The sequence below is a fragment of the Treponema peruense genome (assembly GCF_016117655.1).
Classification (GTDB): domain Bacteria; phylum Spirochaetota; class Spirochaetia; order Treponematales; family Treponemataceae; genus Treponema_D; species Treponema_D peruense.
In genome coordinates, this window is the sequence record NZ_CP064936.1 from 1,840,698 (window position 1) to 1,956,040 (window position 115,343).

Consider the following 115,343-nt stretch of genomic DNA (forward strand, 5'->3'; position numbering starts at 1 on the left):
AGAAAATTGATCCAAACGGAATTGAAAATTTTTTATTGTATTCAAGATTATATGAGTTAAGCTGTTTCTTTGTTGAATTGTTGAGCTTCTTCATATTTTTAATTTTTTTGTAAAGGTCCCATGATGTCATCTCGCGCGGGGAAGTTCCACCACTGGAAGAAATAATTGAATCTTCAAAAACATTCAGTGTCATTCCGTCAGAAGTAAGAATGTCAAAATTTTTTCTGTTTTTTTTGTCCAGCATAAGAACAAAAGCATCGTCCATATTCAACTGCATAAGGACACCTGGACTAACTGCTTTTTTTACATCAGTGTTTTTAGAAACAATTAATCTCTGTTTACCTCCGTCAGCCGCATCAAACAAAACAAGATCACTCACATTGTATTTGGAAACATCACCAATAACCAGAGTAGCATCATTCATGCGCTTAACAGACTGCGACTCAAGTTCCACGGCAGGATTGGAAACAATAATCTGCTTGAACATACGGTTGTAGTTAAGCGTTCCCAGCGGAAGAAAATAGTCATTCATTACAAAGCTGAAAACAGAAATAAGCATTCCCATTATTATTACAGGCTTTAGGATAACAGAATATCTCTGCCCGCTTGCCCTAAGGATAATAACTTCATTGTCAGAAACAAGCCGTCCAAGACACATAAGAAATCCCACAAGCGTTGCAAAAGGAGCAGACTGAGCAATTATAGCCGGAAGACAATATCCTATCAGTTTGATTACAGAAAGAACAGGAACCCTTTTTTTAAGAATTGTTTCTGCCAGCAAAAGAATCTGGTTGACAAAAAACACAACAAAGAAAAAAGCAAAGCATACAAGAAAATACAAAAACAATTCTTTTGCAATATATTTTACAAGAACATTGCTTTTGATATCCTTAAGTCGTGCCAGCCTCAATCCGAAAAATTTTCTGAGTTTAAGATTATGAAAACGTCCCGAAAGAACAAATCCCAAAAGATAAAATACCCTTACCGGACCGAATTTTTTCAGAACAGAAAAAATCTTTGAGAAATAAAATGAAATCTTTTTGTGCGAATCAAAAAAAACCAATCAAAAACCCCGCACTTTAGGACTCTGCAACACCCGTGCTTCCGAAGCCGCCTGCTCCCCGCTCTGTTTCAGAAAGTTCAGATGCTTCAGTAAAAATTCCGAGTGTAACGGGAGCCACAACAATCTGTGCAATTCTGTCACCGCTATTTATTACAAAATCAGCATCGCCGTGATTCACCAGAAGAATTTTAAGTTCACCGCGGTAGTCACTGTCAATTGTTCCGGGTGTATTCAAAACCGTAACCCCGTTTTTAAACGCAAGCCCGCTCCTTGGCCTTACCTGAATTTCATAACCTTCAGGAATTTCAAAACTGAGTCCTGTAGGAACAAGAACTCTTTTTCCGGCCGCAAGTGTAACTGATTCTTCCAGAAAAGCACACACATCGGCACCGGCCGCACCGGCAGTCTTATACTCCGGAACAATTGCACCTTTTCTTACAGTGCATGAAATATTTATTTTTTCCTGCATAGAATATTCCTCTTTGATTTCATAGATAAACTTTTTCCGTAAACAACAAAAGCCATTTTATTAAAATCAAACAGCTTTTCTATAAATTCAATTATATCATTCTTTGTAACAGAACGTATACACTCTAGAATCCGAGACGTGTCATTAAGATTAAATCCCATGGAATAATTGCGCTGCATACGCTTCATCCTGAATTCCATATCCTCTGAACCCAGTATCTCTTCCCCGCACAAATGCATTTTTGCAGCCTCAAGTTCTGCGTCCGAAACACCGGAGCGGGAAATCTTTTCTATCTCATCAATAAAAAGTGAAGCAACAGAAACTGCCTTGTCATTATCGCAGCTTGCATAAGCACACCAGGCAGCAACATCTGCATAAAATGTAAAAAAACTGTACACCGTGTAACACAGCCCGCTCCTCTCGCGCATTGAATCAAACAGCCGGCTGCTCATACTGTCACCGGCAATCGCATTAAAAACAGCGGCCGTATAATAGTCTTTTTCGCTGACAGGCATCGCAAGCGGGAAAAGTTCAAACACCTGTGTCTGGTTAAAACCGGCCTTTATAAAATTAAAACCGTTTTTCCAGACAGGAAGTTTTCCAAAGCCTTGTTCAGTAAACTCAATGGGCACGTCACTTTTTAAAGAAAGGGTTTCCAATTTTTCTGCAATAAAATCTGAATCAACCATTCCGGCGGCAAAAACACAAAGATTACCGTTAACAAAATATTTGTCATACCAGTCCAATAGCTGTTCACGTGTAATTGAATCCACATCTTCACTGCTTCCCGTAATACTGGTACTCAAAGACTGACCGGGCCAAACACATTCAGAAACCCTGTCCATTGCCGACTCTTCGGGATCATCTTCAACAGAAGCAATTTCACTTTTGACAACCGCGCGTTCCCGTTCTATCTCATCTTCAGGAAAAACTGAATTATTGCACATATCGCACAGAACATTCAGGGCTGTTCCGACAGATTCTGTTCCTCCGGGAATTGTACAGTAAACGCAGACATTCTCGCGCTCCGTAAAGGCATTTACGTAACCGCCAATTCTGTCAAAAGCACAAGCTATGTCCCTGGCAGACCTTGTTCGCGTTCCTTTGAATAAAAGATGTTCGGTAAAATGAGTTATGCCGTGTTCACCATCGCGTTCAAGACGGCTTCCTACAGAAAACCAAAAACCGATTGCAACTGTTTTAGAAGTCACAACCGGTTCCGTAAAGAGCATAACCCTGTTCCGCAGTTTTATTGCGTTGACAGGCATTTATTGTCCTTAAAATCAGCCGTTTTTCCTGGCCTGATCTTCAATGGCATCAATATAAGAAAGATTAAGTCTTCCCATCTTGTCTACTTCAAGAAGTTTTACAGGAATTACCTGTCCTTCCTTAAGAACATCGGTAACCTTTTCTACGCGGCTTCTTGAAAGCTTTGAAATATGGCAAAGACCTTCTTTTCCAGGAAGAATTTCAACGAAAGCACCAAAGTCCATAATGCGCTTTACTGTTCCGTTGTAAATTGTACCCGGCTCCGGATCTTCGCAGATTCCCTTAACGGCTGCCTTTGCTGCATCCGTAGAAATAGCTGTCTTTCCGTAGATTGTAACTGTTCCGTCATCGTCAGTGTTGATTGTAACACCATACTGCTGGCACAAAGACTTTACGTTCTTTCCGCCCGGTCCGATAAGGGCACCAATCTTGTCTACAGGGATCTTAAGACTGTCAATTTTCGGGGCATACTGGCTTATTGGCTGCGGTTTGTTAATGCACTTTTCCATTATGTCAAGAATATGATTGCGTCCGCGTTTGGCCTGATCAAGAGCCTTGCGCATAATGTCCATAGAAACACCGGCAATCTTGATATCCATCTGGAAGCCTGTAATACCGTCTCTTGTACCGGCTACCTTAAAGTCCATGTCTCCAAGATGATCTTCTTCACCAAGAATATCAGAAAGAATTGCATACTTTTTGTACTGCGGTCCGTCTGTAATAAGACCCATAGCAATACCTGCAACCATCTTTTTCATAGGAACACCGGCAGCAAGAAGTGAAAGACATCCGCCACAGGTAGAAGCCTGTGATGAAGAACCGTTTGATTCCATAATTTCAGAAACAACACGGATTGTATACGGGAATTCGTCCCTTGAAGGAATCATCGGTGCAAGTGAACGGCGTGCAAGGTTTCCGTGTCCAATTTCGCGGCGTCCTGTAGAAAGTTTACCTACTTCACCTACAGAATACGGCGGGAAGTTATAGTGAAGAATAAAATTCTCGCTGCGATCACCTTCAATATCGTCATAAACCTGCTCGTCCATTGCAGTTCCAAGAGTAGTAACAGCAAGAGACTGTGTTTCGCCGCGTGTAAAGAGTGCACTTCCGTGTGGACGTGGAAGAACATTTACTTCGCATGTAATCGGGCGGATATCTTCTGTTCCGCGACCGTCAATTCTGAGTCCCTTGTCAAGAATGCTTGAACGCAGAATTTTGTACTGGATGTCATCAAAAAGAGCATCATAAAGGCGTGCCTGAACATCATCTTCAAGCTGCTCCTTATAGTGCTCGGCAACCTGCTTCTTTACAGCCTTGACTGCATTTCCGCGGGCCATTTTTCCCTTCTGGAAGCAGGCTTCCTTCATAAGAGGAACAGCTTCTGCTTCAATAGCTTCTGCATTTTCAAGTTTAACATCAAGAGGAGCAAGAGGAAGCTTGTCTTTTCCTGCAAGCTTCTGGAGTTCTTCCTGAAGAATACACATCTCCCTGATAAAGTCCTGTGCTTTTTCAAGAGCGCCAAGCATAACATCTTCACCGGCTTCATTTGCACCGCCTTCAACCATTGTAAATCCGTCTTTTGTTCCGGCAACAACAATTTCGAGCTGGGACTTTTCAATCTGCTCATATGTAGGGTTAAGAACATATTCACCGTTAAGGTAGCAGACGCGAACACCTGCAACAGGACCATGGAACGGAATATCACTGATTGTAACAGCAGCAGAAGCAGCAATTACTGCAAGAATATCAGGAGGGTTTTTTCCGTCAACAGAAACACATGTCGGAACAATCTGAATTTCGCGTCCGAATGTAGGTTCAAAAAGAGGTCTCATAGGTCTGTCAATAAGGCGGCTTACAAGAATTTCCTTATCCTTTGGACGACCTTCACGCTTTACAAATCCGCCGGGAATTTTTCCTGCGGCATAAAATTTCTCATTATAATCGACAGTAACGGGAACAAAATCCATACCTTCCGTTACGTTGCTTGAAGCGCAAACCGTAGCTATGACGGCAGTGCCTCCGAACTGTGCATAAACGCAGCCGTTAGCCTGCTTTCCAATTTTACCTGTCTCAAGGATCAGGTCTGTGTCACCGATTTTTTTCGTTACTCTTTGAATCATCTTTTCCTTCTATAATATATAAATTCTTTTACTTCCAACGGGAAAAAAGTATCCCTGGGCGAACCGTTTGAACAGCCGGAACACCTCATACAACACAAACGGCAGTCTGACTCAAAAAATATGACCCAGGCTGCCGTCTGACACAACTCTTACTTGCGAATACCAAGTTCCTTAATAAGAGAGCGGTATGTCTCAAGATCCTTGCGCTGAAGATACTTAAGCATCTTGCGGCGTGATCCTACTACCTTAAGAAGACCGCGTGAAGCACAAGCGTCCTTGGGAAACTGCTTGCAGTGTGCGGTAAGTTCCTTAATGCGCTCTGTAAGAAGTGCAATCTGAACTTTTGCATTGCCGGTGTCTGTTGCTCCGGCTCCAAACTTCGTTACGATAGATGAAGTTGTTTCTTTTGTAAGTGCCATTACTTACTCCTTGTGTTTTCCAGCCTTCAATATTTACCTGGGACCAACTGACATTTTAGATTCCAAGCAAAATTAATTATACGGCGGGAATAAAATTTACAGTCCGTACACGCTCCGATGTACCAGCCGCAGGAAGAAGCAAAGAAATGCGTCCCCCGCTTACTGAACAAACGGTATGCAGTGTATTCAGCCCGGAAGGATCTTTTTCAGAACTTCCGTCGGACAAAACTGCAACAACATTATAGTCTCCGTCAGAAGGCAGAACCTGTTCCGAAGAAGACTCCGTTTCAAACCACGAAAAATCACTCGAAGACTTTTTTTTGGAAATCTTCCAGTCAAATCCCGAACAATCGTATGAAAACGGTCTTAAAAGCATTTTCTGAACATCTGCAAAACAGGCCTTTTTAACAGAATCACGTATTCTTGAAGAACTTACACGTTCACCGTTAAAATCCACATTGTCAACACAAACCAGCTCAAAACCTGACTCAACAGACATTTTGCGAAGGCTTTCCATATCAAGTGAACCTTTGTAACCGCACCTGAAGTCCTTTCCTTCTACCAGTCTTTTCATGTTAAGCAACGACAGAAGTTTTCTGACAAAAACGCTCCCTTCCATTCTACTGAATTCATCAGAAAAGTCAATTACCACAACAAAGTCAACGCCTTTCTGAGCGCAGTAATCTATTCTCTGCCTTAAAGTAGAAACATCACCCTGGTAGTCTGAATCAAAACTACGGAATGACTTTCTGAACATCAGAATACCCGAAACAAGACCGCTGCCTGCCAGTACACCGTCTACAAGTTTTGCATGACCGCTGTGAAAACCGTCAAAACTTCCTACAGAAACAGAAGTTCCCTTTGCAAGCCATTCAACAGGAAAAGCCCTGCCTGAAACTTCGTCCCATGAAAAAACAGAAATTTTCTTTTCTTTTTCAGGCGGAACAACGAATCCGTACGAAAGTCTGTAATCTTCATTTATTTTTATAATTCCTGCAAAAGAACGGTCAGGATAAAATACAGAAATCTCGTCGGGATTATAGAAGATATAGTCTTTTTCGGGTCCCTGGTCTTTTGTAAACATGCGTGACGAAAGAGGACGCCCGTTAAGATAGGAACGCAAAAATTCTTCTTTAAGCGTATCGCATCTGAATCCGCAGAGAGAAGCAAGTTCCGGGGTAAACATTCTAAAATGACTGCGTATGTCGTCTACAACTTCCTGCGGATCGGTAACACGGTTCTTTTTTTTGTCTGCCGCAATTTTTTCCGAAAGCCTGTCACGCTCTTTTTGAAAGCGCATATCGTTTTTTATTCCAGAGTCTATTGTAAATTCCCCGAGCATAGAAACACATGCAGCATCTTCAAGTTTGAACGGACCAACAGAAGTTCTTCTTAAAGCACTCAAATGCGCGCAGGTTCCGCACGCCTGTGCAATATCCCTTGCCAAAGCCCTGATATACGTTCCCTTTGAACAGACAATTTCAAGAAGAGCATAGGAACACGGGTCACTGTCACTTGCAGCACGGTAATCGAGCATTGTGTTTGAATAGACAAAAACCTGACGGCTTTCCATAGTGACGGCTTTTCCGGTTCTGGCCATATCGCTGGCACGTTTTCCGCCAACATGAACTGCAGAATAAACAGGCGGTGTCTGAAGAAGGGCTCCTGTAAACGACGGAAGCACAGTCTCAATTTCTTCTTTTGAAGGAGCACGGCCTGTTGCAGTAACAGCTCCGCCCGGGTCAAGTGTATCGGTACCGCGTCCAAAACAGACAACAGCCCTGTAAGTTTTAGTAAACCCGGTTATATGCGGAACAAGATGCGTAAGACTTCCACTCAGTACAACCAGAAGACCTTCGGCAAACGAATCGAGTGTACCTGTATGCCCTACCTTATCTGTACCGAGTGCATGTTTGATACTCCAGAGAGAAGAAAAACTTGTAATTCCCGGAGTCTTTGCATAAAGCATAACCCCGGAAGGAGAATATTTTTTATTCATCAGATTTTCTTTCTGACTCAAGCGCATTCAGTTTCTGTACCATCTTATAACCTTCCTTCATACTGAAGTCGGCAATAAACGTAAACTTCGGAAACTTATATATAGAAAGTTTTTTTGCAATGCAAGACTGAATAAAACCAGCCGCACTCTGAAGACCTTCTACACCGCGCTCTACGGCTTTGTCATCCATAAATGATGAAACATAAACTTTTGCATAGGCAAGATCGCCTGCTACTTCAACACGGTTGATTGTAAGAAACTCGTTTACACGCGGATCTTTAACTTCGTGCCGCAAAAGCATTGTGGCAATTTCCTGCTTTATCTGTTCACCAAGGCGTATAAGCCTGTATTGTCCCATAAACTATTGTTTTCCTTTAAAATGGCTGCGGTGCCGCCTGTCTTTACAAACAGCACCGTAACCTGTAATTAAAAACCAGTTGCGCGGAATGAACAACCGCTATTCTGCGTCGGTCGAAACAGCTTCTTCGGAACCAGAAGCACGAAGGGCCTCTTTTCTTTCCATTTCGGCTTTTTCGTCAACAAGCGTCTGTCCAAGTTTTCTGGCAACCTCAACAAATTCGAATGCTTCAATCTGGTCTCCAACCTGGATATCCTGCCAGTTTTCAATTCCAAGACCACATTCAAATCCTTCACGAACTTCTTTTGCGTCTTCCTTGAACCTCTTGAGAGAAGCAACCTTTCCAGTATATTTAACAACACCGTCGCGAATGATATTGACATTGCTTGAGCGCTTGATAATACCATCGGTAACATAACATCCGGCAATTGTTCCGACTTTAGGAACCTTGAATGTATTGCGGACTTCGGCTGTACCGGTAACTTCTTCCTTTGTATCGGGCTTAAGCATACCTTCCATAGCCTGGGTAATTTCTTCAACACACTTGTAGATAATATTGTACTTGCGTATCTCGATTTTTTCCTGGTCTGCAAGAAGCTTTGCCTTCGGAGTCGGGCGTACGTTGAATCCGATAATAATTGCATTGTCATCAGCAGCAGCAAGCATAACGTCGCTTTCGTTGATTGCACCTGCACTTGAATGAATTACAACAAGTCTTATATCGCGGGTAGAAAGCTTTTCAAGTGAAGTCTTGAGAGCTTCGGCACTACCCTGAAGATCGGCCTTGATAACAACCTTGAATTCCTTGATTTCTTTCTGTTCAATTGTGGAATAAAGATTGTCGAGAGTAACCTTCTTGACGGCTTTTGCTTCTTCAAGTCTTCTGAGTTCTTGTCTTTTTGCAGCAAATGCGCGGGCATTCTTTTCTGTTTCAGTAACCTGGAACGGATCACCGGCATTCGGCATGCTTTCAATACCAAGAATTTCAACAGGCATTGAAGGAGTTGCTTCATGGATTTTCTGACCGCGATCGTTGAAAATAGCCCTTACGCGGCCTGAATAAATTCCTGCAACAAAAGGATCACCGGTATGGAGAGTTCCCCTCTGAATAATAACAGAAGTAACAACACCGCGTCCCTGATCTATGCGGCTTTCAATAACCTTACCTTCTGCACGGCAGTCATACTGTGCCTTGAGTTCCAGCATTTCTGCCTGAACAAGAATTGCATCAAGAAGATCATCAATTCCTTCTCTCTTGAGGGCCGAAATATTTACGTACTGTGTATCGCCGCCCCATGCTTCTGGAGTAAGTCCACGCTCAGAAAGCTGTGTCATAACGCGGTCAGGATTTGCTTCAGGCTTGTCGATTTTGTTTACTGCAACAATGATCGGAACTTTTGCGTCCTTTGCGTGGTTTATGGCTTCGAGAGTCTGGGGCATAACACCGTCATCTGCAGCAACAACAAGAACTACAATATCAGTAATCTGTGCACCGCGGGCGCGCATCATTGTAAACGCTTCGTGACCCGGTGTATCAAGGAATGTAATGACACCCTTTGGTGTTGCAACCTGATAAGCACCGATTTTCTGTGTAATACCTCCAGCCTCACCGTCAACGACATTTGTATTGCGTATGGCATCAAGTGTCTTTGTCTTACCGTGGTCTACATGACCCATTACAGTAACAATCGGAGGACGAAGGCGGATGCTTTCTTCACTGCCCTGATCGCTTTCAATAACCGTTTCGTCATAAAGGCTTACAAGATGAACCTGACAGTTATATTCAGAAGCAAGAATTGTCGCAGTATCGCTGTCAATATACTGGTTAATTGTAACCATCATTCCCATTGACATAAGTTTTGCGATAATTTCACTTGCCTTGAGATTCATCTTCTTTGCAAGATCAGAAACAGAAATTGTTTCCATTATATCTATCTTTGAAGGAACTACGCTGGCAGGAGTTGCCTCACGCTTTTTGTTCTGGTAAAGCTCATTCTCATCAAAGACATCTTCTTTGTTCTTTCTGTTATAAACCTGCTTTTTGCCCTTGAACTGCTTCTTTGCAGGAACCTTGTTTCCGGCAATTGCAGAAGGGTCGCTGAACGGTCTTCCGGCACCGCCACCAAAACCCGGTCTGGGAGCGCCCTGTCCCGGTCTTCCAGCACCACCGCCGAAACCAGGCCTTCCGCCGCCAAAACCACCCTGGCGCGGTCCGTTATTAAAGCCACCTGTTCTCTGGCCGCCGTTATTGTAGCCGCCCTGGCGCGATCCGTTATTAAAGCCGCCTGTTCTCTGGCCGCCGTTATTGTAGCCGCCCTGGCGCGATCCGTTATTAAAGCCGCCTGTTCTCTGGCCGCCGTTATTGTAACCGCCGGTACGCTCACGGCTCTGGTATCCTTCACGGGCCTGTGTGCCTGTAAATCCACCACCATCGCGACGGTTGTAGCCGCCGTTGCCGTAACGTCCCCTTGGTCCGCCACTGAGGTTTCCTGCCTTGACATTAGGTCTGGCACTGTGAAGCTCAAACGTCTGTACCTGGGACTTCTGTGCAGGCTTTGATTCTGCAGAAGTGGTCTGGGGCTGTGCGGGTTTTTCACTTTCTGCACTTGCAGGACGTGAAGCAGGCTTTGATTCCGGAACTACAGCACTCTTAGTATCTTCCGGTTTAGCGGATGATTCAGGAGCCTTCTTTGCTACTACAACCCTGTGAGGTTCCTTTTTAGGTTCCTTGGGTGAAGTTGAAGCTGTGCCGGCAGCACCTGTGGTTTTGCGCTTGATGACAACCACTTTCTTTTTTGGCTGAGACTCTGTTGTCTTCTCTTTTTTGTTCAAAACAAATTCGGGCTTTTTTTCTGATTCATCCGCCATATATTCTATTTCCTTACTCCTCTTCAAATACTAACTCAACACCGCATTTTGGACAATGAGACATATCAAGAGATATTTTTGCACCGCATTCAGGGCAGAAGTACTCTTCTTCTTCGTCATCAGAAACTTCCTGCGGCTGTGCATCTTCAGCGGCAGCATCTGCGGCATCTTCTTCCTCAAATTCTACAGTATCGTTTATAACCTTACTTACAGCATCAATATCTTCCTGTGTAAGTCCTTCTACCTTAAGTGCACTTCCGTCCTTTGCTGCAGCAACAAAACGCTCAATGTCATCAAGTTCTGCATTCTTGAGAAGTTCAACAACTCTCGGTTCAATGCCAGAAAGCTGTGCGACAGAAGTTATTTCTTCGTAATTTTCAGAATCCCCGTTGAACAGATTTTCTGCGGCCTTGCGTGCATCTGTTTCGGAAACATCCATTTCGGCAGCCTGTTCTTCTGTCTTGACATCAATATTCCAGTCGCAGAGTCTGTTTGCAAGACGAACGTTCTGTCCCTGCTTACCGATTGCAATTGAAAATTCAGATTCAGAAACAACGGCAAGAGCAAGCTTTTTGTCTTCATCAAGAACAATAACTTTCTTGACTTCGGCAGGTGAAAGTGCATTTTTGATGAACACATGCGGATCTTCGTCATATCTGAGAACATCAATTTTTTCACCTGAAAGTTCACGAATAACATTCTGTATACGTGTTCCCTTAAGACCAACACATGCGCCAACCGGATCAACATCACTCTTGTCACTTACAACAGCAATCTTTGTTCTGTAACCGGCTTCGCGTACAACTTTCTTTATGGTAACAATCTTATCTGCAATTTCTGGAACATCAACGGAAAGAATGTTTTCTACAAGTTTAGGATCGCTGCGACTCAAAACAAGCTGAATACCAGAAGAAGTTTTCTTTATATCTACAATAAGTGCCTTTATTCTGTCATTCTTTTCGTAAGTTTCGCGCGGACTCTGGTATTTTACAGGAAGCACGCCTTCGACCTTTCCGAGATCTACATAAATGCTTCCCTTATGCTCACGCTGGTAGTATCCAATTATAACCTCACCGATCTTTGACTTGTATTCGTTGTAAAGATTATCCTTGAAACTTTCGCCCAGAGCCTGGTGTGCAGCCTGTTTTCCTGTAGTAACTGCAGAACGCTCAAAGTCATGCGGATCAATGCGGATGTCTATTTCGTCACCGAGTTCGCTGTCAGAAGAAAGTTTAAGCGCATCCTCAAGTTCTATTTCCATAACAGGATCATAAACTCCGTCAACAATAGTCTTACGGGAATAAACGTCAACATCAGAATTGTCATCGGCAAATTTAACTATACAGTTGTCCGATGTTCCGAAAGTTCTCTTGTAAGCCGCCTTAATTGTGTTTTCAATTGTCTGCCTGATTGAATCCTCGCTGATACCCTTTTCTGCGGAAAGCGCACGGATTGCATCTGCCATTTCTGACATATCAAGCCCCCTTATAAATGTATAAATTTTGCCTTGGCAATATCATTATAGGCTACGGATTTTTCACCGCCAGCCTCTAGTTCCAGTGTAACCTGTTCTGTATCAGAAGATTTTATTATGCCGCGAACCCAGTCACCGACAGTTTTGTCCCATACACGTACTTCACGGCCGGTAAAGACAGAAAATTCTGCGGCATTTTTGAAATTGCGTTCCATTCCGGGAGAACACACTTCCATGGAAACATCGTCCTCGGACTTGTGAAGCAATGCAATTAACTTTGGCTGAAGAGCGCGGTGTGCCTTTGCACAGTCAGAAACACCAATGTCCTTTGAGGGATCCTTTGACGCGATAACTGCAGATACACGAACAGCTCCGTGCTGTGGAACAACCTGCAGTTCCACAAGTTTAAAACCCTCCGCCTCTACTACAGCGGAACAGTCCTTGAAATAGGGATTTTTTTCCGGAGAAATATATTCCAAATCAAACCTCTTAAAAAGACTAAAAAAAAGGAGCCCTTTTTTCGGCTCCATCTTAAAGAATATTAAAATGTACAATTACATTACCATATAAGAAAAAATATGTCAATAACCAAAGTACTTTTCCAGAGTTTCCTGCATATGGAAAGGAAGCGGAATTTCTATTTTTTCAGGAACTCCCGGTACTTTTAGATTAAGGCAGACAGCCGCAAGCTGAAGTTTTTTTATTCCGGCTTTGCGAAGAAGTTTGTTTGTTTTAAAGTCACCGTGCTGGTCATCTGCCGCAATGGGGGAACGGGCTCCCGCAAGTTGTATTCTGAGCTGGTGCATACGGCCTGTCCCAAGTTCAAGTTTCAAAAGAAAAAGCGGAATCTCCTTAAGGCCGCCTTCTGTTTCTACGGCAACAGATGTGCGCTTTTCTACGGTAAAATATGTCAGGGCAGACTGAACTTTTCCGTGTGCGGTAACTGAAGTTTCTATTTTGCCCTTCCCTGTTCCTCCGGAATCAGGTTCTCCTGTGCAAACGGCCATGTACTGTTTTTTTACAAGGCCGCCGCCGATAAGAGACGTCCATTTTGCGGCTGACTGCGTGTTTTTTGCAACTACAAGAATCCCCGACGTATCTTTGTCCAGCCTGTGAACAAGATGAACTCTGTAACCTACCTGTGCCGACAGTTCATCATCAAGGGAGCGGCCCACGCCCTTACCGCCCTGGACAGCAAGTCCGAACGGCTTGTTTACGACAAGAATCTCTTCGTTTTCAAATAATACTGAAATGCGTTCCATCTGCCGAATATATTAAATGAGGTTCAATAAAATGACAATACAAACGGGCAAACTTTACAGATTTATTCTCTGTGCATTATGCGCATTTTTTGCTATAGCACATTCATCCTTTGCAGAACGAACCGGATTCAGCATTTACGGCGATGAAGTTACAATGGATCTTCCAGAAGGAACAAATGTTACCGAAAGCAACGCAGAAGGCACATACTTTTTGCTTGCATCGGATGCCGCCCCTGTTAAAGCCCTTGTCCGCATTTACGGTGCAAAAAGATATGACAGTGCCCTTGAAGCCCTGAACGGTTCGCTCGAAAAAATAGCAGAAGGCTTTTCATGCGGTGCAATTCCGTGGAACAAAAGAGACAGAGCCTGCGGTATAATAGAAGAAAAAGTACTTGGAACACCGGCTGCAGGTTATGCCGTATGTGTGCGCATTCCAAAAGATGACACTCTTTTTTTGTGCGCGGCGTGGACTACTCAAAAAGACAACGTTCAGGCACTGAGCCTTGCCGCAAGCATCGCAGATTCCCTTTACCCCGACAGAAGCAGTTTCTTTGAATGTGGCCCGCTTACTTCATTTATTTTCCCGGGAGAAGAAAAACTTCCTGTAGAACTTCAGATTGACGGCAAAACAATAAAAACTTCACTGGACAAATCGGACGAAGAAGCAGCGCAGTATCTTGTTGACAGGGAATATTCCGTGTCGCTCCTGTACCAGAAAAGCCCTCTCTGGAAAGAAGTATGGCAGCGCTATTACAGAATGATTTTCCGCGACTCTGCAGGAAGACTTTCGCAAACAGCCGAAAATGTTTATGAAAAAATTGCCCCGGAATGCAGCGACATGACTTCTTATGCACAAAAACTTCTGTTCTGGACACAAAACCTGGACTACGGCAGAAACTTAAAATCCAGTGACTTTACACCACTGCCGTCTGTTCTTTTGGGAAGGGGAAGTGACTGCGACAGCCGTTCTATGCTTATTGATGTAATGCTCCAGTGCGCGGGGGAAGATGCCGTAATGTTTGTAAGTGCAGAATATGCCCACGCCGTTGCAGGTTTTGTCTCTAACCATCCGGGATTTTCGTTTGAAGCCGGCGGAAAAGCTTATCTTACCGGTGAAACTACTAAAAAAGGTGCCACCTGGGGTACAATAGCAAAGGAGCAGGCGGACTCATCCAAATGGATTCCGGTTCTGCTCCCTTAAGAATTGCTTTGTTTATATGAATTTTTATTTTATAAGAAGATTGTACGCGTCCATGGAATTTTCTGCATTCAGAAGGGAATTTCTTAAGTCAGCATCCTTAAGCTTTGAGCTGAAAAACGAAAGCGTCTGAAGATAATAGCTGTGCTGGTTGTATGCAGCGGCAATCATAAACAGAAGCCTTACCGGAATATCGTCAATCGGCTGGAAATCAATTATATCGCATTTTGAGATTCCCACAGAAACAACAAGGTCAGTAACACTCGAAAGTCTTACATGAGGAATTGCAAGTCCCCTTCCTATAGAAGTAGACATAAGTTCTTCGCGCTTTATAATCTCTGTTTCAAGCTCGCGTGCATCTTTAATCTGCGGAGCTGTAGCCAGATTTGCGGCAAGTCTTACAAGTGCATCTCTTTTTGTCTGGTGATTCATAAAAACAATACGCTCGGGAGACAGAATGCTTTTTACCTGCACCGAAATATCGGTTGCAGCAGGGCGCGAAGATGAAGAAAGACGCTCGTTCACCCATTTTTCTATTTCTGCTTTTTTGAAACGCCATACAGTTCCGATTTTTCCGCTTGGAATTTCACCTTTCTGTGCCCAGTCATAAACAGTGCGTTCACTGACGCGAAGATATTTTGCAACTTCCTCTATAGTAAGAATATCGTCTTCCACAATAACCCCTTATTTCTTTGCAGTATTTTGCATTCTTTACGGTTTTTTGTCAAGTCTTGCATCAGGGCTTACATCAGGTCTGCCGCTAAAACCACTATTGTCTTCCTATATCTTGCCTATTTTATTGCGTTTATATAAGATAGAAACATGAAAATCAATGAGAAAAAAAGTTCACCGGTTCCATTCATAGCGGCATTCTGCTTTATTTATATAATTTTATCTGCACGCCCTTTAAGCACGGAACTTCACTTAAAGCCGGAATGGACAGAATCCATCCAGAACGTAAAGCCTGTAATTGCAAAAGAAGAGCTTATTCCGTTCAGGCTTTCACAGAATATAGGCTATTTTACAAAAGATGGCCGCATTGTTTCATGCATTTCTTTTCCGTTCAAGGCAACCATTTCTGACTCAAGGTTTGCATATTACGGCGCAGACAGCCAGTATACTGAATTCCGCACTCCCGACGCAAAAATTGCAGGACGCATGGACACTCCGGGGTTTCCGTTTTTTGAAGAAGATAGAATGTATATGTTTTTCCCTGGCGGAACATCATTCGGCATGTACGCAGAAGACGGTTCACAGCTTTGGAAATATGAAAGCTATGCCCCGGTAACCGCATTTTCTTCAAGCACAGGCGGAACAGTAGCCGGTTTTGCAGATGGAACGCTTGTTTCTTTTGACAACAGTGGCAACCAGACCCAACGCTTTTCTCCCGGCGGAAGCACTTACGAAGTCATTCTGGGAGCAGGTATCTCGCAGGACGGTAGCAGAATTGCATGTGTGAGCGGTCAGGACAAACAGAGATTCGTTGTTGCCGAAAAAAACAGCGGGCACTCAAGGGTTATATTCCACGAATATATTGAAAATTCACAGAATTTCCAGGTTCTTGTAAAATTCAGTTCGGACTCGAAGACTGTCTGGTACGACGCAAAAGGTTTTCTTGGTATAGCAAATCTCGACACACTCAAAAGTTCCAGAATTCCCATTGACGGAAGAATTATCCAGATAGAAGAATCTGCGGTAGAAAACATTGTTTTTGTTCTGAGCAGAAACGCAGATACCTACACCGTTACAGCCATAGAGCCTTCTGACCACAAACTTTCATCCTTTTCGTTCACAGGTTCAAGCGCCTTTATACAGGTCCGCGGCAACATGCTTTTTGTAGGACGCGATGACAGAATTTCAAAAATTTCAGTTTCGAGGGAATAGTTTATGAAAACAAGGAATTCATTTTTTGTTGCAGTCGCTTTATGCGCACTTTCTTCTTCTGCAGCTTTTGCATTCGACTGGCCGCAGGAACAGACAGCCTCAGATTCATTTTTTTCTTACTTCGGGCAGCTCAGGGGCGGAACAATAAGTTCATCTCTTATATTCAAGGACAATTCAGAAATAAAGGCAGCATATGAAGGACGCGTTACAGCCGTTATTACAGACCACGGTGATGACTTCGGCTGGTTTGAGTCCACGCTCGGCAACGCAGTTACTGTAGCACACAAAGACAATCTTGTTACGGTCTATGCAAATCTTGACGACGAATCAATTCCAGAAAAACTCTATGAAACAAAAAATGTTGAATCGGGCGAAAAACTCGGTGTAAGCGGAAACTCGGGCTGGCAGGAAGGACAGAGCTGTCTTGAATTCAAAGTAATTGACACAAAAAACGCCACGGTAATAAACCCAAGAATTCTTATGCCGCGCGTAGGAAAAGAACTGCCACTTGCCGTCGGTACACTTACAATGGACGGCAAGGACGGAAAATCACACAATCTTACATGGGAAAGATACATTCCGGCAGGAGTCTATTCACTTTACAGAAAAAGACAGAGTGTTGCGGTTCCTTACAGAACAAGTGTTGCAATAAACGGTGCTACAGTAGAGTCCATATCATACGACACTCTCAAAGAAAGTGCAGGTCTTCTTTGTGCAACAGGAAACTCAAATTATTCCGCGCAGGAACTGTACCCCGACGCAGAAAGACAACTTCTGGCCATAATACAGCTTACCCACGGTCGGAATACAGTTTCTGTTACCGTCACCAATATTCTTGGAGCGGCAACTTCAGTAACATATGCCCTGGACGTTTACTGATTCTGCGTGGCAACCGCGGAACCTTTCTTAATTGATTCCGAGATTATTCCGCCGCCGCAGATAACGCCGTCCCTGTAGAATACGACAGACTGTCCCGGGGCAACTGCACGCTGCGGTTCGCTGAACGTAATCTTTACGGCATCTCCCCCTGTTTCTGTACTGCCGCATGGTTCAATTCTTGCAGGAACAGGACGCGAGGCAAGCCTTATCTTTACAAGCGCATCAAATTCTTTTAAAGGATTAAAATCTGCAGGCCAGACAAGATCGTCTGCAATAAGCCCTTCGCAGAAAAGATCAGAATCTTTACCAAGAACAATGAGATTTTTTTCTTTGTCTATTGCTGCAACATAAAGCGGCTCTTTTGCACTTACGCCAAGTCCCCTTCTCTGCCCCACAGTGTAATGTTCTATTCCGCGGTGGTGTCCAAGAACGTGGCCGTCCATATCAATAAAATCCCCGGGAACAGAAGGCTTATCGCTGAACAGATAGTCAAACAGCTGTTCAGGAACAAAATCCTGGCTTTCTTCGCGGCCGGCAGCAACAAGTCCTTTCTGAACAGCCATTGCAATGACATCGCGCTTTTTGTATTCCCCAAGCGGAAACCTTACTTTTTCCAGAACTTCAGACGGAATTCTGTAAAGAAAATATGCCTGGTCTTTTGTTGCATCCATCGCGCATGCTATCTGAACAGGATATTTGTCTTTGCCTTCAGAGTCTCCCGTTATTCCGTAAGATTCTGAGAGTGAAACATCTGAACGCACAGCCGACGCATAGTGTCCTGTACAAAAATAATCGTAGTCTATGCCCAGTTTTTTGATTCCGGCCAGAAGAGCACCGAATTTTATAAACCGATTGCATCTTATACACGGATTGGGCGTGCGGCCGGCGCGGTATTCGGCAGTAAAATAGTCAAGAACCTGTTTTTTGTATTCTTCAGCAACATCTATCACATAATAGGGAATGTCATTTGCCTCACAAAAGGTTTTGCATTCTTCGATATTTTTTTCTTCTCCGGGACCATAGCAGCTTTCTCTCATATTCGGATCTTCGGGGAATCCTGGAATATCGTTTTTCCAGAGAGACATTGTAACTCCTACAACACGGCATCCGGCTTCCTTAAGAAGAAGTGCGGTCATAGTCGAATCGACTCCGCCTGAAAGTCCCACTACAACGAGATCGCCTTTTTTTGGCATCTCAAGCTTATTATAACTCATTCCTAAATCATACTATAAAACTAGGATTTAGACAACGGTCTGTAAAGTTGCTAATCAAAATAAATATTGTTATAATAGAAGATATGGAACACAATATGATTTTGTCGGCGTCGGGATGGCGCAAAATTTTTACTGAAAACAATGACGAAGAAAGCAAATCTAAACACATAGGGCTTGCAAACAGAAGACTCTGTGCCCTTATAGGAGAAACTTTTGCACAATATACAATTGCCGCAACCCAGAAAAAATCGCCTGTAATCGCGGTTGCAACAGACACAAGGCCTACAGGAAGCGAAATTGCAGATGCAGTTTTAAGGGCACTTTTATGCAGGGGAATAAAGGTTCATTTTCTTTCGGTTTCAGCCGCTCCGGAAATCATGGCCTATGCAAGAACACTCGACGGTTTTCTTTACATTTCTGCCAGCCACAATCCGGTCGGCCACAACGGAATAAAATTCGGTCTTAATGACGGCGGTGTTGTTCCGGGAAGCGAAGCAAAAAAACTTGCAGACAGTTTCAGGGCAAAATGCGGCGCCGTAAATGCAGAAGAACACGCAGACCGTCTTCTTGCGGAATGCAGCGAAAGTTCACTCAAAAAAGTGCTGGAGAGCAGTGCAAAATACAAAAAGCAGGCCCTTGCCGAATATGAAAACTTTTTGGGAAAAGTTATAACCGGCTTTGATCAGAAAAAAAAGCAGGACAAAATCTTTTCAGAAATAAAAAATGCACTTTCAAAATCGCCGGTTTCTGTTCTGTGTGACATGAACGGTTCGGCAAGAACGCTTTCTGTAGACAGAAAATACATGGAAGAGCGCGGAATCAAATTTCTGTCCTTCAATGACAATCCGGGGCAGATAGTCCACGCAATTATACCTGAACCCGAAAACCTTGTTCACTGCGCAAAGGCTATGACAGAACTTCAGAAATCAGGAAAAACAGATATAAAACTGGGCTACATGCCGGACTGCGACGGGGACAGGGGAAACATAGTCTACTGGGATGACAGTTCAAAAACCGCAAAACCAATTCCGGCGCAGGAAGTATTTGCGCTTTGTGTTGCAGCAGAAATCTCATGTTCAATCTGGAGCGGAACAGAATCAAAAATTGCAGTTGCTGTAAACGGACCTACTTCAATGAGAACAGACGAAATCTGCGCGGCATTCGGAGCTTGTGTATTCAGAGCCGAAGTAGGAGAAGCAAATGTCGTAAACCTTGCCAGAGAAAAGCGTGAAGAAGGTTACAGCGTAAGGATTCTTGGCGAAGGAAGCAACGGCGGCAACATAACATACCCTTCAAGCGTAAGGGATCCTCTTGCAACAATTTTTGCCATAATCAAACTTCTTGCAATAAGGGACAGCCTTGAACACGACGGAACAATAAGACCAGGTCTCTTCCATCTGTGGTGCATAAAGTCAGGTCAGGAAAACAAATACAAACCCGACTTTACACTTTCTGACATACTTGCTTCCCTTCCGGCATACACAACAACAGGAGTCAGCGAAAGCCGTGCAGTTCTTCACGTAAAGACCGAAGACAAGGGAAAGCTCAAGCTTAGGTTCCAAAAACTTTTTGAACAGGAATGGAAGGAACGTCGTGATGAACTTAAGGAAAAATACGGAATTGAATCATACGCCGCAGATACGACAAACGGTACAAAAGAAATCAAAAACGCAACCGACTGGAACAACGGCAACGGCGGCCTTAAAATAAGATTCATGGACTCTTCGGGAACAAACAAAGCCTTTATATGGATGAGACCAAGCGGAACAGAAAGCGTGTTCAGAGTAATGTGCGACACAAAGGGAATAAAACCGCAGGAAGAACATTCGCTTCTGGAATGGGAAACATCAATTCTTATGCGGGCAGATGCAATAGGAAAACAGTAGAAAAGAACTTAAAAAACTGATACACTTATAAAGCAGTATTCAAAAAAAAGTATTTTCAGACAGGAGATATTCATGAACGAACAGGAAATTCTTGACCGCGCAAAACAGTATATCGCGGAAGAAAAAGATGCATCATTCCGCAAGGAAGTCGAAGATCTCGTAGCCGCAAAGGATATGAAAGAACTCGAAGACAGATTCTACCAGAGCCTCGAGTTCGGAACAGGCGGACTCAGGGGAGTCATGGGCGGCGGAACAAACCGCATGAACACGCTCAATATAAGCAAAGCTACACAGGGGCTTGCAAACTACATTATAAAGGCTTTCCCGAAAGAAGCAGCAGCCGGAACTTTGAGCGCATGTATTGCTTATGACAGCCGCAACAACCACGACAAGTTCGCAGACATTACAGCAAGAGTTTTTGCCGCAAACGGAATCAAAGCCTATGCATTTACAGGAATGCGCCCTACCCCGGAACTGAGTTTTGCAATCAGGGTTCTCGGATGCAAAACCGGTGTTGTAGTTACAGCCAGCCACAATCCGCCGCAGTACAACGGATACAAGGCTTACTGGGACGACGGTGCACAGGTTGTTGAACCGCACGACAAGGGAATTATTGACGAAGTAAACGCCGTAAAGGAAGTAAAGCTCATCGACAAGGAACAGGCAATCAAAGAAGGTTCTATTGTTCTTATTGACAAAGAAATCGATGACAAGTTCCAGGCAATGATCAAGGCAAACCTTTACCGCCCTGAACTCATCAAGGAAAAGGCCGGCAGCGTAAAAGTAGTCTACACACCGCTTCACGGAACAGGTGCAATGCATGTAGAAAAAGTTCTTGGGGATCTTGGACTGAATGTAATAACCGTTCCTGAACAGCGCGAAGGTGACGGAAACTTCCCGACAGTAGAAAAGCCGAATCCTGAAGAAGCACCGGCACTCAAAATGGCTGTAGAGCTTGCAAAGAAGGAAAAGGCAGATGTTGTAATGGCAACTGATCCCGATGCAGACCGTTTCGGAACAGCATTCCCAGACAAAGACGGAAACTACGTTCTCGTTACAGGAAACCAGATGGGTACACTTCTTGCAGACTATGTTCTTCTCTCAAAGAAGGAATTCAACAAGATGCCTTCAAACCCGGTACTTATCCGCTCTATTGTAACAAGCCCGTTTGTAGACAAAATCGCTGCATCTTATGGTGTCAAAGTAAAGGAATGTCTTACAGGCTTCAAGTGGATTGCATACGATGAAGGCCAGATGGAAAAGACAGGAAACGAACACTACGCTTTTGGTCTTGAAGAAAGCTACGGTTACCTTGTAGAAACAGAAACAAGGGACAAAGACGGAATCTCGGCAGCTGCAATGTGTGCAGAAATGACACTTTACTGGGCAAGCAAGGGAAAGAGCCTTCTCGAACGCCTTAACGAACTCTACATGGAATACGGTCTTTTTGAAGACAGGGCAATCAGCAAGAACTTCCCGGGGGTTTCAGGCCCAGGAATAATGAAGGGAATTATGACAAAGCTCCGTGAAGACGGACTCAAGTCTCTTGCAGGAAAGCGTGTTGTAAAAATCCGCGACATCCAGCAGCAGATTGAATTTGACCCTGCAGAACCTTTAAAGAAAGCTTCACTTCCATGGCCAAAGAGCAACGTTCTTCAGTTTATTCTTGAAGGCGGAACAATCGTAAGCGCACGCCCGAGCGGAACAGAACCAAAGATTAAGTTCTATATAAACAGCACAGTTCCTGTTTCTGCAAAAACAGAAGCAGCACTCAGCGCAGCAAAGAAAGATGCCGACGACCTCTGCAATAAAATAACAGCAGAGATACAGGCTGTTCTTGATGCAGCAAACTAAGGGGCAGTTTCGTATTATCAGGGACTACAAACATCTTGCACGCGAATTCTACAGCGGAACAGTGTTTGTAGCCTTTGATACAGAAACCACGGGGCTTCATGCCGAATCTGACTTTATGCTTGAAATAGGAGCCGTAAAGTTTTCGAAAGACGGCATTATAGGAGCCCCGTTCGACAAGATAATAAAACCGCCGGTCCCGGTTCCGCAGTTTATTGAACAGCTGACAGGAATTACAGACGGCATGGCACAGGACGGTGTTTCTGAAAGTTCTGCGCTTCTTTCTTTTCTTTCATATCTGGATACACAAAACACAGTTCTTATTGCCCACAACGCCCCTTTTGATCTGGGATTTATGCACGCGGGTCTTGAAAGATGTGCGCTCGGCCCGCTCAAAAATAAATGTATAGATACACTGCCTTTGGCAAGATGGGCTTACCCCAAACTGGTACTTGAACCGCAGAAAGGACAGTATAAACTGCAGTCCCTTGCTTCAAGATTCTGTATAAATGTTATGGCAGCACACAGGGCAAGTGACGACGCCAGAGTCTGCATGGAAGTATTCAAAAGAATTTTAAGTGACACAATGAGTGTTCAGAAAGACGTTCAGTGCGAAACCGTACGCGAAGGGGAATTGTTTTAAAAAAAATCAAGGCTGCCTTATACAAAAGACAGCCCTGAAGACATTCTACAAAAACTGATTAAAGATTGTCAAAAAAGCCTTTGGCCTTAAGAAGTTCTGCATTGAGAATTCCGCCGAGGGCAGCACCTCTTTTTGTATTGTGGCTTAGTGCTACAAATTTTACGTCAAAGACATTGCACTTTCTGAGTCTTCCTATTACACAGGCCATTCCCTTTTCTGTCTCGCGGTCACGTCTTGGCTGCGGACGGTTTTCTTCGTGGCGTACAACAATGGCATGGTCCGGAGCTGACGGCAACTTTAATTCCTGCGGAACAGACGAAAATTCAGTCCAGACGCGCTCAATTTCTTCAAGGGACGGCTTTTTGTCTTCGGGAAGATCAAATTCAAGGCTTACTGTTGCAGTGTGTCCGTCAATTACCGGAACCCTAGTACATGTAGAACTTACTACAGGTGCAGTTGCATTCTGTATTTTTTCGCCGCTGACAGTTCCAAGAATCTTAAGACATTCGCGTTCGGTCTTTTCTTCTTCACCACCAATATAGGGAACAATGTTGTCAATCATGTCAAAGCTGGAAACTCCGGGATAACCGGCGCCGCTTACTGCCTGAAGTGTCGTAACAATCATTCTTTTTACAGGATAGCCGGCGCGTATAAGTGCATAAAGCGGCATCATATAAGTCTGGAGAGAACAGTTGGGCTTAACTGCAATGAAGCCTTTGTCCCAGCCGTGGTGTGCCTGCTGCTTTTTGATTATATCAAGATGGGCGCTGTTTATCTCGGGAATAAGCATAGGAACGTCATCTGTCCAGCGGTTTGCACTGGCATTTGAAACAACAGGAATTCCTTCTGCAGCATAAGCTTCTTCAAGAGCCTTTATTTCTTCTTTTCCCATCTCAAGTGCGCTGAATACAAACTTGCACTTTCCCAAAGCCAGCGAAGCATCATTTGCATCCTGTACTGTAAGATTTGCAACACCTTGCGGAATGTCAGAACCGATAAGCCACCTGCTTGCAACGGCATCCTTATAGAGTTTGCCTGCACTGCGGGGAGATGCAGCAACATAAGTTACTTCAAACCACGGATGATTATCCAGCAGCTTTATATAACGCTGGCCAACCATTCCGGTTGCACCCAAAATACCAACAGAAATCTTTTCCATAATATTCTCCCATAAAATACCGGCGGCAACTGCAACCGGCGTTTTTATATGACTAAAGATTGCATTCCTTTATTGCAGCCTTTATTGTTTCCTGTGCGGCAGGATTCGCTTCTACGAGAGGAAGTCTAAGAGCACCTGCAGCCATTCCCTTTACATTCATTGCATACTTTATGCTTATGGGGTTTCCGTCACAGAAAGCTGCCCTAAAGAAAGGCTGGAGTCTGTAATGAATCTTTTTTGCAGACTCAAAGTCACCCTTCATGCAGTCATGAACCATCTGTGTCATAAGTCCCGGAATCATGTTCGTAACTACAGAAATGACCCCGTCACCGCCGGCAGCCATAAGAGGAAGTGTAAGCCCGTCATCGCCACTCATTACAGAGAAGTCGGGGTTTGCAAGCTTTATTTTTTCTATGACTTCCATCATCTGTGAAATATTTCCGCTTGCTTCTTTGACGCCAATAATATTGGGAAGTGAAGCAATTCTCTTGAGGAGGGAAACAGAAATATTTTTTCCTGTACGACCCTGAATGTTGTATACAACAATGGGAACACCAACTTTTGAAACAGCTTCAAAATGGCGGTAAATACCTTCATCACTCGGCTTATTGTAATAGGGAGTAACAACAAGCGCAAAATCCGCTCCGTGACGTTTTGCACGTTCAACATAACGTACTGCGTCCCTTGTGTTATTGCTTCCGGCACCGACAAGAACTTTTACATCTTTACCGTTTTTGCTGTTAAACTCACGAACCAGCGGAATACAGACATCAAGAAGTTTTTCTTCTTCATCTTCATCAAGTGTCGGAGTTTCACCGCTTGTTCCGAGGGGAAGAAGTCCATCTATTCCCTGCTCCAGCTGAAAAACAATGTTTTTTCTAAACCCTTCATAATCTACGCTCCCGTCCTGAAGCATGGGTGTTATCAAAGCTGTGTAAGATCCCTGAAGTTTTGCCATAATTAGCCCCTACAATAAGTATAGAAAATCAGCAAAAAGCCTGCGTTATATAACCGTTCGGCTTACAAAAGGCCTTCTGACTGACTGCATATTATTACATTTTATGGTAAATTAATCAATATTCAGCATATTTAAGCAGAAAGGCATAAAAAAGGGCCGTCCGTATCAGAAGGACAGCCCAGTTTCTTTCATTTTTAAATATAAGTTTAGTAATATATATGTTAATCTCATCCCGCCATTGTTATCTTTGTAACACCTGACGCTGTGAATAATACCCCTGTAAATGGGTACACTCAATAATCAAAAATACCCTAAACATAGTATTTTTATACCCTAAATATGGTATAAAAACCTTTATTTTTGAAATAACTTGAGTTATACTGTTTATATGTTCCATTTTAGCAAAAAATCAATAAAGTTTTTCATATATACAGCACTTTTTCTGTTTGCAGCTCGGGCCCACGCATCTTCCCCTCACAACGAAAAAATAATCCCAGACCTTACAGAACAGTCCGTTCTTGTCCCAAAAAGCAAGTCAATTCCATACAAAGCAAAAAAATACCTGGACAAAGAAAACAAATACAAATGCTCTAATCTGCCCGTTCAGGAACTGAAAAAAGTAAAAATTCCGTTCAACCCGGGATTTTATACAGGAACACTGTGGCTGGACTTGACATTTTCCGACACAAAACAGACAGAAGGAAGCGATTACTATCTCTATTTTGGCCATGAACACATAGATTTTGCCGAAGTATTCCTTGATACAGGCGATGAATGGAAGTTTCTGGGACGCACCGGAAGAAGCATTTCGACAGATGAAATTACATATCCCAACTGGAGACTCTGCATTCCGTTCAGCGAAGTTACTTTTCCAGAAGAAAAAGAACACCATATCCGCATAAGGCTTGTTTCTTACATCGGTTCGCCGGTGATTGTATCTATTGTTCCCAAGCGCGTTTTTGACAGCAGCCAGAGTTTTCTGGAATTCTACACTTACTGCATTTTTGGAATTTTTATTCTTATTTCATTAATGCTTCTTGCAATAGGTATCGGACTGAAAGAAAAGCCATATCTGGCTCTTGCTGGGGCGGCCTTTACATTTACGATTCTTCAGATGCAGATGCGAGGCATAGGACCGGTTTATCTTTGGAACGGGCTTATGACAAAAATTCCGCACAGCGTAAGAATTATGTACATTCTTACCGTTCTGTATGTTATTTTCTTAATCACATTCTTTACAGTTCATTTAAAAAGAAAAAAACAGGATGGGACTGCATTCATAATTCTGCCGTTTCTTCTTACAATTTCAACCGGAATTCTCATTCTCTGTTTTATTGTACATTCACCTGCAATAATGTTCTGCATTTTTGTAATAGGCATGATTACCGTAAAGACAATTTTCTGCGCCTGCATTTTTTCGGATCTGAAATATTTTGACAAAAACACAAAACTTATTCTTACACTCTGGACTCCGGGACTTATCATTTCTGTAATTATGCAAAGTGCATCTATTCTAAGAACCATGCCGGAATTTTCATTCCTTACATTTTTCAGCAAAACAGAAGACAATCTTGTTTTCACAACCGACTTTCTTTTGCTTACACTTCCAGCAATATACACTGTCGGAATAACGTTCAGGCAAAAATATTCTTCGGTACGCACGATGCTTCAATATACAAAAGAAAACTACTCTGAACTCAGAAAAAAAACTTCACTCACCTTTATGGTAATAAAAACACTTGCAGAATCATCGTTTGTAATGAAAAATGCAGCCGCCCTTCTGGCAGGACGAATTTCAGAAAAAAACGAACAGGAATATGCTGATATAATAAAATATAATTCTGCAAGAATAAATGATTATCTTAAAGCAGTTTGTGTTTTTGAAAATAAAAATGAACTCAAGAATGTTCCCATACAGATTCTTCCGTTTTTTAACAGCTGCATAAAAGCTTCAGAAAAAACAGCCGCAGTAAAAGAAAACAAAATTACAGTAACAACAGAAGTTTCAGCTGACTGCGTAGTCTATGCGGACTGCAATATAATGGAAATAATTATGGTCAGTTTTATAGCATCGGTTTTGAAAATTTCCCCACGCGGAACAACAATTCCCGTTAACTTCAGAAACTCAGGAAAAAGTTTTATGCTCAGCGCAACAAGCAGAATAACTGTTTCCAATTTAAAGTCTGCACTCCCCAGTCTTTATCCGGTTCTTGTCAAAGGAAAAAAAGCAGATTTCAATACCTTCGAAAAAAGTGATGGTATAGAATTCAACCTTGTTTTGAGCACGATAGAAATCTACAACGGAAAGATGACCGCACTGGAAGTTGCAGGTGGCTGCCGTTTTGAAATTGAGTTTTCCCCAGAAATTATTGCAGACAAAGACAAGCCGTCTGTTATGGTCAGAGACTCAATGATTATGCAGGAATCAAAAAAAACAATCTCTGTGCAGGAAAATGATTCATTCGATTTTGGTCTTCTTCCGGAATACAAAACACCGCCGAATATTCTTTTTGTTGCAGGACACACCGGGGAACGCAATTTTATAAAAAATATTCTGTCCCATAGCTGCAGCGTAACAATTGCATCTAACGGAGCAGAAGCGCTTGAAATATTGAACTCACCTGACTATAAACGCATGGATTTGATAATCAGCGATTACAATCTTGCAATCATAGACGGAGCTGAACTTTTTGAAAAATGCAGTTATGACTCCCTTACGCAGGACATTCCTTTTATTATGATGACTCCGGTAAATGAAAAAGAAAACATGTCTCGGCTGTTTAAAAAAGGACTTGCAGACTGTCTTGTTACACCTTTTTCTATTGAAGATTTGACACAGAAAATTCAGGCAGTAATTTCGGTATCGCAAAAAATAAGACATTCAACAATGAGCAGAATAGGTGAAACTTCATTTATTGAAGAGCCGCAGAAAAAAACAGAAAAGCAGCATGCAGTTCAGGATAATCCCAAAGACAGCACCGGCAATCTTGACAGTTTTGATCTTTCGGCAAGAGAAAAACAGATTGCACTTCTTATAGCAGAAGGAAAAACAGACAAAGAGATTTCTGCGGAACTCAAAATTTCTCCGCTTACAGTTGCTACACACAACAAGAAAATCTTCAAAAAAATAAATGTACACAGCCGTGTTGAGTTAATGCAAAAACTTCGGTAAAATGCAGAATGCGAGGTAAACGTATATATGTCAGGAAATACATTTGGTGAAATATTCAGAGTAACAACTTTTGGTGAAAGCCATGGAGCCGCGCTTGGATGCATAATTGACGGCTGCCCTGCAGGAATTAAAGCAGATGAAGAATTTCTTCAGCACGAAATGGACAGAAGAAAACCAGGTACAAAGGGAGCCGCAGTTACAGCAAGAAACGAAAGCGACAAGGCAGAAATTCTTAGCGGCGTGTTCGAAGGAAAAACTACAGGAACACCGATTGCAGTTCTCATAAGAAATTCAAACCAGCATTCATCTGACTACAACAATATCTGCGACAAATTCAGGCCGGGTCATGCAGACTACACATACTTTATGAAATACGGCATACGCGATTACAGAGGCGGCGGACGTTCGAGCGGGAGAGAAACCTGTGCCAGGGTTGCTGCAGGTGCATTTGCAAAAATGCTGCTTAAAGAACAAGGCATTTCAATTTGTGCCTACACAAAAGAAGCAGCCGGAATAAAATGCAGTAAAACAGATGAATCCCAGATAGAAAAAAATTTGATGCGTGCTCCAGATTCAGACGCTGCAGCCATTATGCAAAAAAGAATCGAAGAATTAAAAAAAGAAGGAGATTCCGCCGGCGGAATAATTGAATGTGTAATCAGAGGAGTTCCGGCAGGACTTGGAGAACCTGTATTTGACAAAATAGATGCTGTTCTTGCACACGCAATGCTTTCTATAGGAGCTGTCAAAGGAATTGAATTCGGTGCTGGGTTCGATGCAGCGGAACTTACAGGAAGCGAAAACAATGATTCCATGAAAAAAGATGCAGTCTTTGCTTCAAACAACGCCGGCGGAATTCTAGGTGGAATTTCACGCGGTGACGAAATAATTTTCAGGGTAGCAGTAAAACCCGTTCCCAGCATTTACAGGGAACAAAAAACAGTCGATACTTCAATGTCTGAATGCAGCATAAAAATCGAAGGTCGCCACGATGTATGCCTTTGCCCAAGAATTATTCCCGTAGTAGAAGCAATGGCAGCAATTGCAGTTGCAGATTTAAGTCTCAGAAACAGAAGTTCAAAATCGGAGTAACCGGCAATGCACATTAAATCAAAAGAAACATTTGCTTCTTTTCTTGCGGGTTTGGCAATCTCTATTTTTATTGTCACACCCGTAATTTTGAATTTATTCAATATACTTTACCCAAAAGAATGTGAATCCCTTGCAGGACAAAGTCAGAATGAATTCCAGAAAAAACTCGACACACTTTTTCCCGAAAGACTGCAGATTGTAAAAGAACTTCCGTACAAAACTGTTCCGGCAGAAATTCCCGTACATGCACAGAGCGCAATTCTTATTGATGCACAGACAGGAAATATTCTCTATAAAAAAAATGCAGACGAACTTATTCCCCCGGCTTCAATGACAAAACTTGTAGAAATGTATGTTGTTCTTGATGCTACAGAAAAAGGTAAAATATCGCTCGACGATAAGGTTCCCCTTCCGCCTCAAAGCTGGGCAATCAATCTTCCGCGTGACGCTTCAATAATGTTTCTGGCACAGGGACAGCAGGTTACTCTCAGAGAACTTCTTCTTGGTCTTTCCATTGCAAGCGGAAACGATGCGTCAATAGCAGTTGCAAATTATGTTGCCGGCAATATGGAAGATTTTGTCATGCAGATGAACAGCACCGTAAATGAACTTGGTCTTAAAAACACAAAATTTGTAGAATCAAGCGGTTACAGTGAAAAGAACATTACTACAGCAAAAGAATTTGCTGCTTTCTGCAAAGTTTATATAGAAAGATTTCCGTTTGCAATAAATGACTTTCACTCACAAAAAGTGTTGCGCTATCCTCTGGAACACAATCTGCCTCAAAGCCAGCGCGCGCAGGGTGACGGTCAGGCTGTAGTCCAATACAACACAAACAAACTTCTTGGAAAACTGGAAGGCTGCGACGGGCTCAAGACAGGCTTTATCTACGAAAGCGGTTACAATATTGCGCTTACTGCAAAAAGAGGAAACCGCCGCTTTATTTCAGTAACAATGCGCGGTCCCGGAACAGGTTCTGCAGAAGGAAACAAATACAGAAACGAAGATGGAACAGCCCTCATGGAATTTGCATTCAGAAAATTTGCGCCGTACACAGACAGTGAAGAAAGAAAATATTCTGTTCCTGTTCTTGGCTCAAAGGTGAACTCTGTAAATCTTGTTCCGGCAGAAGATGCATCTTTTTCAGTTCCTTTCATAACAGGAACAGACGCAGAAGACTGTGCAAAAAAAGTTCGTACAGAAATAAATATTCCTTCATACATATACGGCCAGGTTCAGCAGGGAGCGCCTTACGGACAGATTGTTTACAAAATAGACGACACGCTTCTTAAATCAGTTCCGCTGGTTGCAGACCGGGACAGCAGCAGACGCTTTTCACTTTGGTCAGTTGCAGCAAAAATAATTGCGGAATTTATTTTATAATTTCGCGCACGTCAACTATCTCATAGCCGCTGTCAAGAATTGAGGCTATAAGATAATTGATTTTTTCAAATACATATTCACTTCTGGCTTTTCCGCTTTTTCCTACGTTAACAGAAAGAACTGTTCCGTCAGAAAGTGAACTGAGTATTTTTTCTATGGAACTTTCGCAGTCATTTTCTGCAGAAAGGGCATTCACGTATCTGTAGCCTGCATCACTTCCGGCTTTGCGCATAAGTTCACTTGAACGGTATTCAGGAGCGTGCCACAAAAGTGCAAGTTCTTTTCCTGTAGCAGAAAAAAATTCATCTTCGTTCCTGACAAGACCGCGCCTTATAAAATCTGCATCAATTGCAAAATCATCCGATACAAGATTTGCATTTGAATAAAATCCGGATGCACAGTCTGCACCATAAGCAAGCTGGACTGTTTCCAAAGGATAGCGCCGTATAAATTCACCGTTAATAAAAAATGTAGTTTTTATTCCGTAAAAATTTACAGAGTTCAGCACAAAGGCAACTCCGTCTGCGCTGTCAGTTGCATCAAAAACAAGGGCTATTTTTTTTGCATCAGGTTTTTCTTCATCTGTTTCAGGAAAAACAGAATATGTTGTAGTTCCTCCAGAAAGTGAACGTACATAAATTGCATTGTCAAAAAGTTTATTCAAAGAAGTTCCCGTAAACACTCTGAACTTTCCATTTTTTTCTGAAAAAATTTCTGTACCAGAATTCAGTTTTGCTTCTGACCAGACAGAAGATGCTTCTTTATAAAAATATTTTTTTCCGGAAGAGACAGCGTAAACAGAATCTCTTTCCCAACCGCAGTTTTGTGCCGAAGAAAGGAACAGAAAAGAAGATTCAGTCTTTGCAGACTCAGAAGACGGGACTCTAAAAACTCTTACAGAATTTTCACCGCCTGCAATAAGATTTCTTGAGTCGCGCCATGCAAGTGAATGTATTTCTTCACCTGCAACTTCTGTTCTGGGTTTCTGGCTGAGTGCATCAAAGATACACAGTTTTTTGGGGCCGGAATATGCAACAAATCTTCTGTCCGGAGACAAAACCGGCGCGACAGAATTTTCTGTTTCAAAAAGTCTTGCCATCCTGTCGAAAAGAGTAAAAAGTGAACTCACCTTTTTTCCGGAAGAATAACTTATCATGTCAATCCAAAGCAGAGGTTTTCTTTCTGAAGTCCAGAATACATCGTAAGAAAACGGATTTCCGCCAAGTGCAGACAAAGGATAAATTGCATTTATTTTTGCGTAATCGTATCCAACCGACCCGAGCGTACAATATGTTATGAGATTGTTTCCGGTTATTGTAATAATCTGAGTGCCGTTCGGGTCACAAAAGAATTTGTCATGCATGGAATCAAATGCAGAAGAAAGCCTTCCTACAATTGTTCCGTTTCCTACAAGCGATGCATAAAGTCCGCGCGTATAAAGTTCGTTGCCGTATATTCTGTAAATTATGTCGCCGTTGATATAAAGAATATCACCTTCTTCGGTCCATCTTACGCAGTCAATGTAACCCTGCCCGATTCTGCGGTAACTTTCAGAAAGACGCACATTTTTAAACAACGATTCAGGCGTTTCAAAATAAATGCTTCCGTTGTTTTCGTAAAGAAGAAAGCGACTGTCAGGTGACCAGCGTATATTGACATCACTTCCGCCAAGAGTCTGAGAGTCAACAAGAATTCTTTCTTCCATAGCAACGGCATTCATTATCACAAGACTTCCGCGGCAGATTCCGTCTGCCCTTACAAAACAAATCCACCTGCCGTCAGGACTTACGCTCTGTGAATTTACGGCAGAATATCCAACAGGAAGTTTTTCTGCACGGGAAATCCATGTTAACTTATCTTCACTAAACGAATACCATGCTGTTCCGTAACGGTTTCTTACCTGAAGATTTTTTCCTTCATCAAGAACTTCCATTTTTTCGGGAAAACATGTTAAAATTTTTGGTGAATCAAGAGTAGAGTTTTTTCCAAGTTTTGTAAGGAATACACTCTCATATTTTTTTGTTCCCGGAATATCATTTTTGACGGTAAACAAAAGTGCGTCTTTACTTCCAAGACTCAAATCAGAAAACAATACACCGGCATGAGCCTTAAAGCCCACCCCGGTACAGAGAACTACAGAAAGAAAAGCGCTGATTATTTTTATTCTTGCATTCATTGTTTTACCATCACTTGAGCACTGTCGCTGGATCCACCAGTCTTCCGTTTTTGTAAACAGAAAAATGCAGATGCGGTCCGGTAGAATATCCTGTACTTCCTACAAGACCGATTTTTGTTCCAACAGAAACTTCGTCGCCCTTTGAAACAAGAATTTTGCTCATATGCGCGTACAAAGTCTGATATCCGTCAAAGTGTCTTATTATAACATAATTTCCGTAAATTTTATGGAAGCCGGCAGCAGCAACTGTTCCGTTCATTGCAGGGCGGATTGAAGTTCCCGTAGGACAGGCCATATCAATTCCGGTATGATGCGAATCAACTCCGGAAAAAGGATCTTTTCTGTAACCGAACTTTGATGTAAGACGCCACCGTACAGTAAGAGGACAGATAAATGTTTCACCCATAGCGCGGCGCAGAGTATTTTTGTCAAGACGTGCACCGGGAATGTAAAGCTGTGAGCCGGTTTTAAGAACATCAGAAGCCATATCGTTAACATCAAGAATGTCTTCTATGCTTACACCGTATCTTGAGGAAATCGACCCCAGACTTTCTCCTGATGAAACTGTATGAACAAGACCGTCCACCGAAGGAATACGTATTTTTGTTCCAGATCGTACAGATCTTACATTGTCAATTTTATTTACAGCAATAAGGGTAGAAATATTTGAAAGACCAAACTTAAGGCTGATTCCACTGATTGTATCTCCGGGTCTTACAGTATATTCAGAAAAAACAACGGGTTCCTTAAACGAAGCTTTTGCAGAAACAGGAAGCCCGTTTTCTGAAAAAACATTTCCGTCTGTGTCAAAATAGCCGATTCTTTCAAATGCAAAATCGGTCATTGCAGAGTCAAGAAAGACATAATTGTCTGCGGCAGAAATCCCCAGATCTACGCGGCGTGCAAATCCTTCAGAAAAAGAAAGAAGTACAGAAACAATAAACGGAACAAAAGCCGCAAGCGCAATAAACGGAATTACAGAAGCGTGGCTTTTTATAAAAGAACGCAATTTTCTTGCGGCAAGAACACAGCGTCCTTCTGCTTCACTCAGAAAAGAATGAAAATTAAAATAACGCAGACTTCGGTTCAATGAAACAGAATGTGCAGCAACAGAACGTGAAGTGTGTCTTGCTCCTGAAGCCTTTCCAAAAGAAAAATTCAGAAAAGAACGGTTTTCAAATCTTTTTCCATAGCCCGAAAAATCAGAACAGTTTATTATTTCCATGCTTAGTGTATCGACATAAAACATTTTCCATATTAGAATAAATTCAAATTGATGGGAGAAGAATGTCAAAACTACTTAAAACCGCCGTAAAATGCGCATTTCTAGGATTTGCCGCGGGTCTTTTTCTAAAACTGTTTGCAGTTGATATTCTGACTGTCAGCGGAAAGTCCATGCTTCCGACTTTAAGGGACGGACAGACAATCGCAGTAAGCAAACTTGCCTACGGTCCTGTAAAACCGTTCGGTGACAGCGTTTTTTTTAACTGGAACAAACCAAAGGTCAATGACATAATAACTTACCTGCACGACGGAAATCTTGTTGTAAAACGGTGCGCTGCTGTTTCGGGCAATACACTGGAATTTTCATTGAATTCGGGCTATAATCTCATTGTGGGAAGTAAAAAATATCCTCTTTCTGAAAACCAGTACCATCTTCTCTGCCGCACGGATCGTGTTCCCGAAGGAACTGTTCTGGCTTTGGGCGACAATCCCGCACAGTCCGTAGACTCAAGGGCATACGGTTTTGTTCCTGAAAAAAATGTAATAGGCAGGGTTATCATAAAATGACAGGATTCTTCAGGAAAGGCAGGGTTATTTTCTGTCTTGTATTCTGCGCCGCCATAATGATTGTTGTTTATGCAAAATTTTTCTCACTTGCTCTCGGCAAGCAGCCGGCTCCCAGGGTCAGAGTTCCTGTTGTAGAAAGGGGTGCAATTGTTGACAGAAACGGCAAGCAGCTCGCTGTCCAGACAGACTTTTTCCACATTGGCGTTACACCAAGCAAAATACGCTCCCCGGAAACATTTTCCCTTCTTGTTGCAGGAACACTCGAAATGGATCCTGCAGAAATAGAATCAAAAATCAGAACAGCCACAAACCCGAATTTTACCTACATCAAAAAAAAGATTTCAAGAGCACAGCGTGATGAACTGCAGAAAATTCTGTCTGAATCAGAATTTGCCGATTTTGTTAAATTCGACAAAATTCCAGGTCGCATTTATCCCGAAAACAGTCTTGCCAGCCAGCTTATAGGATACATGGGAGATGCAGGACGGGGCTTAAGCGGAATAGAATACTCGCAGCAGTCGGTTCTTCAGCCTGAACCAAAACCCGGGGAAACAGGAACAATCCACGGTGACAACATTTATCTTACCATAGACGCAGATCTTCAGTACAAGCTCGAAAAAATTGCAAAAAACGCGATGGAAACAACAATGGCAGAAAACATAATGCTTATTGCCGCCAATGCCGTAAACGGTGAAATTCTTTCGTACGTGAGCCTGCCTTCTGCAAACCTTAATGCCTACTCTTTTGCAGACAAAGAAGAAACAATAGACAGACCTGCAGTTGCGGCCTATGAACCGGGAAGTGTATTCAAGATATTTTCAGTGGCGTCTTTTCTGGATGCAGGTTCAATTACACCTGACGACAGTTTTCTCTGCGATGGAATCTACCAGAGAAAGACAAACCTTGGCGAAACAATTACGATAAAATGTCTTGACCACCACGGCTGGATCAATGCAAGAACCGCGCTCAAATATTCCTGCAACGACGCACTTGCACAGATGAGTGAAAGAATGGAAACAAACACTTTTCTTTCGTATATAAGAAAATTCGGGTTCGGTGAACGTACAGGTGTAGAACTTCCTGCAGAAACACGCGGTTCTGTAAAAAATGTGAATGACCGGTACTGGTCTGCACGAAGCAAACCCACGATGTCTATAGGACAGGAAATAAGCGTAAGTGCACTGCAAATGGTTCAGGCTGCTACAGCTTTGGCAAATGGCGGTGTTCCGATTCAGCTGACTGTAATACAGAGAATAACCGATGTAGACGGCAACATAAAATACATTCACAAACCGCAGACAAAAGAACGTGTTCTGAACGCTGCATCTGCACAATATCTTTTAAGCTGCATGGAAACAACTGCAAAAAGCGGTACAGGAACACGGGCAGCACTCGGTGATATTTCAATAGGCGTAAAAACCGGAACAGCTCAGATGGCAGACACAGTACACGGTGGTTACAGCGACACGGACTTTCTTTCAAACTGTATGGCCATTTTTCCTATAGAAAAGCCCGAGATAATTCTTTATATAGTAATAGAAAAGGCAAAAGGAGAAACCTACGCCGGAAGAATTGTAGCCCCTGTAATTGCAGAGGCCGCCGACGAAATAATTGACCATCTTGGAATGACAAGAAACGGTGCGGCAAGCCTTGAACATTCAGGAAAAATCACAATAAAAGACAATGCTCCACTCGCCCTTGTTCCAGGAAGACCCATGCCAAACTTTCTGGGGCGGCCAAAATGCGACATAATTCCCCTTCTTGAAACAGCCAATATAAAAATTACCGGTGAAGGATGGGTCGTGGCACAAAACCCGCAGCCGGGAATGCCATACACGGAGAATACAGAGATTGAGCTCACTTTTGAATAAAAACCTCAAGCTTCTCAAAGAAAGATTCCCCGGTCTTTCAGAATTATGGCAGGACTGTACACCGGCACCGTTACAGATTGTAAGTGCAAAAAACGGTCAGCCGACGGTTATAGAAAACAATATTCCCCTTCACTCAAAATACAATCCGCAAAAAGAAGCCGAAGAGGCAGTAAAAGCCTTTGACGAAAACAAATATTCTGCTGCCGTATTTCTGGGATTCGGGCTGGGTTATGCACCGGTGGCCTTTGCAAAACGTTTTCCTCAAGCCGCAATCATTCTTGTAGAAAGCAATCCTTCAAGACTTTTGGCGGCCCTTAATGAAACTGACTGGGAAAACATATTCAGCCACAAAAACCTTATTCTTGCCGTTGGCGCTTCAAAGGAACAGACGCAATCTCTTTTGGATCGGTACAATGCCAAAGAAATTTTTGTATTCAAAAACAATGCGCAGATTCAGCATGACCGTGATTTTTTTTCTGCAGTAGAAGAAACTCTTGCTGAAGGAAAACAAAGAGACAGTGTAAACGAAAAAACGCTCGAGAAATTCAGCAGGCTTTGGCTCAAAAACAGCTGCATCAATGCAAAACAGATTATTCTCTGCGACACAATACAGAAATTCCGCAATAAATTCAGCGGCCTTCCATTTTTGATTCTTGCGGCAGGCCCTACACTTTCTGACACATTGCTTCTTTTAAGACAGATTTCACAAAAAACGGTAACTGTCTGTGTAGATACAGCCCTTCATTCATGCCTTCAGTACGGAATTGAACCAGACTTTATCCTGCTGTCTGACCCGCAGTATTACTGTTCGCTTCACCTTGAATTCTTGAAGTCTCCATCTTCTGTTCTTGTTACAGAAATTGCCGCCTGGCCTTCTGTGTTCAGATTCAATTGCCGCGAAAAAGTACTTTACGCCTCGCAGTTCCCGATCGGGCAATACTTTGAGTCACGGATGAGCAAAAGCGGGTCGCGGGGCTGGGGACTTGGAGCCGGGGGAAGTGTTTCTACAACTGCATGGGATTTTGCACGTTACTGCGGAGCAAATGTTATTTTTATGGCCGGCTTGGATCTGGGTTTTCCAAAGGGACAGACGCATATAAGAGGATCCCAGTTTGAACAGAAAGCCCATGAAGTTTCGTCAAGATTAAATACGGCAGAAACTGAAGGAACAGTGGCCTTGATAAACGGTGCGCTCATCAAAAAACAGGACTATTGCGGAAACGGAATATTTACCGACAAAAAAATGCTGCTTTTTGCACAATGGTTCAAAAAAAACTGTACAGAAGCGGCTCTAGGTGGGCTTGATACATATTCTCTTTCAGACAAAAGCCTCTTTATCGAAGGAATAAAAACAGAACTTCCAAAAGCCCTGCTGGATCTTCCCGACATCAGGCAAAAAAAGAATTCAATACTGTGCGAAAATTCACAGACGATCAATGCAGACAAAAGTGAATTCATGCATATTCTAAATGAATTTCTTTACGAATTAAACGAACTGTCAGATATTGCCCGCGAAGGAATAAATTTCTGCAACAGGGCACTGGCAGCACCTGAAAAAACAGACAGAATTCTCTACACTCTTTCAGATTTGGACAAAAAAATTCTGGCTTCCGGCGCAAAACAGGCTGCAGAACTCGTTTTTCCGACAAAGAGCCGGCTGGAATTTCTTACAAAAGATATAAATACCGGCGAAACATCCGGCCAGATTCAGTTTTCGAGAATACTCTATGAACAACTTTATACATCTGCAGAAGAATGCAAAAAGTTTTTAAATAAAAGCATCTTACTATAAAGTTTTTCTGGCGCTCACCGATAATATTATCGTGTTGTGATTTCCTTTACACAGGCGGTTCTTTTTAGACATCCAGACGCCTGTGTAAAGTACAACTCCAGAACCACATCCAGGTTCAGGAGAAATAAGATCTCCGTTGGAAAGGCCAAAGATTCTTAGCTTTGGTCTTTTCGTTTTTTAAATGGGCATTTGCATTTACAGGTTCAGTTTTGCATATAACATGCCGATATTATATAGAAGACACATGAGAACTTCGGGAGACGAAAATGAATACCTATGAAATTTCAGAATTAAAGCCGAACACTTATTTTAACAAACCTCTCATGCTGGACAAGTCTTTTTTACTCGTAATGCCGCCCAGTCCCCTTACGGGCGAACAGATTAGGGCTCTAAAAGAATGGAATTTCACACAGGTCTATACAGAAGGAAAAATCAGTATAGCCCAAACTGCAGAAGCAGAAGCCTTTCAAAATAAAAAGAGCGCAGTTTCAGATCCCGCAAAAAAAGCAGTTCTTGGAAAAACAGAATCAGTAGACCTTTCGGAATATCTTGACGAATCTGATGACAGACTCACTGTTCCGCCTCCTCAAAAACCTGAACCAAAACCAACTGTTACTGAAGAACCCGAAATTCCGGTAAAAAAAGAAAACGCATTTGCCCTTGCCCAGGAAAACATTAACCATAAAATTATGGCAGAAGCAGATGACAAAAAAAAGTTCGAAATTGTCCAGGCTGTCTACAAAGAATATATGGCTTATATAAATGCAATGTTTACCCGCTACGCAACACATAAAGAGCTTAACATAAAGGAAATAAGTGAAACCGTAGGCGAACTCTGCACTTTTGTACGTGAAAACACACGCTATATTCTGCGTATTTCTCCCAGTTACGAAGCGCGCAACAAAAACTTTCTGGTAACACACAGCATGCGTTCCACAGTTCTTGCAATTACAATCGGACTCCAGCTGAATATGAATGCAGACAAGCTTATTGAACTGGGTGTTGCCGGCATACTGCATGAACTCGGTCAGATAAGACTTCCACCGCAACTTTACATGAACGACAAGCCGCTTACTCCCATGGAAAAGTCACAGATGATGACCCACACAATTCTTGGATTCAACATTCTTAAAGAAGCAAATTTCCCGCTGAGCATTCAGCTTGGTGTACTTGACCACCACGAGCGTGAAACAGGAACAGGTTACCCGCGGCATCTTACAGGCGAAAATATATCCCTCTACGGAAAAATAATTGCAGTTGCCTGTTCATTCGAAGCAATAACGACGCCAAGACACTACAAGGAAGCAAAAACCACTTACGAAGCCATGATTGAACTTTTGCGCAACGAAAACCATCAATATGACGACACGGTTGTAAAAGCGCTTCTGTACAGCATGTCACTCTACCCCATCGGAGCCTATGTCTATCTTGCAAACGGAAAAGCCGCACAGGTAACAGATGTAACTCCAGGAAACCCGCGCAATCCGGTTGTTCAGATTATGGGTGAAGAAGACGCAGACGGAAACCCAATTACCGTACAGACAAATGAAACCAATCTGAAAATACTGCGTCAGATGAACGAAAAGGAATCTGCAGATTTGATTGCCGCACTGAAGACCATAAAAAAATAAAATACAGGGTGTAATTTCAGCAGGCTGTCATTTTTATCCGCTATGTTAATTAAAGAAGCAGCGTATTTTTTCGACTTCGGACTTGAATTCTTCGTCAATTACAGGGGGATGGTCGTTGAAATACAGAATCTGGTGAAGTTCTTCCTGCGTATGTACTCCCCAGACAGGAACAACGTTTTCATACTGGTGCAAAAACCCCAGAGCAAGAGGAACATTGCTTACAATACCGCCGTTAAGAGGTTGCATGGCAATACACCCTATATCATTTTCATCGCACATTTTTACAAGTGAAAGAGTATTCTCAGAAGAAATCATATTAAAAGGAAACTGAACGGTTTCATAAAGACCGCTTTTTATGGCTTCTTCGGCAAGATCAAGGTTTTCTGAAGCAATTCCAAAATGCCTTATAACTCCCCTGTCTCGCAGAGAACATAGTTCGTTGTAAATACCGTCGCGGCCGTCTTTTTGAGCAAGAACAGAAGGATTTTCAAGCTGGTAAAGGTCAATAAAATCTGTATTAAGTGCCTGCAGGCTTTCCTGAAGATCAGAGCGCAGTTCCTGTACACTCTGAGCGGCAGTTTTTGTAGCAAGGATTACATTATGCCTTATACCGTGAAGGGCCGCTCCAAGTCTCTGTTCACATTCCGGTTTGGAACGGGAAGTGTCAAAAAAATTCATTCCGCCGGAATAAGCCTGATGAACAATAGCACAGGCCTTTTCTTCTGCTTCGGCACCGCAGGAGTTTATTTCAGGACAGTCAAGGCTCATGGCACCGAATGCTGTTCTGCTTACAAGAAGATTTGATTTTCCAAGCGCAACGTATTCCATTTTTCCACCAGAAAGAGCGGGCTGTCCAAAAGAAACAAAGTGTTTCAAAACTTTTGGACAGCCGCAAGTGTTATTTTTCTTTAGCCTTTTTAGTCGCGAACCACACTCTTGTAGTTACGGATTGCATTATGAATAAAGCCTGTAAGTTCTGAAAGCTTTACACGTTCCTGCTTCATGCTGTCACGGAAACGTACGGTAACTGTTTCGTAATTGGGACTTGCTGAATCAAGTGTATCATAGTCAACAGTAACGCAGTAAGGTGTTCCGATTTCGTCCTGGCGGCGGTATCTCTTTCCTACAGTTCCGCTCTGGTCGTAGTCGGTCATGAAATCTTCTTTAAGCATATTGCGGATTTCCTGTGCCTTTTCTGCAAGTCCGTCCTTTTTCATAAGAGGAAGAACTGCTACAGTTACAGGAGCAAGACGCGGGTCAAAGTGAAGAACTGTTCTGTAGTCGTCCTTACCGTCTGTTCCAACATTTTCTTCTTCGTAAGCTTCACAGAGGAACATAAGAAGGTTGCGGTTAAGACCGGCAGAAGTCTCTATTACATAAGGAATAAAGCTCTTGTTTCCGTCTTCCTGGTCAATATAGGACATATCCTTTCCGCTGAATTTTGAATGCTGTGTAAGGTCAAAGTCAGTTCTATTGTGGATTCCTTCAATTTCTTCAAAACCAATCGGGAACTTGTACTGAACATCGTATGCGTCCTTTGCATAGTGGGCAAGCTTGTCATGGTGGTGCCACTGAAGGTGACTTTCGGCAATACCATACTTGAGGTAGAATGCCCAGCGCTCTTTTCTCCAGCGTTCGAATGTTTCTACATCAGTTCCTTCCTTGCAGAAATATTCCATTTCCATCTGCTCGAATTCGCAGGTACGGAAAATAAAGTTCTTGAAGATAATTTCGTTACGGAATGACTTACCGACCTGTGCTACACCAAACGGAATCTTCATGCGGTTTGACTGAACAATATTCTTGAAGTCAACAAAAATTCCCTGACAGGTTTCAGGACGCAGGTAAATAAGGGATGCATCGGTTGCAACAGGTCCAAGATGTGTCTTGAACATAAGGTTGAATTCACGTACATCAGTGTAATTGTGTTTTCCGCAGGTAGGACAGTGGATGCCTTTTTCGTCAATAAAAGCCTTCATTTCTTCGTGGCTCATTGTATCAACAGGCTTTGGCGGAACAATTGAATGTGCAGAACAGAAATCTTCAATAAGCTGGTCTGCGCGGAAACGAGCCTTGCATTCTGTACAGTCAATCATAGGGTCGGAAAAGTGGCCTACGTGTCCTGAAGCTTCCCATGTTTTGTGGTGCATAAAAATGGAAGCATCAAGACCAACTACATCATCATGAAGCTGTGTCATTTCCTTCCACCAGGCAGCCTGAATGTTCTTCTTTAAATTTACACCAAGCGGACCGTAATCCCATGCACCGGCCTGACCGCCGTAAATTTCACTGGACTGGTAAACAAATCCGCGGCGCTTGCAAAGGCTTATAATCTTATCAAGCGTGCATGAATGATCGACTTTCTTTTCCATAACTTTTAAACTCCTATAGGCCGGCACCGGATTGCACTGGCCAAAGCCACTTCTGGCAAGATATTTTGGAAAGTCTATCACAAAGCAGGGTTCTTGACTACTGTTTGCAGCTTACTGTTTCCACGGCATGAAAAGGGAACGCAACTTTCTGTCGCCTACAATGCGCCTGTCTTTGGCAAGAAGGTCTCCCCACGGAACATTCTTTCTTTCCTGAGGCGTAAGGTCCGGGTTAACTTCAAGCCAGTCATACTTGTAAAGGCGCAGCCTGAGTGCATTCGTATTTGTAATGATTATTCCGCTCATTCCGGGAACAAGTCCAAGTGTAACTACAGAAAGCACAATGTTAAGCACGTTTACCAGGGCTACACCAAGCGTAAAGGCGGGATTGTCAAAGAAAATTATATACGACTTTTTAAGGCGTTTTACAAAACTGTTTCCCATAAGCGATCTGACTGGAAGAAACCACTGCAGGGCAAGTATTGTAATTACAATAAACCAGAAAATAAGTGCCGCAAGCAGAAGGTAGACAAAACCCGCTGTTCCACCGGCCCTGTACATGTTAAAATAGTACGGAATGCTTACAAATGCGATTCCCGCAAGAAGAGCCGACAACAGTCCAAAAAGTACACCGTCTTTAATAGAAGGAACTACAGACTTAAAATAGTCCAAAAAGCGCGGTGTATCAAAAGACGCAACATCGGCCGCATTGCTTCCTTCTGCAAATGAAAAAATGCTTATAAGAATGCACGAAACCGCAACGGCTGCAAATGTACACACATTTCTTGCAAGTTCCCCTTCCGGAACAGAAACCGCAGCAAAGCACAAAAATGCAGAAAGTGCAAGTACAACCAGTGAAATAAGATTGCAGGCAATAACATGAAAGAGATTGTCCCAGACATCAAAAAAGTTCTTTTTAAAGAAGAATTTAAACATGTTAAAATACTAATATAATCACAGTTTACAGTCAACAAAAAAATATGCTAGACTTTACGAATGGAATATTCAGTTTCGTCAGTTTTATCGCTTATTTCCCACATACACGCGGCCAGTGCCGATTTTACCAACAAAATGCTTTCAGAAAAAGCACCTTTTGTTTCATCACACGGCTTTATACTCTTTCAGCTTGCAAACAGCGGCTCTCTCTCTATGGGAGAAATTGCCCGCCGCATAAACAGGGACAAGTCGACCACAACTGTTTTAATAAGAAAACTGTGCGACGAAGGGCTCGTAACTTCAGAATCAGGTACAAAAGACAGCCGTACAAAATACATTTCACTGACAGAAAAAGGCCGCGAATACAATTCATTTACTTCATCAATCTCCAGGGAACTGCTGTCTGTCTGCTACAAAAATTTTTCTGAAGAAGAAAAGCAGACTCTTCTTTCACTGCTGCTCAAAATGTCAGAAAACGTAGATTCAGCAAAGAAAGAACGGTTGACATTAGTTTGAGATAAAACTATATTTTTCTCTGGGGGAAATATGAAATTCGCAGTTCTTAAATACATTTTTTCAAAAAAAATTCCGGCAATACTGGTTTCTCTTGCAGTAATAAACCTTTTCGTACTGTCATCGTGTTCAGCAAAAAAAGACAAATCTGAATATTCAATTGCAGTATACATTCCCGGAATAATGGCCGACTCTGCAATCTACGCAAATCTTGCAGAAGGAGTAAAGGAAGCTGTTCAGGAATACAATGCAGTTTCAGAAAAAAAAGCTTCGGTTACCGTTTCAGAAGCTGGAACAAACCAGGCAGAATGGGGAACAAAACTTACAGCCCTTGCCGCAACAAAAAAAATTCGATGTAATAATTTCGTCAAACCCTTCCCTTCCCGAAATTGCAGAGCCGGTAAGCAGAATGTTCCCGGAACAGAAGTTCATCTTTCTGGATGCGGCTGTTTCAGGCAACAAAAATATGGCGGCAGTAAGCTACAACCAAAAGGAACAGGCATATCTTTCGGGGTACATTGCAGGCCTTTTTTCAAAGACAAAACGCGTAGGTCTCATTGCAGCCCAGGAATATCCTGTAATGAATGAAGTACTCATGCCTTGCTTTGCAAAGGGTGCTTCTGACGCCGTTCCTGAAACCGTCTGTGACTTCAGAATTGTAGGAAACTGGTACGATGCTTCAAAAGGTGCCGAAATTACAAAAGCCATGGCTTTTTCGGGAACAGACGTAATTCTTCCAATCTGCGGCGGTGCTTCAAGAGGGGTTATTTCTGCTGCAAAGGAACTGGGCATTCACCTTGTATGGTTTGACGAAAATGCATTTTCAAAAGCACCGGGAACAATCATTTCTTCATGCCTGGTTCTTCAGAAAAAAGCCGCAAAAGAAACTGCACTTGACTACCTTAACGGAAAGATTTTATGGGGACAGACGCGCACAGTAGGTTTTTCAGACGGATACATTGAATTTGTAAGGGATGACCCGCTTTATGAAAGTTCTGTAAGCCCCTCGATAAGGGAAAAAATGGACGTTCTCATAGAGTCACTTTCAGAAAGCAACTGATGGAACTTTGCATTCAGGATTTATCAAAAAAATACACGCTTAAAACTGCCCTCGACGGAATAACTATTACGTTCGGAGGGTCAAAAATCCATGCGATTCTTGGAGAAAACGGAGCGGGAAAATCAACCCTTGTTTCGATTCTTTCGGGAAGCCTTTCACCTTCAGGCGGAAAAATCTTTATTGACGGAATACAGACGCACTTTGTTTCTGCTGCAGACGCAATGTCAAAAGGAATATATATTGTACGCCAGCGTCCGGTTCTTGCAGAAAATCTTACTGTACTGCAAAATATTCTTCTGGGAACAGGAATCTTTACCGGTAAAAAAAAGACAGAAAAAATCAAAAAGCAGCTTGCAGAAATTGACCCGGGTATTGTTCCGGATGAAAAAATAAAAAATCTTGGCGGAAATAGACGCTTTTACACTTCACTTGCGGCAGCCCTTATTTACGAACCAAAATGCCTTATTCTTGATGAACCTTCTGCCTTTCTTGATAAAGAGGAAAGGGAAAAACTTTACAAACTTCTGAAAACCCTTGCGCAAAAAGGAATGTGCATAATTGTAATAACCCACAGCCGTGCCGAAGCCGCAGCCAACGCAGATACAGTAACGGTTCTTAATGAAGGAAAACTGTCGCACTTTTACGCCAGGGCTTCGGATTCTCTGGCAGACAGGAATTTTTTTACAGAAAAATCCGCGCAAATTGTTCAGCAGACAAACAGCGGAACGCAACACAAAATCTGTCTGGAAATAAGCGGCTTTTCATGCAGACCAAAAAACCGCCCTCCGGTAACAGACGCAGGGTTGCAGGCATACTACGGTGAAATATGTGCAGTTACATCGCCGGGTGACTCTTCTCTAAAAACATTTGAAGATGCTCTCTGCGGAATGGAAAAAGACGGCCTTTCAGGAACGGTTTCATTCTTTTCAGCTCAGCAGAAAAAAACTGCGATAAAAGCAGCAGACCTTACCCCCTGTTTCCTTAGAAAAAACGGAACTGCCGTTATTCCGTCCGACAAAACATACAGGGCTTCAAACCCGTCGCTTACAGTCGCAGAAATGCTTTCTGTGTACACAAAAAAAGATGCAGAAGAAAAAGCGCTTGACCTTATAAAAGACGCAGCCATAGAAATCACCCCGCAGCAGAGTGTTTCTGACCTTAGCGGTGGAATGCTCCAGAGACTCATTCTTGCACGCGAGCTTTCTACAAACCCAAGTCTTGTAATAATGTGCAACCCCATGCAGGGACTTGATGCTGCGTCACAGAAACGCCTGTGTGAAAGAATTCTTTCCCTCGTTTCAGATAAAAAAGCCGTAATTCTCATTGGAGCAGAAGATTTTCCGCTTACTTTGTGTTCCCGCGTATATACTCTTGAAAGCGGTATCCTTAAACTTTCTTTTTCAAAACAGGCAGGCTAAAAAATGTACTACCTTATGACAATGCTTACTTCAGCCGGAATTCTCATGATTGCAGGAACAGGCGCCCTTCTTTCAATAAGATGCGGTGCAATGAATCTTGGCGGCGAAGGACAAATATATGCAGGCGGTTTTGCAGGCTGCGCAGTTCTTGTCTATGTACAGGGCCCATCACCTCTGGTTTTTGCACTTGCACTGGCCGCTTCCCTTGCTTCGGGATCTCTTCTGGGACTTCTTTCTGCCCTTCTCTGGGAAAAACGCGGTGCACAGCCTCTTCTCACTTCATTTATAATTTCTGCGGCCGTTATTCCGCTTATAGACGGGTTCATAAGCGCCTCAAAAAACACGTCGGCCACAAACATGCTGGCACTTCCTTATATAAGTGAAGTTTACAGGATGCCAAAGATAAGCCTTGTTTTATGCCCGCTTTTCTGCATTGCAGCCCGGCTTTTTCTGTACAGGACATATTCTGGAAGAAAAATGTCACTCTGGGGAAAAGCCCCGGAATTTGCATCTTACTGCGGATTTGCCTCATCTCCGTACACATATTCGTCCCTGGCGGTATCAGGAGCACTTCACGCACTTGCAGGATTTACGGCAGTCTGCATGACATATTTTACATGCCACAAAGGCTTTTACCTGGGAACAGGCTGGAACGCACTCAGTGCCGCACTTTTATCTTCGGGAAACCCGCTTATGCTTATTCCGTCATCGCTTTTTCTTGCGTGGCTTTACACTTTTGCAGACAGAATTTCACTTATGAACGGCTTTGGTTTTGACATAGGCGGAATTATCCAGGGAATTGTTCTTTTTGCAATATCCGTATTCAGCGTAAGAAGCATCAGCCAAAACAGTTCCGGCAGGAGAATAAAATGAACGCATTTCTTTCCATACTGAACATCGCGGCGCCTCTTTTACCAATGACAATAGGGGGACTGGCCAGCGAATATGCAGGAAGAATGGCTCTCTTTCTTGACGGTGCCGCCAATCTGGGGGCTTTTCTCTGCTATACTTTCACTGTTTTTACGGGAAGCCCCGTAACAGGAACACTGCTGTCCGTACTGGGCGTAGCGGCTCTGGTCTTTATTTTGGAACGGCTGGCCACGCGCCTTAAAGCAAATATGTTTCTCGCCGCGCTTGCAATGAACATTCTGTTTTCTTCGCTGATGACACTTCTTTCTTCTATTATATTCGGCACAAGGGGTGTACTTTTTTCAGAAGCGTTTGGCTTTAACCCGGCTGCGGCAAGGGGCATTACTTCGGCAGTTTGTCTGTGCGTTTCGGCAGCAATTGTATTTTTTCTTGCCTTTACAATTCCGGGCCTTGAACTGAGAATTTCAGGCAGTGAAGCCGGTGTCCTTGAAGCCCGCGGAATAAGTGCAGACAAATACCGGTGTGCTTCGTGGGTTCTTGCAGGCGTTTGTGCTTCCCTCTGCGGTTCATGTCTTGCCATAAGAATTGATTCCTATGTTCCAGGAATTTCATCGGGACGCGGCTGGACTGCACTGGCTGCTGTTTTTCTGGGAAGAAAAAATGCTGTTTTTGCGGCTCTGTGCGTACTGCTCTTTGCTTTTGCAGAATATCTTTCGGCAAATATACAAAATATTCCGGCGTTTGCACAGTTTCCGTCATCAATACTGCTGGCGCTTCCGTATATTCTTGCAGTTATTCTTATTCTGGTTATTCCGGGAAAAAAGGACCGACAGTAGAAGGCAAAAAAAAAAGCCCGGAAGAATTTCCGGACCTTAAGTGCGCGGCTTTGGAATCGAACCAAAGACCCCAAGCGTGTCATGCTTGTACTCTAACCAACTGAGCTAGTCGCGCATAAAACTGATGTATATTATTTTATCAGAACACGTCTTTTTGGTCAAGATACACACCCTCTTTTACGCTGCTTTTGTCACATTTATTCCATGGTTTTCCACTATATATAAAGCCTTAAACAACTTAGTTTTGCAGCGCAATATTTCCATAAAAAACAAATGAATTATTTCAAATTACCATACTTTCCGGCACGCTTTTACGGGTGTATAATTTTGGTATGGAATACTTAATCGGCGTAGATTTGGGTACAAGCGGTACCAAGACAGTTCTTTTTGACACAAACGGAAATTCAATTGCTTCAAAAACAATAGAATACCCACTTTACCAGCCTCAAAACGGATGGGCAGAACAGGATCCCGAAGACTGGTGGAAGGCTGCGTGCGGCGGAATGTCGGCAGTAATTTCAAAATCAGGCATAAATCCATCTGACATCAAAGGAATAGGCATAAGCGGTCAGATGCACGGTCTTGTCGTGCTGGACAAGTCAGGCGCAGTTTTAAGAAAAAGCATAATCTGGTGCGACCAGAGAACAGAAAAAGAATGTGAACAGATAACATCCCTTGTAGGTGCTGAACGTCTTATTTCCATAACTGCAAATCCAGCTCTTACGGGCTTTACTGCATCAAAAATACTCTGGGTAAGAAACCACGAGCCGCACATTTACGAAAAATGCGCGCATATTCTTTTGCCCAAAGACTATGTAAGATACAGACTCACCGGTGAATTCGCAACAGAAGTAAGCGATGCAAGCGGAATGCAGCTTCTGGACGTTCCCGGAAGAAAATGGTCAGACGAGGTTCTGTCAAAGCTGCAGATAGACAAGTCTCTTCTGGGTACAGTGTACGAATCTCCTGAAATTACCGGCCGCATAACAAAAGAAGCCGCCGAACTTACAAAAGTCCCCGAAGGAACTCCTGTCGCAGGCGGTGCGGGAGACAATGCAGCGGCCGCAGTCGGTACAGGAACAGTAACTGACGGCACTGCATTTACTACAATCGGAACAAGCGGTGTTGTATTTGCACATACATCTTCACCTGTAATTGATCCAAAAGGAAGAGTCCACACTTTCTGCTGTGCCGTTCCCGGAGCATGGCACGTTATGGGCGTAACACAGGCTGCAGGTCTTTCACTAAGGTGGTTCAGGGACAATTTCTGTGCGGCAGAAAAAACCGTTGCAGAAAGTCTGGGCACAGATCCTTACGACACAATGAACAAAGAAGCGCAGACTGTTCCGCCGGGATGTGACAAACTGCTGTATCTTCCCTATCTCATGGGAGAACGCACTCCGCATCTTGACCCCAACTGCCGCGGTGTTTTCTTTGGCCTTTCTGCAATGCATACACGTGCACATATGTTAAGGGCTGTAATGGAAGGCGTTGCATTCAGCCAGAGGGATTCTGCAGATATTATCCACGGAATGGGAGTAGACACTTCCACAATGCAGGTATGCGGTGGCGGTGCCAGAAGCGATGTCTGGAGACAGATGCTTGCCGATGTAATGAAAACTCCTGTACTGAGAATTTCCAATACAGAAGGTCCGGCTCTTGGAGTTGCAATACTTGCAGGCACCGGAACCGGAATATACAAAAGCGTAAGTGAAGGCTGCTCTGCCGTAATAAAAATGCGCGACAAAACGGAACCGTGCGCAGAAAATTCCGCAGAGTATGAAAAGTATTATAAAATTTACAAAGAACTTTACCCTGCACTCAAAAGCGTATACAAAGATCTTTCGCAGCTTTAGGGGAGACAGAAAATGGTGGCTTAAGGAACTTTCTGGAGTTCGGAATATGTAAATTTCTAATACATTTACACTAAAATTCAAATGTACAAATGGTTTTTGAGGGTGTAATATAGATTATCTCTAACAATCTGGTAAACTGGCTTTTTAGAGACTCACTGTATTTTTTTGGAAAGAATCCATTTTAGGAGGAAAGATTAAATGGAAAAATTCACAAATATTCCCGATGTAAAACTCGGAATCATTGCAGTAAGCCGTGACTGCTTTGTCATCTCGCTGTCAGAAAAAAGGCGAGCTGCAGTTGCAAAAGCTTTCGCCGGTAAAGGAAGCATTTTTGAAGCAAAGACAACCGTAGAAAACGAAAAAGATATGCTCAAAGCCGTAGAAGAAGTAAAGGCTGCCGGATGCAATGCACTTGTCGTTTTTCTCGGAAACTTCGGCCCCGAAACACCAGAAACTCAGATTGCGCAAAAGTTTGACGGCCCGTGCATGTTTGTAGCGGCAGCCGAAGAATCAGACAAAGATCTTATCAACGGCCGCGGTGATGCCTACTGCGGAATGCTCAACTGCTCATACAACCTCAACCTGCGCCACATTCCGGCTGTAATTCCTGAATATCCTGTAGGAACAGCAGACGACATTGCACAGATGATAGAAGACTTCATTCCTGTTGCAAGAACAATAATAGGAATCAAAAACCTCAAAATCATCACATTCGGTTCAAGACCGCAGGACTTCTTTGCCTGCAATGCACCAATCAAGGCTCTTTATGACCTCGGTATAGAAATCCAGGAAAATTCAGAGCTTGACCTTCTTGTATCTTACAGAAACCACAAAGGGGACAGTCGCATTCCGTCAGTAATCGAAGACATGACAAAAGAACTTGGGGACGGAAACCAGTTCCCGGATCTTCTTGAAAGAATGGCTCAGTTCGAAGTAACCCTTCTTGACTGGGCTGAACAGAACAAGGGCAGCAGAAAGTATGTTGCCTTTGCTGACAAATGCTGGCCTGCATTCCCCAAAGAATTCGGATTTGAGCCCTGCTACGTAAACAGCCGCCTTGCTTCACGCGGAATTCCAGTAGCTTGCGAAGTAGACATTTACGGTGCCCTTTCAGAATACATCGGAACCTGCGTAAGCGGAGCCCCGGTAACACTGCTTGACATAAACAATTCAGTACCGCGTGACATGTACGAAAATTCCATAAAGGGAAAATCTGCATATCCGTACACACTTCAGGATACATTCATGGCATTCCACTGCGGAAACACACCGCTGTGCATGCTCAACAAGGCAAGCAATCCTGCAGTAAAGTACCAGCTTATCCAGAACCGTCTTCTCGAAAACGGCGGAACACCTGACTTTACACGCGGAACCCTTGAAGGAGACCTTCAGCCCGGAAAGATTACATTCTTCAGGCTCCAGTCTTCGGCAGACACGAAGCTCAAGGCATACATTGCCCAGGGTGAAATACTCAATGTTCCGTCAAAGTCTTTCGGCGGAATAGGAGTCTTTGCAATTCCAGAGATGGGAAGATTCTACAGGCACGTTCTTATCGGAAAACAGTATCCGCACCACGGAGCTGTAGCTTTCGGTAACTGCGGAAAAGCTCTGTACACAATTTTCCAGTATCTTAATATCGGTGACATTGCCTACAACCAGCCCAGGGAAGTACGCTACCCTGACGAAAATCCGTTCTGCTAAAAAACCACGGACTTATATAAAACCGGAATGCAGTATGTTTGTTTAATCAACCGTGGCACTCCGGTTTTTTTTGTAGCCAAAGTTCTGAATTAAGTTTATAATATAGGAATAGTATCTGCGTACAGCACGCGGAACCTATTCCAATATTATATTCAGGTTGTATTATGTCCATGGTAAAAAAAATAAAGCAGAAAATTCCGTTAATTGTACTGATTGCAGCATTGGGTGTAGCCGCCGTAATAATTGTCACCATGGAAAAAAACGGTAACAAAGACAAACAGGCCCGTCTTGTATATACAACGGAATCTGTAATGACAAAAATAAACGCAAACATAAACAACTATTTAAGAATACTTGACATATGGGAAACCCTGATTCTTCAGGATGACGGAAAAATAAGTGATTTTGAAAAGGCTTCCACTGTCCTTGCAGACAAATTAAAAGGCATACATTCCATTGCAATAGCTCCAGGCGATGTACCAAAATATTTTTTTCCTAAAGACCAGAACGACATAGTTTTGCAGAACCTGGACACAGACAAATCATTCCAAGAAGCTTTTAATACCAGACCCAACAAAACAAATCCTTCGCTGAACGGCCCTTTTACGGGAAAAGACAACAAGAAATATTTTCTTATGCGCAATCCTCTCAATGATCCGGCAAAAACAGGCAGGTACTGGGGTTATGCAGGAATAATCATCAGTTCAGACGCAATTTTTGACGGAATAAACCTTGAAGGAATGGAAAAACACGGTTATAAATTCGATTTGAGTGTAATAGATTCCACGTCAATAAATATAGTGCCTTTTATCAAGTCAAAGTCCCAGAAATTCTGCGATCCGCAGGAATTTACAATCCCTATTCTGAACCAGTACTGGGTATTAAAAATAGACCAGTTTATGACACATCAAAGAGCATATCTTGCAGTAAAAATCATTATCGCTATTCTCCTGAGCGTTTTCGCATCTCTTTTGTCTTCAATGCTTATGAACATCAGGGAAAGAAACAAGGAACTTGAAAAACTTACCTACATTGATGAACTTACAGGCCTTTCAAACAGCAGAAAATACCAGCAGACTTTGGATTGCCTGCAAAAAGAAGGTTCCCCCTACGGAATAATCTATCTTGACCTGAACAACTTCAAAACAGTAAACGACACTTACGGACACAAAATAGGAAACGAGCTTCTTAAAATAATTGCCAATTTATTGAAAAACTGCGTGCGCGACAAAGACAAACCTTACAGAATTGGCGGTGATGAATTTGCACTCATAATTAACGGTGCGCAGTCAGAAGAAACCTACAAAGCCATTATAAAAAGAATTGAAAATTCAATTGAACGTACAATTATTATAGGTTCACTCAAAATTACCCCCGGAATCAGTGCCGGTTATGCAAGAATTTTCGAAGACGGTGGAACCAGTGCAGAGATTGAACGCATTGCAGAAAAATCAATGTATGCAGAAAAAAAGCGCAAAAAAGCAGAAAGAAAATTTAATTAGGCTTGACTTTCGTCAATCCTAATTAAATTTTTAGAAATATATTGTCTCTCGGCAATTCATTTCTAAACTGCAAAAAAAGGTTGCCGGCAGGCAACCTTTTTTTAACCTATTTAAGGGCAGCACTGATTCTTTCGAGAACCTTTTTGCGGTCAAGAGGTTTTACAATATAGTTTTTTGCACCGCTAAGAAGGGACTTCTTTACAAGCTCTTCCTTACCAAGTGCACTTACCATAACTACACGGGCATTCTTGTCAAAAGCCATAATCTGTTCCAATGCAGTAATTCCGTCCATTCTTGGCATAGTAATGTCCATTGTAACAAGATCAACGTTGGGACAGAGTTCCTTGTATTTATCAACGCCTTCCTTACCGTCCTGAGCCGTAGCTACAATTTCGTATCCGTCGCTGGTAAGAATCTGTGTAAGCTGTTTTGCAACAAACATTGAATCATCAACTATCATGACTCTGAATTTGGAGCCGTCAACTTTAATACCTTCAGGCGGACGCTCATTTATTGCCGGAAAATCCTGTTTTGTCTTCATATATAAGCTCCTTATTTATGCACGCTCGCGGATTGCGACGTTTACTTCGATTTTTCCATATTCGGTAATCAGAGGAACAATAAGAGCTTCTACATTCTCATTGGTTCCGCCCAATGCCGCTATTTCCATTTTTTCTCCTGCAAACAGTGCAGGCGGAGTAAGATCAAACTTAAATCCAAGTTCATGAAGCTTTGTTACAGCCTGTGCCGTAATAAGATTGGCAAGTTCACTGATTGTAGCCTTTGCCAGATCATCAAAAACCTGAAGCTTTTCATCATTCATTTTAGAGGCAATATTAAGAGCCGTCTCAAATGTCATGTCAAAAAGAACACGGCCTTCTACATCTCCTGCAAGACCTACAAGAGCTGCAACACCCATTACAGGCATTGCCGTTGACTTCAGGTATAAATCACCGCGTTTAACCTCTGCACCGCCTAAAACTTCCTTCAAAACCCTGTAGGAAGTTTCAACAAACGGATTGATGTATTCTACTCTCATTCAAAATCCCCCTGTTTTTATTATACTTATTTTGAATAGAACGCCACATTTCCCGAAGTTTTTCTTGTAAATCCCGGAACAGAAAGAACTTCGTTGTCACCTGAAACAATAATTCCGTTGCCTTTCATTTTTTCCGCAAATTCAGAAAGAAGAACTTCCTGGGACTTTTCGGGAATAAATGATATCATATCCCTTACAAAAATAATATCAATAGGCGGAAGACTATTTGTGTTCACGCAGTCATGATATTCAAACATAACAGAATCCTTGATTTCCTTTGAGAAAGTATAATCACCGGAAGCCGTCTTTGTTGTATAGGGCTGGTACCAGTCCCTGCTTGCCTCATCTGTCAAATTCATTAACGGCGCATTTGAAACACTCAGAAGGTCAACATCATGCGCATAAATTTTTATTGAAGCATTCGGATAGCGCTTTTTTAAGATACAGGCCAGTGAATAGGACTCAAAACCTTTTCCACAGCCAGGATTCCAGACAACAATATTCCTTGCAGAATTGTCGGGAAGAATTTTATAAACAGACTGGGCATATTCTTCGGTCCACCATGTTCCGTTACATCTTGAATAGAAAGGTGCCAGGAAAGAATCTGCATCGGCCTCATTAAGAAGCTGAATATTTTCACCGCGCGCTTCACTCCATTCCTTAAAGCGGTTTTTAAACCAGTCTTCTGTTATGGAATTTACAGAAAATTTTCTGAGATTTTTAAGCGACTCCGAAACAAAGTGCATGTTTTCGGCAGCAATATCTTCTTTGCTTTTGGATTCAGATGCAACAACAGCGGCAACTTTTTCTTCTGCTGTCTTTTCCTCTAAACGAGCCGGAATTTCTTCTTCTTTTTCTTCGGCAGAAATATTTCTCTTTGCAGAAGCGGCCATTTCACGAGCTTCTTCAATGGAATGAACGCCAAATATTCTGTCTATGTCAAGAAGAATGTAAAGGCGTTTTTCTGCTTCCACGACACCGTAAATGTACTTGATGTTAATGTCACCAAACAGAGGGTGCGGCGGCTGGATTGAACTCTTCTGAATACCGACAACCTTGTCAATGTCATCAACTACAACACCGAAAGTCTGCTCACCGACAGTAACAATCAGCATGTTTTCGAGCGCTTCATCGTCGCTTTCGCTGACATCAATATTAAAAAAGAGCCTCAAATCAATTATTGGAATAATATCGCCGCGAAGATTGTAAACTCCCCTTACAAAAGGAAGCGTATTCGGAACATACGTAAAGTGGCCGGCCTTTGCAATTTCCTTGACCTTCATGATATCAATGGCATAATCTTTTCCTGAAAGTGAAAAAGTAACCATCTTGAAGTCAACAAGGGTTACCTTCTTTTTTTCGTCAGAAAGCCTTGAATCCGAACTGTCATCAAAAGCTTCTGTTGTTTTTGCCAGTATGCTTAATTTATCCTGAATAGTTGCCATTTATTAACTCCTTCCCGCGCTTTTAATGGCTTCTGCCTCACGAAGCTGCTGGGCATCGAGTTCCTGTTTTACACCAAGCTCAAGAAGCTGGCTTACATCTATAATCAAAGAAACAGATCCGTCTCCCAATACCGTTGCGCCGGCAATTCCCGGTGAAGAAGTAAACTGATCGTGCAGAGGCTTTATAACAACATCTTCTTCACCAATCAGAGCATCTACCATAACGCCGATCTTCTTTTCCTGGGAACCGACAATAACGATAAAGCAGTATTCACTTTCATCACTGCGGCGGATATTGAACAGTCTGTTCAGCCTGAGAATAGAAATAACTTCGTTTCTTACGTTCAAAACTTCATAATTGTCTATTGTACTGATAGTTTCGCGCTTTACACGCTGGCTTTCAATAACATTTGCAATAGGTATTGAGTAAATTTCTTTTCCGACACGAACCAGAAGACCCTGAATAATTGCAAGAGTAAGAGGAAGTCTTATAGAGAACTTTGAACCCTTGTCTTTTTCGCTGGTAACGCTTATGGTTCCCTTGAGTTTTTCTATCATAGTCTTGACAACATCAAGACCTACTCCGCGACCCGAAACGCTGCTTATTTTATCGCTTGTAGAAAATCCCGGAAGGAAAATAAGGTTGTATGCTTCCTGATTTGACAGAACCTTGTTGGGGCTTATAAGTCCCTTCTTTATTGCCTTTTCGCGTACTTTTTCTACATTGATACCCTCACCGTCATCGATTATGTCAATGACAATCATGTTTCCTTCATTGGAAGCCTTGAGAGTAAGTGTACCTGTCTCTTTTTTACCCAGTTCCAGACGACGCTCCGGGGGTTCAATACCGTGGTCAACAGAGTTTCTGACACAGTGCATGATAGGATCAAGAAGATCATCAACTACAGTCTTGTCAAGTTCTGTATCTTCACCTTCTATAACAAGGTCTACTTTACGGCCCAAATCCTTGCTCAAATCGCGTACAACCCTTGGAAAGCGGTTAAAAATAGTTCCAATCGGAACCATTCTTATTTTCATAACGCCTTCCTGAAGTTCACTGGTAATGCGTCCCAAATTCTGGGTAGTTGACCTGTATTTGCTTGAAGAAGCCTTGAAGTCATTTTCAAATACATCAAAAAGACCTATCATTCCGCCTACTTCTTCTACAAACTTCTGCCTTGCATCTTTTAAGGACATTCCTGCCTGAATGGATTCTACAAGTTTGGGGAATGAATCAATAAGATGATGCTGTTTTTCCTTGTATGCAGAATTCAAATTCTGAAGTCTTATCTGAAGGTCGGCCATATGAAGACCGTTCTGGTTGAATGCGGCTTTTGTAATTACAGTTTCGCTTACAAGATTCATAAGGTTATCTACACGCTTTGAATCTACGCGAAGAATTGAACCTGTCTGAGCCACGGCATGGGACGGCTGCTGTATGGATTTCTTTGCCTGCTGAAGGTTTTCTGTAGTAGCCGGAACCGATTCCTGCTTTTGTACGGTCTGCGGAGCCGCTTCTTTTTCAGCAGGAGCAGCGGTCTGTACGGGTTCCTCTTTGGGCTCTTCCTTTACTAGAGCAGGCTGTTCCTTAACAGGAGCTGCAGCAGAAGATTCGACCAGATGTGCATCAGTTGCTGTCGTAACATCGTCAAGGAAAGCAACATCTTCAAGGACAGACTGTTCTGCAGAAGATGCTATATAGTAAACTACCTGCGGATGGAATTCATCCTCGTAGAGTGCTTCAAAGTCAGGAACTGTTTTAAGTACGGTTCCGCAGTTTTTAAGAGCCGCAAATACCTGAATTCCGCCGACGCTGTTCATCGGGTTTGATTCATCGAATGTAACGTTTACTGTCCAAAGCTTCTGTCCGTCCTGTACTGCATCGTTAAGTTCCGAAAGTTCTTCTGCAGAAATAGGCGGAACAGGAGGCATTCCTGTATCTGCACCGGCAGCAGCAGGAACCATCTGGGGTTCACTCTTTGCAACAGAAGCCGAACCAAGCATTCCGGCGGGGAGTTTTACAGGGGCAGACTTCTTTTTTTCTCCCTTTTCAGGAATAAATGACATTATCTTTTTTACAATGGGATCTGTGTCTGCATCATAAACTGTCCCCGAACTTCTTGCTTCAAGCATAGCCTTTATTGTGTCTATTGCCGAAAGCAGAACATCAACTATTGGTTCGGATACAGAAACAGAACCGCTTCTGAGAGCGTCAAGAAGATCTTCTACTTCATGACAGAAAGTTGCAAGTTCTGTCATTTCTACAGTAGCGGAACCTCCCTTTAAAGTATGGGCAGCTCTGAAAATCTCATCTATTGCGTCATGATTTGACGGATCATTTTCTATAACAAGAATATTGCTTTCAAGAGTTTCTACCTGCTGTTCAGCTTCGGAAAAGAAATCTTTAAGAAGTTCCTCATTATTTGCATCAAGATAATCACTCATACCTATATTTTAATCGGATATCTATATAAGTCAAGCAATCAGGTTGCTTTTTTGAAAGGTTTTCAAATGTTTTTCGGCTGCTAAAGATATATAACTCCAATGCCGATAATAAAAAAAAGACCCGTACTGATTTTTATGCTGAACTAAACCGGTACTTTCAGGGAGGACACAGTGAAAAAATTTTTAGGAGCATCAGCGGCCCTTCTTGTCGCTTCTTCTGCGGCTTTCGGCCTTCAAATGCCGTACTTCAGCGGATACGCCGGATTTTTGTCTGACATTTACAATACAAAAAACTCAGATGCCATGGCTCCGAAAGTTTCTGCGGAAACATTTTTTTCAGGACAGCTTGACTTTGGCGGAAACCTGCTTTTGCGCGGGGAATTCTATATGCAGGCCAAGGATTTGTTCGGACAGAATATTTTTAAAGACCCTGATGAACCGAATTCTTTCTTCAGACTGGAAGAAATATCTGCTACATACAAAATAGGAACACTCAATTCAACCCATTATTTGAGCGCCTTTCTTGGAAACTTTGAGCCGGCGGGTTCTGACATTTTTATTCAGCGCCAGTTTGGGGTTGCACCTATTACATCAATGCTTACAGAAAGCTGGCACGGTCTGAGCGGTGCTTCTGTCTATCCTTTCTACGGTGGCGGTCTTGCATACGTTCTTCACCCGCAGAAACCTTTTGCACTTGAATTTTCACTTTACAACAACGAGCAGATAAAAAATGCAGGAACATCACAGGAAATCAACAGAAATGCAATAAATACAGACTTCAGGATTGCAACTGTTCTGCCAAAACTGACACTTGACTTTTCGGCAGGCCTTGCATTCCCCATTGACAAAACTGATGATGCAGGAAACAAAGTTATTCTTATTATCAGGGAAGTCCAGTTCCATACGGGAATAAACATGCTCATCGGAGACAGACATATGTCTTCTTTCTTTATGCAGGCAGGATTCAACAAACTGACGCTTAACCCTTCTGCCACTGACGAAAACACAAACAAACTGTCCTTTTCTGACCTGTATTTTCTTCTGGAACCGCGCCTTATGCTCAGAAACTGTACTATAAACATAACAGCATTCAATATTCCGACAGAAAGTGCAGACGATATGCTTTATCTTAAGGGAATCGTAACAAAGGATGAGACAATAAACAACCTTCTGGGAATGAATCTCTGTGTAGTTTCTGACAATCTTTATCTTGGAAACACGAATTTTACATTCGGTATACACGGAACATTCTTCTTTACAGACTCAGACCTTGAAGATGCAATAAATGACTTTCAAAGTGTTATAGGCTGGAACAAAGAATTTCTTGTTACTCCTTTCATAAAATTCCCTGTTTTCGGCGGAACTTTGAACGGAGCGGTGTCGGTAAGTTGCCTTGAACTGGCTTCTGACTGGAAGTCCGCAATCCAGGCAACTGTCGGTTTTAGAAGCCAGTTGTAAGATAAATGGGGTTGTTTGCGACAACACCTTTTATCTTTACGAGTTTCAGCAAGCAAAAACCCGTAAAGACTAATTAAGGCATCACTTTATATTTGCTAAAACCAGCAGAAAAACTACATATTGAAGGACTTGAGTCTTTCGCAGGCTTCCTGGATATTTTCGCGATGACCGAAGGAACTGAATCTTATGAAACTTTCACCGCTCGGTCCGAATCCTGCGCCCGGTGTAACTACAACATTGCACTGACGGAGTATTTCATCAAAAACATCCCAGCTTTTCTTTCCTGTAAATTTTGCCCAGACATAGGGTGCGTTTCCGCCTGAATAAACTTCTACACCCATTTTTTTGAAATTGTCACTTTCAAGGGCGCTTCTGATAAGGGCAGCATTTTCGAGATAATATCTGATTGTCGCATTCATCTCGGCAAGACCGGTTTCATCCAAAGCTGCGTATCCTCCTGCCTGGGCAATATTGCTTGCTCCGTTGAATGCAGTATTTGTAATTCTGGCCCAGGCATCACATACACGTGAACCGTCTTCAAACTTGAGATTTTCGGGAACAACGCACCATCCAAGACGTACACCGGTGAATCCGGCTGGTTTTGAGAAAGACTGCATTTCTATTGCACAGTCCTTTGCCCCTTCTATCTCGTAAATTGACTTCGGAAGATTTTTATCCTGAATAAAGAAAGAATATGCTGCATCAAAAAGAATTATACAGCCGTTAGCCTTTGCAAATTCAACCAGTTTTGAAAGGTTTTCGCGTGAAGCAACTGCACCGGTCGGATTGTTTGGTGAACAGATGTAAATAAGGCTGTCTTTCTGAACTACTGACAGGTCAGGAAAGAAATCATTTTCTGGAAGACAGGGCATGTATGTAATATCATCAAAACCATGGTCAGTCACGGGATGCTTTCCGCCGGCACCAGCCATTACAGAACCGTCTACATAAACAGGATAAGAAGGATCCTGAACTGCAACCTTCACTCCCCTTCCGAACATTGCCTGAAGCCTACCAAGGTCACACTTTGCACCGTCTGAAACAAAAACTTCTGAGGGAAGAATTTTACCCGAGTAGATTGCGCTTGAAATTCTTTCACGAAGTTTGGGCATTCCGGCACTGTCATCCTGATAACCTTCGTAGCCTTCTTTTGTTCCCATCGCTTCAACAAAGTTTTTCATTGCTTCAACGATATGGGGTGTAAGCGGCTCGGTTGTATTTCCTATTCCAAGGCTGATTATTTTTGCATCTGGGTTTGCAGCCTGAAACTCACGGCGGCGCTTTGCAATTTCGGGAAAAAGATATCCTTTGGCAAGATTTGTGTAGTTTTCGTTCTTCTTTATCATAAAAGTCCTCTTGAGCGATTTTCAGAATTTTTGAAAGTTTAACATTTTTTTTTGTACGGTTCAATACAGCCTTGAAATTCTGTGCCGCAGGTCTTGGTTAAGGTACAGCGTAAATTCTGCATTTTTTCCTTCGACCGAATTAACCGTAATTCTGGCATGGTGTGAGTCAGCGATGGTTTTTGCAATTGACAGTCCAAGACCGCATCCGCCTGTTGCACGTGCCCTAGAGGTATCTGCCCGATAAAAGCGGTTGAATATTTTTGTAAGGGCATCTTTTGGAATTCCGTGTCCGGTATTAAAGACTTTTATAAAACACTTTCCGTCACTCATTCCAGCACTTACCCTTACAAGATCGCCCTTTTCTGAATTTTTAAGCGCATTGTCCAGAAAAATTACAAGGCACTGCTTTATTCTGGACTCGTCGGCATATACGTAAACGGGGGTTTGGGGAATTTCTGTTTCGAGCTTTTTACCTTGTTCAAAAACAACACTTTCAAAAGGGAGAACGGCACATGCACAGCAGGAAGCAAGATCAAATCTGACCGGGTTCATCTCAAGACGGCCAGAATCGTTTCTTGCAAGAAAGAGCAGATCTTTTATGAGTGCCGACATGCGCATGTTTTCTTTCTTTATATACTCCAGCCATTTGTTGCCGGGAATTTCCTGTTCAAGAACATCAGCATTTGCACCGATTACGGCAACCGGAGTTTTGAGTTCGTGGCTTGCATCTGCAATAAACTGTTTCTGGCGTACAAAGGCTTCTTTTACAGGTTTTATTGCCCAGAATGAAAATCCCCAGCAGATAAAAAATGCAATTACAAGACTTACAAAAAAAACTGCAAGTGAAATGAGCGTAAAATTAAACTGAAGATGAATCTCGTTGCGCCTGTCAAGAATTACGATGAGGTATCCGTCTGCATGGGGTCTCATCCTGAATGCATAACCGTTATAAAGTTTATGCGAATAATCTGCTGTTCTGTCAGCAAACATGCGCGCAATTATTGTATTAAGTTCTTCATCTGTTTCTGAACTGGAAAAATCGCTTATTGTTCTGTACAGCCGGCCGCTACTGTTCAAAAGACCGGAATAAAAATTGCGGAACCCGGCAGGCATTGGTGAAAACGGAAAAAGAAATTTTATTATTGACAAATGTGAATCCTGCTTTTCAATTTTTGCGCCGTGGTTATAGGAAAAACGTTCGTATTCAAAGGCCGGCGGATGCCCGTCATGTTCAAGCAGATCCTGCATAAAACGTTCGGAACCGTCGTAATTTGTAAGGGCAAGATTATAATTGAGCATAAAAACAATAACGGCCATTATTACAGCTATTATTGTCAGAGAAATAAACGAAAACTTTAAGTGAAGACGCCTGAACACTTACTGCCAAAAAGAAAATTACTTTCCTTCCTCCAGGGAATAACCTATTCCGCGCGAAGTCCTTATCTGGGTTGTGACTTTGAGCTGTTCCATTTTTTTTCTGATAAAGGAAATATAGACTTCAACATTATTGTATTCAGCATCGCTGTCACCGCCCCAGATTTTTTCTATAATGCGCTCTTTTTTTATAATCTGGCGCGGGTTTTCGAACAAAAGTTCTATTATCTGAAATTCTTTGAGCGAAAGTTTTATTGCTTCTCCACCGACTTTCTGAAGTTCACAGTTGCTTTTGTTAAGGACAAGATCTCCGAAGGAAACAGTATTTTCGCGGACTTCACCCTTGCGCCGTGTAAGAGCCCTGAGACGTGCAAGCAGTTCTTCAGTGCTAAAAGGCTTTACCAGGTAATCATCGGCCCCCGTATCAAGACCTTTTACCAGATCAGACACATCATCTTTTGCGGTAAGCACAAGAACCGGAACAGAATTTTTTTCGGCACGAAGAGTTTTCAAAACTTCAAAGCCGTCCATTCCGGGAAGCATAATATCAAGAATTACGGCATCATATATTCCGCTGCGGGCATATTTTAAGCCGTCAGTACCGGTATAAACTGCATCTACACCGTAACGGCGTTTCTGGAATATTTCTACAAGAGCCTGTGAAAGGCGTATTTCATCTTCGACTAAAAGAATTCTCATTGGGACAGTATACTATATTTTCCTGCCGTTAACCAGCATAAATTACTAACATTATGACTAGCACATCTTAAAAAGCTGCTCAATAAACGGTTCTCTTACAACCATGACCGAACAGTGTGCGCTTCCTATAATCTCGGCATCCTGTTCGGTTACAACATCATGAACCAAAGAAGACGTAGTGCGGCTTCCGCCTGTTGTTCCGCCCAAAAGAACGAGATTTGCCTTATATTCATCGGCGGCAGTAATTATTTCTGACCAGACGGCACCTTTTCTGAGTTCAACGTCTATTTTTACGCCTTTGGTTTTTGCAAGGGAAGCAACATACGAAAGGTTTCTGTCCCCGTCCTGCTGAAGGTTTCCGGCAATGGTATCCCCTTCTTCCTTTACAATAAACTTGGAAAGTGCAAGCTGGCGGATTGTTGCAGTATCTACAACATACACAACCTTAAGGCTGCACTTGTACTGCCTTGCCATAATTATGCCGAACATTACTGCCCGCAACGAAGACTGAGAACCATTGTATGCCACAACAATACGCTGAAAAAGAGGTTTTATCATTTTACTCCCTGCCTGTTCTTTAAAGATTTCAAGACAAACACATTATCTCTTTCACGTTCTTCAAGGACACTTTCAATGTACTTTACGGTGTCTCTTGCCTGCGGAATTACCATCTTGTCAAGTGCGTTTACGCGACGCTGCGTTTTTTTGACTTCAAGTGCCAGTCTCCATGCTATAGTCCTTATGCTGGCCATCTGTGTAAGAAGTGAAAGAAGTTCAAAAAAATCTTTCATTACTTCGTCGCTGTCGGCAAAGGTTCCCAGCATTGAAGAAAAAAGCTCTCTTTTGGGAAGATTTACGTCTATTGTTGTAAACGTCATTCCGCCAACAACGACAGGCTTTTTTGTTATATCGAATTTGTATTTTACCGCATGTGCAATGCGTTCGACACGGTCACCACCCACCGCCATAAGCATGTTCTTGAGCGCAGGATATGCTTTGGCAATACACTTGTCAATTTCACGCTCAAGAAGTTTTATTTTTTCAACAATGCGCATAAGTTCCATTACAAGAATCTCACGCTTCTGTTCAAGAAGATCATAGCCTTCGGTACTGACCTGAAGCTGTTCTTTTATTGAGAGAAGATTTGACTTTGTAGGAGCTATATTCAGCCTTGCCATTATTCTGCTTCCTTTTCCTTTGGAAGATATTTTTCTATAAGATCCGTCTTTATTCTGTACAGTTCGTCCACCGGAAGGATTGACAGAAGTTTCCAGCCCAAATCAAGTGTTTCATCAATTGAGCGGTCTTCGTACTCACCCTGGGTAAAAAACTTTGACTCAAGCTCGTTTCCGAACTTAAGGTAAAGGCGGTCCAAAGAAGACAGCTCTTCTTCACCGATAATGGAAGCAAGGTTGCGTATGGACTTAACCTTACTGTACGAAGCAAAAAGCTGGCTCGAAACAGAAGCGTGGTCTTCTCTTGTCATACCTGCACCGATTCCGTCTTTCATAAGGCGGCTCAAGCTTGGCAGTCCGCTTACAGGAGGATACATTCCCTTCTGCGACATTTCGCGGTCAAGAACAATCTGGCCTTCTGTAATGTATCCCGTAAGGTCAGGAATAGGATGGCTTATGTCATCGTTGGGCATCGTAAGAATAGGAATTTGGGTAATCGAACCTGTACTTCCCTGAATTTTTCCGGCACGCTCGTAAAGTTCCGCAAGATTTGAATAAAGATATCCAGGATATCCTTTTCTTCCCGGAACTTCACCGCGGGTTGTAGAAATTTCACGAAGGGCCTCGCAGTAGTTGGTCATATCTGTCATTACAACAAGAACATGCATGTTGCATTCAAAAGCCAGATATTCAGCTGCAGTAAGGGCACATCTTGGTGTAATAATTCTTTCTATGGAAGGTGCATCTGCCAGACTCTGGAACATTACTACCTTTGAAAGAACACCGCTTTCCTCAAAAGTATTCTTAAAGAACTGGGCAACGTCGTACTTGATTCCCATTCCTGCAAAAACCATTACAAATTCTTCGTCACTGTTCAAAAGTTTTGCCTGTCTGATAATCTGGGCTGCAAGCTTATTGTGGGGAAGACCGTTACCGCTGAATATAGGAAGCTTCTGTCCGCGAATAAGAGTGTTCATTCCGTCTATGGAAGAAATTCCTGTCTGAATAAAGTCACGCGGGTAAACACGGGCATAAGGGTTAATGGGGTTTCCGTTTACATTTACCTTTCTGCTTGAAATAATTTCGGGGTAACCGTCAATGGGTTCTCCAAGACCGTTGAAAATTCTTCCCAAAAGGCCGCGTCCTACCCTCAGTTCCAGAGGTTCTTCAAGGAATTCAACGGTTGTCGAATCCAAATCCAAGCCTGTCGTGCTTCCGAAAATCTGAACAACAGCGGCAGTTTCGTTCAAGTCAATTATTCGTCCGGTCTTTTTTTCACCGTTTTTGTCGCGAACATAGACTACTTCGTCATAAAAAGAATTCTCGCTGCGGCGGACTACAACAATCGGTCCGTCAACTGCGGTCAGTCCGGAATATTCTACGCCTCTCATACAGCTGCATCCTTGCGGTACATCCGCTCCAGTTCGGCCATCTGGTTTTCGAGATGACCCTGAATTTCTGTAAGTTTATCCAAATTGTCATTTGCAACTTCGCTCTTTGCCCTGAGAATCTCGGCGCGAACAGGAAGTTCAACAACCTTAAGAAGAGGACAGCCGGCTTTGACAACCGCAAGAGCCTTTTCATAATAGTTCATTATAAGAATCAGAATCTGAATCTGTTTTTCAGGGACTGAATAGGCGTCTACCTTGTCAAACTGGTCCTGCTGCAAAAAGCCGTTTTTAATCAGTTCACATGCAGTAAGAACAAGACGGTCTGCATCGGGAAGAGCATCTGCACCAATAAGACGCACTATCTGCTGGAGGCGCTGCTCTCTTTTAAGAAGATCCAGTGCCTGAACACGGATTGAAGCCCAGCGCGGATCAAATTTATCCCACCAGGAACGAATCTCATCTGCATATTCTGAATAGGAATCTATCCATCCGATGGCAGGATAATGGCGTGCATTGGCAAGTTCGCGGTCCAAAGCCCAGAAACATCTGATAAACCGTTTTGTATGCTGGGTAACAGGTTCAGAAAAATCTCCTCCAGGAGGCGAAACTGCACCGATTACAGAAACAGAACCTTCTTTTCCGCACAGGCTGTCTACGCGACCGGCACGTTCGTAAAATTCTGCAAGTCTTGTAGGAAGATATGCAGGGAATCCTTCTTCGGCAGGCATTTCTTCCATACGTCCTGAAAGTTCGCGCAATGCTTCTGCCCAACGGCTGGTAGAGTCTGCCATGATTGCAACATGCATTCCCATATCGCGGTAATATTCGGCAAGTGTAATTCCAGAATAAAGCGAAACTTCACGGGCAGCAACAGGCATATTTGATGTGTTTGCGATAAGAATGGTTCTTTCCATAAGGGAACGGCCTGTTCTTGGGTCAATCAGTTTTGGAAAGTCCGTAAGAACATCGGTCATTTCGTTTCCGCGTTCACCGCATCCTATGTAAACGATAAGATCAGCGTCGCACCATTTTGCTATGGCATGCTGGGTCATAGTTTTTCCTGTACCGAATCCGCCCGGAATAGCAGCAGTGCCACCCTTGCTTAAAGGAAAGAAAACATCTATAACCCTAAGTCCTGTTACCAGAGGCTGTGAAACTTCGAGTTTGTGTGCAAAAGGTCTTGGTTTTCTGAGCGGCCAGTACTGTGACATTGTAATTTTTTCATCAAGTTCTGTCGTTGCAATAACTTCGTCTACAGTATAAGACCCCTTTCCTGCAAATGAAGAAAGAACGCGGCCTCTTATTGTGGGAGGAACCATAATCTTATGAAGAACAGAGCCTGTTTCCTGTACTGTACCCAAAACCATTCCCGGGGCAATGGAAGAGCCTTCTTTTATTTCTGAACCGTCAGAAGGATGCTGTGCCGGGGTAAAGTCCCACTTGCGTTTTGTGTCAATTGCATCTGTACGCTGGCCAGGAAGCAGAAAAGCACCACCGCTTTCGTACATTTCCTTAAGCGGGCGCTGGATTCCGTCGTAAATTGTTCCGACAAGTCCAGGTCCAAGTTTAAGGGACAAAGGCCTTTCGTTGCTTACTACGCGTTCACCTACATGCATTCCCGAAACGTCTTCGTAAACCTGGATTGTGGCATTTCCTTCACTCTGGCGGATTATTTCACCGATAAGTTTTTTTTCGCCTACATCAACAACGTCGTAGAGTCCGCAGCCGTCCAGTCCTTCGGCATAAACAATAGGTCCGCTTATTCTTGTTATTTTACCTTCAATCATTCCGGAAGCCTCCCGCAAAAGAGAGCCAAAGAAAGCTCCTCACTTTTTTCATCAAGCATTTCTTTTATTATCTCGTCAAGTGTAAGTCGGCATTTTATTTTTGAATCATCAGTAGAAAGAATAATTCCTTCCCTTCTTGAAAATCCCTTTACGGCTTCGTCGCGCAAAAGTATTTCTTTTCCTTCAGAACAGCCGGCAAGATTTTCACCGAATTTGTCTTTAAGCATTTTTTCTGCCGCAGTCTTATCGAAACCAACAACGACTGCATTGATTTTTTTACCTTCAAGTATTTTTTTTGTGCGTTCAATCATGGTTCCGATTATTTCCAGATGCTTTTCTGCGTCAAGTGAATCAAAATACAAATTCATAGACTCAATAACGCTGTTATAAACAAAACTTACAAGACACCTCTGTTTTTCAAGGGGAAGCGAAGCATTTAAGTTTTTTTCATAAGAGCGCATTTTTTCCTGAGACGCTTTTTTTGCAGCTTCTGCGGCCAGTTCAAGTCTGGCTTCAACACCGTCAATAAGAGACGCTGCCGTTTTCTGAGCCTCAGAAAGAACACGGGCCGCTTTTTTTGTACTGTCGGCCCTGATTTCTTTATCAAGAACTTCTGTTGAACGTAATTCTTCCATTTTATATTTTCCGACTGCTAAACCTGAATTCCTACAGCCTCACGAATGGCATCGGTAAGAGTCTTGCGACCCTCGATATGCCCTCCAAGACCTGGAATTTCCACAATAAGAGGAGACGAGCCCTTCATCTGCCAATCCCGGACTTCCGGAGACAGCATGTCAGACACATCCTCTGTAAGAATGAGAACTTTGGGTCTGTCCTGTTCCGCCGGAGAATCAACAGAAGCAGACTGCCCTGTAACGCGCATAAACGCATTCAAAGCTTCGCTCCGGTTGACTGCGGTTTGTCCTTTAACGCCTACAAGCATAAAGGCAAGGACAATTTCCCGTTCTCCTATGACAAAATACTCCAAAAGAAAATCCTTCCAGCGGACGGCTTACATTATTATAATGAAAAGCGCAACAAGGAATCCCCAAAGACAGATACCTTCTGCAAGACCTACAAACGGAAGAGCCTTTCCTGAAAGTTCCGCATTTTCGCTCATGGCACCCATAGCAGCAGCACCAATCTTTCCGACAGCTGCACCACCACCGATACATGCAATGCCTACAGCAACAGCAGCTGCAATGTATTTGATGGAAGAGCCGATGTCTGATTTTTCTGCCGGAGCCTGAGTCTCAACAGTCTGCTCTGCGGCAGCTTCTGTCTGGGCCGGTTCTGCAGTCTGTGCAAAAATTCCTGCAACGCATACAGCCATCATCATAGACAAAACAAGTAAAAACTTCCTGCTCATAAAAATACCTCTTATTTTATAAATCGGCCTGCTCAAAAGAACAAAACCGTTATTAACAAAATTACGCCTGAACCGCCGACTTGTATTCAAAGCGGAACGGCTTAAATTCCCTTCCTGTTTCTGAAAAGAATTTGCTGAAGAATTCATAATACTGAAGTCTTACAACCTGAATGGCAACAATCATTCCTTCAAGAACAATAACAATTCCATTACCGATTATTGAAACCAGAATACCACCTGCCGGCGGAACAATTTCTACCATCATTTCGATAATATAACCGAGAACCGCATGTGCAAGGGCAAAGGCACCTACACGCAGGAAACTTACGGTATTTGAAAGATATGAAGAAATTACTTCGATAATTTCAACAATGGCAGCAATTACCGCGCTGAACAGTCCGTTTTCAAGAACAGGGCGCTCACCGTCAACCAGACGTTCAAAAGGTTCACCGAAGGCAGTAAGGAAAAGTGAAACACCCATGACAATCCAGTCATAAAGCGCAGGAGAATGTCCAAACAGCGCAACTCTTACGGCAAATACAATGACATACCAGAAGAAAATTGCGCCCGTAAGTCCGGTTTTTCCAAATACAGCCTTACCCTTTTTGCCCAGCGCAAACTGGTTGATAATATTGATGATAATTCCGCAGGTATTGATAACAAAACCGACAGCAATCGTAAATCCAAAGAACATAAACATGCGCTTTATTGATTCGGGATTGCCTGAAGGCATAAGTTCAAGAATAGTATCGCGCGGTGTTCCAAAAAGACCTGTAACCCAGCGTGAGAAAGGAACAAGAACCGTTGCGTTTGCAAAGAATTCGCCGGTAAGAAGGCCCATTATTGTACTGCTTACACCAATGCTTATAAAAACAAGTGCAAACTTTTCCCAGCCGGCAAGTTTTACAACCTTACAGGCCATAAGAATTCCCAGAATAAGGAACACAAATCCCTGGCCTGCATCACCGAACATAATTCCAAAAAGAACTGTAAAGAAAATTGCAACAAAAGGAGTCGGGTCAACCGTTCCGTACAAAGGTGAACCGTAACTGAAAATAAGACGTTCAAAACTACTTATAAGTTTTCCGTGCTTAAGCTGAACAGGAACCTTTTCTTGGCCAGAAGCAACAGATTCAACTTCGTGCGGAAGAAATTCCCTTATTCCGGTGTGGCCTTTTGTAAGTTCATCCAGATCCTTCATAACCTGTCTGCTTTCATAAGCCGGAATCCAGCCTGTAATCCTGTAAACAAATTCAGTTGACTCAAGGTTTCCTTCAACTGCATGAATCTGGCTTCCAACAGAATAAACCTGAAGAAGATGAAGAAGTTCCTTTTTGTGTGTTTCGGCAAAATTCTTTCTTTCTTCCTGTATTTCAGAAAGCTTCTGTACAGCCTCTGTCTTTTTGTTTTTAAGCGAAATAAGTACATCTTCAGGAATTCCCTTGAAATCCTTAGGAACAGAAAGTTCAACAAAGCCGAATTCCTTTAAATCTGCATCAAGGGCAAAACGCGCTTTTTTTGATGAAGCCGCAAGAATTCTTGAACCGTCATCGCCGAGTTTGACGATTGTTGCACGCGCACCAACTTTTTCCTTAAGGGCATCAAATTTTGCCGGATCAATCTTTCCTATTCTGAGCGTCAGAAATGACAGGGATTCAAGTTCTGAATAAGACACTTTAAGGTTTGAAAAAGCCTGTGCTTCAGAATAGTCAGAAGTCACGCGCCTAAGCATTTCAGAAGCTTCCACTTCTTTTTTATGAAGTTCCTCTACAGAGTCAATAATTTTTACTGCTTCACTTTCATCTTCTGTACTCGGAACAGAAAGTTTTTCTTTATACTCCGTCAGGTCGGGAATATCCAGTGCTGTTCTGACCTGCTCAAGCCGGCTGAAAATTGCACCGTCAGGATTCAGATGTTCCCCCGAAGAAGCCGAAGCACCGGTCAAATCCTGCTGAAACTGGAATTCGCCGAGTTCGCCAAGATATTTGAGAACTGCATGAATATCTTCCCTAAGAACCATCAGTTCGACAAGTCTCATTGCAGTTGTTCTAGCCATTTTTCACCTCCGAAATTCCGGCCATCTGCATAGCCTGAATGGAACTTATATTCAGTCGAAGACTTTCCGACGCCATACGGATATTGTCAAGTTCATTTCTCTTTATGATAAACCAGCAGACAAGTGGACATTCTGTAAACGGATGCCTGTGAAAAAGACGCCTCGCCCGCTCCAGATAAACATGTTTGTATGCATTGGAAATCCATCTTGCATCCACAGTCCAAACAACACCTTCTTCATGCGGGTTCAAAAGTTCTGCATACTTCCAGTTTTTCCATGATTCCCAGTCGTCTGTATCCTTGTCTATAATTTCTAATGCAGAAAGAACAAGCGGGTCGTTTTCTGACTTTTCATCAGTTGAATAAATAAGATTGTCAAGAATTTCTTCCCTTGACATATCGTAATAAAGCTTAAGACGCAAAGCCCAGAGTGCATTGTTCATATTAAGCTTGTCACCGATAAGATTTTTCAAGTCACTTCTGCATTCAGAGTCAATATGCCTGAGGGAATTCCACAAAGACTGCGTATACTGGCAGTCAAGTTTGTAATCAAGATTTTTCTGCTCCGAAAGTTCGGGAACAGTATTATACCACTCAAGCGGCCCGCCGCAGGTAATTGCAGCAAGATCAGGCCATTTTGAATAGTCAATCAGGTTGAACGGAGCAATTGACTGGTAAGACGGAATTTTCTTTTCTTTAAGACAGAGCGCGGCAGCAAATTCCTTTAAATTGTCGTAGTCATAAAAACTGAGCAGGGAAAGAAGAACGGGGGACGGCTTTGAATAATTCTGAAGAAGACTTTTGAAGTCGCTTATAAACTTGTCTGCGGCTTGTTTTTCAAGAGCCTTGGCAAAAAGTGTTTCCGGAACAGCCGGAATTTCCTTTTTAAAAAGAAGAGTCCACAATTCCTGCAGGGACTTTGCCGAAAACAGGCGTTCAGAACGTGCACCTACAAAAGACCTGGCCAGCATTCCGCTCGCCTTTGCGTAAACATAAGAATCAGCGGCAGACTTATCCATTGCCATAAGCAGCCCTTAGGAAAACAGAATCGAATCCATAAAGGAATCGAATGCTTTTGTATCTTTTTTTGATGATAAAAGAGAATTTTTATAATCTTCCATAGATTTGGCATGTTCCGAATCTATGCGGGTCTTTTCAGAAGTCTCGGAAACTTCAATTCCAGAAACAACAGACTTGTATCTTTCTGCAAATTTGGACTCGGCAAGTGCGCGGGCCTCTGCAATTTTTCTGTCTGCTTCTTTCTGTGCATCGAGCAAAGTAATAGAGGCTTCATGCTCCACGTCCAGAAGATGCTGTATTACATCAACTTCTGCAGCCATCTTATACCTCCCTGATTCCGGTAAATGAACTACCGCAGCCAAACTAATGTTCAGCTTTTATCAAACCCACAAAGAAAATCATAAACATCCTGCGCGGATTTTTTCTCTTCGATATTTTTTGAAAATTCAGGATTCTGCAGGGCTGAAGCCAAATCCTTAAGGACTTTAAGATGAAGATCATCTTCGTTTTCGCCGCACAAAACCATAAAAACAAGATGCACGGGAGAACCGTCAAGCGATTCATAGTCAATTCCAGAACGGCTTATTCCCAAAGCACCTATACACCCTTTTACAGACGCACATGTACCGTGGGGAACCGCAATTCCGTGCATGATTCCCGTACTCATTTTTGACTCTCTTTCATGAAGAGCAGAAAGAACCTTATTTCTGTCCAGACCAGGATTTGCAGACACAAGAGCCTGAGTCATTTCCTCAAACAGTTCGTCCTTATCCTCACTTTCCAAATTGAGTAAAATGCACTCTTTAGAAAAAATCCGGGACAAAATCATTATGCTCTCCGATTATTCGGTCTTTTTGGCAGAAGGATCACTGATTGTCTGCTGTGGAACTTCATTTTCGAGTTCCTGATCAATCCAGTTTGAATCTGAAGAAGAAGCTGTTTCTTCTGCACCCTGAACCTGAACAGCGGCATCATCAAGACTTGCCCTTGCAGGAGCCTTATTCAGAAGAGAGAGAGAGAATGCAACAATAAAGAAAAGGGCAACAAAAACGCCCGTCGTCTTTGTAAGCACACTGGCTGAATGCGCACCGAACGCAGCACTCTGTCCGCCGCCGAACGCACTTCCCATACCGTTGTTATCTTCGTTCTGCACGAGTACAAGCAATACCAGTAATACACAAATAATAACAAATGCCACAAGCAGGATTGTTCTTACAACACCCATTTTTTTACTCCAGAGTCCGTACTATTACGGAAAAATCATTTTGTACATTCCATAATACCGTAATATCATGTTATAGTCAATTAATGCAACCTCTAAAAAACACACTAAGGCTGCCTCACTTTTTTGGACCCTGTATTTTTATTTTCCCTTGTATTTGAGGACAATGACGGTAAGGTCGTCTCTGAGCGGAACAGCCTCTGTAAAGCAACCGAAAATGTCCAGTACGTATTCCAGGACTTTTTTGGAAGAAGAAGCGGGTGCGTTTCCGAAGATATGCTGCAGTCTTTCTACACCAAGTTCATCACCGGCCAGATTGCGGCTTTCTACAAGACAGTCAGTATATAGAAGAAAATATGTATCTTTTTCTACATGATATTCTATTGTTTTACAGCCCGAAGGAAGAAGTCCGTCCATTCCCAAAAACATTCCCCTGAAGGCGCCGTCTGTTCCGCCAAGAACAGAAACTTCACTTTTTGAAGATTTGTCTGTTGTTTTTACAAGAACATCAGTATGTCCGCAGTTGACATATTCCACCTGGTTATCTTTTACCCTCAAAAAAAGTCCCGTCAGGTAGTTTTCGACCATTCCCTTCTCTTTTGTAAGCATTTCATTAAAGCGGCGGGCTACTGTTTCCAAAGGTTCTTTTCTTCCCTGCATAAAGGTTCTTTCGGCAATATATTTTGAAAGAATTCCAACCAGTCCTGATGCAACACCGTGGCCTGACACATCAAAAAGACCTGTTCCCACAAAGTCCCCGTTTTTGTTGTAATAAAAATCGTAGACATCGCCCGAAACAGAAGACATCGGGCGAAAGTAAAATGCACAGTCCCATTCGTCAGTTGAAGGTGCCTTTGACGGATAAAAACTTTTCTGAACAGTTTCGGCCATGCGCATGTCCCTTTCGTGAACAATCTGCTGTTCCTGCAGAAGGCGGTTTTTTCGGCTTATTTCGCGTGTACGCTCGGTTACTTCGACAGAAACAATGCTGTCCAGAAGTTCCTTGATGGTAACTATTCCAAGGTAAATTCCGTTTTCGCTTATTACAATCGGGTCATAAATGCTTTTTTCACTTCTTGACATAGCCTTGTTTGCGGCAATTTCTACGGCTTCAGAAGAATCAAGTGTAATAAAATCGCGGATCATTATATCTTTTACAAGTTTTCTTGAATTGAGCCCAAACCCGTACTGGCCTCCAAGAAGGTCCGAAAGAAACGCCCTGGGCATAATTCCAAGAATGCGACGGTCTACATCCACAACAGTTGCTATGGTGCAGTTGTCGTTTGTATGGAACAGGCTCATCAAATCCGTAACAGGCATGTCTGAAAAAACAGTAATTCCCGGTGCTGCAAGTTCGCCTATTTTGCGTCCACTTACCAAAGACGGGTCTGTTGCCCCCTGAAGTTCCTTTGCAACCTGAATATTTGAGGCTTTTTTCTTGCTTCCGACGGCTTTTTTTGCTTCGGCCGCTGATTTTCCGCGAAGGACTGCAAGATTTTTCTGGTATGCAATAATGCGTGAATATGCTGCAGGAGACACTTTCTGCGGTGCAAGCGACACTTCCGCAATAAAGTCACCCTGGGCAAAACGCACGCCCAAAGTAAGAAGAGTGTCCAGTTCCTGAGAAGTTTCTACACCTACAGCCGTAAGTCCTATTCCCGAGTCTGACGAAAATGAAACAAGGCTTTTTATCATGGACTGACGTATGGGATTTGTTTCTATTCCCCTGATTATATCCTTGTCGAGCTTAATGTAGTCGGGGTTAAGCGAACATATTGATTCCAGCCCGGAATATGCACGCCCTACATTGTCAAGTGCCACCTTGAATCCGTGCTGGCGGTAAAGCATCATTATATCGGAAAGAATTTTTTCTTTTTCTGACTGAAGGCCTTCTGTTAGTTCAAGGACAATATTTCTGGGATCAATTCTGTACCGTTCAAAAAGTCCCTTTGTGTAATCCTGATGCGAACCGGAACATTCTTCGGCACACGGATAAACGTTTATGAAAATGCGCCTGTGTATTCCCATCATGGCAGCTGTTTTGAGAATTGCCTTGCGGCAGAGTTTCTCGAGGTCCCAAATTTTGTTCCTGTCATCGAGTTCTTTGAAAATCCCGGAAACACATTCCCCGTCAATCCGCGTAAATGCTTCATAACCCAAAATATCTCCATTTTCCAGCGATACTATAGGCTGAAAAACCGCTTCCACTGAACGTCTGTTTATTTCATCAAAATCCATGCAAGCAGAATAAGACCGCAAAATTAAATGACTATTAATTCTTTATAAAACGAATATGAATAAAAAAAGGCCGGGTGACCGTTTTTTCAAACAAATCACCCAGCCCTTGTATTGCCAAAAATCTATGTATTCAGATTAGAACTCACAGATTGGAGCAAATGTATCTGCCTTAAGAGAAGCTCCTCCGATAAGACCGCCGTCAATGTCCGGCTGTGCAAGGAGATCCTTTGCATTTGAAGCCTTCATTGAACCGCCGTACTGGATGATTGTCTCGTCGGCAACTTTCTGGTTGTAAAGTTTTGCAATATACTCACGGCAGAACTTATGGATAGCTTCTGCATCTTCAGGAGTTGCAGTCTTTCCTGTTCCGATTGCCCAAACAGGTTCGTAAGCGATTGTAACATGAGCCATCTGTTCTGCAGAAACACCTGCAAGGTCGGCAGAAAGCTGGAATGCACATACAGTTTCTGCGTTTCCGGCTTCACGGTCAGCAAGAAGTTCACCAATGCAGAGAACTACATCAAGACCTTCTGAAAGACAGCGGCGGACTTTTTTGTTGATAAGTTCATCGCTTTCTCCAATCTCGTGGCGGCGCTCTGAGTGTCCTATAATTACAGTCTGAACTCCCACATCCTTGAGCATTTCTGTTGAAACTTCACCGGTGTGTGCTCCGTTTGCTGTAGCGGCTACGTCCTGTGCACCAAGAATAATATTGCTTCCCTTGATTACCTGTGAAACAGCGTCAAGATAAACAAACGGAACACCGATCATGTACTTGCCTTTCTTGTCCTTAAGAACTGCAACCAAATCCTGTGCAAGCTTTACGGCTTCTGCCCTGCTTGTATTCATCTTCCAGTTTCCGGCGATATAATGTGTGCGTGCCATTCAACTTACCTCTGTATAAATTATTTTGTCGCAAGAATAGCGATTCCCGGGAGAGTCTTTCCTTCAAGGAACTCAAGGGATGCTCCACCGCCTGTAGAAACATGGCTCATCTTGTCTGCAAGGTGGAACTTGTTTACAGCAGCAACAGAATCACCGCCGCCTACAACAGTCATTGCTCCGTTACCTGTAGCTTCTGCTACAAGGCGGGCTACAGTTTCTGTCCCCTTTGCAAAAGCGTCGAATTCAAATACTCCGACAGGTCCGTTCCATACGATGGACTTTGCTGTTGAAATTACTTTCTTGTACTCTTCGATTGTCTTTGGACCGACATCCATTGCCATAAGGTTGTCAGGAATGCATACTCCGTCAACGGCAACAGGTGTTGCATCAGGGCTGAATTCTGCAGCTGCAACATGGTCTACAGGAAGAAGTATCTTTACACCCTTTACCTGTGCATCTGCAAGAAGTTTCTTTGCTGTGTCGATAAAATCATCTTCAACAAGAGACTTTCCTACACTGTGTCCCTGTGCCTTAAGGAATGTATATGCCATTCCGCCGCCGATAACAAGAGCAGAAGCATTCTTAAGAAGGCTCTCAAGAACTGCAATCTTTGAAGAAACTTTTGCTCCACCGATAATTGCTACCTGTGGCTTTGGCGGGTTGTGAAGCATAGGCTCAAGGTACTTTACTTCTTTTTCCATAAGGAATCCGCCGACGGGCTCTGTCTTCATAAACTTTGCGATAGAAGCTGTTGAAGCATGGTCGCGGTGTGCTGTTCCGAATGCGTCATTAACAAAAATGTCACCGTATGTGGCAAGTTCCTGTGCCATCTTGTCGCGCTCAGCAGCATCCTTTGATGTTTCTTCCTTGTGGAAGCGTGTGTTTTCGAGCATCATTACTCCGCCTTCAGGAAGAGCGTCTACTGCTGCCTTCTGTCCGAGAGCGTCTGCTGCAAATACAACCTTCTGCCCGAGCTTTGATTCAAGGTAAGCTGCAACAGGAGCCATGCGGTTCTTTCCGTTGATAAACTTTTCCTTATCTGCTTCTGTAAAAGTCTTTCCTGCTTTTTCTGCCTTTTCTGCGGCTTTCTTAACGTCCTTTGCCGGGTCTCCGAGGTGGCTCATAAGAACCAGGCTTCTTGGTCCCTGCTCAAGAATATACTTGATTGTGGGCAGTGCGGCCATGATGCGGGTATCATCCTGAACAACCCCGTCTTTCATTGGAACGTTGAAATCAACACGCATAATAATGCGTTTACCCTTAAGATCCACGTCTTTTACAGTCTTAATCATAAAAAATTCCTCCAAATGGAAAATTTACCAAAGTTAACATTCCAATAATATACATTTTTTTCCATAAAATCAATCACACTTTTAATGTGATTGTACTTTTCAGAAAAAAGGTGTATATTCGACCCTGTTGTAAATGTTCCGTTGCTTTTTAAGCTGACCCATTGCACATAGTTTTGAAAAAACATTTATAGGAAGAAAAGATCATGAAACTCACTTGCGGAATTGTAGGACTTCCAAACGTTGGAAAGTCAACTATCTTCAGCGCACTTACAAAAGCTCCGGCTTCTGCAGAAAACTATCCGTTCTGTACCATTGACCCCAACATGGGTGTCGTAGACCTTCCCGATGAGCGTCTGGACTTCATGGCAAGCGTTTTTCAGCCAAAGAAGAAAATTCCTGCAAGCGTAGACTTTGTTGATATTGCCGGTCTTATTAAAGGTGCAAGCAAGGGTGAAGGTCTCGGAAACCAGTTTCTTGCAAACATCCGCGAAACTACTGTTATTGCCCATGTAGTAAGATGTTTTGACGACCCCGATATTCAGCACGTACGCGAAGATGCAAAAACAGACGCACCTATTGATCCCGAAAGTGATATTCTTACAATAGATTTTGAACTTGCCCAGGCAGATCTTGATACAATTACAAAGCGCCAGGAAAAAATTACAAAACAGATCCGCGCTCTTGGAAAAGAAGAAGAAAAAAGACTTGCACCTTATACAAGCGCAGTTGCAAAAATAAAGCCTCTTCTTATGGACGGAAAATGCGCAAGAATGGCCGACCTGAGCGACGAAGAAAAGGCAGCTGTTTACGATCTGCATCTTCTTACAATTAAACCGCAGCTTTTTGTCTGCAACATTGACGAAGACACAATTGCTTCGGGAACAAACAAATATGTAGAAACCGTAAAGAAAATTGCAGATGAGCAGAAGTCAGAAGTAATTGTTATCTGCGGAAAATTCGAAGCAGACCTTTCTGAAATCACCGATGAAAATGACCGCAAGGAATTTATGGATGCCGTAGGACTCAAAGAAAGCGGACTTACAGTTCTTGCACGCCACGTATACCACCTTATGGGACTCAGAACATTCTTTACAGGCGGAGCAGATGAATGCAGGGCATGGACAATCCACGCAGGAGACAAAGCACCTCAGGCAGCAGGTGTAATTCACACTGACTTTGAAAAAGGATTCATCAAGGCAGAAGCATACACTGTAGATGATCTTCGAAAATACGGTTCTGAAGCAAAAATAAAGGAAGCCGGAAAATACAGACAGGAAGGAAAAGAATACGTTGTTCAGGACGGCGACGTACTTTTCTTTAAGTTCAACGTATAATGCAGGACTGAACGGGCAAAGATGAACAGGGCTGAACTTCACGAATCTATAGAAAGAAACATTAAGTTCTCATTTGCCCGTAGCGGTGGAAAAGGCGGACAGAACGTAAACAAAGTAAATACAAAAGTTCACGCCGTAATGCCGTTCTGCAGGATAAAAGGTCTTTCACAAGAAGAACTTTCTGCCGCACGCCGCAAACTGGATGCCGTCATTAATTCAGAAGATGAAATATGCATAAATGTTGATGACGAGCGTTACCAGGATGTAAACAGAAAAATTGCAGCAGAGCGTATTGAAAGCAGGATTATTCAGGCTGCACACATTGCCGTTGCACGCAAAAAGACAAAGCCCACGAAGGCTTCAAAAGAAAAGCGCCTTAACCAGAAAAAACTGCGTTCCGAGCTTAAAAACTCCAGGCGCAGAATTATTTTCTGACAGGCGCCCTTTACCGGAGTTCAGGAAAGCACAGCCTTTGCAAGCTGATCTGCACATGAAGTATTTTTGAAACCGCATTTGTTTCCTGAAAGTTTTTCTGCAATTTCTGCGGCAGTCATTCCTTCACAAAGAATTCCGATTGCCTTGAGGTTGCCGTTGCATCCGCCGTCAAAGCGGATATTTCTGATTTTGTCCCCGTCTCGAGTAAAATGAATTGCTGAAGAGCAGACACCGTTTGTTTTGTAAGTAATTTCTTCCATAGTTCAATTAAAATAAGCATATTCCGCAAAACTGTCAATTGCCGGCTGTTCAGAACTGTCTGTTGCACTCCTGTGCTGTTTCCTTTCTTCTATCTTCTTTACTAATACTGAAGTTAATGTTATAGTAGTAAAGTATTTCGCACGGAACCGACACTGCGGTATTTTCCGGACTCAGGTTCATGCAGGAGGAACAAAAATGGCATTTGGTCTTAATTTGTACCCCATAACCTATATCGCCCGCTACAATCCGGACACAAAGGCTTGGGATGAAGAATGGTTGGAAGCAGATCACGTTACTTTCGACGAGCTTATGGCAATGAATGAAGACGAGCGCAAGAAAATTCTTGACAACCGCAATCAGATGGGAATTCCCACAGTCACATACACAAGCCAGTACGCATACGGATGTTTTGAAGGAATGAAAGGATTTCCTACAAAAGACGGCGGTGTTGCTATATTCCGCCCAGATCAGAATGCTGCAAGATTTGCAAACAGCATGCGCGGACTTTACTGCCCGGCTTTCCCGGAAGAGCAGTTTGTAAAAGCTTCTGTAGAATTTGTAAGACGCAATGCGGAACTTGGTTATGTTCCAAAGTACAATCCTGACTGGGAAAAAACAGACTATGCTGATGCAGAATCAATTTATATGCGCCCGTTCATGAACAGTGAAGGAGCCATCGGAGTCGGATGCTCAAAAGCACCTTACGTTGTAATCTGCGCAACTACAGTTTCTGCCTACTTCAAGAAAGGTCTTGACGGCGCTGTTATTACAGACAGAGTACGTGCTACACCGCGCGGAACAGGATACATCAAGTGTGCTTCAAACTACGTAATTTCTGCAATTGCAAAAAAGGAAGCAGAAGAAAGAGGATTCGTTGAATGCGTGTACCTCGATGCAGTTGAGCACAAATATTTCCAGGAAGGTTCAAGCTGCAACATCTTCTTTGTTCTTAAAGACGGAACACTGGTTACACCTGAACTGGGAGACACAATTCTCCCGGGAATTACACGCAAGTCAGTTATTGCACTCGCAAAGGAATGCGGCATAAAAGTCGAAGAGCGCAAGGTAAGCGTCAAAGAAGTCCAGAAGAAAGCTGTTGAATGCTTCGTAACAGGAACAGCTGCCGGAATAAGCCCGATGTCTTCACTTACCGATCTTAACGGAAAGAAAGTTGTATTCGGTGACGGAACGGAAGGACCTATAGCAAAAAAACTGCAGCACCTTCTTAAGGGCCGCCAGTACGGACTTCTTGAAGACCCGAACAAGTGGGATACAGTTGTTGTTCCCGGAAACAAATAATTTTTAATTGATTAAGTCCTGTTTGCCTTTGCAAGCGGGACTTTTTTTTAGGAAAAAATGCAGAAACCTGAATAAGGAAATCAATATGGAAAAAATATTTACAAAAGAGGCTCCACAGGCAATAGGCCCTTATTCACAGGGAATTGCAGCAGCCGGAACAGTTTACACTTCGGGTCAGATTGCAATTGATCCTTCTACAGGAAAAATGGTTGACGGCGGAATAGAAGAGCAGACAGAACGCGTTTGCAAAAATCTTATGGCAATTCTTGATGCAGCTGGAGTGTCCGCAGAAGACACTGTAAAGACGACCTGTTTTATTACCGACATGAGGGACTTTCCAAAGGTAAATGCAATTTACGAAAAATACTTTACAGGAAAACCTGCGCGCTCTTGTGTTCAGGTTGCAGCACTACCAAAGTCGGCTCTTGTAGAAATAGAGGCAATTGCCCAAAAGCGGCTCTAGTGATATTCTATAGAAGATTTTTTTACAGCGAGGAAAAATATGGACTTTGTAAAGGAACTTGAATCCAAGGCTGCGAAAGCAGGAAAAAAAATCGTTCTCTGTGAGGGCGAAGACAAACGTGTCGTAGAAGCGGCAGCAAAAATCGTTAAAGAAGGAATTGCAAAAATTGTTCTTGTCGGAAACGAAGCTGAGTGCAAAAAAGTTGCACCGGATGTTGACCTTTCAGAAATTGAACTTGTAGATCCCGAAACTTCGCCAAAAACCGCAGAATATGCAAAAATACTCTACGAATGCAGAAAAGCAAAGGGCATGACAGAAGAAGAAGCCGCAAAACAGGCAAAAGACCGCACAATGTTCGGTGCACTTATGCTTAAGGCTGGGGATGTAGACGGATACGTTTCAGGAGCATGTCATTCTACGGCAAATACACTCCGCCCGGGACTTCAGGTTATCAAAACTGCACCGGGAATTTCTACGGTTTCATCAAGTTTTATTATGGTTGCACCGGAAGGCGGAAACAAATATATTCCCGAAGGTGTTGCTCTCTTTGGAGACTGCGCAATCAATATTGAACCTTCTTCTGAACAGCTTGCAGACATTGCAGTTGCCACAGCAGAAACAGCAAAGAAAATTGCAGGTGTTGAACCGCGCGTAGCAATGCTTTCTTTCTCTACAAAAGGAAGCGGAAACGATGATAAGTTCCTTAAGTCAGTACCCAAAGTACAGGAAGCCGTAAAACTCGCAGCAGAAAAGGCACCTTCCCTCGCCCTGGACGGAGAATTCCAGTTTGACGCAGCAATCGCACCAGAAGTCGGCAAACTCAAGGCTCCCGGCTCTAAAGTTGCAGGACATGCAAATGTTTTTATTTTCCCGAACATAAATGCCGGAAACATAGGATACAAAATTGCACAGCGCATGGGCGGATGGATGGCAATTGGTCCTGTCTGCCAGGGATTTGCAAAGCCTCTTAACGATCTTTCACGCGGATGCAATGTTGATGACATTGTAGCAACCGTTGCCGTAACAGCACTTCAGGCTTAATAAAATGGGACGGTCTTCTTTTAGAAAACCGTCCCATTTTTTTTACAATAAGCAACGCCATGAATAAAAAACTCGAACTTCAGTTTGATGCAATTTCTGCAACAGCAAATACACTTTCGAATCTTCAGGCATAAGTTTTTGAATCTGCAAGTGTACGGAGAATTTTTTTCATAACTGCAAAACTTTCAGAAGTAAGCGACTCTTTGCAGTCATTTTGAGTATGAAAAAGCCGCCAAGTATAAGGAAGATAATCTTCAAGTCCTGCATTCCCCGGTGAATTCATTACAAGTCGTTCAAGTTCTGGCTTGGCAAATAATGTCTGGGCATAAACAGAAGCCTCCTGAGCCGGAAGCATTGTTACGGCAACAGCGGGAATTCCCTGAGCCAAAAAAGAAGCATTGTCACTGTAAGGAACGGGAAGACTCATCCACCGGCCGGGACAGGTTTTTCTAAGAATATCCTGTGTGCGCGAAAATAAATTGTAAAACTGTCTGTTGAGTTTTGGAGAAACAGAAGGAAATGCTGTTTTTGCCAGAACAGGAATATTGCCACGGCCGCAGGCGTCAAATACATAAACATCATCATTTGACAAGCCAATACGTCTGAATGCAGATGCTATTGAATAAGCACCCTGATCTACAACACCGGATTTTTCTCCGGACTCTTCTCCGTCTGTAAAAATGATTCTTACGTTATGGAATCCAATGTATTTTGAAAGACTGACAGCCCACTGCATTAACTGAAAGCAGGCTGCACTGTTGTCGTTTGCCCCGGGACCTTCCCCCGCCCTGTCATGATGCGCAATAACAGTTTTTATTCTGTACTGTGGATTATATGCAGCCGGAGCGAACTGCACAAGAACATGGCTTTTACCGCCTATCACAATCTTATCAGAAGAAACGCGCTGCTTTAAAAGCCATGACTGAATAAAATCAGCACGATTCCCCTTTAGTTCAAGATATTCGCTAAAATCTTTTGGAAGAAAGTCCATTTGAAAATGAACTAGTAGCGGTTTCCGTCAAAGTCACGGTCGCGGTCAAAATTTCTGCGTGGTCCGCGGTTAAAACTGCGGCGCGGACGGTCACCCTGAGGTCTTTCCTCTGCGAAGTTGACACGAACACGGCGTCCGTCAAGTTCCTTTCCGTTGAGTTCTTCAATGGCGCGGTCAGCGGCAGCGTCATCAGCAAGCTCTACAAAACCAAAACCCTTTGACTGAGCTGTATCACGGTCTTTGATGATTACGGCAGAAAGAACTTCTCCGTACTGTTCGAAAGTTGATTTGAGGGAATCATCCGTTGTAGCATAATTAAGATTGCCAATGTAAATCTTTTTTGCCATAAAAAATCCTTGCCTTACTGAGGGCGTTTCAAATTTGCTGATGCCAGCTGCAACTTTTTCTCAATAAGGGCAAAAATAGCACTTTTTGAAAATTCAAGCTTAATTTTAAAATACACCAATAATGTTCACGTGTCAAGTTAAAGACGGGTGTTCAGCAAACCACTTTTGCCAGGATATTTCAAAATCAGAAAGATATTTTTTTATTTCTTTTTGTTCTGCAAAGGAAGAAGTAAATGAATTTTCAATAAGAACTTTTATATCATCAAGCTTAAACCTGAGTTTGTAATAAATATTCCAGTATTCTTCAATAAGTGAAACCTTAAAAAAAGCAGGGTCATCTGTATTTATTGTAACAACAGCTCCTCTGTCATAAAGCTCCCTTACAGGATGTTTTCTTAGATCAGTAACCAATTGCCTTGTAAAAACGTTGCTGGTCGGGCATATCTCCATGGGAATACGGCGTTCAACTATTTTTTTCATAAGCGCATCATCTTTGCAGGAACTTATTCCGTGTCCGATACGTTCGGCACCAAGTTTTTCTATAGCATCATCCACAGAAGAACTTCCGCAGACTTCACCGGCGTGTGCAACTACATGAAGCCCGTTTTTGCGTGCTTTTTCAAACACAGAAATAAATTCCTGTGCAGGGCCCTTTGCCTCGTTACCACCAAGCCCTATTCCTATTATATAAGGTGACTTTTCCTTCAGAACAAGATCAAGATTGTGCATGGCATTTTCCAAACCAAAGGAACGGCTTACATCTATAATAAGCCTTACAGTTCTTTTTCGTTCCTTCTGAATTTTTTCTATGCTTTTTGAAACAAGACCAATCATTTGCGAAAAATCCCAGCCTTTTTTTAAATGCGATGTCGGGCTAAAAAACGTTTCGCAATAAACTATATTATTGTCTTCAAGATAGTCAGCAAAATCTTCAAACAAAAATTTCAAGTCATTTATGTCTGTAAAATAAGACTGGATTTTTATGAAAGAGTCCAGAAATCCCGAAAGATCCTTGTATTTGAATAAAGAAGAAAGTTCCCCTGAAGAAATGGATTTTCCAAAACTCCGTTCGTATACTTTTTTTATCGTATTAAGGCTCAGAACGGCCTCCTCATGCACATGAAGTTCAGCTTTTGGGATACTATGCATAAGGTTGAAAAATTCATCCTTCTTCATAACAGATAATATAACACACTTTCATAAAAAAATCACGCAGATTAAGCCTTATCGCTTTTTTATTTTTACAGAAACAGGAATTTTTATCACACGGTTCTGCCAGTCGGTAATTGTCACAAGCCCCCTGCCCGAAACACCGCAGGAACGTACGTAAATACCGGCGGTACCTCCTTTCAAAGATACGGCGCGCGGTCCTATAAGTTCAACTGCTCCCGAAGCTTCTGCAATAACGGCTTCCTGGCAGTAAGTCTGAAGGTTTGAGTTTTCGTCCAGGACACAAAGACGGATTTCTGTAACATCGTATGTTTCTTCTTCAGTCAGAACATTCCTGATGATTTTTGCGCTTACCGAAAATTCCGTTCCGGGAGCCTTTAATATAGAAGAAACAAGTTTGCCTTCCCTGTATGCTTCAAAGCGGAATACACTTCCGGCCTTTCCCCAGCCGCCTGCATACTTTGAAACAAGTTTTTTTATCTTTTCACGGTCCAAAACCCTGAGTAAAAAAAGTTTTACAAGCAGCAGCCTGTCTTTTACAGAAAGATTTTTTTCACCAAAGCGCATGACTGCATTCAGCACGGATTTGACGGAAGCAGCATATTTTTCGCTTATACCGTCTTCGTCAATAATGCGGCGGCCTATTCTGTCTTCAAAAAGAATGGGACCGTGGGGAAGATATTTGTAAGGGCTGTCTTCGCGCGTGTATTCGGCAACAAATGAAGTTCCAGAATAAACTTTTACCGAATCTGCGTTTGTAAAAATCCATATTCCGTTAAGTTCGCCTGCAGGAAAATCACCTATGCTCATTGAAGACGACACTTCGAGTACATCGCCCGTTACATCTGCATCTGCCTGGCTTTTATATACTGCCGCCGCGGTTTTGGGGTTGCGGAACATATCCATAACTCCGTGGTAGCAGATTCTGTCTCCGCTGCCGAATTCTTTGTGTGTATTGTAATCAAAGGCACACCATCCGCTTGAACCTGCTATAAGCGGATCTTTTGCGGCGCTGTCCAGTACATTTGCGTGGCGGACTGCATGTTCTGTTCTGTGAGGTTCATCATCAAACGCTTTTGTCGGGAACATATGGCCGTTGTATTCTGTAATCATGTAGCCTTTTTCGGTATCTGTAACATCCTGTTTGCGTGCAGTCCCGGCATTTTTTCCTGTATGTATAAAGTCATTGTAAGTGTACACATCTTCAAGAAGACGGCTGTTTCTTATACAGCGTACACCTCCTGTTGGCCGCGAAGGATCCAGTTTTTTTGCAAGGGCATTCGTGCGCTCATAAAATTCATCATCATCTGCACTTTCATTAATGCGTACACCCCAAATAAAAACGGACGGATGGTTTCTGTCACGGACAATCATGTCGCGTACATTGTCAAGCGCAGCAGACTTCCAGTTCCTGTCACCGATGTACTGCCAGCCCGGTATTTCTGTAAAAACAAGAAGCCCTATTTCATCGCAGCGGTCCAGAAAATGGCGGCTCTGCGGATAATGTGATGTGCGCACGTAATTGAGTCCCAGTTCAAACTTAAGGATATCTGCGTCATCATACTGCATGTTTTTTGGCATTGCATAACCGACGTACGGGTAAGACTGGTGCCTGTTCAGTCCGCGGAGCTTCACTTTTATTCCGTTAAGATAAAAACCGGTTGAATCAAAGCGGATGTCCCTGAAACCGAATCTAACGCAATGTGTATCAGAAACTTTTCCCTTTTCATCAAGAAGTTCTGTAACAAGATTGTAAAGGGCCGGATTTTTAAGACTCCAGGCAACGACAGGAGCGGCATCTGCGGCAGTAAGGGTCTTTTTTCCGCGGATTCCGGTAACAATCTGCGCACTGGGTTCAACGTCTGCACCGGTTGAATTTTCAACACGCTGTCTTAAAGAATATCCTTCAGGAATACAGTCAGTGTTCAGTTCAATTTCTGTTTCAAAATGATTTGAAGAAGTCCGCACAAAAACATCCTGAATGTAAACAGGATTGCGTACATCCACATAAACTTCACGGTAAATTCCGCCGTAAGTCATGTAATCAATCAGGTTTCCGAAGGGCGGAATATTCAGTGTTTCCCTGCTGTCGAGCTTAACGGCCAGAACATTTTTTTTGCCTGCCGCAAGCAGAAAATCGGTTATATCCAAAGAAAAGGGCGTGTATCCGCAGTCATGTCGTCCTGCAAACTTGCCGTTGACAAAAACTTCACTGGAATGTGCGGCACCTTCAAAAGTAAGAATTATTTTCTTTGACTTCCAGCTGGTTTCGGTGTTGAAAAATTTTCTGTAAACACAAAGTTTCTGGTAAACGCACTCATCAAAACTGTTAAAAGGAGTCTGTGCAACAGTATGGGGAATTCTTACTTCGCTGAATTTTCCCGTACACTTGGGCAAAAGCATACTTTCGTTGAAAGTATCCGAAAAAAGCCATCCGTCATTAAAAAAAATCCTGTTTTTCATTCACCAATTCTATGATAAAATTCACATAAACGCAATAGAACAGGGAGTTTCCAAAAATTTCAATTTGTAGAGATGCGCAATAGTAAATATCGGACATAAAAACGGAATTCAACTTGAAACTTTAATACAAATTAACTACTATTGATAAAATGTCCGTCGGGATTTCGCCGGTCGTTTATCTAAAGTTCGCAATGCGAATCATACTTATGGAGAATCTATGTCAACACCTTTGGAAAACTATGTTGCACTCTGCAACGGAAAACTCAATCCGGCAATGACAGCTTATGTTGCAAACCTTCAGCAGGTTGCACAGGTAGCACCGGAGATTGCCGCCGATGTAGTAAAGGAACTTGCAACCCAGCGCAGGCATCTTAAGCTTGTTGCAAGCGAAAACTACTGTTCACTCAACGTTCAGTCAGCAATGGGAAATCTTCTTACGGACAAGTATGCAGAAGGATTCCCCGAACACCGTTACTACGGCGGATGTGAAAACATTGACGCTGTTGAAATGACTGCAGCAGATGAAGCACAGAAGCTTTTCGGAGCAGACTATGCCTATGTTCAGCCCCACGCAGGTTGTGACGCAAACCTTGTTGCTTACTGGGCAATTCTTTCAAAAAAGGTAGAAACACCCACACTTGAAGAACTTGGTGTAAAATCACTCGCAGATCTCAGCGCAGAACAGTTTGACATGCTCAGAAAGCGCTTTGGCAACCAGAAGCTTATGGGTCTTGACTATTCATGTGGCGGTCACCTTACACACGGCTACAAAATGAATGTAAGCGCAAGAATGTTTGAAAGCCATCCTTACGGCGTTGACGAAAAAACGGGTCTTCTTGACTACGATGCAATAGAAAAGCAGGCAATGGAAGTGAAGCCGCTCATCCTTCTTACAGGATTTTCTGCCTACCCCAGAAGAATTGACTTCAAGAGATTCCGCGCAATAGCAGACAAATGCGGTGCTGTCCTCATGGTAGACATGGCACACTTTGCAGGTCTTGTAGCAGGAAAAGTTCTTACAGGAGATTTTGATCCGGTAAAATGGGCAGATGTTGTTACAACTACAACACACAAAACTTTGCGCGGACCGCGTGGAGCAATGATTCTGTGCAAGGAAGAATTCAAAGACTACGTAAACAAGGGCTGCCCTATGGTACTCGGAGGACCGCTCGGACACGTAATGGCAGCAAAGGCAGTTGCATTCAAGGAAGCACGTACTCCGGCATTCCAGCAGTATGCGCAGAACATCGTAAAGAATGCACAGGCTCTTGCGGCATCATGCATTGAAAAGGGAATGAGACTTCAGACAGGCGGAACAGACAACCACCTTATGCTCATTGATGTTACAACTTACGGACTTACAGGAAAACAGGCCGAAGCAGCCCTCTTCAAGTGCGGTGTAACAGCCAATGCAAACGCCCTTCCCTACGACAAAAACGGTGCATGGTGGACCAGCGGAATAAGAATCGGAACACCGGGGCTTACAACTCTTGGCATGGATGAAAATGACATGAAAGAAGTTGCAGGAATCATCGACACTGTTCTTAAGGGAACAAAGCCAGGCCTTACAAAAGAAGGCAAACCTGCAAAGGGAAAAATCGTTCTTGACCCGGCAGTAGAAGAAGAAGCAACAGGCAGAGTACAAAAACTTCTGTCAAAGCATGTTCTCTACCCCGAACTTGACCTCGACTTCCTTAAAAAAGAATTTGTAAAATAAAATTGCATCTCTAGAAATCCAGTAAACTGGATTTCTAGAGATTGCCGTCGAGTTCTAAGTCGCTATAATATAGCCCCTTAGAACATCGCATTTTCAAAGCGTAAGACAGTTTCCGAAAAAGCCAGAAGCAGAAACGCTCTCCCCGTTTTCTGCAAGATGCCTTACATCCCCCAGTTGCTGTACGCGGAACACTACTTCACCAGGAACACGCTCTTCGGCTCCCAGAACAGTAACAGAAGACGGTGCTACAAAAAATCCCTGCCACAACTGCACGGGACTTATTCCGGTAAGATGTGAAATAATTGCAAACATAACGCCAAGATGGCACACAAACAGAAGGTTTGTTCCGTCAAGTTCCTGCTGGCTTGCAAGAAGATGCGTGTCATTTTTTGCCTGTTCATCAGTAAGATGCGGAAAGCAGTTGTAAACGGGCATATTGTCTGCAAAGCGGCTGTAATCGTATGACTCAAGAATTGAATCTATTCCGTCACAGACAGTTTTGTAATGGGAGCGTATGTTTCCGGTGCGCATTGTTTTTGTACTCCACCACGAAGAAACATCGGCATATTTTTTTTCTGCAAAATATTCACGCGGCATCCAGTCCCAGGCAATGCGTCTCTTTCCTGTCTTAAGATCCTTCAGGTCATAATTGAATTCCCTGAGCCAAGGAAGAGTCTCTGAAGGAACATGCAGTTTTTCAAGAACTGCAGCGGCTGTTTTCTGCGCGCGGCCCATCGGCGAAACAAAACATTCATTCACTTTCCATGAAGCGGCGCGTTCTGCAAGAAGGGAAATTTCGCGGCTGCCCTTTTCACTTACCGAATCATTTGCATAATCGGGATCCCCGTGTCTGATAAAAATAAGATGCATGGTACCTCCTGTATAAGAATTCGATTTTATACAACTTACTCACGGCTGATAAATTACATTTGACCTGCCGCGAGTAAGGTTTTTTATTCTGAGCGCAAAATCATCAGACTCTGCCAACCATATTTCGCCGGTTACATCAACCATTGCTCCGTAATTTTCAGAAATGCTTCCAAGATGGAACAGTGAAAACATGCGCTTTATTTCATCAAACGAAGAATAGTCAGCGCGGAATGCAAACTTTCTCTTTTCTACAAACGGTTCGCTTTTGCATAAAGAAAGCACCTGCTTTGCGCAGTCCCCGTAAGCATGAACAAGACCGCCGGTTCCCAAAAGTGTCCCGCCAAAATAACGCGTTACGGTAAGAAGAATATTTGTAATTCCGCTGCCCTTAAGAACATCAAGCACAGGACGCCCTGCAGTTCCAGAAGGCTCGCCGTCATCACTCATTCCGCTTACTTCTGCGTTATGCCCTGTAATAAAAGCATGCACAACATGTGTCGCGTCAAAATACTTTTGCTTTGCATCATGAAGAAGACTGCGCGCCTGAGCCTGGGTTTCTACAGGAAAACATTCCGCAATGAAACGTGAATTTTTTATTGTAAGTTCAGTGCGACAGTATTCAAGCAGAACATTCATTGTGCAGTGTCACCAGGAAGAAGATTCTGTTGTTTAAGGTTCTGTTTCTGCGGAATAAACCCGTTAATGCTCAGAAGTGAATAATAATAAACAGGAAGAGCAAAATAAATTTTCATCAGAACAGTATACTGCTGAACGAACAGATAAAAATTCATCAATGCCATAATTACAGGAACAGCTTTAAAAACTTTCTGCAGAACAAAAAATGTAAGTGCATAAATTACAGCAATAATTGCAAGATTCTTTAAATTTACAAAAATTATGTATCCTGCAAAATGAAAATAGTTTCGTATCATAAGAGAAAAACTTTTTTTGAATGCTGCAGAAACTGTAACAGAAGAATCTTCGCGTATAATATTCCATGCAAACAGAAAAGGAATTTCAAGGACAATCAGAATAAAAATAAAAATAACACTTCCTATACCGGCAAGCTTAAAAAGAGAGTCCGTCTTTCCTGCAGAAATATCTTCCATAACTGATGCAATCAAACTTGAATTAAGGAATGCAATAAGTGCAAGAATTCCCGCAGCAACAAGATAAATGAGTGCATGCAAAGCAGCGCCCTGCCAAACACGGCCCGTCTTTTCAAAAAAACCGCAGAACAAATCGGCCAGCCCTGCTTTTTTATTCAGAACAAGTTCGGTAACATAAGAAATAAGTCCGAATGTAAGTACGCCTACAAAACACTGCGCCACAAAAAGAAGCGCCGCCAGAAGTACTGTTCCGCCAATACCCGGCGCCCCGGAATTGTCAGGAAAAAAAACAGACGAGGCAGGTCCGGACAAAAGCACAACTTCAAGACTCAAAAAAACAATCTGAAGAATTTCAAAAAGAAAAACTGCAAAAAAACCTTTGCCGAAATTCCTTGCAAGATTTTCTTTCAAAACACCATACATGCGCCTGTATTCAGGCTTTTTTAATTTTTCTGCCATAGACTAAAAAAGTGTTCCCTGTCCATTATTGTCAGACGGCTCTACAGAAACAGATTCAACCTCGCGGGATTCCAATCTGACACCGTTTGCCTTAAGTCCTTTTTCTTCATAAGACGACGCTTTGTATTCCTGCTCTGAAATTTTAATGCGCGGCTTTTTGACAAAACGCATTGTAAACTTGAATTTATCGCGCGAGTCAACATGAAGTACTTCCATTCCGTCGGGTACAAAACTGTAATCCCTGTTCATAATCCAGCCGGCGATTCTGCATCTTTTTATAAAACAGAATTTTGTTTTGGGGTCGCGGTAAATTATTGTAAACAGAATTTTTCCTATAACATCCTTGTCTGCATAATTACAGAACCACATACCTGTGTCTACAAAAAGCTTGTCAGGAACATCACAGACACTCCAGATTCCTGATTTGCGTACAATAAGAATTCTGTCATAGGGTGTAACTTTAATAAGTTCTTTTCCTGCAGAAACAGAAGTTCCCAGATAGCCCTTGTCATCGTATCTTAACGGAATGTCGCGTTTTACAATTTCCTTTGCATTTACGGCGCTGAACGAAGTGATTGTCGTCTGGCGCTCCATAAGCTTCGGGTCAACGGCACGCGGATCTTTTTTTGGATCAAGAGCAGTATAATTTTTCATTTCTTCAAGAACCGAGTCAAGATATTCAACAGCACAGTCAGTAAGATGCTTGAGTCTTCTTGCAATTTCCTTAAGTCGTGCATTTATAGCCGCAACCTGATCCTTGTTTTTGTTAATATCAAAAAGTGAAATGCGGCGGATTGGAATTTTCAGAAGGCGGTCAACATCGTCATCGCTTACATCGTGCACCAGCTCGTTCTTGAACGGAACAAATCCTTCCTTGACAGCGCGGTTAACCGATTCCGCAGTTTTCATCATTTCTATTTTTTTATAGATGCGCTCTTCAATAAAAATGCGCTCCAGAGTTCTTGCATGAAGTTCCTCTGTTAATGATGCACGCTCAAATTCAAGTTCGTCTTTTATGATTGCCGTAAGTTTTTTTGCGTAATATTTAATTACTTCGGTGGCCGTCATTGCAACAGGCATGTTGTCTTTGATTACAAGCATCTGGCACGAAATGGACTTTTCGCAGGCAGTGTAAGCATAAAGGGCTTTTTCTACATCCTTTGCATAAACACCGCGCGGAAGTTTTATTTCGATATTACAGTGATCGGTTGTAAAATCTTCTACGGAACTGATTTTTATTTTTCCTGCCTTGTATGCAGAATCAATTGAGTCAAGAAGATCTTTTGAAGTTGTATCTACAGGAAGTTCGGTAATGACAATGCGCTTTTCATCACTCATGTCAAACTTTGCACGCGTGATAATTTTTCCGTTGCCGTCATTGTAGTTTGAAACATCAATAAGACCGCCCGTCGGAACATCAGGGAATATTTCAAAATCTTCGCCCCGGAGAGCTTTTATTTCTGCATCTATAACTTCCTTAAAATTATACGGAAGAATTTTTGTAGACATTCCGACTGCAATTCCTTCAGCACCGCCTACAAGCACGACAGGAATTTTTGCCCTAAAAACGACGGGCTCTTTATTGCGGCCGTCATAGCTTGGAATATATTCCGTTATGTCTGGATTGTACAGAAATTTCTTTGCAATCGGGTGAACACAACATTCAATATAACGTGTTGCAGAAGCTTCATCTCCGGTGTACATATTTCCGAAGTTTCCCTGGCGCGCAATAAAAATTCCCTTGTTTGCAAGAACTACAAGTGCGCCTCCGATAGAAGCATCGCCGTGCGGGTGGAATTTCATGCAGTCACCGACAACGCTTGCAACTTTGTGCATTCTTCCGTCGTCGATGGTAAAAAGAGTGTGCATTATTCTACGCTGAACAGGCTTGAGTCCGTCTTCAAGATCAGGAATAGCCCTGTCCCTGATTACGTAGCTTGCATATTCAATAAAATTCTTGTCAAAAAGATTCTTTACAAAAGCCATTTATCTTCCTATTAAATTACAGCTTAAAAACTAAGCGTCAATGTCGGCATTACCAAGCAGATGCTTTTCTATAAAAGAGCGGCGCTCGGGAGTATTCTTTCCCATATAAAAACCTAGAAGTTTGGGAACCATCTTAAGCTGGCTTATTTCTACCGGAGTAAGATGGATTGTTTCGGGTGCAATAAAATCCTTGAATTCACCGGGGCTTATTTCTCCCAGTCCCTTGAATCGTGTAGTTTCGCAGGAAGCACCGAGTCTTGACTGGGCCTTATCGCGTTCTTCTTCGGAATAGCAGTAGACATTTTCTTTTTTATTGCGCACGCGGAACAGCGGGGTTTCAAGAATATAAACGCGGCCCGACGTTACAAGTTCTTCAAAGTATCCGAGGAAAAATGTCATAACAAGATTGCGTATATGAAAACCGTCGTTATCGGCATCGGTTGCAATTACAATCTTTGAATACTTGAGGTTTCCTACATCCTGCTCAATTCCCAAAGCCATCATAAGCTGGTAAAGTTCGTCATTTTTGTAGATTTCGCTCTGTTTTTTGCCGTACATGTTTTCGGGCTTTCCGCGCAGACTGAATATTGCCTGGTAATCTGCATTGCGCGAGTGCGTCATTGTTCCGGAAGCAGAGTTTCCTTCCGTAATAAAAATCATGCTTTCTTCGCCTTTGGGACCGTCCTGTACATGATAGCGGCAGTCCTTGAGTTTTGGAATGCGGATGCTTATTTTGCGTGCAGCTTCTTTTGCTTCTTTTTTAACGGCACTAAGTTCGGTGCGCAGTTTTTCATTTGCCTGAATCTTTTCCTGGATTTTTTTTGCAGCTTCAGGATTGTGGTGAAGCCAGTCGTCAAGCCCGCTCTGGGTTTCTCCCATAATCCACTGGCGTATGTCTGTATTGCCCAGCTTGTTTTTTGTCTGGCTTTCAAAAACAGGATCCTTTACCTTTACAAGAACTGCAGCGGTAATTCCCTCACGTATATCTTCGCTCTTGTAGCTTGTTCCGTAAAAGTCGTTTATTCCCTTTACAAAGCCTTCCTTAAATGCGCTTAAGTGGGTTCCGCCGTCTGCAGTATACTGGCCGTTAACAAAAGAAAAATAATTTTCACCATAAGCGTTTGAATGTGTAAATGCAAACTTAAGATGGTCGCTGGAATAACTTCCTATCGGGTAAAGGCATTCAGTGTCAATTTCTTTTGCAAGAAGATCCAAAAGTCCGTTGTCACTTTTGTACGCTGTTCCGTTCAGATAAAGTGTAAGACCAGAATTCAGATAGGCGTAGTTCCAGATACGGCGCTCAACGAATTCCATATTATAATCGTATTTTCCGAAAACATCTGTATCGGGAACAAATTCAAAATAAGTTCCGTTGTGGGTCTTCTGCTTGAGTGTTCCCTGTTTCTGGGATACAAGTTTTCCTTTTTCAAAAACCGCTTCGGCACACTGACCGTCACGTACCGAAACAACCCTGAAATAAGAGGACAAAGCGTTAACGGCTTTTGTTCCGACTCCGTTCATTCCGACAGAAAACTGAAAGACATCGTCGTTGTATTTTGCACCTGTATTGATCTGGCTTACACAGTCAACTACTTTACCCAAAGGAATTCCGCGTCCAAAGTCCCTTACCTTAACGCGGTTGTCCTTTACTTCGATATCTATTCTTGAACCGAAGCCCATAATGTATTCGTCAATTGAATTATCTATAACTTCCTTAAGAAGAACATAAATTCCATCATTCTGGTTTGTTCCGTCACCAAGGCGGCCTATGTACATTCCGCTTCTTAAACGGATGTGTTCAAGTGCATCAAGATGAATTACCTGGCTTTCATCGTAAGTTTTTACAGTTTTTGCAACAGAAACTTTTTTCTGTTCTGGAACTTTTTTTGCAGAAACAGGAGCTGCCGCTGTTTTTGGCTCTGTCTTTGTCTTAACGGCAGCCGCTTTTGATTCGGCTTTAGGTACAACTTTTGATACTGTTTTTGTCTTTGCAGCCGTTTTGGCAGTTACCTTTGCCACACTCTTTTTTGCTGTTGTTTTTGTTGAAGTCCCGGCTTTTTTTGCAGCAACTGTCTTTGTTGTTTTTGAAGATGCTGTTTTTGCGGAATCTTTTTTTGAACCTGACTTGGAAGCAGTCTTTTTTACGACCGCAGATGTTTTCTTTTCAGTTTTTACACCCATAGCCTTATATTATACCCCCGTCATGAAGTTTAGTCTACCATAGACGGCGTAACGGTGTAAAAGAGGTAACACAAAGAGCATTGTTTTACACAACAGGCTGTTTAAAATAAAAAAAACCGGCATCTACCTACTTTCCCGCTTTCGCAGTATCATCGGCGTAAAAGAGCTTGACTTCCGTGTTCGGTATGGGAACGGGTATTGCCTCTTTACTATGGACACCAGTAATGGAAAAAATATTACTACAGTGTTAAAAAAAAGTAAAGAGGGGGGCTTTCTATGTGTCTAAAAATGCGATGTTCCACATTTCTATAATATAACGACGTGGAACATCGCATTTTCAAAGTTGCATCTATAGTTGTACCCTAAATATAATTCTCCAGTAATTTAAGTTTTCCTTAAAAATTTTCTTCCTGCGCGGAATCATCCTACATTGCCGTTTTTATAGACGCTTGCAGTAAGATACTGTCCGCCGGCGCCGATCTTCTTTCCGTCAATTTCAACGAATCCGTCTTTTGTATAAAGCGGCATGTCAAAGAATTTGTCTGCCTTAACGTAGCAGAGTTTTTCTTCGGGAACAGAATATCCTTCGGGTTCAAGGATTGTTCCGGCTTCAAACTGCGGCGCAAACAGAACCTCGCATGTCTCGTGCTCATCGTCAGAAGAAGGATCCGATGCCGCAAGAAGCATTCCGTTGCTGCGTACCCCGCGGAAGTTGGCCGGCTTGAGATTGTAAACAATAACAATATTTTTGTCCAAAAGTTCTTCTGCCTTATAGAACGGAACAATTGAACTTACAATCTGCCTTTCTTCTTCATCACCCGTGTTGAGGGTAAGAATATATAGAAGACTTCCGCCGGGATGCTGTTCAACCTTAACAATTTTTGCAACCTTGAGTATAACTTTTTTACTGAAACGCTCGGCAAGGGGCATTTCCTGTTCCAAAACCTTATTTTCTTCCATTTTATCCTCCATTTTATTATACGACGGCATTATACAGGCAAACTTGTTTGTAATCAACAACTGTAAGTTTTCAAGACTGGCGGAATATTCACTGTTCTTAAAATATTTTTATGTTAAAAATTAACCCGAAACTAACACAATATTAACAGAATAATAAAAAAGCGGTTCTAGCATAACGCCATGGAAAATATCAAATGTTATACAAACAGGGAACTTTCCTGGCTGCAGTTCAACGAGCGCGTACTTGATGAAGCCGGAAACCCACGTGTTCCCCTTGCAGAAAGACTCACTTTTGCTTCTATTTACCAGACAAACCTGGACGAATTTTTTATGGTTCGAGTCGGAACCCTTATGGTTCAAATGAATTCCGGGGAAGAAATCCGCGAAAACAAAACAAATATGACCAGCGCCGAACAGGTTAGCGCTATTTTGGAAAGGGTAAAGGAACTTGAACTTAAAAAAGCCCGCATTTACGAACAGCTCATGGGCGAAATTGACCCTTACGGAATTCACATAATAAACTTCAATAAACTTTCAGAAAGTGAAGGCGAAGTTCTGGAAAATTATTTTGACAACAACATTGCGCCTTTCCTGTCACCAATGATAATAGGCAAGCAGCAGCCGTTCCCCTTCCTTAACAACAAACAACTTTACGCTTACGTGATTCTTTCAAGCAAAAACGGCAAGACCAAAGTCGGAATCGTTCCCTGCACAAACAGTGTATTTTCCCGCCTTATAGAAATTCCGTCACGCCCCGGAACCTTTATGCTGTGCGAAGAACTCATACTTCACTTTGTTTCAAAACTTTACGAAAACTATACGGTAAAGGAAAAGTCCGTAATAAGAATCACCCGTAACGCAGACATTGATGCCGCTGATGTTTATGACGAAGATCTTGACTACAGGAACTTTATGGAACACCTCATCAAGCAGAGAACGCGGTTAAGCCCCGTAAGGCTTGAAATGAGCAGGATTATAAATGAAAAGTCAAAAATTGAACTTGCCTCAAGTGTAGGAATTTCACCGCTTCATATAATCAACGAACAGACACCGCTGGACATGAGTTTTGTGTTCCAGATTCAGGACCGGCTGCATACAAAACCCGGCCTTTTCTACAAAAAGCGTTCTCCGCGCCCGTCACTCTCACTCGACCTGCGCAAAAGCATAATCGCGCAGATAGAAAAAAAAGATGTGCTTCTTTCCTACCCGTTTGAAAGCATGAAGCCTTTTATAAACATGCTGCACGAAGCCGCCGATGACACAAGCGTTGTTTCAATAAAGATGACACTGTACAGGGTTGCAGACAAAAGCAAAATTATTGACGCACTTATCGAAGCGGCCGAAAACGGCAAAGAAGTTGTTGTTCTCATTGAACTAAGGGCAAGATTTGACGAAGCAAACAACATAGAAATGTCGCGCAGACTCGAAGAAGCCGGATGCAGAATAATTTACGGGCTGGGAGACTACAAAGTTCACTCAAAACTCTGTCTCATAACGCGCCACACAAAAGACGGTCTTTCCTATATTACACAGATTGGAACAGGAAACTACAACGAAAAAACTTCAAGACTTTATACCGACCTTTCGCTCATAACAGCAGACCAGAAAATAGGAAGCGATGCGGCAAACGTATTCAGGGCACTTCTTCTTGGTGAAACTGTTGAATCGACCGACTGCCTCCTTGTAGCGCCAAACTGCCTTCAGAACAAAATACTTGAGCTCATGGACAGCGAAATAAAAAAAGCAGCCGAAGGAAAAAAGGCCTACATCGGAATAAAAATCAATTCCCTTACAGACAAAGTTATAATCGACAAGCTTATAAAATCTTCTGAAGCCGGTGTAAGAATAGAACTCATTATAAGAGGAATATGCTGCCTTGTTCCGCAGATTCACGGCAAAACAGACAACATAAAAATCATAAGCATAGTAGGCCGCTATCTTGAACACTCAAGAATATACATTTTCGGCGACGGGGAAAATCCTTCGGAACAGAAAATCTATATAGGTTCTGCCGACTTTATGACAAGAAACACGGAACGCCGCGTAGAAGTTGCAGTACCTGTTTACGACCAGGACATAAAAAACAGACTGCTGCATATCTTCAACACGGCAATGTCCGACACAGAAAAGGGAAAAGAACTTGGAAACGACAGAATATACCGTTCAAGATATACTGAATCAGAAAAATCTGTAAACTCGCAGGAAATTTTCTACGATGAAACATACAGACCTTCAGCCATAAAAAACGCATAAAGACAAACGGAACAGGAGCCAATATGAGAATAGGAATACTTACAAGCGGCGGTGACTGCCAGGCACTCAATGCAGCAATGAGAGGCTGTGCAAAAGCAATTTACGAAAAGGATGACAAAGCTGAAATTATCGGAATAGAAGACGGCTACACGGGTCTTATCTACGGAAAATGCCGGCAGATGAAGAAAGAAGATTTTTCGGGCATTCTCAACAACGGCGGAACAATACTCGGTTCATCACGCCAGCCGTTCAAGATGATAGACACGCCTGATGAAAACGGACTGCAGAAAGTTCCGGCAATGATTGCAAATTACAAAAAATGGAAGCTAGACTGCCTGGTAATTCTTGGCGGAAACGGAACACACAAAACGGCAAAGCGGCTTTCTGACGAAGGGCTCAACGTTGTTACACTTCCCAAAACAATTGACAACGACATCTACGGAACAGACATGACATTCGGCTTCCAGAGTGCAGTAGAAATTGCGACACATGCCATTGACTGCATTCACACAACAGCCGCGTCACACAGCAGAATTTTCATTGTAGAAATAATGGGTCACAAAACAGGATGGCTTACACTCACCTCCGGAATAGCAGGCGGAGCAGACATAATACTCATTCCCGAAATTCCCTACGACATGGACAAAATACTCAAGTGCATAGAAAAACGTGATTCAGCCGGAAAACGCTTTACAATCATCGCAGTAGCCGAAGGAGCAATTTCAAAACAGGACGCCCTTCTTCCCAAAAAGGAATACAAGAAAAAGCTGCGTGAAAACCCGTCAGTTTCGTTCAGCATCGCCGCCGAAATTCAGGCAAAGACAGGAAAAGACGTAAGGGTAACAATCCCCGGTCACACACAGCGCGGCGGCTCACCCTGCCCTTATGACAGAGTACTTGCTTCAAGAATGGGAGCAGCGGCAGCACAGTTTATTTCAGAAAAGAAATTCGGTGTAATGGCAGGAATTATAGACGACAAAATAATTCCTGTTCCGCTTTCCGAAGTTGCAGGAAAACTCAAGACCGTAGAACCAGACAACCAGACAATCACCAACGCGCGTGAACTGGGAATCTGTATGGGAAACTGAGTCAATTGCAAAAAGCCGCCTCTGCAAGTCCCGGTGACATCTGTACAAGAGCATTTTAGTTGGGATATAATGGAAGTATAGATAAAGCCCCCATGGAACTTCATCTATACTAATTTTCTTCCCTGAGAGGTGGTGTATGCCTGTTAAAATGATTGGAATCCTGCTGCTGGTTGTGCTTGTTGCAGTTCTTACAGGATTCAATATAGAAAATACCTGTACAATATGGTTCTTCCATAACTTTTCAAATATTCCGGTATTTGCGGCTCTTCTGGGTGCTTTTCTTGCCGGAGTTATCGTCACAATTCCTTTTACATTCATGAAGTCTTCGTGCAAATCAAAAAAAGATTCATGTGACAAAAAGAAGGAAGAAATTCCGGAAACAAAAATCCCTGCAGTAAAAGAAGAAGAGCCTCTTTCGGAGACAAAATCAGAATGAAAAAAACATGCGCTGCCTTAATTGCCGCAATCCTTGTTCCGGCATGCCTTTACGCACAGAATACAAAAAAGACAGCCGCTTCAATCAAAGAAGAAAGTCTTTCGCAGGAATCAGTACAGGACGCTGTAATCTTTTTGAAAAACAGTCTGGACAGTGCGGCAACACCTGCAGACAAGCGCTCAATCCTTTACTTTACAGGCACAATGCAGGAACAACTCGGTCTCTATTCTGACGCCTGCAAATCCTATACAAAAGCCGCGGGAATTGCTGCAGCAGACGCAGCCGGAATGCCCAAAGTCTCTTCTGAACAGCTTGTCATAAATGCAGTAAGGACAAGCCTTTGTTCCGGCGACTGGGAAACAGCAGACTCTTACCTTAACAGTGCGGTTCGTTCTTCAAAAAACAAAACAATTCTTGCTTACGTAAATCTTTATTCTGTATGGAGTTCGCTTTGTAAAGCCACTTCTGTGCAGGAAACACGGGATTCTGTTTCGCTTCTGAAAGCTTATTCCGCGATGGATTCAATGAAAGATGTAAGGCCGGCAGTTCTTCTGACGCTCTGGTACATTACGTCTGACGCTGAATATTCGGCAGAACTCAGGGCAGAATATCCTTCAAGCCCGGAAGCCGCAATTACAGAAGGCAACGCGCAGATAATGAGTGTTCCGTTCTGGTATTTTGTTCCGCGCAATACAGCAGCACAGACTGTTCCGGCTACAGACAAAAAGTCAGAAATAAAAACGCAATCTTCTTCTGCAGATGCTTCTGCCACAACTGCGGAATCACCCAAGGCAAAAAAACAGCAGCTTGGTTTTTACAAAGAAGAAGAAAATGCAAATGCCAGCATACAAAGACTCAAGGAAAAGGGCTTTGACGCATATTCTGTTCCCGAAAAAAGAAAATCGGGAACAACCTATTACGCTGTCGTAGTAGATGAAAATGCAGAAGGAACAATGGGACAAAAACTCAAAAACGCTGGCTTTGAATGCTACCCGGTTTTTGAATAATCGCGCACTCCCCGCCGCAACCAGGTTCAAGACAACAGTCAGCTCTTATAGCGCTCTTGCATCAGGCGATTGAAAGAAACAAAATTAATCACTATAATATATCAATTATGAGCAATGAGAATTCAAGCGGAACAAACCGCAGCACAAACGAACTTTGCCACTGGGCTGACCAGCAGGCGGCAAAAATAATAAAAGAAAAAGGTGACCTTCCGCTTTATACATGCGCCAGCGGAATCACTCCGAGCGGAACAGTACACATTGGAAACTTCCGCGAAATAATCACTGTAGATCTTATAGTACGCGCTCTTAAAGACAGGGGCAAGAATGTAAGATTCATTTACTCCTGGGACGACTATGATGTATTCAGAAAAGTTCCGGCAAACATGCCTCATCCCGAAGAACTCGAAAAATACCTGCGCTACCCTATCACAATGGTTCCCGACACATTCGGCCGTGATGAAAACTATGCACGCCACCACGAAGTAGACATAGAAAAAGAACTGCCGCGCGTAGGAATTTATCCTGAATTCCTTTACCAGGCAAGCAGATACAGAGCAAACCGCTACACAGAGGGCATGAAAAAAGCCCTTCAGAACCGCCAGCTCATAAAAGAATGCCTTAATGAATACCGCGACGAGCAGCACAAAATGAAGGCAGAAGACGTTTACTGGCCTATTTCGGCATTCTGCTGCAAATGCAACAAGGACACAACAGAAATTCTTGACTACGACGGTGAATACGGTGTTACTTACAAGTGCACCAGTTGCGGCCACGAAGAACACGGAGACCTGCGCACATCAAAGGAATTCAAGCTTGGCTGGCGTGTAGACTGGCCAATGAGATGGAATGAAGAAAAAGTCGTATTTGAGCCGGGCGGAAAAGACCATATAAGTCCGGGCGGAAGTTACGACACTGCAAAACTTGTAAGCAAAAAAATCTACGGCTGGGACGCACCTGTTACATTCAGATACGACTTTGTAAACCTCAAGGGAATTCCCGGAAAAATGTCATCTTCAAAGGGAAAAGTTATTTCTCTCGTAGATGCACTTTTGGTTTACCAGCCCGAAGTTCTGCGCTACATATTTGCAGGAACAAGACCGAATACAGAATTTGCAATCAGCTTTGATCTTGACGTTCTTAAAATCTACGAAGACTACGACAAGACAGAAAGAATTGCATGGGGAATAGACAAACCAAAGAGCGAAGAATTCTTCCTTAAAGAAAAGAGAATTTACGAGCTTTCACAGATTGAATGCGGAATGCCAAAGGTTATGCCGTACCAGATTGGTCTGCGTCAGCTTACGACACTTCTGTGCATTTACGAAGGCAATGTAGACGCGGTAATTGATTCGCTCAAGGATGTAAAACCCGAACAGAGGGAAACTCTTCGCCGCAGATGTGAATGCGCATGGTTCTGGGTAACAGAATGTGCTCCCGAAAACTTCAGGTTTGCGCTCACTCAGGGCGGAACAAAAGCGACGGACTTGACAGCACCTGAATACGGAATGCTCAAGACCGTTTACACAGATGTTCTTCCTGTAATGGACTCAATTACAGAAGACAAAGAACTTGCACAGAAAATCTATGACGTAGCAACAAACGCAGGACAGGACTCAAAACTTCTGTTCCACGCGCTTTACCACGCTCTTATAGGAAAAGACCAGGGTCCAAGACTCGCCAGTTTCTTCAGAATCATAGGCCGTCAGAAACTCGAAAACATTCTTAAAGTCTACGCGGAATAAACAAAGGGGGCTGTCTCGTACTTTTGAGACAGCCCCCTTTGTTTTCTAATCTAATCTATTCTATTCCACAAGTATCCCGCGGAAGGTGTTGCCGTTAAGACTTTCTATTTTTACCGTGACAAATTTTCCTATAAGTGATGCAGGTGCTTCAAAGGCGACTCTTTCATTGCGTTCTGTTTTTGCAAGAAGTTCTTTTGGGTTGTCGCGGCTAATTATATCTGCAAGAACTTTTTCTGTTCGGCCTACATAGCGGCTCATAACAGACGAAGTAATTTTAAGCTGGGTATCTATAACTTTCTGAAGGCGCGCTTTTTTTACTTCCACCGGAATCTGGTCTTCCATAACCGCGGCCGGTGTTCCTTCTCGCGGATTGTAATAGTACATGAATGCAGACTCATACTGAACTTCTTTCATAAGTGAAAGCACTTCTTCAAAATCTTCATCGCTCTCTCCGGGAAATCCCAGCATAATATCTGTAGTAAGGGCAGCATCGGGAACAGCCGCTTTTATTTTATTTACAAGAACAAGATAATCTTCTCTGGTGTAGCGGCGATTCATTGCCTTAAGAATTTTTGTTGAACCATGCTGAACAGCAACGTGAAGGCCCGTACAGACATGTCTGTTTGAAGCAATTTCCTGAATAAGTTCATCAGAAAAATCTTTTGGATTGCTTGACTCAAACCTTATCCATTCTATGCTCGATTTTTTTTCATCAATGTACGCGCCGATTTTTTTAAGAAGTCCCGGAAAATTGAGTCCGTCTTCGCCACGGTAAGAATTTACATTTTGTCCAAGAAGTGTAATTTCTTTTACTCCCCTCGCAGAAAGAATATCAAGTTCGTGCAGAATCTGATCCAGCGGTCTTGAAACTTCGCGACCCCTTACATAGGGAACAATGCAGTACGAACAGAAATTATTGCATCCGTGCATAATCGGAACAAAAGCAGAAAACGCACCTTCTTCATAAGAAGTTTCTGCAAAAGTATAAACAGGGGAATCGTCAATTTCAAAAGGTTTTCTTCCTTCTTCTACTGCAGTAATTATGTCACCGAATTTATTTTTTGCATAAGTTCCCACAACGTAGTCAACGACAGGCCATTCTTTCTGCAAAGATTTCAATAGACGTTCGGCCATGCATCCCATGACAATTACAGTAAGGGTAACCGGACCATTTTTTTTGACATACTCTGCTGCTGTTTCCATGCTGCGTGTCTTTGCATTCGGTTCCATATGTCGCACGGCTTTTAGTCCGCTGTAAAAACCAAGTCTTCCAAAAATGCGCGTTTCTGCTGTGGCGCGAACAGAACATGTGTTTATTACAACGACATCCGCAAGCTGAACATCATCTGCCTTTTTCCATCCGCGTGAAATAAAAATCTGCTCAACAGCGGCAGACTCAGAAAGATTCATCTCGCATCCGTATGTTTCAAAAAAATAAGTCATTTTTCTTCCCTTAAAAAAACAGTATTAAATTCAGCCGTTATATTCAGCGCAGGCGTAGGCATTGTGATTGTGAATGCTTTCAAAATTTTCACATTCAACCTTGAACCAGGAAAATGGTTTTTCACTTCCCTTAAAATTTTTGAGAGCAATGTAAACTTCGCGTACAACATCTTCTACAAAACGAGGATTGTCATAGGCATGTTCGGTAACATATTTTTCATCATTGCGCTTAAGAAGACTGTAAAGCCCGCTCGAAGCAGAAGATTCTATGGCTTCAATTACATCTTCAATCCAAAAAAGACTCTTGTTTGAAAGAGTAACCGTAACAATTCCGCGCTGGTTGTGTGCACCATATTCACTTATTGCCTTTGAACACGGACAGACAGTCGTAACCGGAACTTCTATCTTAAGGCGGAAATCTTCTGTATTTTTTTTCGTAACAGAATCAAAGGCAACATCTCCCTCGTAAGTGCAAGTATAACACATGATGCTCTTTTCGCGGGAAACCGGCGCACTCTTTTCCATAAAAAACGGAAACTTCATTGAACCGAATGCACGTTCCGCAGAAAGCGATTCACGGATTTCTGACAGCATGACAAGAAACTGCCTCATTCCAAGATTTCTGTAGTGCCTGTGGAATATGTCAATAAATCTGGACATGTGTGTTCCCTTGTAATCATGCGGAAGATTAACATAAAGGTCCACGCTTGCCGTAGTCATCTGCGTTCCGTTTTTTTTGTCCAAAACACTAACAGGATATTTTAGTTTTCGTACACCGACTTTTTCAAGCGGAATTTCCCTTGTGTCAGGTGTACTCTGTAAATCTATCAAATTATTTTCCTTCAGCCAAAGAAATATTTTCTGCTGCTTCAAGCGTATTGTAAATAAGCATTGCAATTGTCATGGGTCCTACTCCTCCCGGAACAGGTGTAATATAACCGGCAACTTCCTTTACACTGTCATAGTCAACGTCGCCAATCAGCCTGAACCCGGATTTTTTAGAAGAATCGGGAATGCGGTTAACACCGACGTCAATTACTGCAGCACCGCTTTTTACCATATCTGCAGTTACCGTATGCGGATGGCCTGAAGCGACAATAAGAATATCAGCTTTTTTTGTATACTCTGCAAGATTTTTTGTACCGGTATGGCAGACTGTAACAGTCGCGTTGTATTCACGGCGCAAAAGAAGAAGAGCCATAGGTTTTCCTACAATATTACTGCGGCCAATAACAACCGTATTTGCACCGTCTGTCGCAACACCCGCTTTTTTAAGAAGAACTGCAATTCCGTGCGGTGTACAGGGAAGAAATCCTTTTTCACCTGAAAGAAGTTTTCCTACGTTAACCGGGTGGAATCCGTCAACATCTTTTTCGGGAGAAATTGCGTTTGTTACCTTTTTTTCATCAATATGCTTCGGAAGGGGAAGCTGAACAAGTATTCCGTGTACAGAAGAATCTTCGTTAAGCTCATGAATCAAATCCAGAACCTGCTGTTCCGTAGCTGTTTCGGGAAGAAGAACACTTTTGTCGGCCATTCCGGCTGCAGCCAGAGCCTTGCGCTTACCTGTAACATAACTTACACTTGCAGGATTTTCCCCAACAAGAATAACGGCCAGACACGGAACAATTCCGCGCGACTTAAGTCCTTCCACTTTTTTTGCAACATCTGCCTTCACTTCTTCGGCAACAGCTTTTCCGTCAATCACAATAGCGCTCATAATGTAACCTTCCGTTGAATAAGTTTTTTATAGGTTGAAAAAACACAGCAATTTAACTATAATTGGGAATTGTACAAAATTTTCAAATAAATTGCCATAGCGCGTGTTTTAATAAAGTGAGGACTTATGAAAAGACTTCCGGCTCTTGCCTGCATGATGATTCTTTGCCTGGCACCAATTGCAGCCCAGAACGATACCACAGAAGAAGAACAGGATATTCAGGTTTTTAACACAGATATGATTCAGGAAGGTGACCAGAACATACGCATTTCTCTTGCACCGTCATTCCCGCTTAACTTTCCAGACTTTCCCAGCCTGTTTATGAAAGACAGGCACCAGCTTAGCATAGGCGGAATAGGCTCGCTCGGATACCACTATTTTCTGAACAGCCTTTTTGCAGTTGGTGTAGACATAGGATTCGGCTTTAACGTAACAATAGGAAGCCGTGTACTCAATTATGTACCTTTCCTGGCATCGTTTACTTTCCAGCCCACAGCCGGAAAATTCGAATTTCCCATAAGCATGAACGTCGGTTTTGCGTGGGAATCGTACAGCAACTACAATTACTTTCCTGGACTTATCCTTAAACCCGAAGCAGGTGTTCACTACAGGCTTACCAGCGGCTGGTCACTGGGACTTGAAGTTGCGTACATGTTTATGCCGCAGTTTAACAAACTTTACGACAGCAGCAGGGAAAACTTCTACGGACAGTTTCTTACCTCTTCCATCGTGGCACGCTATTACTTCTAATTTTGCATAACGGAACAATTTATATGAAAAAGACATTCGGAAAAACGCTTGTAAAAATACTTTCAGTAGCAGTCTGTTCGTGTGCAGTTCTTTCGATGAACTCCTGTCACGACCCTATTTTTGAAAAAATCAATGAAGAAGTTGCCCTTGAAAAACTGGGAATCAACGGTGACGTTATGTCATTTACCAGATTCGGCGACTACATTTACCTGTCAAACGGTCGCGTTTACTACAAAACCGGCAAGTCATCCGCAAAAACAGGAGAACTGAACGGACAGTGGGACCGCGCAACCCTTCCCCTTACAGAAAGCAATGACGGCTATGAAGTCCCGGCTCTTACCATGTACCTGGCTTCTGACAGCACCACACTTTATGCACTTACATACATGTGGAAAGAAGACACCAGCGACGGCGACCAGCTTGTTGACGAAATACATCTTTTTGCAACCACAGACAAAGATCCTTCTGACGGAACAGACTGGAGAGAAGTGTATTTGTCCTCTATTATAACAGGCACAACCAGCAAAGACCCGTACAGCGCCATACGCGTTATCTTTGATAATCAGGCTTATGCAGAATCAGAAAGAAAAGCCTATGTAAATGTATACAGCAAAGAAAAAAGCGCATACACAATTTACAGACTCAACGGAACAGAAACTCCGACAATGGTTACCGAAGGCTACAAACTCAACGGAACAGCCACTCCGGACGCAATTACCGCAGAAACAGACATGAGCACAGTATGTTCTACTACAACCTACAGCGGAACAGACTTTTTTGCAAACTACCATGCACTTGCTTCTACAGCCAACGGAATCTACTATTCCACAAGCGCAACATCATCTGCATACACAAGTTCGGCAAACCTTTCGGGAAGCGCAACGCTCCACTTTGGCAAGTCTTTTAACAACGGAACATTCACCACTCATACATCAAATGACCTTGGAGCTGGAAGCATACTTTCAATTGCGCCTGCAGCCAATGCACTTCTTTTGGGAACATCATCAGGACTTGGCCGCGTAAATATCTCTACCGACGGAACACCTGAGTCATCTTCTTCTGACTTCAGCAGCAACGGTGACTCGATAATTTCTGAATACGTATTCAAAGTATTTGTCCTTGACCCTTCAAAACAGGAAGACACCGCTTCTAACGAAAACGGAACAGACGAATATGCTGCTTCTACAATTTACGGTTCAATCAGGGGAAGTTCAGACACATTCTCTGAAACAGGACTTTACGCCTACTACCCGTCACGCCATAAATGGAACAGGGACGGAACATCAGACACTTCATCAGGCGGAAACTGATTTTAAATGCCGGATCTCTTTGACGAAAGCCAATTTTCGCATGAACCTCTTGCCGCAAGGATGAGACCAAGAACACTGGACGAATACATCGGACAGGATCATATAGTAGGCAAAGGCAGACTTCTCAGAAGGGCAATTGCGGCAGACCAGCTTACTTCCGTTATTTTTTACGGACCGCCGGGAACAGGAAAGACAACTCTTGCCCGTGTAATAGCAAACCACACGCAGTCCAATTTCATAACACTCAATGCTGTTCTTACCGGTGTTGCAGACATCAGAAAATCAATATCTGAAGCAGAAACCCAGAAGAACATGTATTCCAGAAAGACAATTCTCTTTGTAGATGAAGTTCACCGCTGGAACAAAAGCCAGCAGGACGCCCTTCTTCCGTGGGTAGAAAATGGAACAATAATTCTCATAGGCGCCACTACCGAAAACCCGTTTTTTGAAGTAAACAAAGCCCTTGTAAGCAGAAGCCGCGTTTTTCAGCTTAAGCCGCTCACAAAAGACGACCTTATGCACGCCGCGCACCAGGCTCTTGACGACACAGAACGCGGTTACGGACACTGGAAAGTACAGTTCGAAGAAGGTGCGCTGGAACATCTTGTAGAAACCGCCAACGGAGATGCCCGTTCGCTCCTTAACGCGCTGGAACTCGCCGTCGAAACTACCCCTGAAAAATGGAATCCTTCGGCAACACCGCCTGTTCCGTCCTACGGAAGTACAATTTACATAAGCCGCGAAACTGCAGAAGAATCCATTCAAAAGAAAGTAGTTCTTTACGACCGCGACGGCGACTACCACTACGACATAATTTCTGCATTTATAAAAAGCCTGCGCGGAAGAGACCCCGATGCTGCCTGTTACTGGCTTGCAAGAATGGTAAAAGCAGGCGAAGACCCGGACTTTATTTTCAGAAGAATGCTTATAAGTGCCTGTGAAGATACAGGACTTGCAGACCCGCATGCAATAGAAGTTGTAGAAAGTTGTGCGGCAGCCTTTGACCGTGTAGGAATGCCTGAAGGACGGTATTTTCTGGCACACGCAGCCCTTTACCTGGCAACGGCACCAAAATCAAACAGTTCCATGGCTTTTTTTGACGCGCTTCATTCCGTAGAACAGGAAGACGCAGATGTTCCCAACCACCTCAAGGATTCCAGCCGCGATGCAGAAGGTTTTGGACACGGAGCCGGCTATATGTACCCGCATGCTTACAGGGACCACTGGGTTGCCCAGCAGTATCTTCCCGATGCCCTTGTAGGAAAAGTCTTTTACAATCCTTCTGACCAAGGTTACGAAAACAAAATAAAATCAGAAGTACTTTCCAGACGCGAACTTCAGATTTCGGCAATTCTTGAAAACCAGGGAATAAGCGGTGCAAAAGTAAACCCCGTTTCGCAATGGTGGATGGACGAACATTTTAACTTACCTGCACAAAAAGAAGAAAATCTTACATTCAGCCCGGCTGACGGAACAAAAAATGCAGTTCTGGACAGAGCCGACCGTTCATGGAAGGCAAGGCTTGACTCCAACAGGGCGCAGACACTTCTTCAAATAAGAAACGATATGGAAGAAACTGCCGGTATTTTAAGGCACCACCGCTCACTTATCTGGAATGCAGATGATGCACTTTTACTTTTTGACATAACAAGAAAAGCCCCCGAAGGACTTACATGCGGACTCTGCCGTACAAAAAACGGTTTTGACACGCTCATTCAGTATTCAAAAACGCTTGCAGAACTCGATAAACCGCAGCTTGCACTTATTGAGCCTGATAATTCCACTCTGTTTTTCTCAAAGAACAGTTTTTTGAAGTCTTCACGCAGTTTTGGTGACATTGTATTTGACAGAATTTTCTTCAGAGACATTATTTCCTCTGTGGAAGACATACAGAATTTTGCAGAGGCAATAGACAAAACCTTTTCGGAAACAGAAAATCCAAACCGCGACATAGCTTTTGGCCAAGATGACACACTTAACAAAGATACGCCCGCACTTCTTTCAAAAAATGCACAAATCATTCTCTCACAGCGAATTCCGTGCGCAGGTCAGCACATAAGCGAACTTTTGCTTGAACAAAAAAAGTATGACGAGCAGACAGTGCAGATTCTGAATAAAATGGAAAAGGCTGAATCTGATTTCTTTTCAAACCCGGCAAATCCTCTTTTTAACTGGAACGAAGAAACGGCAGCCAAAGTTTTTGCAAAACACAGTCTTGCGTGCTCATACAAAAGCACTGTAATTACAGAAAAACGCAGAATCTCTGAAAACGAAATAAACCGCTGGTTCAACACAACAGAATCTTCTTACGGAGCAGCAGTTGCACATGAAATCGGTGCCCAAAATGCAGCAAAAGTAGCAGAACTTCTGAAAGCTGCCGCAAAAGACACACTTTTTTCATGGAAAACACGGAATGTTATCTTTAAAATTACAAAGGCATAAACTTTCTCTTGAGGATTCGCTGAATTCGTTGTAAAATAGAATACGGGTGCTTTCTTAAATAAAAGTTTTTGAAGTTTCCCTATATTTTCTGGAGGATTAAAAAAATGAATTTTATTTTTCTCGGACCACCGGGAGCCGGTAAAGGAACACTTGCTGCACAGGTTGCAGAAGAATACGGAATTCCGCACATTTCTACAGGTGATATTTTCAGAGCTGCCATCAAAAACCAGACACCGCTCGGAGTAAAAGTAAAGGCTATCATTGATGCCGGCGGACTTGTAAGCGATGAGATTACATGCGAACTTGTAGATGAAAGACTCAAGAAAGATGACTGCAAAAAAGGATTTATTCTTGACGGATTCCCCCGCACTATTCCGCAGGCAGAAGCTTTGGAAAAGATTTGCCCGGATGTTCAGGTTGTAAATTTCGAAGTAAACAATGACCTTATCATTGCACGCCTAAGCAACCGCCGTGTATGCAAAAGTTGCGGTCAGAACTACAACGTAAAGTTCCTTCCGCCAAAGACAGAAGGAATCTGCGACAAATGCGGTGGCGAACTCTACACCCGTGATGATGACAAGCTTGAGTCAATCACTCACAGACTTGAAGTTTACAGAGAGCAGACAGAGCCTCTTATTAACTTCTACAGAAACATCAACAAGCTTACTGACATAGACAGCGCAAGAGATTCTTCACTTGTACTCGTTGACTTCAAAAAGCTTTTCCCCGCAAAATAGTTTTACGCGGGAACAATAATTTTCTGTTCCCGCGCACAAACAAAAATCCTGCTGACCATTTCAATTGAAACAAATGGTTTTTTATGCTATAATATCCTTATGTCAAAACCAAAGACCGATTTTACAGTGAACCAAAAAATAGTTTACCCTAGCCAGGGTGTCGGTAAAATCACTGAAATTTTCAAGAAAGAATTCAACGGCGAGATGACTTATTACTATAAGATTTATCTCGATATCTCGGACATGTATGTCATGGTTCCGGTAGACAAAGCAGCCAATCTGGGTATCAGACCTATTGTTTCTGCAGAAGAAGCACAGAAGTCACTGGACCTTATAGGAGAAGACTTTGAGCCTCCTACTTCTGACTGGAAGTTGCGTTACCAGATGAACCTTGAACTTCTTAAAAAAGGTACAATCGAAGATATTGCAGCAATTGTACGCTGTCTGTACCACCGTTCAAAAGTCAAGGAACTTCCTATTCTTGAACGCAAGCTTTATGACAATGCAAAAAAACTTCTTGAAGATGAAATTGCCGAAGCACTCGGAATAACTTCAAAAGAAGTCGAAGTAATGCTTCATGCAAAACTTGAACCGCTTGGTCTTAAGAGTGAAAAAAAGCCTGTCTTTACAGAAGATGAAGACGAAGATGATGACGAATTCGGAAGCGACCTCGACAGCAAAGACAATGGCGATGACGAAGAAGACGATTCAGACGGCGACGACATGGACGATGACGAAGACTGACGCTTTGACAGATAAAATTGTTATACTTACTGCCGCCGGCTCTTCCACAAGGATGGGTACAGGTAAAAAGAAAGAATACCTTAAGTTGAACGGCGGCACAGTTCTTTCAAAGGCCGCCGCCTCTTTTCTAACGGCGGCTTTTTTTTCTATGCTTATTGTTACTGTTCCTGAGGGCGGCGAAAAGGATGCACGGGAAGCACTGTTTGCTGATGAAAGAATGCCGACACTACTTAAAAATACAAAACTTCTTTTTGTTGAAGGCGGCAAAACCCGTCAGGAATCTGTTTTCAATGCACTGACTGCCGCCGCCCGGTGTGTGCCCTTAAAGGAAGAAAAGCCGGTTGTTCTCATACACGATGCAGCACGGCCTTTTGTTACTGAAAAAATCATTCAGGATACAATCAGTGCTGCACTTCTGTACGGGGCTGCAGTTCCCGCAATTGCAGCAGTTGATACGCAGAAAGAAATCTCCGAAAACGGCACAATCGCCCGTCACCTGCAGAGAAAAATGATTGTTGCAGTACAGACACCGCAGGCCTTTGAGCTTTACCCTCTTCTGGAATGCCACAAAGCTGCATCCCTTACACAAAAAGAATATACCGATGACACAGAAATATGGGATGCATACCCGGAACTTAACGGAAAAAGAAGTGTGCGCGTAGTCGAAGGCGACCGTTGCAATTATAAAATAACATACGCAGAAGATTTGGAAAAAAACAGAAAAATGGTAAACACCACAATAAGAATCGGACTGGGAACCGACCTTCACGCCCTGTCAGAAAACAGAAAACTTTTTCTTGGTGGAATAGAAATTCCTGCAGCAAAAGGAGAACTGGGCCATTCAGACGGAGACGCACTTCTTCATGCAATTGCCGACGCACTTCTTGGAGCTTCAGGGCTCGGTGACATAGGCTCATATTTTCCGCCGGAAGAAAAAAAATGGAAAGATGCAGATTCACGCTTTCTTCTCAAGCAAATCTGGACTGATGTAAAAAAAGCCGGATGGTCACTCAATAACCTGGACTGTGTAATAGAAATTGAAAAGCCAAAAATTCTTCCATGGAGACAAAAAATAATCGCATCAATTGCAGAAATTCTTGAAACCGAAACTTCCAGGGTTTTCGTAAAAGCAAAGACGAATGAAAAACTCGATGCAGTAGGCTCGGAAAACGCCGTAAAAACCTACTGCACCTGTCTACTTATGCGCCAAGTTCAAGAATAAGGGACACTTCACTTTCGGTAAGATTAAGCGATCTTGCTATCTCGGCAAGTGTCCAGTTTTCCCTCTTTAACTTTATAATATTTTCACGCACCTGCTGTGTAATTCCGCCGGATGTCCCCGAAGTAAGCGGTGTCTTTGAAACATCAGCCTTGACTATATCATGCAAAAGTTTCATCTGTGCATCGGCACCTGAGGCAAGTTTCTGAAGACGCTCTTCTGTTCCTGCAATTCCGTTTCGGGCAGTATTGATTTTGTCAATGCGCTTGTCGGTATCATCAATTATTTTCTGAAGTGACGAAAGCTTGTCTACGGCATCATTGATTTTTCCGGTAGAACTCATAAGCTTGTCTATACTTGAACGCACGTCAGAAATTTCATCTGGAAGAGCCTGAACCCTTTTAGAACAGACTTCAAGACGGCTTTCGAGTTCCTTGATATTTTCAAAGGACTGGTCTACTTCATCTGCAACACGGTCTATAGTTGTTCCCTTGTTTTCTATGCGGTCAAATTTTGTCTGGACATCAGCAAGGCTTTCCTGATACTTTCTGACGCTGGCATGCATGTTAAGAAGATTGTCGCTTGTCGTGGTAAGATCCTGGATTTTCTTGTCTACACTTGAAGAAAGAGCGCTAAGTGTCTGGAACTTTGCGTCAATTTCATCAAGGCGGCTTCTTTCAGAACCGTACGCATCAAGTCTTTTGTTAACATCTGACCCCAGTTTGTCGAGCTGTGAAATTCTTGTGTTAAGGTCTTCAATTCTGGAACCAAAGGACCTTACATCATCCATCTCTTTTTTAAGCACAACAATTGAATCTTCTAGCTGCTTTTTCATCATGCCGGCTTTGTCAAAAATTCCAGACTCGGCTGTAAACTTTGCAATTCCCTTTCTTATTTCGTCCATCTTAAGCTGAATTGTATTTGTGTCTTCGTTAAGGCGCTCGACGATATTTCTGTGGGACTTTTTGTAGTCTTCTGAAGTATCCTTTACTTCTTTTTTGAGATCTTTTATTAGTTTTTCTGTCTCTGCGGTCTGACCCGAAACATATTTTTCTGTAGAAGAAAGAAGCTCATCGTACTTTGCCTGAAGTTCGGACAAAACTTCCTGACTGCGTTTTTCGTATCCGTCAAGAACTTCAGATGCTTTGCCTGCTACATCAGACATTTCTTTCTTAAGCTCTGCTACACGCACATCGTTTTCGGAAGCGGCCGCCCTGAGCTGCTCATCGTACTGTCTTGCAGAATCATCAAACTGGGCCTGTATACGTTTTTTCCATGTGTTGAATTCCTGCATGGCGGCATCAATTGTCGCAGTCTGGGTATCCTGTTTTCCGGAAAGCGAATTCTTGAACGATTCAATCTTTGCATCAAGGTCTGCCATGTTCTTTTCGAGCTGCTCGTTTACACGCGCGTTATAAGCATCTGTTTCCTGTTTAAGGTATTCATCTGCCTTTTCTGAAGTGGTTTTGAGTTCCTGCCGGTACTGTTCAATAAAATCATGGAGTTTCTGGTTAACGCCGTTAATCTGATCCTGGATTGTAGCCTGTCCCGACTGAAGTGCAGTCTGGAATTTCTTTTCCTGCTCCACAGTTTTTGCCTGAATGTCGGCAATGCGCTTTTTCAATGACTCTTCATAACCAAGTTCCATCTTACGGCGTTTGTCTTCATATTCATCGGTAAAGACCACAAGCTGGCTGTCAAATTTATTTTTCCACTCGGAAAGCTGCTCCTGGACTGCATTCTGTCTTTTTGTAAGATCAGACGAGAATGTGTCTTCGAATATTTTTGCCTTGGAACTCATGTTGGCAACCGCTTTTTTCTTTATATCATCAAGTGCAGTCTGAAGGCCGTCGAGTTCGGTTTTGAGTTTTTCATATTTTGCAAACAGCGTTGTCTCAAAATCACTCTGATGCCTGACGGTTGACTGTGAGAATTTTTCAAAGTCGCCAAGAACTTTTTTCTGGCTCTGTTCCATAAGTTTTCTGAGCGAAGATTCAAGCTTGTCTACATCTGTTCCAGCAGTATTGAGTTTCTTGAAACGGTATTCCATTTCTTTTTTGTAAGACTCAAGCTGCTTGTCTATCTGCGCAAGATACTTTGTCTGGCGTACATCATATTCTGCAGACATTGCCGACATTGCACCGGAAATTGACTTGTCAAACTCAGAAAGTTTCTGTGCGCTTG

At 42.8% G+C, this 115,343-nt stretch carries 96 protein-coding genes, 1 tRNA gene and 1 rRNA gene (2 of these 98 cut by a window edge); 39 read left to right on the forward strand and 59 right to left on the reverse strand.

Annotated features, from left to right (window positions below; translation table 11 throughout):
• From IWA51_RS08505 to IWA51_RS08555, 11 genes are all read right to left on the reverse strand, one after another.
• Positions 1-1,063: the 5' portion of an LptF/LptG family permease gene (locus IWA51_RS08505; RefSeq protein WP_198442102.1), read on the reverse strand. The gene continues 227 nt to the left of window position 1, outside the view; only the first 1,063 of its 1,290 coding nucleotides appear in the window; it begins with the start codon at positions 1,061-1,063; its stop codon lies beyond the left edge, outside the window.
• A gap of 16 nt (positions 1,064-1,079) precedes the next feature.
• Positions 1,080-1,532: a dUTP diphosphatase gene (gene dut / locus IWA51_RS08510; RefSeq protein ID WP_198442103.1), complete on the reverse strand. Its 453-nt coding sequence runs from the start codon at positions 1,530-1,532 to the stop codon at positions 1,080-1,082.
• Entirely contained in the window at positions 1,517-2,743 is a 1,227-nt protein-coding gene (locus IWA51_RS08515) for a M16 family metallopeptidase (protein WP_230402634.1), read from the reverse strand. Before IWA51_RS08515 ends, dut begins: the two co-directional genes overlap by 16 nt.
• A 72-nt stretch (positions 2,744-2,815) precedes the next feature.
• Positions 2,816-4,921 (reverse strand): polyribonucleotide nucleotidyltransferase, encoded by a 2,106-nt coding sequence (pnp, locus tag IWA51_RS08520; RefSeq protein WP_198442105.1) that lies wholly within the window; start codon positions 4,919-4,921, stop codon positions 2,816-2,818.
• Positions 4,922-5,070: 149 nt separating this feature from the next.
• The gene (rpsO, locus tag IWA51_RS08525; RefSeq protein ID WP_177529022.1) at positions 5,071-5,340 is read right to left on the reverse strand and encodes a 30S ribosomal protein S15; all 270 of its coding nucleotides are present in this window, start codon (positions 5,338-5,340) and stop codon (positions 5,071-5,073) included.
• Positions 5,341-5,416: 76 nt separating this feature from the next.
• The gene (gene truB / locus IWA51_RS08530) at positions 5,417-7,339 is read right to left on the reverse strand and encodes a tRNA pseudouridine(55) synthase TruB (protein ID WP_198442106.1); all 1,923 of its coding nucleotides are present in this window, start codon (positions 7,337-7,339) and stop codon (positions 5,417-5,419) included.
• Positions 7,332-7,697 (reverse strand): 30S ribosome-binding factor RbfA, encoded by a 366-nt coding sequence (gene rbfA, locus IWA51_RS08535; protein WP_177529024.1) that lies wholly within the window; start codon positions 7,695-7,697, stop codon positions 7,332-7,334. The genes truB and rbfA overlap by 8 nt, the downstream gene beginning before the upstream one ends.
• A 99-nt stretch (positions 7,698-7,796) precedes the next feature.
• The gene (gene infB / locus IWA51_RS08540) at positions 7,797-10,565 is read right to left on the reverse strand and encodes a translation initiation factor IF-2 (RefSeq protein ID WP_198442107.1); all 2,769 of its coding nucleotides are present in this window, start codon (positions 10,563-10,565) and stop codon (positions 7,797-7,799) included.
• Between the two features lie 13 nt (positions 10,566-10,578).
• Positions 10,579-12,039 (reverse strand): transcription termination factor NusA, encoded by a 1,461-nt coding sequence (gene nusA, locus IWA51_RS08545; RefSeq protein ID WP_198442108.1) that lies wholly within the window; start codon positions 12,037-12,039, stop codon positions 10,579-10,581.
• Positions 12,040-12,050: 11 nt separating this feature from the next.
• The gene (locus IWA51_RS08550) at positions 12,051-12,518 is read right to left on the reverse strand and encodes an LSm family protein (protein ID WP_177527510.1); all 468 of its coding nucleotides are present in this window, start codon (positions 12,516-12,518) and stop codon (positions 12,051-12,053) included.
• A 102-nt stretch (positions 12,519-12,620) separates the two neighbouring features.
• On the reverse strand, positions 12,621-13,301 hold the full coding sequence (locus IWA51_RS08555; RefSeq protein WP_198442109.1) for an RluA family pseudouridine synthase: 681 nt from the start codon (positions 13,299-13,301) through the stop codon (positions 12,621-12,623).
• Positions 13,302-13,332: 31 nt separating this feature from the next.
• On the opposite strand from IWA51_RS08555, the gene IWA51_RS08560 reads away from it, so the two are divergent.
• Positions 13,333-14,502: a hypothetical protein gene (locus IWA51_RS08560; RefSeq protein ID WP_198442110.1), complete on the forward strand. Its 1,170-nt coding sequence runs from the start codon at positions 13,333-13,335 to the stop codon at positions 14,500-14,502.
• 24 nt (positions 14,503-14,526) lie between these two features.
• Here IWA51_RS08560 and IWA51_RS08565 read toward each other — a convergent pair whose 3' ends face one another.
• On the reverse strand, positions 14,527-15,174 hold the full coding sequence (locus IWA51_RS08565) for a PTS sugar transporter subunit IIA (RefSeq protein WP_177527513.1): 648 nt from the start codon (positions 15,172-15,174) through the stop codon (positions 14,527-14,529).
• A gap of 147 nt (positions 15,175-15,321) precedes the next feature.
• On the opposite strand from IWA51_RS08565, the gene IWA51_RS08570 reads away from it, so the two are divergent.
• Together IWA51_RS08570 and IWA51_RS08575 are read left to right on the forward strand one after the other, a co-directional pair.
• Positions 15,322-16,383, forward strand: a complete 1,062-nt coding sequence (locus IWA51_RS08570; protein ID WP_198442111.1) for a PQQ-binding-like beta-propeller repeat protein — start codon at positions 15,322-15,324, stop codon at positions 16,381-16,383.
• A 3-nt stretch (positions 16,384-16,386) separates the two neighbouring features.
• Positions 16,387-17,262 carry a M23 family metallopeptidase gene (locus IWA51_RS08575; protein ID WP_198442112.1) on the forward strand — a complete coding sequence of 292 codons (876 nt, stop codon included), beginning with the start codon at positions 16,387-16,389 and terminating at the stop codon, positions 17,260-17,262.
• On the opposite strand, the gene mnmA is transcribed toward IWA51_RS08575, so the two are convergent.
• Positions 17,256-18,476 carry a tRNA 2-thiouridine(34) synthase MnmA gene (gene mnmA / locus IWA51_RS08580; protein ID WP_198442113.1) on the reverse strand — a complete coding sequence of 407 codons (1,221 nt, stop codon included), beginning with the start codon at positions 18,474-18,476 and terminating at the stop codon, positions 17,256-17,258. The two genes, IWA51_RS08575 and mnmA, sit on opposite strands and share 7 nt — an antisense overlap.
• An 83-nt stretch (positions 18,477-18,559) precedes the next feature.
• Between mnmA and IWA51_RS08585 the strand changes: the two genes are divergently transcribed.
• The 3 genes from IWA51_RS08585 to IWA51_RS08595 all read left to right on the forward strand — a co-directional run bounded on the left by IWA51_RS08585 (position 18,560) and on the right by IWA51_RS08595 (position 22,856).
• Entirely contained in the window at positions 18,560-20,362 is a 1,803-nt protein-coding gene (locus IWA51_RS08585; protein WP_230402635.1) for a phosphoglucomutase, read from the forward strand.
• Between the two features lie 72 nt (positions 20,363-20,434).
• Positions 20,435-22,216 carry a phospho-sugar mutase gene (locus tag IWA51_RS08590; protein ID WP_198442114.1) on the forward strand — a complete coding sequence of 594 codons (1,782 nt, stop codon included), beginning with the start codon at positions 20,435-20,437 and terminating at the stop codon, positions 22,214-22,216.
• On the forward strand, positions 22,203-22,856 hold the full coding sequence (locus IWA51_RS08595; protein WP_198442115.1) for a 3'-5' exonuclease: 654 nt from the start codon (positions 22,203-22,205) through the stop codon (positions 22,854-22,856). The genes IWA51_RS08590 and IWA51_RS08595 overlap by 14 nt, the downstream gene beginning before the upstream one ends.
• Positions 22,857-22,914: 58 nt before the next feature.
• Here the strand turns inward: IWA51_RS08595 and asd are convergent, their stop codons facing one another.
• Both asd and dapA read right to left on the reverse strand, forming a co-directional pair.
• Positions 22,915-24,015 carry an aspartate-semialdehyde dehydrogenase gene (gene asd, locus IWA51_RS08600; protein ID WP_198442116.1) on the reverse strand — a complete coding sequence of 367 codons (1,101 nt, stop codon included), beginning with the start codon at positions 24,013-24,015 and terminating at the stop codon, positions 22,915-22,917.
• Between the two features lie 52 nt (positions 24,016-24,067).
• Positions 24,068-24,973, reverse strand: coding sequence for a 4-hydroxy-tetrahydrodipicolinate synthase (gene dapA, locus IWA51_RS08605; protein WP_177527520.1), 906 nt, complete (start codon positions 24,971-24,973; stop codon positions 24,068-24,070).
• A 388-nt stretch (positions 24,974-25,361) separates the two neighbouring features.
• On the opposite strand from dapA, the gene IWA51_RS08610 reads away from it, so the two are divergent.
• The 3 genes from IWA51_RS08610 to IWA51_RS08620 are packed head-to-tail and all read left to right on the forward strand — an operon-like array spanning position 25,362 to position 30,620.
• On the forward strand, positions 25,362-28,145 hold the full coding sequence (locus IWA51_RS08610) for a LuxR C-terminal-related transcriptional regulator (protein WP_198442117.1): 2,784 nt from the start codon (positions 25,362-25,364) through the stop codon (positions 28,143-28,145).
• 27 nt (positions 28,146-28,172) lie between these two features.
• Entirely contained in the window at positions 28,173-29,237 is a 1,065-nt protein-coding gene (gene aroC / locus IWA51_RS08615) for a chorismate synthase (protein WP_198442118.1), read from the forward strand.
• A 6-nt stretch (positions 29,238-29,243) separates the two neighbouring features.
• Positions 29,244-30,620, forward strand: a complete 1,377-nt coding sequence (locus IWA51_RS08620) for a D-alanyl-D-alanine carboxypeptidase family protein (protein WP_198442119.1) — start codon at positions 29,244-29,246, stop codon at positions 30,618-30,620.
• On the opposite strand, the gene IWA51_RS08625 is transcribed toward IWA51_RS08620, so the two are convergent.
• Complete coding sequence (locus tag IWA51_RS08625) at positions 30,610-32,796, reverse strand: polysaccharide deacetylase family protein (protein ID WP_198442120.1); 2,187 nt, start codon at positions 32,794-32,796, stop codon at positions 30,610-30,612. The two genes, IWA51_RS08620 and IWA51_RS08625, sit on opposite strands and share 11 nt — an antisense overlap.
• Before the next feature lie 10 nt (positions 32,797-32,806).
• Positions 32,807-34,045, reverse strand: coding sequence for a peptidoglycan DD-metalloendopeptidase family protein (locus IWA51_RS08630; RefSeq protein ID WP_230402636.1), 1,239 nt, complete (start codon positions 34,043-34,045; stop codon positions 32,807-32,809).
• A gap of 38 nt (positions 34,046-34,083) precedes the next feature.
• Between IWA51_RS08630 and lepB the strand changes: the two genes are divergently transcribed.
• The 4 genes from lepB to IWA51_RS08650 all read left to right on the forward strand — a co-directional run bounded on the left by lepB (position 34,084) and on the right by IWA51_RS08650 (position 39,881).
• Positions 34,084-34,587, forward strand: a complete 504-nt coding sequence (gene lepB / locus IWA51_RS08635) for a signal peptidase I (protein ID WP_177527525.1) — start codon at positions 34,084-34,086, stop codon at positions 34,585-34,587.
• Positions 34,584-36,458 (forward strand): penicillin-binding protein, encoded by a 1,875-nt coding sequence (locus tag IWA51_RS08640; protein WP_198442121.1) that lies wholly within the window; start codon positions 34,584-34,586, stop codon positions 36,456-36,458. The genes lepB and IWA51_RS08640 overlap by 4 nt, the downstream gene beginning before the upstream one ends.
• Positions 36,439-38,250 (forward strand): motility associated factor glycosyltransferase family protein, encoded by a 1,812-nt coding sequence (locus IWA51_RS08645; protein ID WP_198442122.1) that lies wholly within the window; start codon positions 36,439-36,441, stop codon positions 38,248-38,250. The genes IWA51_RS08640 and IWA51_RS08645 overlap by 20 nt, the downstream gene beginning before the upstream one ends.
• Before the next feature lie 266 nt (positions 38,251-38,516).
• On the forward strand, positions 38,517-39,881 hold the full coding sequence (locus IWA51_RS08650; protein ID WP_177527528.1) for an HD-GYP domain-containing protein: 1,365 nt from the start codon (positions 38,517-38,519) through the stop codon (positions 39,879-39,881).
• Positions 39,882-39,926: 45 nt separating this feature from the next.
• Here IWA51_RS08650 and IWA51_RS08655 read toward each other — a convergent pair whose 3' ends face one another.
• From IWA51_RS08655 to IWA51_RS08665, 3 genes are all read right to left on the reverse strand, one after another.
• Entirely contained in the window at positions 39,927-40,709 is a 783-nt protein-coding gene (locus tag IWA51_RS08655; protein WP_177527529.1) for an aldo/keto reductase, read from the reverse strand.
• A gap of 89 nt (positions 40,710-40,798) precedes the next feature.
• Entirely contained in the window at positions 40,799-42,253 is a 1,455-nt protein-coding gene (locus IWA51_RS08660; protein WP_177527530.1) for a glycine--tRNA ligase, read from the reverse strand.
• Between the two features lie 111 nt (positions 42,254-42,364).
• Positions 42,365-43,186, reverse strand: coding sequence for a hypothetical protein (locus tag IWA51_RS08665; protein ID WP_198442123.1), 822 nt, complete (start codon positions 43,184-43,186; stop codon positions 42,365-42,367).
• Between the two features lie 60 nt (positions 43,187-43,246).
• On the opposite strand from IWA51_RS08665, the gene IWA51_RS08670 reads away from it, so the two are divergent.
• The 5 genes from IWA51_RS08670 to IWA51_RS08690 all read left to right on the forward strand — a co-directional run bounded on the left by IWA51_RS08670 (position 43,247) and on the right by IWA51_RS08690 (position 47,883).
• Entirely contained in the window at positions 43,247-43,702 is a 456-nt protein-coding gene (locus IWA51_RS08670) for a MarR family winged helix-turn-helix transcriptional regulator (protein ID WP_198442124.1), read from the forward strand.
• 244 nt (positions 43,703-43,946) lie between these two features.
• Positions 43,947-44,759, forward strand: a complete 813-nt coding sequence (locus IWA51_RS08675; protein ID WP_198442125.1) for a BMP family ABC transporter substrate-binding protein — start codon at positions 43,947-43,949, stop codon at positions 44,757-44,759.
• Positions 44,759-46,177, forward strand: coding sequence for an ATP-binding cassette domain-containing protein (locus IWA51_RS08680; protein WP_198442126.1), 1,419 nt, complete (start codon positions 44,759-44,761; stop codon positions 46,175-46,177). The genes IWA51_RS08675 and IWA51_RS08680 overlap by 1 nt, the downstream gene beginning before the upstream one ends.
• Positions 46,178-46,180: 3 nt before the next feature.
• Positions 46,181-47,050, forward strand: coding sequence for an ABC transporter permease (locus IWA51_RS08685; RefSeq protein ID WP_177527535.1), 870 nt, complete (start codon positions 46,181-46,183; stop codon positions 47,048-47,050).
• Positions 47,047-47,883 carry an ABC transporter permease gene (locus tag IWA51_RS08690; RefSeq protein WP_198442127.1) on the forward strand — a complete coding sequence of 279 codons (837 nt, stop codon included), beginning with the start codon at positions 47,047-47,049 and terminating at the stop codon, positions 47,881-47,883. Before IWA51_RS08685 ends, IWA51_RS08690 begins: the two co-directional genes overlap by 4 nt.
• Positions 47,884-47,924: 41 nt before the next feature.
• Here IWA51_RS08690 and IWA51_RS08695 read toward each other — a convergent pair.
• Positions 47,925-47,998 (reverse strand) — tRNA-Val (locus tag IWA51_RS08695).
• A gap of 217 nt (positions 47,999-48,215) precedes the next feature.
• Between IWA51_RS08695 and xylB the strand changes: the two genes are divergently transcribed.
• The 3 genes from xylB (at position 48,216) to IWA51_RS08710 (ending at position 52,942) form a co-directional block, all read left to right on the forward strand.
• Positions 48,216-49,739: a xylulokinase gene (gene xylB / locus IWA51_RS08700; RefSeq protein ID WP_198442128.1), complete on the forward strand. Its 1,524-nt coding sequence runs from the start codon at positions 48,216-48,218 to the stop codon at positions 49,737-49,739.
• A 198-nt stretch (positions 49,740-49,937) separates the two neighbouring features.
• Positions 49,938-51,440 carry an L-fucose/L-arabinose isomerase family protein gene (locus IWA51_RS08705; protein WP_198442129.1) on the forward strand — a complete coding sequence of 501 codons (1,503 nt, stop codon included), beginning with the start codon at positions 49,938-49,940 and terminating at the stop codon, positions 51,438-51,440.
• A gap of 170 nt (positions 51,441-51,610) precedes the next feature.
• Positions 51,611-52,942 (forward strand): sensor domain-containing diguanylate cyclase, encoded by a 1,332-nt coding sequence (locus IWA51_RS08710; RefSeq protein WP_198442130.1) that lies wholly within the window; start codon positions 51,611-51,613, stop codon positions 52,940-52,942.
• A 106-nt stretch (positions 52,943-53,048) separates the two neighbouring features.
• Here the strand turns inward: IWA51_RS08710 and IWA51_RS08715 are convergent, their stop codons facing one another.
• The 4 genes from IWA51_RS08715 to IWA51_RS08730 are packed head-to-tail and all read right to left on the reverse strand — an operon-like array spanning position 53,049 to position 57,871.
• Positions 53,049-53,483, reverse strand: a complete 435-nt coding sequence (locus IWA51_RS08715) for a response regulator (protein WP_177527540.1) — start codon at positions 53,481-53,483, stop codon at positions 53,049-53,051.
• Positions 53,484-53,498: 15 nt separating this feature from the next.
• Positions 53,499-53,981: a chemotaxis protein CheX gene (locus IWA51_RS08720; protein WP_177527541.1), complete on the reverse strand. Its 483-nt coding sequence runs from the start codon at positions 53,979-53,981 to the stop codon at positions 53,499-53,501.
• A gap of 26 nt (positions 53,982-54,007) precedes the next feature.
• Positions 54,008-55,426, reverse strand: a complete 1,419-nt coding sequence (locus IWA51_RS08725; protein WP_198442131.1) for a CheR family methyltransferase — start codon at positions 55,424-55,426, stop codon at positions 54,008-54,010.
• 3 nt (positions 55,427-55,429) lie between these two features.
• On the reverse strand, positions 55,430-57,871 hold the full coding sequence (locus IWA51_RS08730) for a chemotaxis protein CheA (RefSeq protein ID WP_198442132.1): 2,442 nt from the start codon (positions 57,869-57,871) through the stop codon (positions 55,430-55,432).
• Positions 57,872-58,042: 171 nt separating this feature from the next.
• On the opposite strand from IWA51_RS08730, the gene IWA51_RS08735 reads away from it, so the two are divergent.
• Positions 58,043-59,329, forward strand: coding sequence for a hypothetical protein (locus IWA51_RS08735; protein WP_177527544.1), 1,287 nt, complete (start codon positions 58,043-58,045; stop codon positions 59,327-59,329).
• A 113-nt stretch (positions 59,330-59,442) separates the two neighbouring features.
• Here IWA51_RS08735 and IWA51_RS08740 read toward each other — a convergent pair whose 3' ends face one another.
• The 18 genes from IWA51_RS08740 to IWA51_RS08825 form a co-directional block, all read right to left on the reverse strand.
• Positions 59,443-60,675 (reverse strand): LL-diaminopimelate aminotransferase, encoded by a 1,233-nt coding sequence (locus tag IWA51_RS08740; RefSeq protein ID WP_177527545.1) that lies wholly within the window; start codon positions 60,673-60,675, stop codon positions 59,443-59,445.
• A 60-nt stretch (positions 60,676-60,735) separates the two neighbouring features.
• Positions 60,736-61,992, reverse strand: coding sequence for a sensor histidine kinase (locus IWA51_RS08745; RefSeq protein WP_198442133.1), 1,257 nt, complete (start codon positions 61,990-61,992; stop codon positions 60,736-60,738).
• Between the two features lie 78 nt (positions 61,993-62,070).
• On the reverse strand, positions 62,071-62,748 hold the full coding sequence (locus tag IWA51_RS08750; RefSeq protein WP_177527547.1) for a response regulator transcription factor: 678 nt from the start codon (positions 62,746-62,748) through the stop codon (positions 62,071-62,073).
• Between the two features lie 57 nt (positions 62,749-62,805).
• A complete protein-coding gene (locus tag IWA51_RS08755) occupies positions 62,806-63,306 on the reverse strand; it encodes a universal stress protein (RefSeq protein ID WP_177527548.1) in 501 nt (166 codons plus the stop codon).
• Positions 63,303-63,926, reverse strand: coding sequence for a V-type ATP synthase subunit D (locus tag IWA51_RS08760; protein ID WP_177527549.1), 624 nt, complete (start codon positions 63,924-63,926; stop codon positions 63,303-63,305). Before IWA51_RS08760 ends, IWA51_RS08755 begins: the two co-directional genes overlap by 4 nt.
• Complete coding sequence (locus tag IWA51_RS08765; protein ID WP_177527550.1) at positions 63,926-65,314, reverse strand: V-type ATP synthase subunit B; 1,389 nt, start codon at positions 65,312-65,314, stop codon at positions 63,926-63,928. The genes IWA51_RS08760 and IWA51_RS08765 overlap by 1 nt, the downstream gene beginning before the upstream one ends.
• The gene (locus tag IWA51_RS08770; RefSeq protein WP_177527551.1) at positions 65,311-67,101 is read right to left on the reverse strand and encodes a V-type ATP synthase subunit A; all 1,791 of its coding nucleotides are present in this window, start codon (positions 67,099-67,101) and stop codon (positions 65,311-65,313) included. Before IWA51_RS08770 ends, IWA51_RS08765 begins: the two co-directional genes overlap by 4 nt.
• Positions 67,098-67,736: a hypothetical protein gene (locus IWA51_RS08775; RefSeq protein WP_198442134.1), complete on the reverse strand. Its 639-nt coding sequence runs from the start codon at positions 67,734-67,736 to the stop codon at positions 67,098-67,100. The genes IWA51_RS08770 and IWA51_RS08775 overlap by 4 nt, the downstream gene beginning before the upstream one ends.
• Before the next feature lie 17 nt (positions 67,737-67,753).
• Positions 67,754-68,089 carry a V-type ATP synthase subunit F gene (locus IWA51_RS08780; RefSeq protein WP_177527553.1) on the reverse strand — a complete coding sequence of 112 codons (336 nt, stop codon included), beginning with the start codon at positions 68,087-68,089 and terminating at the stop codon, positions 67,754-67,756.
• 24 nt (positions 68,090-68,113) lie between these two features.
• Complete coding sequence (locus tag IWA51_RS08785; RefSeq protein WP_177527554.1) at positions 68,114-68,470, reverse strand: ATP synthase subunit C; 357 nt, start codon at positions 68,468-68,470, stop codon at positions 68,114-68,116.
• Between the two features lie 61 nt (positions 68,471-68,531).
• Positions 68,532-70,526, reverse strand: a complete 1,995-nt coding sequence (locus IWA51_RS08790) for a V-type ATP synthase subunit I (protein WP_177527555.1) — start codon at positions 70,524-70,526, stop codon at positions 68,532-68,534.
• Entirely contained in the window at positions 70,519-71,550 is a 1,032-nt protein-coding gene (locus tag IWA51_RS08795; protein WP_230402637.1) for a V0D/AC39 family V-type ATPase subunit, read from the reverse strand. Before IWA51_RS08795 ends, IWA51_RS08790 begins: the two co-directional genes overlap by 8 nt.
• A gap of 9 nt (positions 71,551-71,559) precedes the next feature.
• Positions 71,560-71,865: a hypothetical protein gene (locus IWA51_RS08800; protein ID WP_198442135.1), complete on the reverse strand. Its 306-nt coding sequence runs from the start codon at positions 71,863-71,865 to the stop codon at positions 71,560-71,562.
• Between the two features lie 50 nt (positions 71,866-71,915).
• Positions 71,916-72,374, reverse strand: a complete 459-nt coding sequence (locus IWA51_RS08805; protein WP_177527557.1) for a PTS sugar transporter subunit IIA — start codon at positions 72,372-72,374, stop codon at positions 71,916-71,918.
• A gap of 12 nt (positions 72,375-72,386) precedes the next feature.
• Positions 72,387-72,770: a preprotein translocase subunit SecG gene (gene secG, locus IWA51_RS08810; RefSeq protein ID WP_198442136.1), complete on the reverse strand. Its 384-nt coding sequence runs from the start codon at positions 72,768-72,770 to the stop codon at positions 72,387-72,389.
• 138 nt (positions 72,771-72,908) lie between these two features.
• Positions 72,909-75,005: an EAL domain-containing protein gene (locus IWA51_RS08815; RefSeq protein WP_198442137.1), complete on the reverse strand. Its 2,097-nt coding sequence runs from the start codon at positions 75,003-75,005 to the stop codon at positions 72,909-72,911.
• Positions 75,006-75,140: 135 nt separating this feature from the next.
• Complete coding sequence (tpiA, locus tag IWA51_RS08820; RefSeq protein WP_177527560.1) at positions 75,141-75,890, reverse strand: triose-phosphate isomerase; 750 nt, start codon at positions 75,888-75,890, stop codon at positions 75,141-75,143.
• Positions 75,891-75,910: 20 nt separating this feature from the next.
• The gene (locus IWA51_RS08825; protein ID WP_177527561.1) at positions 75,911-77,182 is read right to left on the reverse strand and encodes a phosphoglycerate kinase; all 1,272 of its coding nucleotides are present in this window, start codon (positions 77,180-77,182) and stop codon (positions 75,911-75,913) included.
• A 203-nt stretch (positions 77,183-77,385) separates the two neighbouring features.
• On the opposite strand from IWA51_RS08825, the gene ychF reads away from it, so the two are divergent.
• Complete coding sequence (gene ychF / locus IWA51_RS08830) at positions 77,386-78,516, forward strand: redox-regulated ATPase YchF (RefSeq protein WP_177527562.1); 1,131 nt, start codon at positions 77,386-77,388, stop codon at positions 78,514-78,516.
• A 21-nt stretch (positions 78,517-78,537) separates the two neighbouring features.
• Entirely contained in the window at positions 78,538-78,951 is a 414-nt protein-coding gene (gene arfB, locus IWA51_RS08835; RefSeq protein ID WP_177527563.1) for an alternative ribosome rescue aminoacyl-tRNA hydrolase ArfB, read from the forward strand.
• A 20-nt stretch (positions 78,952-78,971) separates the two neighbouring features.
• On the opposite strand, the gene IWA51_RS08840 is transcribed toward arfB, so the two are convergent.
• Complete coding sequence (locus tag IWA51_RS08840) at positions 78,972-79,211, reverse strand: TIGR03905 family TSCPD domain-containing protein (protein WP_177527564.1); 240 nt, start codon at positions 79,209-79,211, stop codon at positions 78,972-78,974.
• A 196-nt stretch (positions 79,212-79,407) separates the two neighbouring features.
• Between IWA51_RS08840 and IWA51_RS08845 the strand changes: the two genes are divergently transcribed.
• From IWA51_RS08845 to pta, 3 genes are all read left to right on the forward strand, one after another.
• On the forward strand, positions 79,408-80,511 hold the full coding sequence (locus IWA51_RS08845) for an aminotransferase class IV (RefSeq protein WP_177527565.1): 1,104 nt from the start codon (positions 79,408-79,410) through the stop codon (positions 80,509-80,511).
• 85 nt (positions 80,512-80,596) lie between these two features.
• The gene (locus IWA51_RS08850; protein ID WP_177527566.1) at positions 80,597-80,974 is read left to right on the forward strand and encodes a RidA family protein; all 378 of its coding nucleotides are present in this window, start codon (positions 80,597-80,599) and stop codon (positions 80,972-80,974) included.
• A gap of 39 nt (positions 80,975-81,013) precedes the next feature.
• Positions 81,014-82,015, forward strand: coding sequence for a phosphate acetyltransferase (gene pta / locus IWA51_RS08855; protein WP_198442138.1), 1,002 nt, complete (start codon positions 81,014-81,016; stop codon positions 82,013-82,015).
• A 124-nt stretch (positions 82,016-82,139) separates the two neighbouring features.
• Here the strand turns inward: pta and IWA51_RS08860 are convergent, their stop codons facing one another.
• The 4 genes from IWA51_RS08860 to IWA51_RS08875 form a co-directional block, all read right to left on the reverse strand.
• Positions 82,140-83,006, reverse strand: coding sequence for a M28 family peptidase (locus IWA51_RS08860; protein ID WP_177527568.1), 867 nt, complete (start codon positions 83,004-83,006; stop codon positions 82,140-82,142).
• Positions 83,007-83,017: 11 nt separating this feature from the next.
• Positions 83,018-83,353 (reverse strand): RNA-binding regulator, encoded by a 336-nt coding sequence (locus IWA51_RS08865; protein ID WP_177527569.1) that lies wholly within the window; start codon positions 83,351-83,353, stop codon positions 83,018-83,020.
• 132 nt (positions 83,354-83,485) lie between these two features.
• On the reverse strand, positions 83,486-84,529 hold the full coding sequence (gene add / locus IWA51_RS08870; RefSeq protein ID WP_198442139.1) for an adenosine deaminase: 1,044 nt from the start codon (positions 84,527-84,529) through the stop codon (positions 83,486-83,488).
• 48 nt (positions 84,530-84,577) lie between these two features.
• Complete coding sequence (locus IWA51_RS08875) at positions 84,578-86,986, reverse strand: glycoside hydrolase family 2 protein (RefSeq protein ID WP_198442140.1); 2,409 nt, start codon at positions 86,984-86,986, stop codon at positions 84,578-84,580.
• A gap of 217 nt (positions 86,987-87,203) precedes the next feature.
• Between IWA51_RS08875 and IWA51_RS08880 the strand changes: the two genes are divergently transcribed.
• Positions 87,204-88,703 carry a glycine hydroxymethyltransferase gene (locus IWA51_RS08880; protein ID WP_177527572.1) on the forward strand — a complete coding sequence of 500 codons (1,500 nt, stop codon included), beginning with the start codon at positions 87,204-87,206 and terminating at the stop codon, positions 88,701-88,703.
• Between the two features lie 93 nt (positions 88,704-88,796).
• Here the strand turns inward: IWA51_RS08880 and IWA51_RS08885 are convergent, their stop codons facing one another.
• From IWA51_RS08885 to IWA51_RS08915, 7 genes are all read right to left on the reverse strand, one after another.
• Positions 88,797-89,573: a histidine phosphatase family protein gene (locus IWA51_RS08885; protein WP_177527573.1), complete on the reverse strand. Its 777-nt coding sequence runs from the start codon at positions 89,571-89,573 to the stop codon at positions 88,797-88,799.
• Positions 89,574-89,612: 39 nt separating this feature from the next.
• Positions 89,613-90,209, reverse strand: a complete 597-nt coding sequence (locus IWA51_RS08890; protein ID WP_198442141.1) for an IMPACT family protein — start codon at positions 90,207-90,209, stop codon at positions 89,613-89,615.
• Positions 90,206-91,141 (reverse strand): hypothetical protein, encoded by a 936-nt coding sequence (locus tag IWA51_RS08895; RefSeq protein ID WP_198442142.1) that lies wholly within the window; start codon positions 91,139-91,141, stop codon positions 90,206-90,208. The genes IWA51_RS08890 and IWA51_RS08895 overlap by 4 nt, the downstream gene beginning before the upstream one ends.
• Positions 91,142-91,144: 3 nt before the next feature.
• Positions 91,145-93,127 (reverse strand): DNA topoisomerase IV subunit A, encoded by a 1,983-nt coding sequence (locus IWA51_RS08900; RefSeq protein ID WP_198442143.1) that lies wholly within the window; start codon positions 93,125-93,127, stop codon positions 91,145-91,147.
• 30 nt (positions 93,128-93,157) lie between these two features.
• A complete protein-coding gene (locus IWA51_RS08905) occupies positions 93,158-95,308 on the reverse strand; it encodes a toprim domain-containing protein (protein ID WP_230402639.1) in 2,151 nt (716 codons plus the stop codon).
• 114 nt (positions 95,309-95,422) lie between these two features.
• Positions 95,423-95,531: ribosomal RNA gene (rrf, locus tag IWA51_RS08910) — 5S ribosomal RNA — on the reverse strand.
• A 197-nt stretch (positions 95,532-95,728) separates the two neighbouring features.
• Complete coding sequence (locus IWA51_RS08915; RefSeq protein ID WP_230402640.1) at positions 95,729-96,268, reverse strand: hypothetical protein; 540 nt, start codon at positions 96,266-96,268, stop codon at positions 95,729-95,731.
• Between the two features lie 180 nt (positions 96,269-96,448).
• On the opposite strand from IWA51_RS08915, the gene ppk1 reads away from it, so the two are divergent.
• The 5 genes from ppk1 (at position 96,449) to lysS (ending at position 102,794) form a co-directional block, all read left to right on the forward strand.
• Complete coding sequence (gene ppk1, locus IWA51_RS08920; RefSeq protein WP_198442144.1) at positions 96,449-98,521, forward strand: polyphosphate kinase 1; 2,073 nt, start codon at positions 96,449-96,451, stop codon at positions 98,519-98,521.
• A gap of 23 nt (positions 98,522-98,544) precedes the next feature.
• Positions 98,545-99,609, forward strand: coding sequence for a 6-phosphofructokinase (locus tag IWA51_RS08925; RefSeq protein ID WP_198442145.1), 1,065 nt, complete (start codon positions 98,545-98,547; stop codon positions 99,607-99,609).
• A gap of 136 nt (positions 99,610-99,745) precedes the next feature.
• Positions 99,746-100,045, forward strand: a complete 300-nt coding sequence (locus tag IWA51_RS08930) for a hypothetical protein (RefSeq protein ID WP_198442146.1) — start codon at positions 99,746-99,748, stop codon at positions 100,043-100,045.
• A complete protein-coding gene (locus tag IWA51_RS08935; RefSeq protein ID WP_198442147.1) occupies positions 100,042-101,052 on the forward strand; it encodes an SPOR domain-containing protein in 1,011 nt (336 codons plus the stop codon). The genes IWA51_RS08930 and IWA51_RS08935 overlap by 4 nt, the downstream gene beginning before the upstream one ends.
• Before the next feature lie 107 nt (positions 101,053-101,159).
• On the forward strand, positions 101,160-102,794 hold the full coding sequence (lysS, locus tag IWA51_RS08940) for a lysine--tRNA ligase (RefSeq protein WP_198442148.1): 1,635 nt from the start codon (positions 101,160-101,162) through the stop codon (positions 102,792-102,794).
• Positions 102,795-102,854: 60 nt separating this feature from the next.
• On the opposite strand, the gene miaB is transcribed toward lysS, so the two are convergent.
• Genes miaB through folD form a run of 3 tightly spaced genes read right to left on the reverse strand, consistent with a single transcriptional unit; the run spans position 102,855 to position 105,957 of the window.
• Positions 102,855-104,237: a tRNA (N6-isopentenyl adenosine(37)-C2)-methylthiotransferase MiaB gene (gene miaB / locus IWA51_RS08945; RefSeq protein ID WP_198442149.1), complete on the reverse strand. Its 1,383-nt coding sequence runs from the start codon at positions 104,235-104,237 to the stop codon at positions 102,855-102,857.
• Between the two features lie 30 nt (positions 104,238-104,267).
• Positions 104,268-105,068, reverse strand: a complete 801-nt coding sequence (folE2, locus tag IWA51_RS08950) for a GTP cyclohydrolase FolE2 (protein WP_198442150.1) — start codon at positions 105,066-105,068, stop codon at positions 104,268-104,270.
• A 1-nt stretch (position 105,069) separates the two neighbouring features.
• On the reverse strand, positions 105,070-105,957 hold the full coding sequence (gene folD / locus IWA51_RS08955) for a bifunctional methylenetetrahydrofolate dehydrogenase/methenyltetrahydrofolate cyclohydrolase FolD (protein ID WP_198442151.1): 888 nt from the start codon (positions 105,955-105,957) through the stop codon (positions 105,070-105,072).
• A 126-nt stretch (positions 105,958-106,083) separates the two neighbouring features.
• Between folD and IWA51_RS08960 the strand changes: the two genes are divergently transcribed.
• The 6 genes from IWA51_RS08960 to ispF all read left to right on the forward strand — a co-directional run bounded on the left by IWA51_RS08960 (position 106,084) and on the right by ispF (position 113,162).
• A complete protein-coding gene (locus IWA51_RS08960; RefSeq protein ID WP_198442152.1) occupies positions 106,084-106,707 on the forward strand; it encodes a TP0733 family outer membrane beta-barrel protein in 624 nt (207 codons plus the stop codon).
• A 23-nt stretch (positions 106,708-106,730) separates the two neighbouring features.
• Positions 106,731-108,017, forward strand: a complete 1,287-nt coding sequence (locus IWA51_RS08965) for a hypothetical protein (protein WP_198442153.1) — start codon at positions 106,731-106,733, stop codon at positions 108,015-108,017.
• 6 nt (positions 108,018-108,023) lie between these two features.
• Positions 108,024-110,459: an AAA family ATPase gene (locus IWA51_RS08970; RefSeq protein ID WP_198442154.1), complete on the forward strand. Its 2,436-nt coding sequence runs from the start codon at positions 108,024-108,026 to the stop codon at positions 110,457-110,459.
• Between the two features lie 104 nt (positions 110,460-110,563).
• Complete coding sequence (locus tag IWA51_RS08975; RefSeq protein WP_177527586.1) at positions 110,564-111,196, forward strand: adenylate kinase; 633 nt, start codon at positions 110,564-110,566, stop codon at positions 111,194-111,196.
• A 99-nt stretch (positions 111,197-111,295) separates the two neighbouring features.
• A complete protein-coding gene (locus IWA51_RS08980; protein ID WP_198442155.1) occupies positions 111,296-111,940 on the forward strand; it encodes a CarD family transcriptional regulator in 645 nt (214 codons plus the stop codon).
• Positions 111,927-113,162 (forward strand): 2-C-methyl-D-erythritol 2,4-cyclodiphosphate synthase, encoded by a 1,236-nt coding sequence (gene ispF, locus IWA51_RS08985; protein ID WP_198442156.1) that lies wholly within the window; start codon positions 111,927-111,929, stop codon positions 113,160-113,162. Before IWA51_RS08980 ends, ispF begins: the two co-directional genes overlap by 14 nt.
• Here ispF and IWA51_RS08990 read toward each other — a convergent pair.
• Positions 113,140-115,343: the 3' portion of a SpiroCoCo family coiled-coil protein gene (locus IWA51_RS08990; protein WP_198442157.1), read on the reverse strand. The gene runs 1,870 nt beyond the window's last position; the window shows 2,204 of its 4,074 coding nt (coding positions 1,871-4,074); its start codon lies off the right edge, out of view — the gene reads right to left on this strand; it ends in the stop codon at positions 113,140-113,142. The two genes, ispF and IWA51_RS08990, sit on opposite strands and share 23 nt — an antisense overlap.

Bases quoted from the DNA above. Each gene is read 5' to 3' on its own strand.
- dut (WP_198442103.1), bottom strand. From the start codon at position 1,532: ATGCAGGAAAAAATAAATATTTCATGCACTGTAAGAAAAGGTGCAATT.
- pnp (WP_198442105.1), bottom strand. From the start codon at position 4,921: ATGATTCAAAGAGTAACGAAAAAAATCGGTGACACAGACCTGATCCTT.
- rpsO (WP_177529022.1), bottom strand. From the start codon at position 5,340: ATGGCACTTACAAAAGAAACAACTTCATCTATCGTAACGAAGTTTGGA.
- truB (WP_198442106.1), bottom strand. From the start codon at position 7,339: ATGAATAAAAAATATTCTCCTTCCGGGGTTATGCTTTATGCAAAGACT.
- rbfA (WP_177529024.1), bottom strand. From the start codon at position 7,697: ATGGGACAATACAGGCTTATACGCCTTGGTGAACAGATAAAGCAGGAA.
- infB (WP_198442107.1), bottom strand. From the start codon at position 10,565: ATGGCGGATGAATCAGAAAAAAAGCCCGAATTTGTTTTGAACAAAAAA.
- nusA (WP_198442108.1), bottom strand. From the start codon at position 12,039: ATGTCAGAAATGGCAGATGCAATCCGTGCGCTTTCCGCAGAAAAGGGT.
- IWA51_RS08555 (WP_198442109.1), bottom strand. From the start codon at position 13,301: ATGGAACGCATTTCAGTATTATTTGAAAACGAAGAGATTCTTGTCGTA.
- IWA51_RS08560 (WP_198442110.1), top strand. From the start codon at position 13,333: ATGACAATACAAACGGGCAAACTTTACAGATTTATTCTCTGTGCATTA.
- IWA51_RS08570 (WP_198442111.1), top strand. From the start codon at position 15,322: ATGAAAATCAATGAGAAAAAAAGTTCACCGGTTCCATTCATAGCGGCA.
- IWA51_RS08575 (WP_198442112.1), top strand. From the start codon at position 16,387: ATGAAAACAAGGAATTCATTTTTTGTTGCAGTCGCTTTATGCGCACTT.
- mnmA (WP_198442113.1), bottom strand. From the start codon at position 18,476: ATGAGTTATAATAAGCTTGAGATGCCAAAAAAAGGCGATCTCGTTGTA.
- IWA51_RS08585 (WP_230402635.1), top strand. From the start codon at position 18,560: ATGGAACACAATATGATTTTGTCGGCGTCGGGATGGCGCAAAATTTTT.
- IWA51_RS08590 (WP_198442114.1), top strand. From the start codon at position 20,435: ATGAACGAACAGGAAATTCTTGACCGCGCAAAACAGTATATCGCGGAA.
- IWA51_RS08595 (WP_198442115.1), top strand. From the start codon at position 22,203: ATGCAGCAAACTAAGGGGCAGTTTCGTATTATCAGGGACTACAAACAT.
- asd (WP_198442116.1), bottom strand. From the start codon at position 24,015: ATGGAAAAGATTTCTGTTGGTATTTTGGGTGCAACCGGAATGGTTGGC.
- dapA (WP_177527520.1), bottom strand. From the start codon at position 24,973: ATGGCAAAACTTCAGGGATCTTACACAGCTTTGATAACACCCATGCTT.
- IWA51_RS08610 (WP_198442117.1), top strand. From the start codon at position 25,362: ATGTTCCATTTTAGCAAAAAATCAATAAAGTTTTTCATATATACAGCA.
- aroC (WP_198442118.1), top strand. From the start codon at position 28,173: ATGTCAGGAAATACATTTGGTGAAATATTCAGAGTAACAACTTTTGGT.
- IWA51_RS08620 (WP_198442119.1), top strand. From the start codon at position 29,244: ATGCACATTAAATCAAAAGAAACATTTGCTTCTTTTCTTGCGGGTTTG.
- IWA51_RS08625 (WP_198442120.1), bottom strand. From the start codon at position 32,796: ATGAATGCAAGAATAAAAATAATCAGCGCTTTTCTTTCTGTAGTTCTC.
- IWA51_RS08630 (WP_230402636.1), bottom strand. From the start codon at position 34,045: ATGTTTTATGTCGATACACTAAGCATGGAAATAATAAACTGTTCTGAT.
- lepB (WP_177527525.1), top strand. From the start codon at position 34,084: ATGTCAAAACTACTTAAAACCGCCGTAAAATGCGCATTTCTAGGATTT.
- IWA51_RS08640 (WP_198442121.1), top strand. From the start codon at position 34,584: ATGACAGGATTCTTCAGGAAAGGCAGGGTTATTTTCTGTCTTGTATTC.
- IWA51_RS08650 (WP_177527528.1), top strand. From the start codon at position 38,517: ATGAATACCTATGAAATTTCAGAATTAAAGCCGAACACTTATTTTAAC.
- IWA51_RS08655 (WP_177527529.1), bottom strand. From the start codon at position 40,709: ATGGAATACGTTGCGCTTGGAAAATCAAATCTTCTTGTAAGCAGAACA.
- IWA51_RS08660 (WP_177527530.1), bottom strand. From the start codon at position 42,253: ATGGAAAAGAAAGTCGATCATTCATGCACGCTTGATAAGATTATAAGC.
- IWA51_RS08665 (WP_198442123.1), bottom strand. From the start codon at position 43,186: ATGTTTAAATTCTTCTTTAAAAAGAACTTTTTTGATGTCTGGGACAAT.
- IWA51_RS08670 (WP_198442124.1), top strand. From the start codon at position 43,247: ATGGAATATTCAGTTTCGTCAGTTTTATCGCTTATTTCCCACATACAC.
- IWA51_RS08675 (WP_198442125.1), top strand. From the start codon at position 43,947: ATGCAGTTTCAGAAAAAAAAGCTTCGGTTACCGTTTCAGAAGCTGGAA.
- IWA51_RS08680 (WP_198442126.1), top strand. From the start codon at position 44,759: ATGGAACTTTGCATTCAGGATTTATCAAAAAAATACACGCTTAAAACT.
- IWA51_RS08685 (WP_177527535.1), top strand. From the start codon at position 46,181: ATGTACTACCTTATGACAATGCTTACTTCAGCCGGAATTCTCATGATT.
- IWA51_RS08690 (WP_198442127.1), top strand. From the start codon at position 47,047: ATGAACGCATTTCTTTCCATACTGAACATCGCGGCGCCTCTTTTACCA.
- xylB (WP_198442128.1), top strand. From the start codon at position 48,216: ATGGAATACTTAATCGGCGTAGATTTGGGTACAAGCGGTACCAAGACA.
- IWA51_RS08705 (WP_198442129.1), top strand. From the start codon at position 49,938: ATGGAAAAATTCACAAATATTCCCGATGTAAAACTCGGAATCATTGCA.
- IWA51_RS08710 (WP_198442130.1), top strand. From the start codon at position 51,611: ATGGTAAAAAAAATAAAGCAGAAAATTCCGTTAATTGTACTGATTGCA.
- IWA51_RS08715 (WP_177527540.1), bottom strand. From the start codon at position 53,483: ATGAAGACAAAACAGGATTTTCCGGCAATAAATGAGCGTCCGCCTGAA.
- IWA51_RS08720 (WP_177527541.1), bottom strand. From the start codon at position 53,981: ATGAGAGTAGAATACATCAATCCGTTTGTTGAAACTTCCTACAGGGTT.
- IWA51_RS08725 (WP_198442131.1), bottom strand. From the start codon at position 55,426: ATGGCAACTATTCAGGATAAATTAAGCATACTGGCAAAAACAACAGAA.
- IWA51_RS08730 (WP_198442132.1), bottom strand. From the start codon at position 57,871: ATGAGTGATTATCTTGATGCAAATAATGAGGAACTTCTTAAAGATTTC.
- IWA51_RS08740 (WP_177527545.1), bottom strand. From the start codon at position 60,675: ATGATAAAGAAGAACGAAAACTACACAAATCTTGCCAAAGGATATCTT.
- IWA51_RS08745 (WP_198442133.1), bottom strand. From the start codon at position 61,992: ATGGCCGTTATTGTTTTTATGCTCAATTATAATCTTGCCCTTACAAAT.
- IWA51_RS08750 (WP_177527547.1), bottom strand. From the start codon at position 62,748: ATGAGAATTCTTTTAGTCGAAGATGAAATACGCCTTTCACAGGCTCTT.
- IWA51_RS08755 (WP_177527548.1), bottom strand. From the start codon at position 63,306: ATGATAAAACCTCTTTTTCAGCGTATTGTTGTGGCATACAATGGTTCT.
- IWA51_RS08760 (WP_177527549.1), bottom strand. From the start codon at position 63,926: ATGGCAAGGCTGAATATAGCTCCTACAAAGTCAAATCTTCTCTCAATA.
- IWA51_RS08765 (WP_177527550.1), bottom strand. From the start codon at position 65,314: ATGAGAGGCGTAGAATATTCCGGACTGACCGCAGTTGACGGACCGATT.
- IWA51_RS08770 (WP_177527551.1), bottom strand. From the start codon at position 67,101: ATGATTGAAGGTAAAATAACAAGAATAAGCGGACCTATTGTTTATGCC.
- IWA51_RS08775 (WP_198442134.1), bottom strand. From the start codon at position 67,736: ATGGAAGAATTACGTTCAACAGAAGTTCTTGATAAAGAAATCAGGGCC.
- IWA51_RS08785 (WP_177527554.1), bottom strand. From the start codon at position 68,470: ATGAGCAGGAAGTTTTTACTTGTTTTGTCTATGATGATGGCTGTATGC.
- IWA51_RS08790 (WP_177527555.1), bottom strand. From the start codon at position 70,526: ATGGCTAGAACAACTGCAATGAGACTTGTCGAACTGATGGTTCTTAGG.
- IWA51_RS08795 (WP_230402637.1), bottom strand. From the start codon at position 71,550: ATGGCAATGGATAAGTCTGCCGCTGATTCTTATGTTTACGCAAAGGCG.
- IWA51_RS08800 (WP_198442135.1), bottom strand. From the start codon at position 71,865: ATGGCTGCAGAAGTTGATGTAATACAGCATCTTCTGGACGTGGAGCAT.
- IWA51_RS08805 (WP_177527557.1), bottom strand. From the start codon at position 72,374: ATGATTTTGTCCCGGATTTTTTCTAAAGAGTGCATTTTACTCAATTTG.
- secG (WP_198442136.1), bottom strand. From the start codon at position 72,770: ATGGGTGTTGTAAGAACAATCCTGCTTGTGGCATTTGTTATTATTTGT.
- IWA51_RS08815 (WP_198442137.1), bottom strand. From the start codon at position 75,005: ATGGATTTTGATGAAATAAACAGACGTTCAGTGGAAGCGGTTTTTCAG.
- tpiA (WP_177527560.1), bottom strand. From the start codon at position 75,890: ATGGCACGCACACATTATATCGCCGGAAACTGGAAGATGAATACAAGC.
- IWA51_RS08825 (WP_177527561.1), bottom strand. From the start codon at position 77,182: ATGATTAAGACTGTAAAAGACGTGGATCTTAAGGGTAAACGCATTATT.
- ychF (WP_177527562.1), top strand. From the start codon at position 77,386: ATGAAACTCACTTGCGGAATTGTAGGACTTCCAAACGTTGGAAAGTCA.
- arfB (WP_177527563.1), top strand. From the start codon at position 78,538: ATGAACAGGGCTGAACTTCACGAATCTATAGAAAGAAACATTAAGTTC.
- IWA51_RS08840 (WP_177527564.1), bottom strand. From the start codon at position 79,211: ATGGAAGAAATTACTTACAAAACAAACGGTGTCTGCTCTTCAGCAATT.
- IWA51_RS08845 (WP_177527565.1), top strand. From the start codon at position 79,408: ATGGCATTTGGTCTTAATTTGTACCCCATAACCTATATCGCCCGCTAC.
- IWA51_RS08850 (WP_177527566.1), top strand. From the start codon at position 80,597: ATGGAAAAAATATTTACAAAAGAGGCTCCACAGGCAATAGGCCCTTAT.
- pta (WP_198442138.1), top strand. From the start codon at position 81,014: ATGGACTTTGTAAAGGAACTTGAATCCAAGGCTGCGAAAGCAGGAAAA.
- IWA51_RS08860 (WP_177527568.1), bottom strand. From the start codon at position 83,006: ATGGACTTTCTTCCAAAAGATTTTAGCGAATATCTTGAACTAAAGGGG.
- IWA51_RS08865 (WP_177527569.1), bottom strand. From the start codon at position 83,353: ATGGCAAAAAAGATTTACATTGGCAATCTTAATTATGCTACAACGGAT.
- add (WP_198442139.1), bottom strand. From the start codon at position 84,529: ATGAAGAAGGATGAATTTTTCAACCTTATGCATAGTATCCCAAAAGCT.
- IWA51_RS08875 (WP_198442140.1), bottom strand. From the start codon at position 86,986: ATGAAAAACAGGATTTTTTTTAATGACGGATGGCTTTTTTCGGATACT.
- IWA51_RS08880 (WP_177527572.1), top strand. From the start codon at position 87,204: ATGTCAACACCTTTGGAAAACTATGTTGCACTCTGCAACGGAAAACTC.
- IWA51_RS08885 (WP_177527573.1), bottom strand. From the start codon at position 89,573: ATGCATCTTATTTTTATCAGACACGGGGATCCCGATTATGCAAATGAT.
- IWA51_RS08890 (WP_198442141.1), bottom strand. From the start codon at position 90,209: ATGAATGTTCTGCTTGAATACTGTCGCACTGAACTTACAATAAAAAAT.
- IWA51_RS08895 (WP_198442142.1), bottom strand. From the start codon at position 91,141: ATGGCAGAAAAATTAAAAAAGCCTGAATACAGGCGCATGTATGGTGTT.
- IWA51_RS08900 (WP_198442143.1), bottom strand. From the start codon at position 93,127: ATGGCTTTTGTAAAGAATCTTTTTGACAAGAATTTTATTGAATATGCA.
- IWA51_RS08905 (WP_230402639.1), bottom strand. From the start codon at position 95,308: ATGGGTGTAAAAACTGAAAAGAAAACATCTGCGGTCGTAAAAAAGACT.
- IWA51_RS08915 (WP_230402640.1), bottom strand. From the start codon at position 96,268: ATGGAAGAAAATAAGGTTTTGGAACAGGAAATGCCCCTTGCCGAGCGT.
- ppk1 (WP_198442144.1), top strand. From the start codon at position 96,449: ATGGAAAATATCAAATGTTATACAAACAGGGAACTTTCCTGGCTGCAG.
- IWA51_RS08925 (WP_198442145.1), top strand. From the start codon at position 98,545: ATGAGAATAGGAATACTTACAAGCGGCGGTGACTGCCAGGCACTCAAT.
- IWA51_RS08930 (WP_198442146.1), top strand. From the start codon at position 99,746: ATGCCTGTTAAAATGATTGGAATCCTGCTGCTGGTTGTGCTTGTTGCA.
- IWA51_RS08935 (WP_198442147.1), top strand. From the start codon at position 100,042: ATGAAAAAAACATGCGCTGCCTTAATTGCCGCAATCCTTGTTCCGGCA.
- lysS (WP_198442148.1), top strand. From the start codon at position 101,160: ATGAGCAATGAGAATTCAAGCGGAACAAACCGCAGCACAAACGAACTT.
- miaB (WP_198442149.1), bottom strand. From the start codon at position 104,237: ATGACTTATTTTTTTGAAACATACGGATGCGAGATGAATCTTTCTGAG.
- folD (WP_198442151.1), bottom strand. From the start codon at position 105,957: ATGAGCGCTATTGTGATTGACGGAAAAGCTGTTGCCGAAGAAGTGAAG.
- IWA51_RS08960 (WP_198442152.1), top strand. From the start codon at position 106,084: ATGAAAAGACTTCCGGCTCTTGCCTGCATGATGATTCTTTGCCTGGCA.
- IWA51_RS08965 (WP_198442153.1), top strand. From the start codon at position 106,731: ATGAAAAAGACATTCGGAAAAACGCTTGTAAAAATACTTTCAGTAGCA.
- IWA51_RS08970 (WP_198442154.1), top strand. From the start codon at position 108,024: ATGCCGGATCTCTTTGACGAAAGCCAATTTTCGCATGAACCTCTTGCC.
- IWA51_RS08975 (WP_177527586.1), top strand. From the start codon at position 110,564: ATGAATTTTATTTTTCTCGGACCACCGGGAGCCGGTAAAGGAACACTT.
- IWA51_RS08980 (WP_198442155.1), top strand. From the start codon at position 111,296: ATGTCAAAACCAAAGACCGATTTTACAGTGAACCAAAAAATAGTTTAC.
- ispF (WP_198442156.1), top strand. From the start codon at position 111,927: ATGACGAAGACTGACGCTTTGACAGATAAAATTGTTATACTTACTGCC.